This is a genomic window from Pseudobutyrivibrio sp. OR37, assembly GCF_900113655.1.
Taxonomy (GTDB): Bacteria; Bacillota; Clostridia; order Lachnospirales; family Lachnospiraceae; genus Pseudobutyrivibrio.
The window spans coordinates 33,671-149,013 of record NZ_FOQF01000002.1 but is presented as its reverse complement, the minus strand read 5'-3'; the positions used below and the strand labels follow the sequence as shown (position 1 = coordinate 149,013).

Genomic DNA, 115,343 nt, shown 5'->3' with positions numbered 1-115,343 from the left:
ATCATAATCGAAAATATTTTTGAAGAAATTACGGAACATAAAGCGACTCCTTTCTTTTACTTATCTAAATTCTTGGTATATTTACATGCTGGATATCCTGAACAGCCTAAAAAGATTCCGTATTTACCGCGGCGCTGCACTAAAAAATCACCGCATTCTGGGCAGCGAATATTATTTCTAGCAGCGGCTAAATCCCAATTTGCATAACTGCATTTTGGGTAGTTACTGCAACTGACGAACTTACGACCATTATTAGCCTGACGAATAGAAAGAATTCCAGCTTTGCATATTGGACAATGCTGAAGTACCGGTTTTTTGATAAACGCATTTACGTTATTATCAGGCACGATAACTTTTACTTCATATGAGTGTTTTAGTTCCTCTATAGCCTTTACAAATATTGATTCGTTAATTTCAGGCGAGAGAAGATAAGTGCAATTCTTTGTTCTAGTAAGTGCTACATAAAAGAGCCTTCGTTCTTCTGCATATAAATAAGACTCTTGATTAGTTTGAATTAGCGACAGTATTGGATCATCAATTATTTGGCTAGGGAACCCTAATTCTCCATTAAGTAAGTTCAGAACAATGACTTGGTCTGCCTCAAGTCCTTTAGAGGAATGGACAGTTCTGAATGTTATTTTCAAATCAGGATAAAGCTTATGCAAGATTCGCATTTCTCCACCAATTTGATTGATGCTAATGTTAGGATTATCACTGAGCATGTTTATATCATTGTTGATACGTCCTAGGACGAGAACGTCCATTTTTGTTCCATCAGCATTTTTATTTATGTCTTCTAATGCTAGATCTAATGCTTGCCCAACATTTTTAGCTGCGAAATCATCATTTCCATCAATGATAGGTTCAAAGCTACCTGCATAATACACAATTCTAATGGGACACTCTTGATGTTTATCACTACGCAGTGATTTATGTAATTGATATTTATTTTGAAGAATAAAACGTGCTGATATATCAATTAATTCTTGGGAGTTTCTATATGTTTTTGTAATATCTGTTCTTGAAACTGAGCCAAAGTATCTCTTGAAGTTAATGAATAAATCTATGTCGCTGCCAGAGAAACGGTAAATAGATTGCCAATCATCGCCAACACAGAAAAGTTTGGCTCCAGAAGCATCTAAGGTATTTTTGACTAACATATATCTGCTATAGGATATATCTTGAAACTCGTCTATGATGACATATTTATAGGCAGGCTTATAGAGCCCCTGAGAAATGTAATCAGATGCTTTAATAATCATGTCATTAAAGTCAATCATTCCCTCGCTTGTGAGCTCATTGATATAGTACTCATAAAATCCTTTTACAAACTCCAAAAACAACAAAGAACATTTCTTTTTCCAGTTAACATCATAGTTTTTAGGAATAAAGTTTCCTCGTTTTGCTTCGTTCTGAATTAAACTAAAGTGGTCTATGTTATATCCGTAAGAGCGATATAAAGATACAAATGTTACTACTAAAGATTTGAAATTAGAAAACTGGCTGTATTTGTTGTTGTCTTCAATCTGCGCAATAATATCCTGGTAGCTAACAGGTTTTGTTTTTACTCCATATTTGGCATAGTTTGCCTTTATGGCATTGTCTATTTCATCACCTCTAAATTGCCAAGAGAAAGTTTCAGCAAGCTTTGTGTGATTCTTTGTATGAAGCTCACGCTTCCATTTCATTCCTTCGATATATTGTTGTTCGTGGAACTTGTCATATTGTGGCGCACGATTGTTTTTATTTACACCAAAATGTTCCCAGTAAACATCAAATTCTTTGAGATAAAAATCTGGACGGTATTTTTTACGGTAGTTGTCAATTTCATCATATGGATAAGCCGCTTCATACTCATAGTCAATTCCATCTAAATAGAAGCGGTTTGCTAAGTAAACTTCTTCGCCGCTTTTAACACGTTCATTTCTAAGAGTTCGTTTCTCTGAGCCACGAGCCATATCACGTAAAGTTGTAAAGTTCTGCAGATTCTCCATCTGAATCTTATCGCCCACAGTGGTTTCTTCAGAGGAAATAGGGAGCATCATAAGACCGATAAGAGAAAGAAACTCTTTGGCTTTACGCTCATCTGAAAAAATAATTTCATTTAAGTATTTGTCAAGATAATCGCTTATGTTGTCAACTACATCAGGTTGCTTTTTATCTACTTCAGTTAATATACCAAGGCCGTACTTGTGGAAAGTAGATGAGTCAATATCAATACCCAATCTTTTGATACGCTCATGCATTTCGTCTGCTGCTTTCTTGGTGAATGAAATAAGCAATATATCCTCTGGCGCAACGCCCTTAACATCAACTAGATATTTGACCTTTGCGGAGATAGTTAGTGTTTTACCACTACCAGCACCTGCAACAACAAGCTGACGAGGAGAATCATCGACAACAGCAGTTCTTTGATTATCATCGAGACTGCGTCCATCGATATTGTCAAAGAGCGCCTTATGAAGAGTCTTTTCTTGTTCTATATATTTATTTTCTGGAGTGGGAAATAATGATTTTATAAAGCTGGAGAATAATCCCATATCTTAACCTCTTATCTAAATACGTCCTATTTCATAAGTTGAAATATCATGTCCTAGCATTTCCACTATTTTTAGCTCATCTACGGCATCAGTAAATGCGTTGTGGATTTCGCGGTATTTTCTATCACCACTTAGCATTTGATAGATGGGTTCAACACCGTATCCTTTTTTTATCCTACCGGTTTTACAGCATTCTACTCGTGTAGGAATAGATGAATTGTATTGGCGATATGCAGCCAGTCTCATAATATCGCACCATTCATAATTTCTAAGCTCTGGCAAATGGTTGAAATCAAATTTTGCATTATAGGCTAGTATCTTTTCAATGTGATATTCAGATAATAAGCTCTTGATATCAGCTAATACATTTCGCCTAGAATTAGTTATAGTGTTTTGTGTTTTCAGGATATTTAGAACACCAGAATACATGCCACCTTTTCTGTATGTAGGGCTGATAATATAGTATTGTCCACCTATTGGTTTGTTTGTGCTAGCGTCAGCAATTACAATACCAATAGACATAACTTCATCAGACCATGTGGTTTCAGTATCTATGACAGCAAAATATACTGAGTTTTCATCATATAATGATTTTCTAGGTTCCATTTGTATTGATGTATTATTTGTTTTAAATAGTTTGCTTAGTATTCCCATAATTTTTCTTTCTAAGAGTTTTTGTCCATTTAAGATACCATATAATTGTGATTATTTGGGGATGTTGAAATGACAAAATATAAATCTGTTATGATAAAATGAAGTAAGTATTTTCGGGGTGTGGCTCAGATGGTAGAGCACTACATTCGGGATGTAGGGGCCGCGTGTTCAAATCACGTCACTCCGATTTAGAAAGGATTGTTATGAAGGAACCAGTTAGACATCATTATATTCCTCAATTTATACTTAGAAATTTTAAAAGAGAAGACGGATATGTATCATACTATGATTGTAGTAAAGGTTCTGTTGAGAGTAAAAGAACTGAAGAAATCTTTATGACAAGAAATCTTTATAGAGATACAATTAATCACCCAGATGAGCCTGTTAAGATCGAAAAGGATTTGGCTAGATACGAAAATGAAGCATCTCAGATTATTAACAAGTTTTTGAAAGAAGATGAAGTAGTTCTTTCTGTTGAAGAAGATGATAGTCTAAAGTTATTTCTTGCTATTATGGGATTTCGTGCAGATAGAGTTAAGGAAATGTTTAGTGAGTCAACTGATAATGAGTTTAAAGAATTTTATTCGATGTTTCAGGAAGATGGTGATTTAACCGATTTCTGGAAACGAAATCTAGGGATTCTTGTGAATTGCAGATCATTGAAGCAGGTATTAGATAATCCTAATATTGATTCTCCAGTTAAGGCGTTTATGGTAAGAGATACATGCGGGTTGATACTAACAGGTTTATACTTTCTTCCTGTTGAGGTTAGAGGTGGCGAAGACTTTATGATAAGTGATTGTTATCCTGCTGTATTTGATGGAATCAGTGAGGATGGCATGACAAGTATTCCAATGTATTCTGTATATCCTATATCTCCTAAAAGGGCGTTGTTTTTAATGGCTGATGGTGTTGAAAATGCACCATCATACGCATCAGGATTCGATAAGAATTTCTTTAGAAAGCCAATTATAAAACGTGACGGGAAAACAGCAGTATTTAGAATGCAGAAGATATATGAAAATGAAGTTAGGAACATAAATGATACATTATTTGGGTGTGCGTCAGAAGGAGCTGCATTTATAGATAAAAAGCGAATACATAATATTATAGAAGATTAATGTTAGAAAGAAGGTTACTAGCTTGAAGTACATAGTAAAGAAAATCCAAGAAGCAGACTATGGATGCGAGGAGCGACCAGTAGGTTATTTGCCACAAGTGTTGCTTCGCTTACGTGACGAGACAGGACAGGAGATTGATATGGAGGTGGCAGATGCAGAGTTATTGGCCAAGGATATCAATGAAGGTGATTGGGTATTCTTTGATAAGGATAATGAGATTTTCAAGGAACTGTAAAGACTAAAAAAGACTAAAAATTACATAAAATCTACGTTTGTGAGGTGTGCTTTTTAAAGTACATCTCTTTTTTTATTATAGAATCAGAAAAAGACTAATGCCGAGTAGTAAGGAGGAGCGATATATGTACGGAGCAATTTTAGGTGATATGATTGGTGCACCATATGAGTTCGACAGGGGGGATAAGACAAAGGATTTTATTTTGTTTGATCCCCGAAAATGGATTAGATACACTGATGACAGTGTAATGACGCTTGCTATTGCAAAGTCCATTATGCTAGTAGGAACAGATGCAGATGAACGGACAATGAAAGCGGCATTTGTAGATCGCATGCAGGACTTTGGCGGAAGATATGCTCAAGGAGAATATGGAGGCAGCTTCGCAGGCTGGTTGAAATCTAGCAATCCTCAACCTTATGGAAGCTTTGGCAATGGCTCTGCTATGAGGGTTTCTGCAGTAGGTTGGATGTTTGATACGTTGGAGCGCACCAGAGAGGTGGCACGCTGGTCTGCTGAGGTGACTCATAATCATCTTGAAGGAATCAAGGGCGCAGAGTCTGTAGCTAGTGCAATCTTTATGGCTAGAAATAGATGCACTAAGGACGAAATTAAAGAATATATCATTTCAGAGTTTGGCTATGATCTTAGCAGGACTTGTGATGAGATTCGACCAACTTATCATCATGTGGAGAGTTGTCAAGAGACTGTTCCTGAGGCAATCACAGCCTTTCTTGAGGGCGAAGACTTTGAAGATGTTATCAGGACAGCGGTTTCGTTAGGAGGAGATTGTGACACACTTACCTGCATCGCCGGTAGCATCGCTGAGGCCTTTTACGGAGTGCCTGATTCCATGAAAGCGGAGGCGGTGAAGAGACTAGATAAGGAGTTTCTAGATATTTTGGACAAGTTTGACAGGGATTTTAGATTAATACCATTAATATATGTTGAGCCTATAGAATATTTTCCAAAAGAGATAAGGGATGCTTATTTTAATGAGGAGGAGCAATAATGAACTACAAGAATTTAGGCTTTAGGCCATTTTACAAGAACTTTAGCATATTGCTTAACAATGACAACATAATGGATATTGTAGCTGATTTAGATGTGAACGAGGTGTTTGATGGTGTTCTAGTTTATGGTTATGTAGACCACGAGGCAGGCTTCACATTTGAGATTCTCTCTTTAGCTTTGCAAGGAGATGAAGGTGGTTTTAAATTTTATGATTTACCAAATGATATCACGTATAAGCTTCGAGCTGATGCAGTAGAAGAGTGTGAGTGCTTGTTTAGTGAAGATGTTTACGATGAATATATGGAGCTGTTCAAGGATAAGATTTCTAGCCTGGAAACCTATGAAGAAAATGAGAATGTTGCCAAGAGTCGTAGATTTGATTTTCTTGATCCATTTAGACATGAAGAATACATAGATGATGTCCAGGTTGTGCTCTTGAAAGACGGCTTGCAGCCAGAACAAGTTTGGGTACGCATTGAAGACCTTGGAGATAAAGTCATTATCGGCAAACTTTTAAACGAGCCTGATCAGGATTTTGGATATCATCTGCATGAGAAGGTTGCATTCTTCGTATATACGGATGAGGATAATAAACAGCATTTACTATGTGATATGAATCCTAGTCAAAAACTTACACCTGAAGATTTGGCTGATGGCAGTATGTTAAGAGAAGCTATTGCAGCATTCAATGATGATAAGACTGAAAGTAACTTCATCGATGTGCTTGAACTACTGAGGGATAGTCTAGTTTGGATTCCATGTAATGTAGTAATGGGAGAAGCTGATCAGAAATTCCTCGAAGAATTAGCAGAGAGGGATGAGGAAGAAATTGTAGGCAAAACATTTTCAGCACTTGATGATATCAGGATGATTCCAGATATACTTAAGAATGGTGACAAGTATTACTTCCCTGTATTCTCAAGTAGGGAGGAAATGGGCGATTACGGCAATGATTTTTCTAAAGTCCAGAAGCATTTTTTTGAAGCAATGAAGCTGGCGCTAGGAAATGATGCCGATGTTGTTGGTATTGTTGTTGATGCTTTTTCTAATCCAATTGTGATTGATAAGGGATTGTTTGATATAATTGGTAATATGAAGTCTAGACTTGTCGAGAAATAGGGGGTACAGAATATGCCTAAAGATGTTTTTAGAATGCCTACACCGATGAAAATTACAGGAAGAACGTCTAGCATTACTAATGCGTTTGTAAATGGGATAATACCAACTATAGAACCATCGGAAGAAGAACTTGATGACGTTTTAAGAACTTTAGGGATGACTAGGGAAACAATTTGTTGCGCTTACTGTGGTGACAAATATACAGAGTGGGATCATTTTAGACCGTTAATAATTAATAAAGCTCCTACGGGCTATGTTTCGGAAATCCATAATCTTGTGCCTGCTTGCGGCAAATGTAATCAGAGTAAAGGAAACAAGAATTGGAAAGAGTGGATGCTAGGCGATGCCAAATTATCTCCAAAGTCTAGGGGCATAAAAGATTTAGCAGCGAGAATAGAACGATTGTCGAACTTTGAGAAAAAGTACACGCCACTTAAGGTTGATTTTGAAAAAGTCGTTGGTAAAGAACTATGGTCATCTCATTGGGAAAATCATAGGAAGCTTATTGAGATGATGAAATCTTGTCAAAAAAAGGCTGATGAGATTAAAGATAAGATTAATAACGGAATATACTAGACAGAATATTTTTAAGAATTAGATTATGTGAATATGTCCAATAATCATCCCTCCTATGCTATACTCAAGAAAGATTGAGTATAAATAGGGGGTATCTTTATGTCTAAAGGGGCTAATCAAAAATTAAAATTAAGTTATCTATGTAAAATAATGCAGGAAAAGACAGATGATGAGCATCGGCTTACTCTGCCTCAAATTATAAAGGAACTGCAGAAGTACGATATTACCGCGGAACGAAAGAGTCTCTACGATGATTTTAAAGTTATGGAGAATGAGCTTGGTATCGAGGTTATTAAGGAACAGGAAGGTCGTGAGACTTATTATCATGTAGGCAGTCGTACTTTTGAGTTAGCAGAGGTAAAGCTACTGATTGATGCAATTCAGTCTTCGAAGTTCATATCAAAAAGTAAATCGGATGTTTTAATTAAAAAAATGAATGCTTTTGTTAGCGAGTACCAGGCGAAGCAGCTGAAAAGACAGGTTTACGTCAATGACAGAATCAAGACTATGAATGAAAGTATTTATTATTCTGTGGATTCGATTCATACAGCGCTAATGAATAATAAGCAGATAGAGTTTTTGTATTGTTCATGGACTATTGACAAAAAGCTGGAGCCACGCAAAGACGGGCAAAAATATAAGGTGAGTCCATGGGCTCTTACGTGGGCAGATGAGAACTATTATCTAGTAGCTTATGATTCAGAGGATGGTAAGGTAAAGCATTATCGTGTAGATAAGATGATGAAACTTTCCGTTGTTGACAAAAAGCGAGATGGGGAGGAACATTTTAAAAATTTTGATATGACTACATATGCCCTTGAGAACTTTTCAATGTTTGGTGGTGAAATCAAACGTGTACATATTGAGTTTCCTAATGAAAAAGTAGGTATATTTATAGATAGATTCGGAAAAGATATAAGTATTCGTCCAGTAGATGACGGAAGAAGCAAGATAGCTGTTGATGTTGCCATTAGTTTACAATTCTTTGGATGGATATTCAGCCTTGGAAAAGATGTTGCGATTACGGGACCAGAGGCTGTAGTAGAGATGTATAAGAAAGAACTTCAGAATAGGTTAACGGTTTAGACATAGAAATATGTTAGTCTAATTTCATTCAGGAGGTAAACACCATGGAAGAAATTAAATGCACCAGGGAAGATATTGAAAAATCTGCAGAATGGTTTTTCAAATTCTGGATGTTTTATGACATGATAGAAAAGGGAATGATTTCTGAGGATAAGGCCGGTACATATTATGAACAGGAGACTGAGAAGCTGACAGATTTACAGCAACATTTATTGGATATTATGATGGAGTCCATGAAAAACAGTATGAAATAATTATCAAAAGCGCGTTTAAAGAAAAAGAGGGGAGTTCTGACTTTTTCAACAGAAAATAATATTATGAGCCTTTTAGGTGTTATATTTGATGCAGATTTGCAGCATTTGGTCTAAAGAGTTGACTAGATGCTGCTTTTTTGATGTAAAAATGCAGCAAAATCAAGGCTTTGAGCTGTCCGATAAAACTACAATGTCATGAGTAGAATATAAAATAGATAAAAAATGGAAAATCTTAGTATGTAGAGGTTTTATATGGAGAAAAAAGATTTTGCTGAATTTATAAATAGACAAAACTGGATATTTGCAAAAACGTATGCTGATAGAGCACCGCATGAGTATATAGTTAAGGACAAGCTAGATAAAAACGATATGTCGGAATTTCCTAAAATAGTGACTTATATACGACATTTCGGATTTCCAGCGATATTCTGGGGGGAAGAACATATTTATTACTACTATGAAGGATATTATTACTGGACGATGGGCGATTCAGTAGAGGAGACAATTATCTTGAATCGATGCAATTATAAGCTATATGAAATGTGCTATAGCGGAAAAGGGGGAGAAGGATGTTTATGAGGAAACTTATTTATTGGTTACAGAAAAAGAAAAGGATTGAAAAGAGAAGTTGTGGGCAGTGTTGTATTACCTGTTCATATTTTAGTGAATGTGTAAAAGATGGTGTGTTTTAATAATTTTAATTAAGCCTAAATTATTAGAATAATAGGGTGATTAACTAGAAAAAAGCATAAGAATTGGGATATATCTTTGTGAAGTTCAACTATAGGTTTGTGAAGTTATTTCATTGCTACTTCTCTAGCCAAATGTTATCATATAAACAGTGCTTTTATAAGCAATTTTCAGTCGTTGTTTACATTTGGCGAGGAATAAGTATGAAAGTAAGTTATAAGAAACTATGGAAGATGCTAATTGATTTAGACATGCAAAAAAAGGACTTGCAGGATGCGATTAAAGCAAGTCCTAATACTATGGCAAAAATGGGCAGAAATGAGAATGTATCTATGGATGTAATTTCTCGAATTTGTGCATTCCTCAAGTGTGATGTTGGCGACATTATGGAAATGATTCCAGATGACGGAGGAAACACAGTTGAAGAGAAATAAATATAGCGCAGGAGCAGTAAAGTTCTCATTTTGGTTTATGGAGTTTAGGAAAGAGGTCCAGATGTTATCGTCTGGAAAATCTTTTGAGGAGATAAAAAAGCTCAGTGAAGAAGAGAATATATTTGGAGCTAGTACACCAGCTAGAGCCAAGATGATTTATTCAACTTGTACAGCGAGAATCAAATCCTTGGATGAGAGCTTTTATCCATTGTTTATGGATAGTGATGTTTCTACTCAGAAACTATTTGCATTAGCAGGAACACTAGCACATGATACATTGTTCTTTGATTTTGTATATGAAGTAGTTCGAGAGAAGCTGATTATTGGAAATAATGTTTTAACCGATGCTGATCTTAGTATCTATTTTAAGAATAAGCAGGAACAGCATGAGGATGTCGAAAAGCTAACTGAAGCTACAGTTAAAAGGCTTTCTAGAAGCTATAAGACAATGCTTTTTGAGGCAGGATTACTTGATGACAATAATAGAGGAACAGAGCGTGAGATTTTGAAGCCCGTTCTTGATCCGATTTTAAAGCATTGGCTTGACGATTATGGATATGGACAGATAGCTAAGGCGTTGGAAGGAGTTAGATAATGGCAGATTTAGCAGAGCGTCTAGATCAGATGGAAGAGGCGATTAAGAAGCCAACATTCCGTCAGAGTAGCGGTAGAGCAAACGAAGTTAATTATTGGGTGTTTGATTATCCGCCAGAACAGGAATTGGAAGTTCGAGAGAGAATCAAATACATGCAAAATAGAAATTCTAAAGGAAACGAAGAATTTGAATTAGTAGTCTTTGATCTTTACGACATTATCATTGATTTCCTTAAGGAGAATGATTTTCTAGAGGATTGCTACAAGTTCGAAAAGAAAAAGGGACTTGAAAAAATAACAAAAGCTGTTAGTAATTCGATGAAGATTAATGACGATGACAGTCTTATTGTTCAGCACATCAAGGATAATACACCAGATAATGCTGTTGTATTCCTTACAGGAGTTGGAAAGTGCTTTCCAATTCTTAGATCACATAAGGTATTGAACAATTTGCATCAATCATTTGTAAAAGCTCCTGTAGTTATGTTTTTCCCAGGAGTATATAACGAACAAGAACTTATCTTGTTTGGCGAAATAAAAGATGATAATTATTATCGTGCATTTAAGTTAGTGAAGTAGTTAGGAGGAGAACTAATATGCAGATTAAAGATATGTTTGCTAAGAGTATTGATAGAGATATTCAAGGCGTAGTGATGGTTGGACAGGGTGAAACAAGTAATCCAGCACAGGAATTAGAAGAATATGTTGTTACAAGGGAATTACAGAAACACTTTGCAACATTTTTTGAAGCATATAAAAAGGGAATCGTTGGCAATACTGTAGAAGTGGGAGTATGGATTTCAGGTTTCTTTGGAAGTGGTAAATCTCATTTCTTAAAGATACTATCATATATCCTGGATAACAAAGAAATTGGTGGTAAAAAGGCAATTGATTATTTTGTTGATGATAATAAGATTTCTGATGCGATGGTTCTTGCAGATATGCGTTTGGCTAGTGAAACATCAACAGATGTTATCTTGTTTGATATTGATGCAAAGAGTGATAGCAACAGCAAACAAAATAAAGATGCAATAGTAAATGTTTTCTTAAAAGTATTTAACGAAAAACGTGGGTTTTGCGGAAGCTTACCACATCTTGCAGATTTAGAGAGTCAGCTTACAGATGAAGGCAAGTATGAAGTTTTTAAACGAGCATTCGCAGATGAATATGGTTCAGATTGGGAAGAATCGCGTCATAAGTTTGATTTTATACAGGACGATGTTGTTGAGGCTCTTGTAAAGATTGATTTCATGAGTGAAGCTGCTGCTCGCAACTGGTGTGAAAAGGCAACTGAGCCATATCGAATAAGTATTGAAGAATTTGCAAAAAGAGTTCAAGAATATATTGAGAAGAAGGGAAATAATCACCACGTCGTTTTTATGGTTGATGAAGTAGGACAGTATATAGGTGATGATTCAAGTTTGATGCTGAATTTACAAACAGTACGACATGAGTTGAGTCAAGCTTGTTACGGTAAAGCATGGGTTGTTGTTACTAGCCAGCAGGATGTTGATTCTATTATGAAAGTTAAGGGAAATGACTTCTCTAAGATTCAGGGGCGTTTTGCCACACGACTTGCTCTTTCATCGGCAAATGTTGATGAGGTTATCAAGAAGAGAATTCTGGATAAGAATGAGACTGGCGCACAGACACTTAGACTTCTCTATGAGCAGAAGGCTACTATCATCAAGAATCTTATTGTTTTTAATGATGGCGTAGAGAAAAAGCTTTACTCAGATGAAAATGATTTTGCTTGTGTATATCCGTTCGTACCATATCAATTTAATATTTTGGCGAGTGTACTTACATCGATAAGGACGCATGGTGCATCAGGCAAGCATTTATCAGAAGGTGAGCGCTCAATGCTTGCACTATTCAAAGAATCCGCAGTAAAAATCATGGAAGAATCAGAAGGTGCAATTGTGCCATTTCATAGATTCTATGACGCTCTTGAAAACTTCTTGGATCATAGTCATAGAAGTGTAATTATTAGGGCTTTTGATAACACAAAGATTAATCCAGAGGGACAGACTGAGGATGTATTTGCAATTAATGTTCTCAAGACTCTTTTTATGATTAAGTACATACTTGAGATTGAGGCTAATGTAGAGAATATCACTAGCCTTATGATTGATAACATTGATAATGATCGTATCGAGCTAAAGGAAAGGGTTGAGCAGGCACTTAAGGTCCTTCAGCAGCAGATGCTTGTGCAGAAGAATGGTAGCCTTTTTGTTTTCCTTACAGATGAAGAGCAGGAAATTAATCGAGAGATTGAAAGCCAGAATGTTGAAATGGCTGAGGTCATTAACAAAGTTTCGGAAATGATTTTTGAGGATATCTTTTCCGATAAGAGATATCGTTATCCAGCATTTAATGGTAGATATGCATTCTCATTTAATCAGATAGTTGATGATAGACCATACAAATCTAATCAGAATTTTGATATAGGACTTCGTGTTCTTACTCCTTGGTATGATGGTGGCAATGATGATGCGACTCTTCGTATGATGTCAGGAACAAGCCAGGAAGTAGTAGTACTTCTTCCAAACGATGCAGCTTTCCTTGAAGAGCTTATGACATATTTGAAGATTGAGAAATTCCTTCGACTTAATACATCTTCGCAGCTCACTAAGTATGAAACTATTAAAGAAGCTAAGCGCGTTGAGATGCGTGAACGTAATTCTAATGCAAAGCTTTACCTTACAGAAGCACTTAAAGAATCAACAATATATGTAAATGGCGATGTGGCAAACCTTTCATCAAAGGAAGTTACATCTAGAATCAATGAGGCTATTGGTAGACTGGTTCAGACAGTTTATCACAAGCTTTCATATATTGATGCAGCATTTGATGAGACCAATATTAGAAAGATGTTTGCTGCAACAAATCAGTTAAAGCTTGATTTAGGTAGTGAAGGTGAGTCTAACCAACACGCACTTGACGATGTACTTAATTTTATATCAGGTAACTCACAGATACATATCAAGACATCCATGAAGACTATTAAAGACAGATTTATGTCTGCTCCATATGGATTCGTAGAGGATGACGTTCATTGGTTGGTAGCTAGATTATATAAGCGTGGCGACTTAACATTTACGGTCAACGGATCTGTTGTAACTGTAATGAATAAGTCGGCAGATGAAATTGTTGATTATATTATTAAAAAGCAGTACGTAGACAAGCTTCTCATGGAAGTTAGAGTCCGTGTACCTGAAAAAGAAAAGAAGGCAGTACAGACCGTAATTAAAGAACTATTTGGAACTTCACTTACATCGGAAGATGAAGATAGTGGTATGAGAACATTCCAAAAGTATTCACAGAACAGAATTGGTGAGATGAATACTCTTTTAGTTAATTACAATCAGTACGTATATCCAGGAAAGAAGGTTATTGATGATGGAAAGAAACTCATGCAGGCAGTTGTACAGATAACAGAGCCTAAAGAGTTTTATGAGTATGTATCTAAGCACCAGGATGATTTACTTGATTATGCGGAGGATTACGAGCCGGTAAAAACATTCTTTGGTGGTGAGCAACAGCAGATATTCACAAGAGCTCTCGATATGCTTGAAATATATGATGATAGTAAAACATACATTGTAGATAAGGCCTTGGAGGACATTGTAGCTCAGATTAAATCAATTGTTGAGATGCAGGCTCCATACAGAGAGATTCCAAAGCTTCCTGACCTTAGAAATAAGTTCATGAACGCTTATACAGACATTCTTGAAAAGGCTGCAGTACCAGTAAAACAATCTATCGAAGCTGATAGAGATAGAGTTATAGAGGTAGTTGATACTAAGGAATATAAAGATGAAAAGAAGCCTGAGTATCAGGAAATGTTTGTTGAAATTTGGAATGGTGCAGATACATGTAACAATGTTTCTAGACTTAGAGCTTATGCGGATAAAGCGAGTGCTCTTAAGATTCGTTTGTTAGACGAAATGAATGAGTTAGATGCTGCTATTGCTGCAAAGAGGGCAGCTGAAAATGCAGCAAGTGGAGATGTGCCAACACCTGATGTAGTAGTTAAGGTTCCTAAGAAGAAGACAAAGAATGTAACAATCAAGACTGTTGCACATACTTCATCATGGAGAATAGAAAAGGCTGAGGATGTAGATAAATATATTGATCAGCTTAAGAAGTCATTGCTTGATGAATTAAATGAGAATGACATCGTAAATGTAGAATTTTAAGATTGGAGATAATAAGGCATGAATAAAACTGCTATAAGAAACTTTGCTATATGGGCAAGAAATAAGTTAATAGCTGATATAGAGTATCGTGCTGGACTTATGGGTATTACATCTGAGGAAATCAAAGAGGCATTGCCTCAGTCTACAAGAGAAACACAATTCTTTGATATAGGAACAGCCGAGCCTTATACAATTACAGGTGAAGCCATTAAGCAGAGAGCCAGCCTTGTAAATGCAATTAATCAAAAGGCTAACGAAACAGACTATGCTACTGCATATAAATATATCATCGAAGGTGTAGCCTATACATGGTTTAACAGACTTATAGCGGTTAGATTCATGGAGGTAAATGATTATTTACCTTCTCATATCAGAGTGCTTTCATCTGAAAGCGGCAAGATGGAGCCGGATTTGGTTACAACTCCATTTGATGCAGAATTGCCATTTACAGATGACGAAAAGCAAGAAATCATCAGACTCAAAAATGATAATGAGCTTGATGAATGTTTCAGAATGCTTTTCATCAAACAATGTAATGCTTTAAATGAAATTTTGCCTGCGCTTTTTGAAAAGACATCTGATTACACAGAAGTTCTTCTTAATATTTCTGCTATAGATAAGGAAGGTGTAGTTTACCATCTTGTAAATGATATTCCTGAGGAAGACTTTAATATTGAGATGGGTGGTCAGGTTGAGATTATTGGATGGATGTATCAGTACTACAATACTGAGCCTAAGAATGAAGCCTTTGCGAAGAATGGAAAGATTTCAAAAGAAGAAATTCCAGCAGTAACACAGCTCTTTACACCGGATTGGATTGTTCGTTACATGGTGGAGAACAGCCTTGGCCGTATTTGGGTAGAAGGACATCCAAATGATTCTCTAAAGGCAGGATGGAAGTATTATCTTCAAGAGGCAGAGCAAGAGCCTGATGTTCAGGAAAAACTTGATGAGATTCATGCTGAATATGCAAAGCTTAATCCAGAAGATATTCATTTTATAGACCCATGTATGGGTAGTGGACATATCTTAGTATATGCATTTGATGTGCTTATGCAGATATATGAGTCTGCTGGTTATTCGCAGAGAGATGCTGCTAAGAGCATTTTAGAGAATAACTTATATGGTTTAGACATTGATGACAGAGCATATCAGATGGCTTACTTTGCTGTCATGATGAAAGCAAGACAGTACAACAGGAGAATACTGTCTGCAGAAACACCATGCCATGTTTATGCTATTCAAGATAGTAATAGTATAAACAGAAATCAGCTTAAGTATTTTGGTGCTGATTTAAATGAAATTGAAAAAAATGATGCAATGAACCAGATAACAAGGCTCCTTGATACGTTTAGAGATGCCAAGGAATATGGTTCTATTCTTGACGTGAAAAATTATGATTGGAAGCTGCTTAGAAGATTTGCTGCTAAGAACAGTGTAGAAGGTCAGATATCATTAGATACTATTGGTATTGATGAAACACAAGATAGATTGCTAGATATAATTGCAATTGGCGAGACAATGGCAAGGAAGTACGAGATTGTTATTACCAATCCACCATACATGGGTGCATCAGGCATGAATAAAAAGTTGTCAGGTTATCTTTCAAAAAGCTATTCAGAAGGAAAAGGGGATTTATTTGCTGCGTTTATAATGAAATGTAGTAAGTTATGCCGAGTAAATGCATATTATTCAATGATAACTCAGCAAGCGTGGATGTTTCTTTCAAGTTTTGAAAAACTCAGATTAAGAATTGATGAAGATTGTTTTATTAATATGGTTCATTTGGGACCAAGAGCTTTTGATGATATAGCTGGTGAAGTTGTTCAATCAACAGCATTTGTATTTATGAAAAATCAGATGAAAAAATACAAAGGATCATATTTGAGATTGATTGATGAGCCGAATACAAGAGAAAAGGAACTTAGCTTTTTAAAGGGTAGCAATGCCTTTTTTACATCTCAATCTGAATTTGAGAGGCTTCCAGGGAAAACTATAGCCTATTGGGCAAGTGAAAACATGTTATCAATTTTTGATCATGATACGCTTTTTAGCAAGTCAGTATCTCCATCGCAAAACATTACAGGAAATAATGATCGGTTCGTTCGTTGTTATTGGGAACTTAATAATAATGATGTAGGAAATAAAGAAAAATGGATTTTTTATGCGAAAGGCGGATCATATCGTAAATGGTGGGGAAATTTAGAATATGTTGTTAATTGGTCACCTATCGCAAGAAATATTTATAAGAATGGTGATGGAAAACATGCTTCACAAATAATAAATGAGGCATATTGGTATAAGAGGGGGATAACATGGGGGATTATTGCCACTACTACTCCTGGATTTAGAGTTATGCCAGAGGGGGCCACATATGATAAGAATGGCTCTACAATAATTGTAAATGATGACATTTATTACTATGTGCTTGGGTTGCTAAATACTGTTGTATATTCAAGAATTGCTGCAATGATGAATCCAACTTTGCATTTCCAAGTCAAAGATGTAAGATCAATGCCAATTATAGAAATGAACAAAGTTAGTGTGGAAATATTAGTCAATAAGTGTATTGAGAACTCGAAGGATGATTTGAAATACGTTGAGACTTCATATGAGTATGCGAAAAGTCCAATTGCAAAAGGAGACACAATGGGAAGATTAATTTCAGATAAATACAAAGAATGGGAAGCTGAGTGTGATAACAGGTTCAATCAGCTTAAGGCAAACGAGGAAGAGCTGAACCGTATTTTCATAGATATTTATGGTTTACAGGATGAACTTACTCCTGAGGTTGAGGATAAGGATGTTACAGTACGTAAAGCTGATTTACAACGTGACATTAAAAGCCTTCTTTCATATGCAGTTGGTTGTATGTTTGGACGCTATTCATTAGATGTTGAAGGGCTTGCTTATGCAGGCGGCGAATGGGATGCAAGCAAATATAAGACATTTATCCCTGATGCTGACAATATCATTCCAATCACTGATGAAGAATACTTTGAGGATGACATTGTTGGTCTTTTTATAGACTGGCTCAAGAAGGTATATGGCGAAGATACTTTAGAGCAGAATTTAGATTTCATAGCACAAGCTCTTGGAAACAAAGGTAATTCTTCACGAGAGATTATCAGAAATTATTTTGTTTCTGATTTCTTTAAGGATCATTGCCAGACGTACTCTGTTACTGGCTCAGGTAAAAGACCTATTTACTGGCTATTTGACAGTGGTAAGCAGAATGGTTTTAAGGCACTTATTTATCTTCATAGATATAATGCTGATACAATCGGTAACTTGCGTGTGGATTATCTTCATAGAATGCAGCGTGTATATGAGTCAGAGATTGGACGTATGCAGGATATGATTGATCATAGTACTAATAGCCGTGAGGTTGGTGCTGCAACAAAACGTAAAGAAAAGCTTCAGAAGCAGCTCAAAGAGTGCCGTGATTATGATGAAAAGATTGGTCACTTGGCATTGGCTAGAACAGAGCTTGATCTTGACGATGGTGTTAAGTACAACTACAAAAAAGTACAACTTGGAACTGATGGCAAGCTTTATGAAGTTCTTGCAGACAGCAAAGCTATTATGATGGATGACAAGAAGTTTAACGACTTCAAAAAGAATTAATTATTGAGGTGAGACAGTGAATAAAACAGCAATCAGAAATTTTGCTATATGGGCAAGAAACAAGTTAATAGCAGATGTTAGTTATAAAGCAGGTCTTATGGGAATAACATCAGAAGGGATTTCTGATGCACTTTTTCAGTCTACACTTGATGTAGAGTTTTATGATATAGGAACAGCGGAGCCATATGCCATTCGTGGTGAAGAAATTAAGCAGCGTAAAGGGCTTGTAGATATCATTAGACAAAAAGAGAAGGAATCAGACTACGCTACTGCTTATAGTAGTGTTATTGAAGAGGTTGCTTATACATGGTTTAATCGACTGATTGCTGTACGTTTCATGGAAGTAAATGACTATATGCCTGCGCATATTAGAGTGCTTTCATCGGAAACAGGAAAGCTTGAGCCAGATATTGTAACAACTCCATTTGATGCTGACTTGGAACTGTCAGAATCTGAGAAACAGCAGATAATCGAGCTTAAGAATGATAATAAACTTGATGAATGCTTTAGAATGCTCTTTATAATGCAGTGCAATACCCTTCATTCTATGCTTCCAAGACTATTTGAGAATACAAGTGATTATTCAGAGTTACTTCTTAATGTCTCATTTGTAGATCAGGACGGTGTAATTTATCATCTTGTGCATGACATTGAAGAGGATGATTTTAATATTGAAAAAGGCGGTCAGGTTGAGATCATTGGCTGGCTTTATCAGTATTATAACGCTGAGCTTAAGGATGAAACATTTGCGCTTCTTAAGAACAATGTGAAGGTTACAAAAGAACGTATTCCATCTGCAACTCAGCTGTTTACACCAGACTGGATTGTTCGCTACATGGTTGAAAACAGCCTTGGAAGATTATGGCTTGAAGGCCATCCAAATGACACTTTAAAATCCGGTTGGAAGTACTACTTGAATGAAGCTGAACAAGAAGCTGATGTAAAGGCACAATTAGAGGAAATAAGAAAAGAATATGCAAAACTGACACCTGGGGATATTAAGGTTATTGATCCATGCATGGGTAGCGGTCATATACTTGTTTACGCATTTGATGTCCTTATGCAGATTTATGAGTCTGCTGGTTATACACAGAGAGATGCAGCAAGAAGCATTCTAGAAAACAATCTTTTTGGATTAGATATTGATGAACGAGCAGCACAGCTCGCTTATTTTGCTGTGCTCATGAAGGCCAGACAGTACAATCGCCGTATTTTAAGTGATTATGTTATTTGCAATGTTTATGCTATCCGCGAAAGCAACGGATTTGATAAGTCGGTTCTGGAATGCCTTGGGGATGCACGAATAATAGGTGAAAAACTAATAGATGTTTTTGAAGATGCCAAGGAATATGGATCTATTTTGAATATTGATATTACTAGAGATGAGCTCGGTACATTAGAACAAAAGGTAGAAGAGCTTAGAAATAAGACAAGCTATGAAAATATGTTTGATGCTATCAATTCAGAAGTTATCTTTAACCAAGTTGTACCTATGATGCTTCAGGCAAAACTTATGGTGCAGAAATATGATGTTGTTGTTACAAACCCACCATACATGGGTAGTAATAATATGAACAATAAGCTGTCTGAATATGCTAAAAAAGAATATCCTGATACTAAGTCTGATTTAAGCACAATGTTTATGCAAAAAACAATGCATATGTGTAAAAAACATGGCAACATGGCAATGATTAATATTCCTGTTTGGATGTTCATTTCAAGTTATGAACAGTTGAGATATAGCATTATCGAAAAGTATACTGTAACAAATATGTTGCATCTTGGAAGGGGAATTTTTGGATCTGATTTTGGAACGACGGCATTTGTGTTCAGAAATGGTGCAGGAAGCTTATATAAAGGTACGTACTTACGCTTGTTTAACAAAACAGTTGAAGTGGTTACTGTGGAAACAAAAGAGATGTGGTTTTTCGAAAGAAAAGGACTGAATGTTGCAAAACAGGTGGATTTTGAAAGAATACCAGGTGCTCCGTTTGCTTATTGGGCTGGAAACGAATACATTTCGAAATTTGATGGACTCAAAATAAAGGATGTTGGTGCACCTAAAAGTGGCATGTCAACAACAGACAACAATAGATTTTTAAGAAGATGGCATGAAGTTGATTATTCCAATATAGGATTTGGATATAGTTCTATTGAGCAAACATCAGATAAAAAATATAGGTGGTTTCCGTTTAGCAAAGGTGGAGATTTCCGGAGATGGTATGGGAATAATGAGTATTTGTTTAACTGGTATAATGACGGCGAAGATATAAGAAAAGCTGTCGTTGGTGCTACTGGTGGAAGATTGGTGAATATTGATATAGGCTTTAATGAAAGCCTTACTTGGACCAAGATTTCAAGCTCTAAGATTTCATTTAGGTATAAACCTAAGGGAATAATGGCAAGTGATGCAGGACCAGGCGTGTTTAACTTATCAGATAATATGATGTACGCATTGGGGTATTTAAACACGAATACAGCACAATTTGGCGCGGATATAATCAACCCAACATTGAACTATGTTCCTGGTACAGTAGAATCACTGCCGTTTGTCATTGATGAGAACAAAAAGCATTTGGTAGAGGAAAAAACAAAAGATAATTTAGAGATAAGTAAAGACGATTGGGATTCATTCGAGACATCATGGGATTTTAAAAAGCATCCATTGATTTAGAGGAGGTATTGAGGGTGTCTGTAAAAAAGCCGGAAAGACTATTGGGATATTTAAAATATAATGATATAGATTATCCATTTGAGTTTATAGAGGAAGACTTTTCCATAGTCCTGTATCCACCTAACTTAGAAGAATGGGAAGAGGCAGCAGATATCTTTGCCTTTTTTGAAAATCTGAACAAGCCGAAGTCTGGCGGATGGATAAAAAGCATTAAGTTGGAGGGTATAACCTCTGAACACTATCGGATAGTTTTTTCGGTAAAAGACTCACCTTCAAATTATCATGGATTTAAAAGTTATGAAGTAAATTGGTTTTACTATTGCAGAGAAGAGTACGGTTTTGATCAGATTGAAGGAATTAGAGTATCGGGACCAGAAGTTAATTATTTCTTTCCTCCGCAAATAGCATTACGGAATGACGTAAAATTTGGCGAGGATAATTACATAGAGAAGATGACGGTTTCAACTACTGATGAGGAAACAAAAAGAGATTGCGGAAGCTATTCGGTAAAGAGAGGGCTAAGTGCAGCTATTGAGTTAGATGCCTTTGCTACAATGCATTATAATACAGCGTTAAATCCGATTGATGCTGCAAGTTATATGTATTTTACTTTCTCAAAACCAATTGGAGTTGATGATTTAACAACGGTTGTTTATCATGCGAGATGCTTTTTAAAGTTTATTACTTATAGAAATAATGTGAGTTTCAACGCTATAGAAGCCTTTTATAACAAAGAGGGTAAAAGAGATTTCGCTGGAACAATAGTATTTCCGGCAAATAAAGAGGAAGAGACACACAAAAAGGCAGCAGATAGAATCATAAAATATGATGTACTTCAAAGCAAAACAGCTAATCTATTTAAAGCTATAAAGCTTGGAAAGATGGGATATGCACATATTTGTAACTCTATTGATGACAGAAGACATTTTTCATCAGGTAGAATGATCATGATTATGTCAGAATTTGAAAGAGAGTTCAGAAACATATATGGGCAGGACTATGATCGTTCGGATTTATACATATCTACAAAGCAAGAGATAGTTGAGATAATCGAAGAATATAGAAAGTCACACACAGGAGATGCCAAAAAGTATGCAGCTAGTATCAAAAAGACAGTGTCAAATTTAGATAATAGTTATGCGCAAAATGTTGAAAAAGCAATTCATGATTGCGAAGCTATCATAAAACCTTTTATTAGTCGTAATTATGGCGGTTATACGGATGAAATAATAAGTGCTATATGCGGAAGAGTTGGAGAGATTCGTAATGGTATTGCACATAGTAAGATGGATTTTAAATTAGATGCGATACATCTTACTGATACAAAGACTATAGAAGAGCTTACTTATGCAATACGATTGAAAAAAGCTGGCGTCCCAGATGATAAAGTGAGACGAGGAATAAAGGAATTGTTTAACGAGAATGTTGCAATTTAGCAAGGTTAGGATGGAATAATAATGGCAGAATTAAATCTAAAACAGATAATTGATAGGCTTAACACAGAGTTTACAGGAGAGACCCGTAAGCTTGTGTTTTGGTACGATGACAAGGCGGAATTTGAAGAGGATATGGATTCCGTTGAATTGGAGAATGCCAAAGTCTATAGGCTTGAGAAGGATAATCAGTTTTATACGAAGTATTTTCTTGAGAGAGAAGATACCACAACAAATTATCTGATTTATGCTCCATTTCCAAAGCCGGAAGTAAAGGATAATCACCTTGAAGACACAATGCTTTATTCTAAAAGATTCTTTGCAGATAGAGCATCGCTTTTATCTGTGGATCTGGGAATTGAAGAAAAGTATAAGCATGTAATTGAAAAACATATTAAGTTTTTTGCCAACAAGGACAGAACACAGCGGTTCTATGATCTTGAGATTGAGAATTTTAATGAAGAGAATATCCTTGTGGGGCTTTTAAGTGCAGTTTGCAAAACAAGAACCTGCTCTTTTGAGGAAGTAGTACGAATTGTTATCACAGAGGGAGATGTTGAAGATAATAAGTACCTTGAGGAAATGGATAAATATGAGCTTCTTGGAGCTTTCTGGAAACTTTGTGAGCAGCAATTCGGCTATGTAGACGCAGATCCATCTTTGGAAAGGCTAATAGTTACTCTATTTGTAACATACGCTGCAAGATATCTGCAGGGCGAAGTTCCAGCATCTTGGCGAAGTTTTGTATCTATGAAGCAGGGAAATGTAATAGCATTTCTTGATAACCTGATGAATAGTGTGCTTTACAAAGAAGATTATGATAGATTATCTGCTCATGTAGCAAAAGGACTTAAAGTAGAAGACAATTTAGCAAAATACAACCCAGAAGATATTGTTCACTTGGATGCTTTTGCATATGTTGATAAACTTATTCTTAAGTGGATTACTGAACGCTTAATATCAGAGGATGTCGGAGCAAAGCTTGATGAAATGGATTTACTTCAAATATGCGATAAGCGTTCAAAGATGCATTTTGGAGAGGCTTATGAGAATGCCTATGAAATGCTTGAGAATGCATTAACCATTGTAAATGCTGCAAATTATGGCGGTAGTGATGATATGAAGAGTATAGTGAAAAAGTATGAATCTGAAGATTGTCTGATTGATATGGCGTATAGAAAATTCTACTTTTACTATGATCAGATTGAAGACACAACTGGTTACGAGGAGTTGCAGACTCTTGTAGAAAATATTTATACCAACGAGTATCTTAATGACTTGATTCCAAGATGGAATACTGCATTCTGCGGAGAGGATGGTCTTGTAGTTCTTCCATTACAGCGCAATTTCTACAATGGATTTGTAAATCAGTCAAAGGAAAGAACTGTTGTTATTATTTCAGATGCGATGCGATATGAGGTTGGTAGAGAATTATTTAATCAAATGAAGGATGATCCACGCTGTACGGCTAAGCTTTCGCCTATGATGAGTTCATTGCCTTCATATACAAGACTTGGCATGGCTGCACTTTTACCGCATAAGACTCTTGAAATGAGAGATGATTATGAAGTTTATGCTGATGATGTGCTATGTAACGATTTAGCCGGCAGACAGACAGTGCTTCAGGGGCATTGCAAGGATAGCATCTGTGTACAGTTTGATGATATCAAAAATCTTAAGAAAACAGATTTAAGAAATATCTTTACCGGTAAACAAGTTGTTTATGTATACCATAATCAAATTGATGCCAGAGGTGATAAGGCAAATACAGAGGATGAGGTATTTGTTGCATGTGAAGAGGCAATTAAAGAGATCTCAGACTTGATAAGAAAGATTTCTACAAATGCAAATACATACAGATTCATAGTCACATCAGATCATGGCTTCGTTTATAAGAGAGAGAAGATTTCTGAGAGTGATAAGATTGGCGGTGTGAACGGAAAAGATGCTTGGATTAACCGTAGGTATATCGTATCTAAAAGTGCTATTACAGAAGATGGTGTAGCAAATATAGGCTTAGGATATGTGCTCGGATATGAGGATGACAAGGTTGTTTCATTCCCAACAAGCAGCAATGTATTCAAGGTTTCTGGCGGAGGTCAGAACTTTGTTCATGGTGGTTCATCACCACAGGAAATGATTATTCCGGTACTTGATATCAAGATGGAGCGTGGCCATATGGAGACAAAGCCTGCATCAATCAGCCTTGTAAGTATGGTGCAGAAGATAACAAATTTGATTACTGGCATGGACTTTATTCAGTCAGAGCCAGTTAGTGATAGTGTTAAAGAAACAACCTATAGATTGGTGTTCGTTTCTGAAGATGATGAGCGTATTTCTAACGAGAATATCTACGTTGCAGATAGCAGAGAACCTGATTCTGCAAAGCGTATATTTAGATTGAGATTTAATTTTAAAAATCAAAAATATGACAAAAATAAGCAGTATTATTTAGTAGTGATAGATGATAATACGGGATTAGAATTATTTAGACATCCAGTTATTATGGATTTAACATTCGCAGATGATTTTGGGTGGTAATAAATAAAGTTTTAATGAGGAATAAGGGTATGGAGTATAACATTATTAAAGCAGGGACACCTAACATCAATGAGCAATTTGAAAAGCTATTGAAAATTACATTCAATGACTACGATAAATTGCTAGAAAAATTTACAAAGCAGGAGTTTGATGAGTTAATTCGATATGATATTTTAAGGATTGCTGCCACCTATTATGGGCAGATGGACAATGCTTATCAAAAGAAGATCGTTGGAGCATATGAGAAGTATTTTGAGCTAGAAAAATTAACAGGATTTTTTGACAAGGAATATGATGAATCTTTGGATGAGGAATTGTATATTCCACAATCAATTGCTCTAATAGAGAAGCTGCGTGATTCTAAATACATAAAACTTGTATATGAAGCTATTTTCTTTACAAGTACTAAGCTCATTAAATCAATATGTGAATCTACTGACGTATATGGTAATGCTCTGCTAATGATTAATGCTACATATTTCACGGCGCTTGCATATACTGTTCACGCAAATTTTGAATACAGAGAAGATTTTAAGGTTCTCTACGATTGTGAAAATTTCGATAAATTTTTAGATGGATTAAAAGCTTCATCTGCTAGTCCAGAGTCTTTAAACTTTAATATAGAAGAGCAGCGCGAATTTGTAAAAAAATATAAGTTCAATATAGCACCTACAAGTTTTAACCGTTCATTTTCTATAAACAAAATTAAGGAAGTCAATAATCTACCATATAATGATGATTATTTAGATCTTATTGAAATTGATGAATTTGAAGATGATGATCTTGAAGAACTTGTAGAGTTAGAAGACGACGATCTTGATGAAATCATCGAAGATGATGGAGAAGAAGATAATGATTTCGATGAAGATGATGTAATTTTAGGTGATGATTTCGATGAAGATGAGGATAATTTAGAAGAAAATTTTGATTCAGAAGACAGCTCACTAAGTGGTGAAAAGGAACAAAAGTCTCATGAGAAAGATGAATTCATAAATCTAAGAATAAATAATGTACCAGAATTTATTCTCAGAAAGAGCCATTTAACTATTATAAAGCAACGAAAAGTTAATGGATTTACATGTTACTTTACAATGAAAAAAGATGAGACTGATATATATGTTTTAATATTTCAGGCAGATGATGTATTAAGTAGCATTACAGATGATTCAGAAGAATGGACAAATTTGAATCATTCTATTTACCAGGTGGCTTACTCTTTAAGACGTGAATATTCTAGCATCTATATGATTTATATCATTGATGAAGATGCGTTTAATATTCCTATACAGGCAATAGAAGCCAATCGCGTAAATGGTAGAAAATACGTATTCAGGCCTGAATCTGCTATAACATTTATAAATGGTGTACAGCAAACTGTTGGCATTCAGGATAATGAGAATATTGATCCAGTAAGAACATGGGGAAAGATACTTGAAGCTGTTCATTTGACAGGTTGTTTAACTGAGACATATCTAAAAAGAAATGTAGAAAACTATTTATCAGGAGATAGATTTGATTCGCATTACCTGATTGATGAAGACTACAAAAAAATGTCAGTATCTAAAGTTCCATTGATTAAGTGGGTTAAGTCGTTAAGCTCCTCAGATTTTAGGGAGTTTTGTTTTGATGGAATGAAGATGGACTTTGGCCAAATTAATCTGTTTTATGGCGCTAATGGTTCTGGTAAAACTTCTGTGCTTGAAGCTATTGAATTTGCCCTGACAGGTGAAATACGTCGAATAAAAGATTTTAACAAGAAAATGGATGTGTTGCGCCATGTTCCTACTGTCTATGTATACAATAGGGAAGCTGGTGTAGAACGTTTCACACCAAGGGATTCAGCTAAGAATTCAAAAGAAATTGAAAGAGTATGGTATGGTGTTCCATCAGGACGTAATAAGACAACATTGAATCAGAATTTTGGAAGATTCAATGCGTTTGATTCAGAGGCGGCTTATAAGTTTATTCATGAATCTGATAACACTGATTCTAGTTTTGCCGTTATGTTTGGCAACTTGTTATTTGGTGACGATGTTGTTGATTATGAAAAGAAATGGACAAGATACAAAAAAGCTTTTGAAGAATCCTTTGATGATATTAGAGAAAATCTTGACAATGCTAGAACCATGAAAAGAATCTATGAGGATTCGTTAAAGCATGCAGATAGAACTAATCACTCAGGTGAGATCGAGCAAATTTTACCAAAGACATTTTATAAAAAATTAGAAGAAATACCGAAGAAGGGTATTGAACGATATAAGAAGATACAGAGCGATTTTGAATTAACGGGCAAATACTGTCGCGTTCTTAACCGATATGAGCAAAATGAAGATAAGCTCGGTAATATTCTGAAACATGTTGAGCAAGTGAAGTTGGATAATGCTGATATTGAAAGTAAGAAAGCTAAATCTAATGAGGCTATCCAGCTATTTATGTCAAAAATACAAGGCGTAAAGACTCATTCTTTTGAAAACGATAAGGCCATTTCTGCAATTGAGAATGGTGCTACTTTGTTAAAAAATAAAAGTGAAGAATGGGAAGATGTAAAAAGAATATTATCTGATCAAAAAAGTATTGCAATGCTTTCTGAATTGTTAGAAGAGCAAGAGCATATAAATAATTTACTTAAGCTTCTTAATACCATAGAACGATATCCAAAAGTTGTTAATTTCCTGAAAATGCCTTCGTTTGATAATCTGTCAGAAGAAGACTATGAAAAATATTCTGAAGAACTGGATTCTTTAACTAGTAAAAAGAAGGATTTAGAGCTGGAATACACTCTTAAAAAAGCTAGATTCTCTTCTGAAGAACAGAATTATATTGAATTGCGCAAAATAGGGCAGCAGTTGATTCATGATGAGAAATGTCCATTGTGTGGTACAAAGCAAAAATCTAAGGATGCACTATTAGAATTAATCCAGAATGCAACGGCTCAGACTTCAGAAAAAGATGGCATGGACGCGCTTATTGAAGAAATTCAAACATTAGAGCATAAAATAGCGGATATTTCTCATAAGCTTTCTCAGGATGATTTGGTTGCTGAAGCAAAAAGTACAATCTATAAAATTGCTGATGATTTAATCCTTATAAAAGACTATTTTACAGATGATGATTACTCAAGTTTAGCTAAGTTGTTAGACGAAAAAAAGGATTTAGTTAAGAAAGAAATAGAGATAAAAGCTCAGATACAGGTTTTGAATAGTCAGGGATTTTCTGAGAAAAATATCTCGTATTGCAAAGATTTTGAAGAAAATGATTCTGTCTATAAATCGTTCAAGGAATCTAATGAAAAGTCATTTGAAGCTTACATTACTAAGTTAATGGCTGACAATGAATCTCAGAGAAGGAAATTAGAGGATACTAAGGATAAGCTTTCGCAAGAGATTATAGACTTAGAGCATAATATTGAGATTGAAAAGAATAATATCTCACAATATGACTTACAACTTGAAACTTCTAATTTAGATAAACTTAATGATATCTTGCAGTCTATTGAAATGGTAAAAGAAGCCTTTGACCTAAACAATGAGATATCTCTTAAGGAATGGCTGCTAGTGTACAATTCTGCTTCCGATAAAATTGATTTAGAGGTTGAAAGATTAGAACGTGCTAGCATGGTTGAATTTGAAGAACAGCAATTACGTGATTATACTGCGGCTGTTAATCGATTGACACCGCAGTTAGAACGTTGTTCTAAAGCAGTTGCTGCATTTGAAAAAATGCCTTCATTATCATCATTTGTTGAGGGAAAGATTAAAGATAATATAAGTAATATAAGTACTTTCTTTACTCAAATGCACCATTCAGACGATTTTAGGGAGCTCGGAGTGGATGAAGAAGGTATATATGCTATTCGTGGTATTAATGACTCCATGGCAAGAACATATGAAATGAGTACAGGTCAAAGAGCTACTATAGCATTTGCTACAATGCTTTCATTGTACATAGCCGCAGATACTGCTCCTAGATTTCTTTTGTTAGATGAACCTCTTGCAACCATGGATAAAGATCAGGTAAGGCATGTACTTAAGATGTTAGCTGATTTTGCTAAAGGTGGTACTCAGATATTCTTTACAACTGCAAACGGCGAGATGATTGCTGAATTTAAAAATGCATTCAGTAAAACTGATTTTGACTATAAAGAGTATGAATTCCAAAAGAGAAGCAACACATCGGTCCGAATTATAGAGCATTCAATTAATGATGTGCCTACTATAGAAGATTTATCTAGAGATGATATCATCTTAGATTTCTCTCAGATGGAAGAAATTAGAAATATTCTTACTAGAAATCAGAAAAAGCTTTTATCTACAGAAGAACTTGAAGAAATGCATTCATTAGCACAAGATAATAATAATCTAAACGATGCTCCAACCGCAGATAATATTTCATCCTTTAAACAAATGTTAATCGGGGATGAGTTAAATGTATTAAATGCTGTTTTAGAAGCAACAACTGTATCATCTGATAAGTTGGAAGCTTTGGCATCTGCATATAATATTCAGGAGATAGTTGATGGCATAAATAGTAAAGCTGTAGATTTTTACGGTGAGACTATTATTGATGATAACAACGATACTCCGGTTATTTATGAGGATTATTTGCAAGATATTAAGAGTTTATTAAAGTAAGGATGGAAGTCTGCTATGGAAAATTCCAGAGGACCTATTAGGACGTACAAAAATATAATGAAATCTTTGGGACAGGGAACTGTTCCTACAGAGGGGCTTGGCTATATAGCTGTTGGAAGAGAAAAGGAATTAGAAACCCTTCTAAGAGATATGGAAGACTTGGCTGATGGAGGAACTTCTTTTAGATTTATAGTTGGTGGTTATGGAAGCGGTAAGACTTTTCTTCTACAAACGATTAAAGAGAACGCTGTAAAGAAGAAAAATATGGTTGTCGCAAATGTAGATTTGTCACCAGAGAGAGGTTTGCTAGGAAATAATACGAGAAAAAAGGGTTTGGCAACCTACAAAACTTTGATGGAAAATGTTTCAAATAAAACTAATCAAAGTGGTCACGCCCTCAGAAAGATTTTAGATGAGTGGGTTTCAAAAACTATAAGTCGAGCAGTTGTAGATTATTCTGAACAACGAATAACTGAACTAAACCCTGAGGAATATTCTTATCAATTCATGCTAAAGGAATGTGATTTATTCCAGGACATGAAAGAAGGATTTGCTTTCTTTGCAGCATTAAAGCTTTATTGGCAGGGAGTACGTGAAAATGATTTTGACAAGAAAGAATGTGCATTAAGATGGTTTTATGGTCAGTATGCAAATAAACAAGAAGTTAAGAAAATGACTGGAATTAGCTCTATGGTCGATGATGAAAATTGGTTTGATATCATCAAATTATGGGCAAAGTTGTTTACGCTTGCTGGGTATAGTGGCTTTTTAGTTCTTATAGATGAGTTGGCCTATGTTTATAATACTTCATCCAAAACAGTTCGTCAGAAAAATTACGAAAAAATCCTGTCGATGTACAATGACTTATTGCAAGGCGGAGCCACAAATCTAGGAATAATAATGTCTGGAATTCCAGATAGTATCTATGATAAAGATAAAGGATTATATAGCTACGAGGCATTACGCTCTCGATTAAGTACAGGGTCATATATTGGTGGCGATGTAGTTAACATGATGACTCCTATTGTAAAGGTTATACCTTTGACAAAAGAAGAAACTTTTATTTTGATGGAGCACTTAGTTTATATTCATTCACAGATATATAATTATACTTCAGATATTTCTGATGATGAGTTGCTTGATTTTATAAAGTATGCTTATATGAAAAGGGAAACTATAGCAATAACCCCAAGAACAATGATACGAGATTTTGTAAATATTCTTGATTCTCATTTGCAAAATAAAAATGAAGATTGGCATAGTCTTATTACTAACTATCAATTTGTGGCAGATGATCAAATTGAGTTTGAAGAGGTATTTGATTAGTTTTTTAGGCGATGCTAGGAGGCTTGAAGATGTTTGATTTTATGAAAAAGAATGGCACACAAGAGGATGACCTTTTTCCAGTGGATGATTTTGTTGGAACCATTGAAACTGAATCTGAAACAGCAGTAGAACCTGAGGCTGCAGCAGAAATGGAAGAGGCTGATGATAAGGTCGATAATGACATTCTTAATGCGAAACTTAGAAGATGTTTTGATGGAAAGATAGTGCGTAAAGATTTAACAAAACACATTAAGGAAGGTGCAAATGTACCAGTTTACGTATTAGAGTACCTTTTAGGTCAGTATTGCAATTCAGAAGATGAGAATATAATTAGTGAGGGAGTGGAAAATGTTAAAAGAATACTTGCTAATAATTATGTGAGACCAGACGAGGCACAAAAAGTATTATCAGCACTTAGAGAACGAGGTGCATATACTGTTATTGACAAAATCTCAGTTCATTTGAATATTAAAAAGGATAGATATGAAGCAGAGTTTTCAAATCTTGGAATAAAAGGAATTCCTATTGAAAATGAGTATCCTAAACTTTATGACCGTTTGTTATGTGGCGGTATTTGGTGTATTGTTCAGCTTGATTATGATTATGTGGAAGAAGATAGAGAGTACGGTCCAATTCAAATAAGAAAACTCACACCTGTTCAGATGCCACATATAGATATGGATGAGCTTAAAGAAGCCCGCAAGTCCTTTACGAAAGCTGAATGGATTACTGTGCTTCTTAGATCCACAGGTATGGAAGCAAACAAATTGCCAGATAGAGCTAAGTGGTTGCTTTTAGCTCGTATGTTACCTTTGGTTGAAAATAATCTTAATATGTGTGAGCTAGGACCGCGTTCTACAGGTAAGTCACATTTATATAAAGAAATTTCACCAAACTCTATACTTGTTTCAGGTGGACAAACAACAGTCGCAAACCTTTTCTACAATATGGGAACAAAAACTGTTGGTCTTGTAGGAATGTGGGATTGTGTTGCATTTGATGAGGTGGCCGGAATTACATTTAAGGATAAAGATGGAGTCCAGATAATGAAAGATTACATGGCGTCTGGTTCTTTTGCACGAGGTAAAGAAGAAAAGGCAGCTTCTGCGTCTATGGTTTTTGTTGGTAATATTAACCATGATGTATCTGTGCTTCTTAAGACATCTCATTTATTTGAGCCATTTCCTGATGCAATGGCCTATGATACAGCGTTTCTAGATCGTATGCATGGTTACATTCCAGGTTGGGAAATTCCAAAATATAGACCAGAGCACTTTACAGATGACTATGGTTTTATTACTGACTACCTTTCAGAATTCATGAGGGAGATGAGAAAGGAATCTTACGGTGATTCATTAGATAAGTATTTCCATCTTGGCTCAAATTTAAATCAGCGTGATACTATAGCTGTTAGGCGATTGGTAGATGCATTTGTTAAGCTTTTATATCCTAATGGTGATTATACTAAGGATGATATTGCAGAAATATTAGATATATCTCTTGAGTTACGTCGTAGAGTAAAAGAGCAATTGAAGAAAATTGGTGGAATGGAATTCTACGATGTTAATTTTTCATATATTGATAATGATACATTCGATGAACATTTTGTAGGTGTAAAGGAATCAGGTGGTGGAAAAATTATCCCTGACGGAATCGTTAATGCTGGTCATATTTATACGATAGCTCGTGGTAAAAATGGTATTATCGGTGTCTTCAGACTTGAGAGTCAAATGTTACCTGGAAATGGAAAATTTGAGAAGAAAGGTTTTAGCCTTGATAAGGATAGTAAGAGTTCTGCAGATACAGGTTTTTCTTATTTAAAACTCAATGGTAATAAAATTAGTCATTCAATCAGTACTACCACGAAAGATTATATAATTGATTACCAGGATATTCAGGGATTAGGCATGACAAAAAATATTGCACTGCCAACATTAATTGCTATATCTTCTATAGCCCTTAACAAGCCTACAGTAGCTGGCTTGGTTGTTATTGGCGAAACAACAATCTCTGGAACTATTAATAAAGTCGAAGATTTGGCAGCAATATTACAGGTATGTGTGGATTCAGGAGCGAAGAAGGTGCTTATACCTATTAGTTCCGCCGCAGATTTTGGTGCTGTACCAGCTGATTTATTATCTGCTGTTCAGCCAGTATTTTATAGTACACCGGAAGAAGCAGTATTTAGAGCGTTAGGGGTAGACTAACATGAATAATAATTATCCTGTTATAACATTATGTGGAAGTACCAGGTTTAAAAATGAATTTATGGAAGTTCAAAAGAGGCTTACATTAGAGGGCAACATTGTTATCAGTGTTGGCCTCTTTGGTCATTCTGGGGATCAAGAAGTCTGGGAAAATATGGATGAGGGAACCCTAACTAAGACCAAGGAAATGCTTGATGATATGCATAAGCGTAAGATAGACATGGCTGATTCTATTTATGTTATTAATGTTGGTGGATATATAGGAGAAAGCACCAGATCCGAAATCGAGTATGCAAAAGTTCACGGCAAAAAAGTAATGTATTTGGAGGAAATGTAATGATTGAAGTCGTGACGGATGAACATTCCGAAACTATAACGTCTTTGTTTAAAGAAGCAAAGAAAGAAATAAAGATAATAAGCCCTTTTTTATCAAATAAGACAGCTGACTTTTTATGTGAGGCTGCTAACAAAGGGATAGCATGTTCTTTTATCACAAGATTTTATCTTCAAGATTTTTTAGACGGATCTAATACACTTGATGGTTTGCAAAGTATGTTAGATTCTGGGGTAAAATTATATGCTGTTATTGGTTTACATACAAAGCTATATTTATTTGATGAAGATGACGCAATTGTAGGAAGTGCTAATTTTACCGAAAGTGGCTTGTCCAGAAATATTGAACTATCAATACATTTTAACGAAGAAGCAGCTATTGAAGACTTGCAGGAATATTTTGATGATATTTCTACTAGAGTAAATGTTGCTGAAGATGGATGTATTACACAGGAAATGCTTGATGACTTTAAGTTAAGATACCAAAATCAGAAAGAATCAAAATCAAAACTGGATGGTGGAAAACATATCGTTGCTCTTGTTAAGGGGGCAGCCCTTGATAAAAGAGCAAAACAAATAAAAGAAGATATCAACGAGGCATTTAGGGAAATTGATAATAATACATCAGAACGACTTACAGATCCCGTTTATTCTGCACTGGGTGGAGAAACTTCTATAGTATCGCATAAAAGTCTAAGAAATATAATTTTAAAATTCTCAGCATCAGCAAAAAAAAGAGCGAATGGTGATGAACCTATGTATATGCACGCTTTTGTCGATAATGGAAAATCTGTATATATTTCAAATTTTTCCGTAGCAAGATTAAAGAGTGCTAAAACTATAGAAGAAGGTGACGAAACTTTCTTCTGCGTTCACTCTTATGACAAGACAGGCAGAGAATGTCCTGTAATTGTAGGTAAAGGGTATTTTAGAGCGTTTAGTTCAAATAATGATGCACGAAAAAAAGCATGGATTAAGCAATATGATTGGCTTGAGGAATATCCAATTTATTGTGTTATTTCAGAAGCAAAAGTTATAGATGCTCCGGTTAATTGTGGTATTCCTCTTCGTGAAGTGATAGATAATCTAGGATATAAGACATACATGCACACTAGAGATAATCCGGATAAGTATCCAAAAGAAAGAGTAGCAAAAGCTCATGGGCAGCAAGCTATGCTTGCTTTGTCTCCGGAAGCAAAGGAGTACATTGATGAACGTTTAGAAACACTAGGATTGCAATATGGATGGAAAATATATAAATCTGAATAAGTAAAGAATATAGGTACACGAATGGAGGATACTGTTGAGTGTCCTCTTTTTTGTTATTAAAAGATTAGTCACATTAATTTGTTAATATAAATGTATCCGTTACTGAAGGTTACATTAAAACGGGGTAATTGTTGTATGGATACTAATTCTGAAGTTGGATTAATAATTGATAAGTTTAAACGTGAAGTATTACGTGAAAAATACTATCTTCAGGAAGAAGGTGGCCGTAGGTATAAGCTTGTCAATGGAAGGCTTATAGGTCAGAAGAACGACTATAGTACATATAGTTTTGAGATGGAGGCTGAATTAAATCTTCCAGATGATGCACCTATTACATTGACTGTGGGAAAGGAAGTTGTAAAAGGCGTTGTTTTCTTATGTGAAGGATTCCAGATTATAGTTAGTATCACAAAGAATTTTGGAAATGCAATTGGGCAGGCATTCGTTGGTGTTGAGCCTTGGGCATTACTTGAAGGCATAGTAGATCAGCTAGAGACTATAACTACAGCAGATAAATTGGTTATCAAGCTGTTGCAAGAAGGACCAGAGTTGGCAACAAAGAAACCTATATCTATGGTTCCCAAGGGACAAGATGCTGCTGTAGAGATGGCAATTGATAACGATATAACTGTTATTTGGGGCCCTCCTGGCACAGGTAAAACCTATACTATGGCACAAATTGCAATTCATTCATTGTTGAACAGGGAAAGAGTTTTAGTTGTTTCGCATAGTAACATTTCAGTGGATGGTATTGTAAAACAAACAGCTTCACTCATTAGGGATTTGCAAGGTGATAAGCTCTTAAAAATGGGTGCTATTCTTAGATATGGTTATGTAAGGGATGAAGAGCTAGCAAAAGATAATGATGTTGTGGCCTACAATTATGCGGTAGAAAATAATCAGACTTTAAAAAATGAATATGAAAAACTAAGGAAAAAACGAGATCATCAGGTTTTATCAGGAAAATATAATACTGCTGAAGGGGTTAAAGTTGAGCAAGAACTAAAGGATATTAGGAAAAAGATTCGAGAAGAAGAAAAGCTTTATGTTAAGAATGCTCTCATGGTAGCGACTACTATTTCAAAAGTCACTATGGATAAGCTATTCGAAGATAACAAGTATTCTGTTGTTATGTTTGATGAGGTGAGTATGGCTTATATGCCTCAGATTCTCATAGCAGCAAAACATGCTTATTCAAGACTAGTCCTCGTTGGAGACTTCAGGCAGTTGGCTCCTATAGTTCAATCTAATGTTAAGGAGACGTTAGGAAAAGATGTATTTTCATATCTTGGGATTGAGGATGACAGGTCTATGCATGCGCATCCTTGGCTTGTCATGTTGAATGAGCAGCGACGTATGTATCCAGATATTTCTGCATTTGCCAATGAATATGTATATAACGATTTATTAGCAGACCATGAATCAGTTGTTGAGAAAAGAATTGAGATTGTAGAGAAACCGCCATTTAAGGATGAGCCAATTAATTTGATTGACTTGGCTGGCACGTATTGCGCTTGCATGAAAAATAATGACAACTCTAGATTCAATATTGTTAGCGCAATTATTTCTTTCTTATTGGCATTGGAAGCAGAGAGGCATAACACGAAGTCGGTTGGTATTATTACTCCATATGCGGCGCAGACGAGATTAGTACGAGCAATGATTCAAGATTATAGAGAATCACAAGAAACTGATATTTCATGCGCAACAGTACATCAATTCCAAGGCTCAGAGCGTGATGTAATTATTTTCGACGCTGTTGAGAGTTATCCATCAACAAAGGTTGGATTCTTACTTGGCAAGAGTTTTAATGCTGTAACAAGGTTAATAAATGTAGCTGTTACTAGAGCCAGAGGAAAGCTTGTTGTTGTGGCAAACGCAAAATACTGGAACAAGCGCTTCGGAAAATCTGATCATGTTTTATATAAGCTTATAGAGTATTTGCAGAAGAAAGGTAATGTAGTTTCATCTAATGAGCGTAGACTTCAAGATTGCCTAAGTCGATTACCTGAGACTAAGCAGATTCAAAACTATATGGATGCTGTGTATGCCATGGATGATTTATGCACAGATATTGCAAAAGCAAGGAAACAAATCGTTATTTCTATTCCTGATGGTGAGCTTGATATAGAAACTGAGGCAAATATATTTGATGCGCTAATCGATGCAAAGATGAATGGGATTAAAATACTATGTAAATCGAAAGATATTGATTCTTTGCCAGATAATTGGAAGAAAATTAGTGTGCCTTCGGATAATGCTGTATTTCCATTGATTCTCATCGATGACAAAGTAATGTGGTATGGATTGCCTAAGTCTAAAGGTACTTTCAGAGATGGTACATCTGAATCTTATGTTGTGTGTCAAACTATTTATAGAATATCAGGAAGTCATACAATTGAATTAATCAAGGCGTTTTCTGATTTAGAATTGCAAGTCTATGATGGATCACGAACTGCTATTCAAAATGCAAAGAGCATTAAGAATACAACAAGTACAGATGGAGTTAATGTAGTATATGTTGAAGACGAAGCGGGTATGGCTGACTATGTACATAATAAGCTTAGATGTGCTAAATGCGGTTCACCTATGAATCTTACTAGAAGCCGTTCAGGTAAATGCTTTTTGAAATGTTCATCTAAGGGATGTGGCGAAACGGCTTTATTAGATAAAGATGTAGCTAATGCTTACTTGAATAAAAATAATGTTAAATGTAGCAAATGTAATTGCATGCTTCAGGCCGGAGTGAGTAAGTATGGTTTGTATGTAAAGTGTAGTAATGGGCATTTCTTCAAGCCAGATGAGGTTTAGTGGAGGTGTATTATGCTTGATTTTTGGGATAGAGCTTGGTTAGTACGTTCATCGTTGATTCATGAATATTATGAACAGAAGAGAAAAGAAGAATCTAGATGGGAAGAATATTGCAGTAAAACTGTACAAGAAATTCTTAGCGACTGCACTATAATGACCAAAAAGTTGGATGATTTATTAAAGCCACAAACGGGTATACATTTGCACCCAGATTTGAAAACGGGGATAATTTGTCTACCATTATATGGATTTTACTTGGTTATGGGCGATGGAAAAAAGCTTACCCAGGATCAAGATTATATAGTTCAAAGTATTTTTAGCAGTTTCAGAAGAGATATACCGTTTTCATATTCAGAATATATGGATGCGATTAATTCGGATAATAAAGCGCGCCAGGAGCTTTTAGATATTGTTGGTGTTTCTGAAGATAAGGCAGGGAAATTCTGGATTCAATTTTTTAAAACTGTGTATCGAACTGATGCTGATGAAAGTGTTTTAAGTGATTTTTTACATCCATTTGATGACTTAACAATGAAATTCTCTGCATTAAGTGGTCAACCGGAGTCTGCGTTAGTTCCTATCTTGCAGTTATTCTATTTAAGACTTCGTTTACAAATTGAGAATTGCAGATCGTTACCAGATGATAAAATAGATTTATATGGTGATAAAACATACAAAGAACATTACCAAATATACAAGCAAGAAATGATGGATGTTCTCAACTTAACAATGGATGAAGACGACGAAGATTTGAACCCAAGGGGGTTCTTTAAGCATTTTACAGCGGGGATAATATATCAGCTTATTTCCAGAAGCACATTTAATAAAGAAAAGAAAATAGAAATCACGCAAGAGACATTTGATGACCTTGAAATAATTTCATTTTATACGGCTAACTTGTATGAGTATCCTAATATTCCTGACGGACAGATGACTATGTTTGAGCTTAATGCACATTTATATACTGATCCTCGACAACCACTTGGCTGGGAAATGCTGTTAAGAGGAGCAAGCACTTTTGCAGAGAAGAAAGGTGATAAGGATAAGGTTGATAAGGTATCTCATGCGGTGGTTAACTTCTTGACTAGTTTAGAAAATCATTTAGTAGATAAATATAAATTTACCGGGCTTGGTTCAGTGGCGCAGATTTATACAGCATATGTATTAAGCCTCGTAGTTAATGAAAAAGTATCGATGCCATTCATAGATGAAAATAATAAGATACTATACACCGAGCCACCACTTTCAGCAGACGTTATGAAACAGCGAAATGGGGTTGGGCTCAATACAAGTATATATTCAAATGAAACAAATGCTAAACAAGCAGATTACGCGAACAAAGTTGATGTTAAAGATAGCTCTTCAAATACTAATAATTCATTTTGGTTATATTTCCTATCTGTAATTGCAATTATTGGTATAGTAATTCTTTTATTTACTTAATTGAGTATAAATGCTTTTAATAATAGTAGTTTTAAGGGGATAGTCAGTACGTTTCCGGAAAGACCAGTAAGAAATATGGATAAAATGGATTTTGACTTTGATGGTGAGAATGATTTTGACGGAGATGATTGGTAAAATCCAATAAGATCTAGTAAACTCAAGGCCTTGAGCTGTCCGATAAACCGCGCTAAGATTTGATAATCTATAATCACAAAGAAACATCCAATTGATTAAGGAGATTATTCTGGAGGTAGTAACATGAAAAAGACAATTATTAGCGTATTTGTAATCGCATTAGCTCTTACTTTTCTTGCACCTATACCAGCTCAGGCCAAGACAAAGAGTTCCACTAGTTATTCTACATCTAAGTCAAAGTCTACAAGCAAGAGTAAGTCATCTAAGAGTAGCCAGGCTAAAAGTAAGTCTAAAAGTAAATCATCGAGCAAATCTAAGAAGCATGATTCGTATAATAGCAGCCGCTACAAAGATGCAGATAGCTTTGCAGAGGATTATTACGAGGAGTTTTACGACTACGAAGATTACGAAGATGATGACGATGCTTATGATGGCGCAGTAGATTATTGGCACGATATGAATGATTAGTTAGGAGCGATATGAGATATAAAGTTACACAAACAGAAACAGTTGAATATGTGCTTGAAGCAAAAAATGAGGAAGAGGTATGGGAATTCATGAAATGCTGTACTACTAGAGAGCTAAGAGCACTGAAGCATGACATAAAAACTCAATACAGTGCAGCTATAGTTGAAAAAACTGTCATGCCTGCAGATTTTCATTATGATGATGAAATACCTGAGATTTTGGATGATGTACCAGAAGAACTTTTGAATCATTCTAATGAAGATGAATTGAAATTTTATTTTGAGATACCGTTTAATTGATTTTGGGTAGAGGAGCTTAATCATGGGACTATTTGATGTGGATGAACAAAAACTTCAGGCATTATATCATCGTGCATGGCTTGAGGCAAATCGAGGGTTCGTTGATCCAAGAAAGTATCTTTATTTAGACGATGCAATTCAGGTATATGTGATGCAACATGGCTGTTCATATGACCAAGCTCTACTAATAGCAAAAAGAGGACATTAATTAAAATGTATTGTTGAGGAGGTATCCCTATGTTTCCAGGAAGACCGGTAAGAAATGTAGATGAAATGGCTTTTGACTTCGATGGCGATGATTATCTTGATCCTGCAGAGGAAGCCGAAATGGCGCGTTATCTTGATGATGACGAGGAAGACGAAGATGATGACTTTGACGAAGAGCTCGAAGATGAGGATGAAGATGATTGGGATCTAGATGATGGGGATGATTTTGACAGCGATGATTGGTAAAAAAGCTGTAAAATTAAGGTGTTGAGCTGTCCGTTAAAAAGTTAATATCAATTGATAATATACAATCAAGGAACAGGTAAACCATTATTTTGATAGTCGAGGAGGTTCTATTATGTTTGATGATTCAGGATTTGGTGGAAGTTCAATGTTTGATTCTAATCACGATGGACATCTCAATGCATTTGAAAGAGACCATGCAGAATGTTTCTTGCATGACTGTGATACATATGACCAGGTAATGAAGAAAGAAGGCTCGACAGTTGGACATGAAAGAAGGTCTTCGGGAAGTTCGGATGTTGTTGCTCAACTAATTAAATGGTTTGTAATCATATTTGTGGTTTGCTTGCTAGATGCAATTATTTGCTCTATAGGCAGATACTAAATACATTGCAGGAGCTTATAAATATGAAAAGCTATTTTAAGATTAGATTATTTACAGTTAATATAAAATGCGGTTGGTGTGGAAAAGAGATTCCAGTAATTACTACAAGACCAACTAAATGCCCTTATTGTGGCATGACATTATAAAGCTTATTTCTAAAACAATTGTTGTTGATTGTTTTGTTTGTTTATAATACGCAGATGCCGGAATGAAATGATCCTTCCTCTGGGTAGTACGGTATCTGTCCACGGTTACTTCATAGGCTGTGGCTCAGTCCTGTAGGGGAATAGTTATACGAGGTCAGCAGGAGCACTTTCTAAAGTAAACAGTTTCTCTGTTATTATAGAGATGGAATATTGGAGGCCCCAGTATGTTTAGGAAAATAAAAGTTTGTAAGGTAAATGGTGTTGTTACCAGTTTATGTGTCTGGTGTGGTAATCAGATTCCATGGGTTAGTGGCAAGCCACCTAAATGTCCATTTTGTGGCAAACCAGTTTAAGGAGGTTATTTTCATGGATGTAAATAAGGCTTGGGCAAATATTATTAAGCATGAAGGAGAAATATTTCATACTGTTAGTAATCTAGAATTTACTTATCAAATGAATTTAAATTCAAATGGATTTATTACTAATCGTGGGAAAATTACATTAACACAGAAAAATTTCGAGAAAGCGTTTTCATTAATGCCTGTTAAAGGACCAGGTGAATTAGGGCAAAATGGTATTTATGGTAATCCATATGTGTATGCGCTTTTAACAGATAAACGTATTATGAATGATTAATAAAGGAAAAGATATGTTTGGAATAGATTGGAACCTAGATGATGATGTGGATATTATTGACGATCTTATTACGTTAGATTTACTCACCGATGATGAAGAGGATAATGAGGATGAAGGTAATTAGAGTATCAATTATAGTATTAATTGGTTGCTTGCTAATTGGTTGTGTGCAGATTAAAGATGATTCAATTAGTAATGAAGCAGTGAATACTCAAACAGCAGATAATATTGATATTGTTGAAGTAAAAGCTGATGTTAACGATAATTCCGCGGAAGCTATAAATTTAGATGATGTATACCGACAGTATAAAGATATTTTGGTTGAATTTATGAAATCTGGAGTTTTACATATGGATGATCGGGATATAGAAACTCCAGAAGCGGAAATGAATACTGTACTAAAATATTCAAGTTTTGCAGTGGAGGACATTGATAATGATGATATTGATGAACTAATTGTATATTATGATGATGCTTGTATGGCTGGCATGATAGCTGTCATTTATGATTTTATAGATGGTCAAGCTATGTATAAATTCATGGAATTCCCGAATCTTAGTATTTATGAGAATGGTACAATAGAGGCAGGATGGTCACATAATCAAGGATATGCGGGAGACTTTTGGCCATATAATTTATACTATTATAATCCTAATACCAATGAATATGATGCAGTTGGCTCTGTTGATGCATACGACAAGGGGTTATATGAATGCAATAAAGAAGTACTTGATGCTAGTGGGAGTCCTTTCCCTGCAGAATCGGATAAAGATGGAAATGGGTTTGTTTATTACATTTATGAGAATGGACTAGAAGATTATCAAAAGATTGAGCCGGTAGACGATGAAGCCTATCAGAAATGGTTGAATCAATATACAGATGGTACTAATAAGATATCGCTTGATTTTTATAGAATTACTAATGAAACTGTTGAGAGAATTGGTGATAAAGAATACTTCGAAAATTTAAAGAATTCAGAATCAGATTTTTATGTGGCACCATATTATTAAAATGAGCTGGGAGAATTAGGCATGAATAAAAAAGATCAAATGACAGTAGAAAACTTTGTAAGCACGGGTATGGAGCTGGAGACTCTTTATACTTGCTTTCCAGATTTTTCTAAGGATGAGATTGCAGCAATTTACAATAATTACAATGAAAATAAACTCAATAATAATGAGGGACAGACAATAAGCATTAATTGTTCTTAAGATGTTGAAACTAACCTCATTATATGAGGCGTTTTTCCTCATGAGAGTTACTCCTACTCCTAAAATAAAATTGATAAAATTTTATCAGGAGCGGGTAATGCTTATGAGAGAGAAAAAGACAATAATTCATGAAGTCGGATTACGGCTTGAGACTATACAAAATAATCTTGGTTACACACAAGAGCAAATGGCTGAAATGATGGATGTTTCTAAGGAACAATATAGGAAATATCTTAAAGGTATTTCTGAGATACCATCACATAAGTTAACGATATTATTAGAACAACAAGACTTTGATGTAAAGTATTTATTAACTGGTAAAAGTGCAGAGGAGGAGAAGACCTTCAGTGAGCATTTATCTACTATGTCAAAAGAAGGAAGGACACAATATATAAGAGACATCATTGATTACATGGAACAAAAAGTTATTAAATTATTTTAATATGAATGGTAATACTAAGATCAAGGTTTCGGCCTTGGTCTTTTTATTATATTAGGGGAACTAGCAATTGTTTTTAGTTATGACGGAGGAATGTTTGAAAAAATGAAAAGAATTTCGAAAGATGAAGAGGGTATTAATATCATCTGCGAAGGAATGGGATTTGATCCCAAAGTGGCTTATGAGCTTACCAAAATGATGTTAGAACAGTATAGCCGTAGTGTTGTCGCTGGCAAAATTCTTTCTAGTATGACCAAGGCATCTGATCAGGAAAAAAATAAAAGGCAGATGCGTAAGGACTTTTTGGAAATTATGAAGTTACCAATAGAAGAGTCAAAAGAAATGCAACGAAAGTTGCTTTGGCAAGTATCAGAATATGAATGGTTGGAAGCACCAAAGAATTATGTGTTAGAGGGAATGCAAGATTATGGTAATTCTGGCCCTATATATGTATCTATTATAAATAACAGATATATGACTAAGGATAAAAAGACTATGGTTGTGCTTGCTAATGAATTAGGATTTTCAGTTGCAAGTCTTGAAAATAAGAAAAGAGAAGCTATAAAGCTTTTTGGGATTATGATGTATCGATATGCTGCCAAGCTTGAAGAGGAAGATACAGAATAGTGTGGTATATGCCTACGGTTATATAAACCGTGGGCATTATTTTATTAGTTCGGTATATAGATTTTCTATATCTTTTAGATGCAGCTTACATGATTGTTATAGCATTGCTAGGAATTTGATAGTAGTCGTTTACATGATTGTTAGATTACAGTTAGACAATGTTTGTAGTATTGTTATGGGTCACTACAATTTGATTATGTTAATATACTTTATGCGCAAGGGTTTTAAATGCTATAGCAGAAGGGGAGAGTGAAGAAATTTGGAAAGGAGAAAATGGTTATGATGTATTCAGATGAGAAAATCTATTGCCCCTGCTGCGGTAAGGTGATTATTAGACGGTTAATGGGTGTTATGGAAAACAATTGTCCATTTTGCAAAAGAGGGCTGAAGGTTATTGTCGACGACATAGGATTGACTATTTTTAGTGAATTATCCTAAAATTTGAATTTAATTACATAGAATGAGCTAGCTGTGGTAGCGTTGAATTAGTCATGGAACTTCAAGTTCGCAGGCAGCTAGTAAGAGTTTGTGGCACGGCTATGAATATCATTGAGTATTGAAAGGCGGGGCAAAACAGAAGGAAGTATCTATTAAATAGATATTCTGTTTTGCTTCGTCTTTTTTTGTTGCTCTTTTATAGCTTCCTTCTGGAGCTCTGAGAGTAACGAGTAATGCATGATTGGGAAACCTATGTAGGTCGATACCCATGACTTTCGAGTTTTGAAACTTATTAATTTTTCAAAATTCGGAGGTCAAAAATGAATACAAATAATGAAAACAAGGAATATGAACTTATAAATCTTAAATTTGAATATCCAGGTATGAATGGCGGAGTTACTTGGGCTGTTATATCTGATCTTTCTATGGATGAGCTGATGGAGAAATATGCAGATGAGTTATTGAAGTATTCCCCAGTTATTCTTCTTTCCGTTGAACAGGGGAAAGCTTTTAAGGATTTCCATAAAAATGAAAGTAAGCATCTTATGAGGAATTATCGTACTTACGAATTTCTTGGATATGAAGACAGTGTTACAGAGGAAACTTATTACGATTTGATGACTAAGTATGAATTAAATGAGCCAGCTATTTCAAAGGATTATGAGTTTTTGAGGGACATGATAGAGAAGCTTCCTGAAGTACAAAAAAGAAGATGTAAGTTGTATTTTTATCATGGATTTACAGAGGAAGAAATAGCTCGTATAGAAGGTGTAGATCAATCTAATGTATCTCGTACATTAGCCAAGGCGATAGAAAACATAAAAAAATTATTCTAGGGCGCATATTTTGTCCGACATTCGTTAGAACTAGTGAAAGGTATTTTATCTTTCACTAGAAACTTACAACTGAATATACATTCATCAGGTACGTTCCTGCATAGTGGAGCCCCAACAGGTACGCCATGTGCGATATAGCCTCACTGGAAAATTGGTAACACCAAACTGGCCATGATACATGCAGGTATAATGATACTTCCGCTTAGCCACAATTATCGTAATGGGAGCGGCCCGGCGAGAACCGCGGGGAGGATAGAACCTATGGAGCTGTGTTGCAGCCGCCTGATTGAATCCCTGACTAGTATCGGGGTGCGTGGCAAATAGATACTTACATTTAATGATTTTTATGGAGCGTCTTCTTTATATCTATGTGAAGGCGCTCTTTTTACATAAGAAGAAAGGAGGAGTTCTATGCTTGTAGTTCATCGTGGAGATATTTATTTAGCAGATTTAGGTGAAGGTGTAGGTTCTGAGCAAAAAGGCGAAAGACCAGTACTCATTGTTCAGAATAATAAAGGTAATATCTTTTCACCTACAGTTACAGTGCTTCCTATCACTACAAAGATTCATAAGAGTGAGGGGATGCCAACACATGTAATTCTAGATGATATAAATGGTCTATCAGAAAAATCAGCGATTATGGCTGAACAGATTACTACTATAGATAAGTCGAAATTGATTAAGAAACTTGGCATCCTTGACAAACGATTTATGAGCAAGTTTGTTAACCCTAAGATTTTAATACAGTTAGGCTTTTATGTGGAGGATAAAGAGAAATGGAAAAGGCATTATTAACCTTGGATGAATTCCGGGAATATCTAGGAATAGGAGAAAACAAGGCATTGGAACTTGTTAAACGACCTCATAATGGGTTTAGCATGAAAATAGGAAATAAATGGTTCGTTCACAAATCACGGTTAGATAAATGGTTAGAGAGTGAATGTGACAAGTACTAATTTGGCATCATAGACGAAAATATTGTAATTGTATTTAATATAACCATAACAAGCGCTAGTTAAATAATAAGATGAAGGTAGGTGAAGTTATGGAAAAAGTATTATTAACATTACAGGAGTTCCGTGAGTATCTTGGCATTGGTGAGACCAAGGCTAGGGAATTGGTAAGAGATCCGCGTAATAACTTTAGTCTTATGATTGGTAATAAATGGTACGTAAATAAGAAAGAACTCGATGAGTGGATACAAAAAGAATGTAGGAAATATAAATTATAGATTATGAAGGAAGGTCAAATAAATGGGAAAAAGCTTGAATGGCCGGGAATTAGGCAAAGGAATTAGCCAAAGAAAAGATGGCTCTTATACAGCTAGATATGTAGATCGATATGGAGTTAGAAAATCTTTGTATGCATCTACTGTTAATGATATAAAACAGAAGCTTAAGGTAGCAAAATTCGAAGAAGAAAATCGATTTATTACGCAATCAAATGTTACATTGAGCAAGTGGTTCGATAAATGGCTTGAAGTATATAAAAATAACGCAGTTAGAATTGGAACCAAAACAGGTTATATATTAGTTTTTGAAAAGCATATAAAACCATTCTTAGGATATTATGACCTTGGTGAAATCAAAACTTCTGACGTTAGGAGATTAATTAATAAGCTTGAAGCTGATGGACTTGGATATGCTACACAAAGTAGGGTCAAGGTGATGCTGACTGATATGTTTGATAAGGCAATTATGGATGATTTGATAGTTAAGAATCCAGCAAAAGGAATTCGCATTATTAGAAAAGACCATTTTGAGAGAAGAGTTTTTTCTAAAGAGGAACAAATTACTTTCTTTGAATGTTCCAAAGGTACATATTTTGACAATCTGTTTGTTGTGGCTGTAAATACAGGTATGAGAATTGGCGAAATATGTGCTCTAACTTGGGATGATATTGATTTGAAGGCAAAGAGAATTAGAGTCAATAAAACTTTATCATATAGAAAGTTAGAGGGAGATAAAAAGAGAACCTTTCATATTGGTCCACCTAAAACAACGACAAGTAATAGGGAAATCCCAATTAGTTCTGCATGCGAGAAAGCATTAAAGAAACAGTTCATTCTACGAAATAATATAATGTCCAGACCAAAGGCAAAGCCTCTCAAAGGTTTTGAGGATGTCTTATTTGTATCGAGAAATGGCTGGCCATTATGTGATCAGACTGTAATTGATGCAATGGATAAAATAGTTAATGAGATTAATTACAGTCGAGACGAAGGAGAGCAGTTCCAACGTGTGTCACCACATTGTTTCAGACATACATTTGCAACTAGATGTTTTGAAGCTGGTATACCACCAAAGACGGTTCAGGTTCTTCTAGGTCATGCAACATTGGATATGACTATGAATCTTTATACTCATGTACTAGAAGATAAAAAAGAAGAGGCTTTGGTTGCTCTTAATGATTACTATTTTGATATAGAGCAGCAAAAGGAAATCAATATAGAAGATAGCTTTAGAAAGGCTGTTCTTGATAGTAGAAAGGTTGTCTCATTTGGCTAATTGGAGAAGTAAAAGTAAAAATTCCAAGAACTAGATGGTTGAATAATAAGATACATCAAGTTATAACAATTTGCCCTGGAAAATCAGGGCATTTTTTAATGGAAAAATAATGCGTATAATGAAGAAAAATAGCCCATCAAAAATGGCGTGGAAATGGTGTGGTTAGCTCTCCACTCCATCAAGTATATTGATTTTTCGGGCTTTTTGGGCTATAAAAATTGTCGTTGCCCGTGTTACTACGTTTATCAGAACACCCCTTATGAGTGGAATAAGATTAGCGAGAAATAAAGATTTAGGTGATGCTAAGTGTCGTGGCAAAGGCTGCGGCACTTTTTTTTATCACAAGATGTCTATAAGCCTGCTAAATCCTGTTGGGCTGTGATAAATTTTGGTTGATCTTCATTTTTTTATCGCAGCAAGTTTGTCAGCCCGCTATCTTTCGTATGGTTGCGATAAATACTTTGCTGTGGGGGATAGGGTTGGCCTTATGAGTGGAATAAGATTAGAAGTATGCATAAAGCAGCAGTGAAGACTAATAGTGATATGCTCAGGTTTTATTGGTCTCTTGGGAGAGATATTGTTGGACTAAGCGAGAAGAATAATTATGGTTCCGGATTTTATAAATCTATTAGTGATGATTTAAAAGATATTTTTCCAGATATAAAATCTTTTTCGATTACAAATCTTAAATATATGAGATATTTCTATGAAATGTATCCAACGGCTCAGAATCGTCAACAGCCTGTTGATGATTTTGAAACTATGGTAAATCGTCGACAGGATGTTGACGATTTGTTTTAATGATGCTAATATCTTTATTAGTGAACGTACTGGAGAAACTTGTGAAGCCTCTGGTCCGGAAGGCTCCTGAGGGGGCCTTTCGTTATTTATGGGAGAATTATGGATAAACCGTTCAAGACATATGATGAGTTGCTTGATTTTCTAGAGAGCAAAAAGGAATTAGCTGTTCCTGATAGAGATTATGCAAGAAAAATATTGGCTAAAATAAGCTACTATTCGTTGATTACTGGATATAAGGATATATTCAAAGATAAAACAACGGGCTACTATAAGAAGGGTATAGAATTCGGAGATATTTATAACCTTTATAAATTTGATAGGGAATTACGAAGTATTTTTTTAAAATATATTCTAATTGCTGAAAAAAGTGTTAAAACTGCTTTTGCATATCATTTTTGTGAAATATATGGTGAAAATCAATCTGAGTATTGTAATCTGGCAAATTACGATTTGAATAAAAAGAATAGCAAGGCTATAAATAAGTTTATTGATATTTTTAAATATAACTTGTCAGGCAAAACTGATTATGTATATATAAACCATTATCTTAAAGCGCACAATAACGTTCCGTTATGGATTATGGTTCAGGTATTGACACTAGGACAATTTGCACATTTTTTTGATTATATTAAGGCAAAGGCGTCTATAAGAACTTGCATAGATTTTCATGGTATATCAAGAAATCAGATGCATTCTTTTTTATCGGTGATGACAAAACATCGTAATGTGTGTGCTCATGGAGATAGATTCTATAATTACAAAACAAAAGATAGTATATCGGATACGATTATTCACAAAAAACTTAGAATAGCACAGAGAAATGGACGTTATGAATGTGGTAAAAATGATCTTTTCTCTGAGGTTATTATATTAAAGTATTTGTTGGATAAAGATGATTATAAAGATTTTCAAAAAGAGTTATCAACTTGCTTTAGAAAATATAATCCAAGCGAAGAAATAATTGTTCAAATGGGGTTTCCTACTAATTGGAAATCTACGGTGCGTTATATTATTAAATGATTGTGTTCACTGAAGAAATACACATAGACCAGCGACTCTGGTGGAGCCCAGTGACTGACTGGTCTATTATTATGCGCTAAATTAGGTGTATAGAGAATGGCTTTGTGGACCCTAAAAATTGTCGTTGCCCGTGCTACTATGTGTAACAGCAGACACCATACTCATGGAACAAAATCGCAGAAAAGTAGTGATATGTATTTAAATGCACAGGACCCAGTATTTGCAGGGGCCTGTTGTGATATAGATAATGAGGATGAAGAATACAAGTGTGGCATAACTTCAATTTTTAATTTATAGTCCTACGTCTAGGCAGTGGAGATATTATATAATAGCCGTAGGATTTGCAGAATTTTGGCTATATTAGAATATGGCTTTAGAAAATGAGTGCTGAAAAAACTAATAAGGCCTATTTAATTCATATTTATAAGGTGAAATCCATCGAGATAATACACACTAAGGGTATTAAATGTTGATACACTACGTCTGAAGTATATGATTTTGATATCTAGGACGTAGGAGCTTACTTGCAGATGATGTATCAGAGGAGTACGCAGTTGATACTGATAGAATCTACGGTACAGGTCAATCTATGGGATGCATGACCACTCTCATTTTAGCCTCAGAATATCCTGATTTATATGCAGCATGTATGTTTGTTGATGGACAGTGGGATGTTAGTACACTTTCATCATTAGAAGACCAGACATTTATATATTTTGCTGCTGAGGATGATCAGAATGCTTATAATGGAATGGTTGTTTGAAAACTAGCGGGAAAAAGTTGAAGAAGATGCAAAGGCCTTTGCAGCATTGGCTCATGATGATGTAGTCTAGCATTAGAAATAAGGAGAATATACCATGAAAAGATTTATATTGGAAAGCCCCTGTAAGCTCATGTTTACAGCTATTGTCATAATGAGTTGTGTATTATTGCCCGCCTGTAGTAAGACTAAAAATGTGGAGGAATCTATTGTGTATTCTGAACTAAAAGCTGATGATATGGAGCTAATAGATAATATTAATCAAAATATAGATTGTAATTTTAAGCTTTTGGAAGAAATGGATGTTGACGGCAAACCTGACGAAGGACCTTATGTAGAATATAGTCCTGGCTACGGGGAGGTAAAAAGCTATGGAGTGGATGTACCAGAAAAAAATGCTCCACTAAGGACAGACATTTATATTATTAAATCTTCAGATGATTATAGTATCTTTGGGGTTAAATATGGTCAAAAGTATACTAAGGCCAAAGAATTAGTTGAGCAGGCAGGATTTACGTTGGTTAAGGAAGGATCTTTTAATAGTAATACATACGCATTAACATATGCTAAGGGAATTGCATATTTAGAAATGGAAATAGAATACGAATATGGTGAAACATTTGAAGATGGTAATGTAAGTAGAATAGGCATAAGAATTCCAATTCAGGAGTAAAAAGGGAGGTCGCATTAGCGACCTCCTCCGTTTTCTGCAATTTCTCCAGCAATGAGATATATAACAGGAGAGTTCCAGTATATAGCAATTTCATTAGTTGAATAGCTTTGCGCATTGTCTACATAACATTTAGCAGCAGGCACACCTCTTAGTACATTAGCTGCATATGGATCATTAAGACCATTGTTAGGGCCGCCTGCTATCATACCAGGAACAGTCTTGCCCATTACCTGTGAAGGTCGATGATGTGGATGGTCGGTATACAAAGTTCCAAATCCAGTCATGAAGCAGTATCCAGTGGCATTATTTCCAAATAGGTAGTTCATTTGCTTATCTACAGTTTCCTTATCGTATTCTCCAAGGGCATCCTTCATCATTAAAAGATATTCGCCGTTGTTAGCGATTGTCAGGTTACTTCCCCAAGGATAGTTGGTGATGATAGAAGAGCCGTAGGCATTTGAATGAGCAAAGCCACGTATCTCTTTAGCAGTGGCAGCAGCCTCTTTTTTTACATCAGGTAGAAGAGAGGCGTTTTTGCTCGTAAGATATGCGTAAGCACCGTATCCAGCAACCCCTTGCCAGCCTAAAGTATAACCATTGTTAGGAAGCTCTGAAACCATATTTTCTTCGTAGGATTTGTCCCCTGTGGTTTTATATAATTCTGCATAAGCCCAAAAACGTTCGTCCACATCGCAGGTGTCTTCGTATTCTCCGGTGGTTATGTCGGATGGATTTCGGTAGCCAGTTGAATCGTGCGGTGTTTCATCTAAATAGGAAGCAGCCTTAATTGCAGCATCCAAGCATTTCTTTGAATAAGTCTTGTCAGTTTTTTCATAAACACGAGCTGCTATGGCCATAACTGCAGCGAAATCTCCAGTTGCAGTGGTAGAAACAGGCATGATAACAAGCTCGTCTGTTTCATCCTGTGGCATTACCTCACCAGGAAAATTTCGGCAGGTAACCTTGTGGTAAACGCCACCATCTGCTCTTTGCATTTTTAGAAGCCAATCCAATTCATATTTTGCTTCCTCAAGAACATCGGGCATATTCTTCTTATCAAAAACATCCCTATAATTTTCATAGGCAAGTAACAAATCTGCGGCGGTAACTGCACCAGCTACAGAATATCTGCCATAATCACCAGCATCGTGCCACCCACCAGTTACATCCAGTTTTTTAGAATTGTCTTCATATAAAATGGCTTTTGAGTTGTGGCAAACAGGATGTGCAAAATCCCCAGCTTCGTCTTTAGTTAATTCACACCCACATCGCTGATAGTGAAGCATTTTTACAGCAGCAGCCAGTGCATCATCATAGACATTTTTAGAGATAACAAATGATGGTGAAACAGCATCTCCTGATTCTACATGATAAGTGCCTTCATTCTTAATAGAAGAGAAGTCAAACACCGCTTCACGGTCACCGGTATCTGCATTCTTTTCCCCTTTTCCTATAGCTTCTTCGTAAACAGCCTTACCGGATTTTTCATCTATAAGTTTTGTAGTCTGCTCTAGACCGGTACCTTTTATAGTGGCAGTCTTTAGCTGATTTGGAAGATATCCGATTTGGTTCACAGCAATATCTGGAATCGTCACTTCAGAAGTGCTTTCAATCTTATTTGAACCATCTACCAGTGTAAGCTCGAAGTTGTCAAAAATCACGTGATGAGCTGGAAAATCCTCACCCATATCACCCATGACACCCATATTCAAGCAAAAGCGTGGAGCAGGGTCAGAGGCTTCATTCATAGTAAAGGTATATTCGTAGGATTGGTTTTCGGTGGTCAAATCTACAACTTCTTCATAATATGCATGATAGTCGCCACCGTTTATCTGAAAACGCATCTGAATAGGTCTTGCTACATCGCTGTAGGCATCAAAGGTCAGCTTATATACGCAGCCCTCATCCAAAGCAAAGCCATCATGGAACAATTGCACACCATAGTCAACGGAACCTACACTGTTGATGCCGCAATCCAAAGCACCATCCTTATTTACTAGCAGGCCGCACTCACCATCAAAACAGTAAGTATCCCACTGGGAGAGTCCACTTGTGAAATCCCCATTTTCCAAAAGATTCCCCTGGGCCTGTGGTGTTTCTTCCTCCTCCACCTGAACAACTTCCTCCTCCTCAGTTTCTACAGGTGTTTCTTCTGGCGAGGCGCTTTTGCAGCCAACCCCCACCATTGACAAGGCCAGTAGCATTGCCAAAAACCGTTTTTTCATTTTATAGTCCCCCTTAAATATGAAGTTTAATGTTACTTAAACGTTTTCTATACCTATAATATCATATCTTTTACTGTTGAAGAAGATTCACATATTAAGCTGGTTGTAAAAAAACTTCATGTCATTTAAAATTAGTTCATAAAGATTATATGGAGGTGTTCTTATGAAAATTGCAATGGCAAATGATCATGCAGGAACTCAGATGAAAGAAGAAATTAAGGCATATCTTTTAAGCGAAGGCTATGAAGTAGAAGATTTTGGAACATACGATGAAAATAGCTGCGACCTATCAGATTATGTTTATCCAGCCGCTCTTGCAGTAGCAAAGGGAGAGTGTGATAGGGGAATTTTCTGTGATGGTGTAGGCTATGGCAGTGCACTTATTGCAAACAAGATTAACGGTTGCTATGCAGCTGTTTGCCAGGACCCACTTTGCGCAACTCTTGCTAGACAGCATACTGATTCAAATATTCTTTGTCTTGGCGCAAAAATTATTGGCGGCCTTATGTCTATGGAGGTAGTAAAGACATGGCTTAACACTGAGCCTCTTATGGAGGAAAAATACAGAAGAAGAGTTCAAAAGGTTTGTGATATTAATGATAAGCATTGTGTACCAGTTAAATAGTTTTATATACACATTGCATTATTATGGGTAAAAATATACACTATATATGACAGTTGTTTTTATGGAGGTATTGTTATGACAGGATTTATAATTGTTTTAGTTGTTCTCATTCTTATTGCCATCGGCATGGGAATTAGAATTGTTCCACAGGGATATGTTTTTGTAATCGAGCGTTTAGGTAGATACAATGATACATTGGGACCTGGTTTTCATGTAATCATTCCATTTATCGACAAGGTTTCAAAGAAGGTTTCTTTAAAGGAACAGGTTGCAGATTTTCCACCACAGGATGTTATCACAAAGGATAACGTTATCATGAAAATCGATACTGTAGTTTATTTCAAGGTTCAGGATCCAAAGCTTTACGCTTATGGTGCTGAGCGCCCAATCCTTGCTCTTGAAAATCTTACAGCTACAACCTTACGTAACCTTGTTGGTGAGCTTGAATTAGACCAGACACTTACATCACGTGATAATATCAACGCTAGAATGCAGGGAATTCTTGATGAGGCTACTGATCCATGGGGTATCAAGGTAGGTCGTGTTGAGCTTAAGAATATCATCCCACCTGAAGAAATTCAGCGTTCAATGGAAAAGCAGATGAAGGCAGAGCGTGATCGTCGTGAGACTCTTCTTGAGGCTGAAGGTCACAAGCAGGCATCTATCACAAGAGCAGAAGGTGATAAGCAGGCGTTAGTTCTCAAGGCAGAGGCTGAAAGAGATGCAGCTATCGCCAGAGCAACAGGTCAGGCTGAATCTATTCGCCTTGTTTACGAGGCAGAGGCTCGCGGTATTGAAATGCTTAAGGAAGCTAATATTGATGAGCGTGTTCTTCTTATCAAGAAGCTTGAAGCACTTGAGAAGATGGGCGATGGACGTGCTACAAAGATTGTTGTTCCTACAGACCTTGCACAGGCAGCTTCTGATCTTACATTTAAGACTGAAATGCTTGGCTTTGGAAACAACACACCTGTTGATAGATCAGCAGATAAGAAGGTTTCAAAAAAGGCAGAAGATCCATGCTGCAGTGATTCCGACAAAGGCGCTACAACAAAGCATTTTGCAGAGGATCATGTTAATTTTGAACAGATTTAATTACATGCATTAAGCTACGAGATGCTTGTTTAATCCTATGATTTGTGGTAGGATAGACCTCGTAAAAGCGATGACAGAAACAGTAGTATTTGCTAAAGCTAAGAGAGAGGACGCCTAGGCTGGAAGCGTCTAGTGGAGGCTTATATGAACACCATTCTCGAGCTGAACGTAGAAGGTTAATTCCGAAGCGTCTCCGGGTAGTTCCGTTAAAGACAAAATGAGTGAAACACTAAGGTGGAACCGTGCATTAATTGATTTATGTACCCTTAGGAAAGCTAGAAATAGCTTTTCCTAGGGGTTTTTTATTTTGCACCCTTAGTACAAGTAGTTACTTAAATTCATTCATTAGAAAAAGGAGAAAATCATGGTTAATTTCAAAGAAGATGAGTCATTAAACACTCTCAATCACTCATGTGCACACATGATGGCACAGGCTGTAAAGCATCTTTATCCAAACGCTAAGTTTTGGGTTGGTCCAGTTGTAGAGGAGGGCTTCTATTACGATATGGATCTTGGCGATGTTATGCTTACAGATGAAGACATTGCTAAAATCGAAAAGGAAATGAAGAAGGTAGCAAAGTCTGGCTGCAAGATTTATCGTCGTGAGATTTCAAAGGCTGAAGCACTTGAGATGTTTAAGGACGATCCATATAAGGTAGACCTTATCAACAACATGGATGAGGATACTCAGACAATTTCTTGCTACGACCAGGGCGATTTCACAGATCTTTGCCGTGGACCACACGTAGACAATGTTAAGATGTGCCGTTACTTCAAGCTTGTTAAGCACTCAGGTGCTTACTGGAAGGGCGATGCTAACAATCAGGTACTTAACCGTGTATACGGTGTTTGCTTCCCAACACAGGAGCAGCTTGATGAGCATCTTGCACTTCTTGAGGAGGCTAAGGAGCGTGATCACCGTAAAATCGGTAAGGACATGCAGCTTTTCATGTCTGATGATTTAATCGGTAAGGGACTTCCAATGTACCTTCCAAATGGTTATACAATCTGGACAGAGCTTGAAAACTACATCCGTAACAAGGAGCGTAAGCTTGGTTACCTCCACGTTATGACACCATGTGTTGGTACGGTTCAGCTTTACCAGACATCTGGTCACTGGGATCACTACAAGGAGAACATGTTCCCAGCTATGGAAGTTGAAGGAGAGAACTTCGTTCTTCGTCCTATGAACTGCCCACACCACATGAGAATCTTTGCAAATAGACCACATTCATATAAGGAGCTTCCTATCCGTATCGCTGAAATCGCACACGATTTCCGTTTCGAGTCATCAGGAACTCTTAAGGGTATCGAAAGAGGACGTCACTTCTGCCAGAACGATTCACATATCTTCTGTACACAGGATCAGATTAAGTCTGAGGTTAAGAGCGTATGCGACCTTATCTTCAGCACATACGAGGATTTCGGTATCACTGATTACAGATGCGTTCTTTCACTTCGTGACCCAGCTGATACTAAGAAGTATCACCAGGATGATGAGATGTGGAACACAGCAGAGCAGGCTCTTCGTGAGACTCTTACAGAAATCGGTATTGAGTTCACAGAAGAAATCGGTGAGGCTGCATTCTACGGACCAAAGCTTGATGTTAATGTTAAGCCAGCTATTGGTAATGAAATCACTCTTTCTACATGTCAGCTTGATTTCTGCTTACCAGCTAAGTTTGACCTTACATACACAGATGCTGATTCAAACAAGCAGACACCTGTAGTAATCCACAGAGCTATCCTTGGTTCACTTGATAGATTCATGGCTTACATTCTTGAGGAGACAAAGGGTAACCTTCCACTTTGGCTTGCACCTACACAGGTTAAGGTACTTCCTGTAAAGAATGATGATGCTGATCTTAATGCATATTCACAGAAGCTTGTTGATGCACTTAATGATGCAGATGTTCGTGTTGAGTTTGATACACGTTCAGAGAAGCTTGGCTACAAGATGCGTGAAGCTCAGATTCAGAAGGTTCCTTACCTTGCAGTTCTTGGTAAGAACGAAGAGGCTGAGGGCACTGTTTCATACAGACTTCACGGCGAGCAGGGCACTACAACAGTTAAGTTTGACGAGTTTGTAGAGCTTATCGTAAACGAGATTAAGACAAAGGGTCGTAAATAAAGGCTTCCCCCTATGGGGGAAGCTGTCACCAAAGGTGACTGATGAGGGTATAAATGGAAATGTTTAACGCATGTATATTATGTCCAAGAAACTGTGGTGTAGACAGAACCACCACTCTTGGCATATGTCAGGTCTCAAACAAGGTGAAGATAGCTAGAGCGGCTTTACACTTTTGGGAAGAGCCATGCATTTCTGGTACTAATGGCAGTGGGGCTGTATTCTTTTCAGGATGCAGCCTTCACTGCGTTTTTTGTCAGAATGAAAAAATCAGTCATGGCCAGGTTGGAAAAGAAGTTACTGTAGATAAGCTAGCCGAAATATATCTTGATTTACAAAAACAGGGCGCAAATAACATAAATCTTGTTACAGGAACTCACTACATTCCACAGATTGTTGAATCGGTAAAAATAGCTAGAGAAAAAGGGCTTGAAATACCTATCATTTATAATACAAGTGGTTATGAGAAGGCAGAAAGTCTAAAGCAGCTAGAAGGTATCGTAAATGCGTATCTGCCAGATTTTAAATACATGGATTCTAGCCTTGCAGCAAAATACTCCCATGCGCCAGATTATCCAGAGATTGCAAAAGAAGCCATAGCTGAAATGGTAAGACAGTGTGGCACACCTGTATTTGATGAAAAAGGCTTTATAAAGTCCGGTGTGATTGTTCGCCAATTATTACTTCCAGGGCATGTAAAGGATGCTAAAGCTATCATTAAATATCTATATGAAACCTACAGTGATAATATCTACATCAGCATGATGAGCCAGTACACACCAATGCCTCAAATTGCTGCAAATTATCCTGAATTAAATCGCCGAGTCACAAAGCGTGAATATGATAGCCTAATTGATTACGCGCTGTCTATCGGGGTAGAAAACGCCTTTATTCAGGATAGGAAGGTTGCAAAAGAAAGCTTTATTCCTGAGTTTAATAACGAATTGTAAATTATCAAATTAATTTAGCGTTCATAGTTATTTCGTAATTAGGTGATAATATAAACATATATAGGCACAGGTTTTAGGAGGTGCTTATGGAAGGAATTGGTATCACTAATCTGAACATTGGTTATAATAGTGGCTTTACTCCAAAGCCGCTTAGTTCCTTAGGCCGAGAAATAATTGCAAATGGTGGTACAGAGGCACAGGCTACTAAATATACTAATCGTAGAGAGGCAATTCATGCTGGATTAGTAGAATGTGCTACTTGCGCCAGCCGAAAATATCAGGATGGTTCTGATGAGCAGGTCTCCTTCAAATCTGCCGCTCATATTGCTCCACAGGCGGCTGCATCAAGAGTCCGTGGCCACGAGCAGGAGCACGTTAATAATGCCTATGATAAGGCTGAAAAATCTGGTGGTAAGGTATTGCAGGCGTCAGTTTCAATACATACAGCTGTATGCCCAGAATGTGGTAAAACCTACGTAGCCGGCGGAACAACTGCTACCAAAATTGCATATCCTAATGAAGATAATCCATATCAGAAGAATCGAAAAGAGGCTGACGGGGATTTGCTGGCAGGCATGAATTTTGACGCAGAAGTCTAACTATTTCTTAAAAAAATTCACTATTAGTTCGTTTAATATATGCTATACTTTTACCTATGAGACGTATAGATGAAGACATAGCAAAAGGACAATTTCAAAATTTATATTTGATTTATGGAGAGGAAGATTATCTTAAGCTTCAGTACAAGAATAAGCTTATAGCGGCCCTTGTGAATGAAGGAGATAATATGAATTTCTCTAAATATCAGGATAGTGGTATCAATACAGCACAGATTATAGATCAGGCTGAGACGATGCCTTTTTTTGCTGAACACAGAGTTATTCTTATTGAAAACAGCGGCTTTGGTAAAAAGATGCCAGAGGATTTAGGCTCTTATTTATCTTCAATCCCAGAGTTTACCGTGCTCATATTTGTAGAGCCATCTGCAGATAAAAGAGGTAAGCTATACAAGGCTGCAAAGGCTTGTGGCCGTGACATCGAGATTAATATGCCAAATGAGGCAGTTCTTGCAAAATGGGTGGGAGCACAGCTTAACGCGGCTGGAAAGCAGATGAAAAAGGATGCCTGGACTCAGTTTTTAAATATGACCCACGAATCTATGGACAATATGTCCAGGGAGCTTGAAAAGCTAATCACTTATGTGGGAGAACGGAATCAAATCACTTTAGAGGACGTTAATGCAATATGCATTGCCAAGGTTGAAACAAAGATTTTTGACATGCTTAATGCCATTTCTGCCAAGGACATGGTGAAAACAATGGATTTGTATCAGGACATGCTTTCAGCAAAAGAGCCTCCTATGCGAATACTTACTATGATTGTGCGCCAGTTTAGGCAGATGAAGGTGGTAAAGGAGCTTTCAGGCTTTGGAAATAATGCCTCTACAATTGCTAGCAGAGTAGGCATGCCAGATTTTGCTGTAAGGCGAACTATTCAACTCGCGGGAAATTTCTCCGATAAAGAAATTACAAACCTTCTTAACGATGCGTCAGATTTCGAGGAGCAGTTTAAAACAGGTAGGCTTGATGAAAAGCTTGCTGTAGAATTAATTATTATGAAATATGCTGCAAAGAAATAATCACTACAATGTAAAGCTGTAGGTGATATTTCTTTTAAAGGGCTTATCTTCGGTGGTCAGGGTAGTCCTTGTAAATGGATATAGCTCCTGTGGTTCTAGGGCAATTGCACAGGCTTTAGCTGAAACCTTTCCATTATACATTTCTGCATATTCGTCGAGATAATCACCAGTGTATACCATAATTGCGGGAGCATCTGTTGAAAGGCTTATGTGTAGTGGAATATTTGCGTATTCTAAAGTTACGTCGGCCTGAGTCTTGTCTTTAAGTAGGAATGCATTGTTTAATATATCATCAGCTCCAACTGAATATTGGTCTGTATTATCAATAGAGATGACTTCTGCTGGAATGCAGTCATCTCTATTTTTTATATAAGTATTCGTATTTACGGTAAGAGAAAGTGAATTTCTCAACCAATAAGTGTGATTGGTTAGGTTGATATATGAGGTCATATCAGTAGTACCATTAAGAAGTATTTCAAGAATTCCAGTTTCGTATATACGATATATAACAGAGTAGCTTCTGTTTCCAGGCCAACCGTCTATTCCATCTACCTGATGGCAAATGAAAGCTATGCTAAGTGAATCGTCAGCAAGTCTATCAACACCTTCAAATCCCCAATTAACGTCAGAGATTTTATGCTTGCCACCATGGATTTGTTTAGTACCATCTTCATTAGCAGGTATATATACTGAAATTGAGTCATTGTCATCGGATAAAGTGATGTTTTTATTGGCTTCAAGTCGGCCTGCATTTGGACCAATAGTGAGCCCTGCCAATGATGGATTGTGGCAAGATTCGAAAATGTCATCATAGCTTAAGGTTAGCAGTTTGTTTATGCTGTTTTCATTATCTATATAGGAAATTCTCCTAATGCCGGCACCAATAGAAAAGAATTCTATTTCCAAAAATTTGCTTTCGCCTAGTGGCAATGTTGTTAGAACACTGGTTATTTCCCCAACATTGTATTTTTCATAGGTATGTATTTTATATGAAATCATTTTATTCTCCCATCACATTGTTAATAATTACTAAAATTATGTACTAAAAGCAATTTAAATCGAATTAGAAGAAGTCCTACAGAGGACTCAAAATAATTTTAAAAGAAATGAATAGTTGCCACATTAGCTGGCAACTATTTTAATTGTTGGAAATATGATTGCTTCTGAATTCACCAGGCGATTGATTAGCTTTTTTCTTAAATGCAGTGCAAAAAGCACTTTCACTACTGAACCCTAATTTGAAGCATATATCCTTTATGGATAGCTGAGAAGTCGTTAGCAGATATTTAGCATGATTAATGCGTGTTGTAAGTATGTAGTCATGAGGAGAAAATCCAGTTTCCCTTTTGAATAGTCGTGAAAAATAAAAAGGACTTAGGTTAGCTTTAGCAGCGAGCTCCTCTAAGGACAGTTCGCTTGATAAATTATCCATGATATAAGAAACAATATCCTCAATAGTATCACTTGAATTTGAAGGTCCTTCTGAATCCTCTCTTGAAACTATTAGCTCTGTCATTAGATTGACTATCCAGTTATTCATCACAGCATCATTTATTGGCTCTGAATTTTTAAATGCGGTATACATTTTTGAAAGATATTTTTCAAATCGATAGGTGGCGGAAAGGCTTATAACTACATTTTTGTCCTGCGTGATTGTTTCGTAGTAGACTCTGGCAAGAGGCCCATCGAAATGAAACCACTCAGTCTCCCAACTATCATTGGATTCATAGGAATGAGGCTTGTAGCAATCTAAGAATATTACTTGATTTTCACAGGCAGTAAAGGTTTGTCCTAACGTATTTACGATACATGATCCCTGTTTAACAAAAATGCATAAGAAGCTATCAAAGGATTCGCGGTAAATCCTGTAGCCTTTTTCATATTTAAAATGACCAATTATAGTGGGATATAGGAAAAGATTTCTAGCTACCGAGCTTGGTGTATAGATATAATAATCTGATCTTGGATTGATTTTCTTTTCAGTTGTAAACATAATCTCCCCCTGATTATTAGAGCAAATTTTAAAAATAAATAAGCAAGCTGATGTAATGAATATCAAGAAAATCGCTTATATAATTATATTAATAAATGAAAAATGAAAAGGCAAGAATATTAAACTTTAATATCAGTGGGAGGTTATAATGGAAGTAAGCATTTGGGAAGAAAAAATGGTGATTCCGACCTACGAGGTGGGAAATCCTGATAAAAATCCGATGTTTCTTGAAAAGAGAGTGTACCAGGGAAGTACAGGTAAAATATATCCATATCCAACCACTCAGGAAATTAGTCGAACTAAGACTGATCATGAGTGGAAGGTAATCTGGCTTGAAAATGAATATATAAAGGTTATGATTTTGCCTGAGCTTGGTGGACGTATACAAAGGGCGTATGACAAAACAGACGATTATGATTTTGTCTACTATAATAAGGTCATTAAGCCTGCTCTTGTAGGTCTTACTGGCCCTTGGATTTCAGGAGGAATCGAATTTAATTGGCCACAGCATCATCGTCCTACTACTTATAGTCCTGTGGATTATAAGCTTGTAGAAAACAGCGATGGAAGTAAATCTTTGATTATTTCAGATGTGGATCAGATTAATGGTACAAAGGAGAATACTACCTTCACTTTGTATCCTGGAAAGGCTTATATTGAGATTAGAGGTCAACTTTACAATAGAACTGCCATGCCACAGACTTTTCTTTGGTGGGCAAACCCGGCAGTTTCTGTAAATGATTACACTCAGTCTATTTTCCCACCTGATGTTCACAATGTGTACGATCATGGCAAGAGAGCTGTTAGCAGATTTCCTATTGCCACAGGAGAGTACTATAAATATGATTACAGCGACGGTGTAGACATTTCACGCTACAAGAATATTCCTGTGCCTACATCTTATATGGCTGAAAAATCTGATTATAATTTCGTAGGCGGGTACGATTACAAGAAGGAAGCAGGATTGTTACATGTTGCAGATCATCATATATCGCCTGGAAAGAAACAATGGACGTGGGGGTGCGGTAGCTTTGGTCAGGCTTGGGATAGAAATTTGACAGATGAGGATGGCCCTTATATTGAGCTGATGACAGGTATGTACTGTGATAATCAGCCTGATTTTTCGTGGTTATCTCCTCAGGAGGAAAAGGTATTCTATCAGTATTTTATGCCTTACAAAAAGGTGGGACAGGTAAAGAATGCAAGCATTCATGCTGTATTAAATACTGAAGAACGTCCTGATGGACTTTATGTTTGTGTATATGGTACACAGGTTTATGAAAATGCCAAGATTACGATATATGATGATAGAAAGGAAATCTATTCAGAAGATATGAAGATTGGTCCATGCGATATTTTTGAAAAGACAATTCCTATAAAAGATATTCGTATATACGATATTAAGACGACAGTTTCAGCTGGTGGAAAAGAGCTTGTAAGCTATCAGGCTATTGACCAGGGAATTCCAGAAATTGCCGAACCAGCAAAGGCAGCAAAGGATCCAGATGAGATATTAACAAACGAGGAATTATATCTGACAGGACAGCATATTGAACAATATAGGCATGCTACCTACTTGCCTGATCCATACTATTTAGAGGGCTTAAAGCGCGATAAATATGACACTAGAATAAATAATGCATACGGTCAGCTTCTGCTTCGCAGGGGACTGTTTAAGGAGTCTGAGAAGTATTTTAATACTGCTCTTGAACGTTTAACGCTGATGCATCCTAATCCTTATGATAGCGAGCCATACTATAATCTTGGATTATCTCTATTCTTCCAGGAAAAGTATGAAGAGGCTTTTGATGCATTTTATAAGGCTTCATGGAAGAGCGAGCTTCAGGAAATGGCATTCTATTATTTGGCGGCTATCGCAAACCGTAGGGGCGATTTCGAGGAAGCCTTGGCTCTTATAGATAAAGGTCTTGTAAAGAATGCTCATAATGTAAAGGCTTTGGGACTGAAGGCCTGCATTTTATACGGTATGGGAAGAAATGATGATGCACTTGCTCAGATTGAGGACAACCTAATAATCGATTGCTTTGATTTTAACAGTCTGTTTATAAGATGCCATATTACAAAGAATAAAAAAGACCAGGATGTGTTCCATATTATTACTAGAGAGTTTCATGAAACATATCTTCAGACAGCGAGGGATTTTGCTGAATGGGGTTGCTATGATTTGGCTTGTTCAGTCCTTAAAATCTTTTCTGGTGAAAAGCCAATGATTCACTATTACATGGCATATTATTTAAATAAGCAAAATAAAGAGGATGATGCAAGGGTGGAGCTTGCACTGGCTGAAAAGGCCAATCCAACATATACATTTCCAAATAAGCTTGAAGAAATTGCTATTTTGGATAATGCTATTTTACTTAATCCACAGGGTTCAAAGGCCTACTATTACCTAGGATGTCTCTATTATGACAAGCTACAGTATGACAAGGCTATCTTATTATGGGAGAAATCGGTGGAGCTTGATGGAACATATCCAACTGCACTTCGAAACCTCTCAATTGCCTACTTTAACAAGTTGGGTGAGAAGGAGCTGGCTCTAAAGTGTCTTGAAAAAGCATTTTCACTTGATACAGGAGATGCCCGTGTTTTCATGGAGCTAGACCAGTTGTATCAAAAGCTTCAGACCAGCTTTGATAAGCGACTTGAATTCTACGAAGGACATATTGAGCTCATTGAAAAAAGAGATGATTTGTACACTGAATACGTCACATTATTAAATAACTGCGGTGAGTACTTAAAAGCTTATGAAATGATAACTCGCCATAATTTTCAAACATGGGAAGGTGCCGAAGGAAAGATTACCTCACAGTTCAAGTTTGCACTTGTGGGCCTTGCTCTTTCTGATATGAAAAAGGAAAAATATTCTGAAGCAAAGCAGACGATAGAAGAAGCCCTTTCTTATCCTGAAAATTTAGGTGAAGGACGTTTGGAGGGTACGAAGGATAATAATCTATACTATTATTTAGGAATGGCCTTAGAAGCTTTAGGGGAGGCGGACAAAGCTGCTGATTGTTTTGAAAAAGCAACTCTTGGTGCAATGGAGGTGGCTGGAATGATGTATTATTACGACCAGCCGGCAGATATGATTCTATTTCAAGGTCTTGCAAAGTTGAAACAAAATAAAGTCAAAGAGGCTAATTCCAGATTTTACAAGCTGATTGATTATGGTGAAAAGCACCTAAGAGATAAATTCAAAATGGATTATTTTGCAGTTTCAATGCCTGATATGACTGTATTTGATGATGATATGGACGAAAAAAATATGGCGCATTGTTACTATCTTATGGGATTAGGTTATTTGGGCCTCAGGGATAAGAGAAAGGCTATTGAATATTTCAAAAAAGTACTTTCGCTAAATGTTAATCATCAAAATGCACGCCACTATCTATTATTAGCTGAGGGTGAATAATAACTATAAGCAGGATACCTATAATATAATTTTGTCATCTATTACGAAGAAATTATGTGAAATTTTTGTTATAATTAAGGCATGGAAAATAAAAAGAGATTACAAAAAATACACATAGTCAGAATAACAAAAGATGATACCATATCTATTCTTGCCACTGTTAATGACAGGTTACTGGAGCTACCTCTTACTTACGCGGAATTAACAGTTGGCGAGAAAGAGGAATTGATTGATAGATATGGTGCGCAGGTACTGGCTGTTGGCAACATCCTTAAAATGTGGCAGGACAAGATTAACGAGATTCACGTCAAGGGCAAGATTTCTAAGCTGGATTTGATAGATGTAAACCCTTATGGTGTATTTAAATGGGATAATGTTAAAATCAACAAATGTGTTTTGAAAACAGGAAAACTTATCTATGTTATCACACCTAAGAGTTCGGAGGGAGCTCGATATAATAGAAGACGTGGCGTTCGCATTAAGATTGATAAGCCTATGACGGTGGAACAAAATGAGAAGTTCTACACTGTAATTGTTAAGGATATTTCTTATTGTGGTGTTGCCATTGAGGAGCTTGGCGTTTCTAAGCTGGATACTAAACAAGAATTTATACTTCATTTTTCAGAAACAGATTTAGACGGTAATGATAAGCCGGTTGGTGAATTCTGGGGCAGGGTAAAAACTCAGAAGAATAATGAAAATGGGAGTGTAGTTAGTGGCTGCGTTTTTTCGGCAGACCATGCTTCATTTTTACAAAAATATATAGCTACTAAACAGATAGAAAGGATGAAGATAGCACAAAACAAGGCGTAGATTTATGCTAACAATTTTATTGTTGTGTCGCATGACGTCATAATAAACAAAAAAAGCATCGGCTGACGGGACCGATGCTTTTTATTATATCGTATTAAGCAAGCTTGTTAACGAGCTTTGAAAGACGAGATACCTTACGGCTAACAGTGTTATCATGATAAACACCCTTTGAACCAGCCATCTCGATAACCTTAATAGCAGCCTTGAGCTCTGACTCAGCTACAGCCTTGTCACCAGACTCTACAGCAGCCTCAACACGCTTAACGTATGTCTTAACCTCTGATCTGATTGCCTTATTACGCTCTGTTCTGATAGCTGCTACCTGAACACGCTTCTTAGCAGATTTGATATTTGCCATGTGTTGCTACACCTCCAATTTGTATAAAAATAATGTTTCAAATTCAAATACGTTGTAGCCGGACACGGACAGTTCAACGCATACTCAAATATAATAGATAATAGATGTGATTTTGTCAAGTGTAAATAAGGATTAATCTAATAAAAATTTAGATAACACCTGGTTACTCACATCTATGCCTATATCAGTTAAAAACAGTCTGCCTTCTTTGGCATCCATAAAGCCTTGATTACGAAGGGCAGTGATTACTGGACCGTAAATTGCTTCAATATCAAGCCCGAACATCTGATAAAAATCAGCTCGTGCAATTCCATCAATCTTTCTAAGGCCCAAAAACATAAATTCAGCCATTGCATCCTTTTTGGATAAAGCTTCTTCAGATTCATAGTAAGGAGAGGACAGTGTGGAATCAAGAGTTTGGCCCTTTTCTATAGCCTCTGAGGTCTCTATATATTTATAAATATCTCGAACATTGCTAGTGCGCACATTGTCAAAGAGAGAAGCTGCACCAAGCCCTAAACCAAGATATGGTACTCTATCCCAATAGCCTACGTTATGGCGGCAAATTTTACCGTTTCTGGCGTAATTGGATATTTCATAGCGCTTGTAGCCTTTGGCCTCTAAAAAGTCCATTGTGTGCTTGTATAAGCGGTAGGATTCTTCATCTGTAGGTAAATCCTCTGTTTCCATACCAGCCTGCTGCTTAACAGCATCAAATTTATATTTCTCATAAAACGGAGTACCCTTTTCAATGATGAGAGAATAGGCTGAAATATGTTCAGGACGAAGCATTGTTACGGCGTTAAGGGTGCGCTCTAACTTTTCGATGGTTTGGTGTGGCAGGCCTGTCATAATGTCTACATTTACATTGTTAAAGCCAGCTTTTCTAACTAAATCAAAGGTATGTAGGAATCGATTATAGTCATGTATTCGCCCTAGTTCCTTTAATTCATCATCATTTGCAGATTGAAGCCCGATGGATAATCGATTGATACCAATGCTTCTGTATACATTAAGCTTTTCAGAAGAAAGGGTACCAGGATTGCATTCAACGGAAATCTCTGCGAGAGGATCTAATTTAAAGCATTTTTTAACAGTAGTAATAATAGCATCCATTAAATCCTCAGAAAGCCAGGAAGGAGTGCCGCCGCCTACATAGATGGTTTTAACCAGACAACCTGGGTGGGTGTTTGCTACGTATTTTATTTCAGCGCACAAAGCAGCAGTGTAACGCCGCTGCATTTTTTCATCAAAAACTCCTGAAAGGAAATCACAATATAAGCATTTTTTGACACAAAATGGTATGTGAATATAAAGTTCAACTTCAGTCATTTTAATCCTCGTCAAGCTTGAGAACGCTCATGAAGGCTGCCTGTGGAATTTCTACATTACCAACCTGACGCATTCTCTTTTTACCTTCCTTCTGCTTTTCAAGAAGCTTCTTCTTACGGGAAATATCACCACCGTAACATTTAGCAAGGACATCCTTTCTCATGGCTTTAACAGTTTCACGGGCAATAACCTTTGAACCGATTGCAGCCTGGATAGGAATCTCAAATAAGTGGCGTGGAATTTCATCCTTAAGCTTTTCACACATCTTTCGGCCTCTATCATAAGCTGTGCCAGAGAAGACGATGAAGGAAAGCGCATCAACCTCTTCTTTATTAATAAGGATATCAAGCTTAACAAGGTCTGACTTCATATAGCCCTTCATTTCGTAATCGAAGCTTGCGTATCCACGTGAACGGCTCTTAAGAGCATCAAAGAAATCGTAGATGATTTCGTTAAGTGGAAGAGTGTACTTAAGTACAGCACGTGTCTCTTCAATATATTCCATGCTGATGTATTGACCACGACGCTCCTGGCAAAGGTCCATAATTGCGCCGATGTAATCGCTGGTAACCATGATTTCAGCTTCAACGATTGGCTCTTCCATGTAGTCAATCTCTGATGGGTCAGGAAGATTGCTTGGGTTAGTAAGCTCAATCATTGTGCCATCTGTTTTGTATACTCTGTAAACAACTGATGGAGCAGTTGTAACTAAGTCAAGATTGTATTCGCGCTCCAGACGCTCCTGGATAATTTCCAAATGTAATAATCCAAGGAAACCACATCTAAAACCAAAACCAAGTGCTATAGATGTTTCTGGCTCGAAGTGAAGAGCAGCATCATTAAGCTGAAGCTTTTCAAGGGCATCTCTAAGGTCTGGATATTTAGCTCCATCTGCAGGATAAAGTCCGCAGTAAACCATAGGATTAACCTTTTTATAGCCAGGAAGTGGCTCGGCAGCTGGCTTGTTCGCATGTGTGATAGTATCACCTACACGAGTATCACGTACATTTTTGATGGAAGCTGTCATGTAGCCTACCATACCAGCAGGAAGCTCGTCACAAGGAATGAACTGGCCGGCACCAAAATATCCAACCTCAACTACGTCGAACTGAGCGCCAGTAGCCATCATCTTAACGCTGTCCCCAACCTTAAGTGTACCTTCCTTAACTCTGCAAAATACGATAACACCCTTATATGAATCATAAAGGGAATCGAAGACAAGAGCCTGAAGTGGAGCCTTAGGGTCTCCCTTAGGAGCTGGAAGCTGATGTACGATTGCCTCTAAAACGTCATGGATATTAAGACCTGTTTTGGCAGAGATGCGTGGTGCATCCTGCGCTTCAAGGCCAATTACATCCTCGATTTCTTCTACAACACGGTCAGGGTCTGCTGATGGTAAATCTATCTTATTAATAACTGGAATAACATCAAGGTCATGATCCAGTGCAAGATATACATTAGCAAGTGTCTGAGCCTCGATACCCTGAGCTGCATCTACAACAAGAATAGCTCCATCGCAGGCAGCAAGTGAACGAGAAACTTCATAATTAAAGTCAACATGACCAGGAGTATCAATAAGATTGAAGATGTATTCATTTCCATCATCAGCCTTGTAGATGATACGAACGGCCTGAGACTTGATAGTGATACCACGCTCACGCTCAAGCTCCATGTTATCAAGAACCTGGGCCTGCATCTCACGGTCTGTGAGAGTGCCAGTCATCTGGATGATTCTATCGGCGAGTGTAGATTTGCCGTGATCGATATGTGCAACTATGCAAAAATTTCTAATTTTACTTTGATCCATTTTTCACCTCTAAGAATTTCTTATCATATATTATCAAAGACCTTGAAAAATAACAATTGTTAACCATGATTACTTATTAATAAAAGAAGGATAAAAAGTATAAAAAAAATCTAAAGCATGTTGACAAAAGGAGTACCTAGGTGTAAATTAACATCAGAAAATGATTAGCACTCCAATGAGATGAGTGCTAACAAAGAAAAACGGGGAAGAGGTGAATGTATGGCTGATATAGAACTAGATGAGAGAAAAATTAAAATCTTAAATGCGATTATAAAGAATTATCTTGAAACTGGCGAGCCTGTTGGTTCAAGAACAATTTCAAAATATACAGATTTGAATCTTAGTTCAGCCACTATTCGAAATGAGATGTCAGACTTGGAAGACCTTGGCTACATCGTACAGCCTCATACATCGGCAGGACGTATCCCTTCTGATAAAGGCTACAGATTCTATGTTAACAATCTGATAGCAGAGAAGGATAAGGAAGTCGCTGACATGCAGGAGTGGATGATTGAGAAGACAGAAAAGATGGAAAGTCTTCTTAAAAACGTGGCAAAGACACTTGCTAACAACACTCAATATGCAACCCTTGTTTCAGCACCATCAGTTGTTTCTAACAAGCTAAAGTTTGTTCAGCTTTCAGCTGTAGATGAGCATCAGGTGCTTTCAGTAGTAGTTATGGATGGCAACATTGTTAAAAACAAAATCATCAATGTTGAAAAGCCACTTGATAACGAAACAATGCTTAAGCTTAACATGCTTCTTAATACTAATCTTAACGGACTTACAGTTGATGAGATAAATTTAGCACTTATCACTCGTCTTAAGGAGCAGGCAGGCATCCATGATGAGATTGTCGCCCAGGTTCTTGACACCGTTGCAGAGACCATTACAGAGGGTGATGATTTACAGGTATACACATCAGGTGCTACTAATATTTTCAAGTATCCAGAGCTTGCAGATTCAAAGAAGGCGTCAGAGCTTTTAGATACCTTCGAGGAAAAGCAGTCACTTATGGAATTGCTTAGTGACAGCACACTGGATAATGAGAACACAGGAATTCAGGTATATATCGGAGATGAATCTCCAATATCAACCATGAAGGATTGCTCAATAGTTACAGCAACCTATGAGCTTGGGGACGGTGTGAAAGGTACCATCGGTATCGTTGGTCCAAAGCGAATGGATTACGAAAATGTTGTTGATAACATCAAAAGTCTTAAAGGTCAGCTAGATAAATTACTGAAGCAAGAGGCTGACAGAAATAAATGAAAATAGAAATTAAGGAGATGGAATTCGTGGCAGAGAATAAAGAAAAGATGGAAGAATTCTCTACTGAAGAAGCAGTAAAAGAAGCAGTTGAAAATGCAGAGGCTATGGCAGAAGAAACAGCCAGTGAAAAGCCTGCTGAGGAAGCTTCAGAGGAGTCTTCTAAGGAAGAAAAGGAAGGCAAGAAGCCTTTCAAAAAGAAAGAAAAGAAGAAAGATAAGCGCGATGAGCAAATCGAACAGCTTACAGATAGAGTTACTCGTCAGATGGCAGAGTTTGAAAACTTCAGACGCCGTACTGACCAGGAAAAGGCTCAGATGTTTGGAAATGGTCAGAAGGCCATCGTAGAAAAGATTCTTCCTGTAGTAGATAACTTCGAAAGAGGTCTTGCTACAGTTGAGGAAGGAGCAGATCCATTTGCTGATGGAATGCTCATGATATATAAGCAGTTACTTACTACACTCGAAGAAATTGGTGTAAAGCCAATCGAGGCAGTAGGACAGGAATTCAATCCAGACTTCCACAACGCAGTAATGCATGTTGATGATGAAGAGGTAGGCGAGAACATCGTCGTAGAGGAATTCCAAAAGGGTTACATGATGAACGATTCTGTTGTTCGTCATTCAATGGTTAAGGTTGCTAACTAAGTAATATATAGGAGGAAATAATAATGGGAAAGATTATTGGTATCGATTTAGGAACAACTAATAGCTGCGTAGCTGTTATGGAAGGTGGAAAGCCAACAGTTATCGCAAATACAGAAGGTGCTAGAACAACACCATCTATCGTTGCATTTACAAAGACAGGTGAGAGACTTGTTGGTGAGCCAGCAAAGCGTCAGGCTGTTACAAATGCAGAAAAGACAATCGCTTCTATCAAGAGAGATATGGGTACAGATAATGGCCGTATCATCGACGACAAGAAATACAGCCCACAGCAGATTTCAGCTATGATTCTTCAGAAGCTTAAGAGCGATGCTGAGAACTACCTTGGTGAGACAGTTTCAGAGGCAGTTATCACAGTACCAGCTTACTTCAACGATGCTCAGCGTCAGGCTACAAAGGATGCTGGTAAGATTGCAGGTCTTGATGTAAAGCGTATCATCAACGAGCCTACAGCAGCTGCACTTGCTTACGGTCTTGATAACGAGCAGGAGCAGAAGATTATGGTTTACGATTTAGGTGGTGGTACATTTGATGTATCTATCATTGAAATCGGTGATGGTGTTATCGAGGTTCTTGCTACAGCTGGTAACAACAGACTTGGTGGTGATGATTTCGATCAGAAGATTACAGATTGGATGCTTGCTGAGTTTAAGGCAGCTGAAGGCGTAGATCTTTCAACAGATAAGATGGCTCTTCAGAGACTTAAGGAAGCAGCTGAGAAGGCTAAGAAGGAGCTTTCTTCTGCAACAACTACAAACATCAACCTTCCATTCATCACAGCTACAGCAGAAGGTCCAAAGCACTTTGATATGAACCTTACACGTGCTAAGTTTGATGAGTTAACACATGACCTTGTTGAAGCTACAGCAGGCCCTGTTAACCAGGCTCTTAAGGATGCTGGTCTTAACGCATCAGAGCTTTCTAAGGTACTTCTTGTTGGTGGTTCTACAAGAATCCCAGCAGTTCAGGATAAGGTAAAGGCTCTTACAGGTCACGAGCCAAGCAAGACTCTTAACCCAGATGAGTGCGTAGCTATCGGTGCTTCTATCCAGGGTGGTAAGCTCGCTGGCGATGCTGGTGCAGGCGATATCCTTCTTCTTGATGTAACACCACTTTCACTTTCTATCGAGACAATGGGTGGTATTGCTACAAGACTTATCGAGAGAAACACAACTATCCCTACAAAGAAGAGCCAGATCTTCTCTACAGCAGCTGATAATCAGACAGCCGTTGATATCAACGTAGTACAGGGTGAGCGTCAGTTCGCTAAGGATAACAAGTCACTTGGACAGTTCAGACTTGATGGTATTCCACCAGCAATGAGAGGTGTACCACAGATCGAGGTTACATTTGATATTGATGCTAACGGTATCGTTAACGTATCTGCTAAGGATTTAGGCACTGGTAAGGAGCAGCACATCACAATTACAGCTGGTTCTAACATGTCTGATGATGATATCGAGAAGGCAGTTAAAGAGGCTCAGGAGTATGAGGCTCAGGATAAGAAGCGTAAGGAAGCTGTTGATACAAGAAACGATGTTGAGAGCTTTGTATTCCAGACAAAGAAGGCTCTTGATGAAGTAGGCGACAAGATTGATGCAGCTGATAAGGCAGCAGTTGAGGCTGATATCGAAGCAGCTCAGAAGTTACTTGATCAGTACGCAACTCCAGAGGAAATGTCTGATTCACAGATTGGTGAGCTTAAGGCAGCTCAGGAGAAGCTTACAGAGTCAGCTCAGAAGGTATTCGCTAAGATGTACGAGCAGGCTCAGGCAGCTCAGGGCGCTGGTGCAGGTGCTCAGGGTGCAGGCCCAGACATGAGCCAGTTCACAGGAGCAGGTGCTGGTGCAGGTGCTCAGGGTCCAGCAAACGATGACGTCGTAGATGCTGATTTCAAAGAGGTCTAAATAATAAATAAAATAATAGCTCCCCTTCGGGGGAGCTTATAGTGTAATAAAGGATTGATAAATATGGCAGAACAAAAACGTGATTACTATGAGGTTCTTGGAGTTTCCAAGACAGCCTCAGAAAGTGAGCTTAAAAGTGCATATAGAAAGCTTGCTAAGAAGTACCATCCAGATATGAATCCAGGTGATGCGGAGGCCGAAAAGAAATTCAAAGAAGCATCTGAGGCTTATGCTGTTCTTTCTGATGCAGATAAGAGACGTCAATATGATCAGTTTGGCCATGCTGCCTTTGAAAATGGCGGAGGCGGTGCCGGTGGATTTGATTTCTCTGGCATGGATTTCGGTGATATCTTTGGCGATATCTTTGGTAGCTTCTTTGGAGGCGGCGGTGGACGTGCCTCTAATGGTCCTATGCGTGGAGCAAATCTTCGTGCAGCTGTGCACATTACATTTGAGGAAGCAGCTTTTGGCTGTGAGAAAGAGCTTGAAATTGTTCTTAAGGATGAATGTGCAGCATGTCACGGCACTGGTGCAAAGCCTGGTACAAGCAAGCGCACATGTACTAAGTGTGGCGGTAAGGGACGTGTAATGATGTCTTCACAGTCACTATTTGGTATGGTTCAGAATGTTACAACATGTCCAGATTGCCACGGTACAGGAGAGGTAATTGATACTCCATGTCCAGATTGTAATGGTACAGGATATGTTGCTAGAAAGAAGAAAATCTCTGTTTCAATTCCTGCTGGTATTGATAATGGTCAGAGTGTACGTATTCGTGAAAAGGGTGAACCAGGACGCAACGGCGGTCCTAGAGGCGATTTACTTGTTGAAGTAATTGTTGCAAGTCATCCTATTTTCCAGCGTAGAGATGTTGATATTTATTCATCTGCGCCTATTTCATTTGCACAGGCAGCACTTGGTGGTGAGGTTATCATCGATACACTTGATGGCAAAGTAAGCTATGAGGTTAAGCCTGGCACACAGACTGATACTACAATCAGACTTCGTGGAAAGGGAATTCCTTCACTTAGAAATAGAAATGTTCGCGGTGACCAATACGTTACACTTGTTGTACAGGTTCCAACAGGTCTTTCTAAGGATGCTAAGGAAGCACTTCGCAAGTTTGATGAGCTTACAGGCAACACTATTTCAGGTGGTCCTAAGGCAGTGAAGTCTGAAAAGAAGAAAAAGGGCTTTGCTGACAAAATAAAGGACGCTATAGACGATTTATAAAATGATTATTAATACAGGACAGCGCACAGATATACCTGCATTCTTTCCGGAATGGTTGGCAAACCGTTTAAAGGAGGGTTATGTCTGTGTACGTAATCCATACAATCCAAGTTCAGTAAATAAATATATTTTAAACCCACAGGTGGTGGATGCTATTGGCTTTTGCACAAAGAATCCAGCACCTTTTTTTCCGTATTTAGACCTAGTTAAAGACTATGGTCAGTACTGGTATGTGACCATTACACCCTATGGCAAGGATATTGAGCCAGGTGTTCCAGATAAAAATGAAGTTATGGAGTCCTTTAAGTTCTTATCTAATACGGTAGGAGTGCACCGTATTGGCTGGCGATATGATCCAATCTTTGTAAATGATAAATATACAGTGGATTTTCATATTGAGGCTTTTACAAAGATGGCTGAAAATCTTAAAGGTTATACCAATCATGTGGTGATTAGTTTTATAGACATTTATGAAAAGGTTAAAAGAAATTTCCCAGAGGCCAGACCTGTTTCGGCTTCAGACAAAGTACGACTGGGTCAAGAGTTTGTTAAAATAGCTGCCGCCAATAACATGGTGGTAAAGCCTTGTGCAGAAGGTGATTTCTTAGAAAAATATGGTGCTGATTGCAGTGGCTGCATGACAGTTGCTATGTATGAAAAGGCTTTGGATGCTCATTTAAAGGTACCAAAGTCAAATGTTAAACCAGCCAGAGCTGATTGTGCATGCTATCTCGGAGCAGATATTGGAGCTTATGATACTTGTAGACATTTCTGCAGATATTGCTATGCCAATAGCGATTTAGAACTGGTAAGACTTAATGAAAAGCGTCATGATGTGAATTCACCATTTTTAATTGGAGGCTTCAGAGAGGGCGATGAAATCCATGAGACTGTTCAGAAGTCATGGATTGATGGCCAGATGAATATTTTTGATTTTATTTAGGCTATAAGCCTTGCGGTAATTGTCATCCTTAAACAATAAAAAAGTCTGAAGCGATAATGCTCCAGACTTTATTTTATATTATGCTACGCATTCCTCAAGAGCCTTATCATCAACGATTGAGTTGATGTCAAGGATTGAAACAAGCATATCTGCCTTTTTACCAACGCCTGAGATGAATGAATCTTCAGATTTCATGAAAGGAGATGGTGATTCAATTTCTTCGCTTGAAATAACCATTACTTCTTTAACACTATCAACTACGATTCCTACCTGCTCAGTTTCGTTTATATTGAAAACAATGATACGAGTATCCTTTGTGATTACTTCTTCACCGTAATTCATACGCTTGTGAAGATTAATTACAGGGATTATATGTCCACGTAAGCTAATCATGCCTTTAATGTAATCAGCTGAAAGTGGAACATCTGTGATTTCTGGCATCATAATAATTGTGTTGATATGAATAATATCAATGCCATAAAACTCGTTATTTAAAGTGAAAATAATGTACTGCTTTTCATCTGAGCCATTAGCGTTATTAATAAAATTTGCCATTTTGAACCTCCAAACGCTTCTTACTTGAAGAACTTCATATCTTCATTTAACTTCTCAGCAATATCCTTAAGGTGTGTTGCAGATTCAGCAAGGTTAGTAACTGTAGCTGAAAGCTCCTCTACAGATGCACCTGTTGTCTCTGAAGATGCTGCGTTTTCCTCTGAAATAGCAGAGAGTGATGACATAGCGTTTGCTACTACTGTGTTTGAATTTACACAATTGTTTGCTTCGCCAGAAATCTTTGAAACACTAGTTACAGTTTCTTCGATATCCTGAAGCATTCCCTCTACAGCGAAGAGTGTCTCGCCAAGAGCCTTCTGCTGTTCCTCGTTACCATTCATAACAAGTGTTGCAGCATTAACAGCCTGTTCAGCTTCAGCTAAAAGCTGATCCATAAGGATTCTAATTTCTGATGCAAGGTTTTCTGAATCATCAGCAAGCTTTCTGATTTCCTCAGCAACTACTGCGAAGCCCTTACCAGCCTCACCAGCTCTAGCTGCTTCGATTGAAGCGTTAAGTGAAAGAAGGTTTGTCTGAGCAGCGATGCCAGAGATTCCCTCTACACGTTCGTTAATGTTTGCTACTGCATTCTGAGTTGAAGAAATCTTTGTAGAAATCTCTTCAATCTTTGATGTCATTTCTGAGCTTGTAGCCTGAAGTGTTGCAAGAGAGTTGCTTGATGCCTCTGATGCTGACTTCATACGGTCTGCAAGGTTTGACATATCATTTGTAGAAGACTGTACGTTATCTACAGCTGTAGTAATCTGGTTTGTGCTATCTGCAGCGGACTGGATTTCTTCAGCCTGTTCTACGGCACCACTAGCAATCTGCTGAACTGCTACAGCAACTGATTCTGTAGTTGCAGCAATCTGGTTAGCCATCTCTGATAACTCGTCTGAAGACTCACCTACAGTATTTGTAGATTCCTTAATGTGGCCAACGATAGATGAAAGCTTATCGATAAGTGAATTTGCGTTGTTGATCATCTGACCAAATTCATCTGTTCTCTTAGTGAATTTGTTTGTCTTCTTGAATTCACCATTAGCAAGTGCAGATAATAATTTGTTTACTTCGATAATTGGTGTTGTAAAGCTATTAGCAACAAATAATGAAAGAATTAATACTAATACAATCATGGCAATGCCAGTAACGACAATTGTCATTGCACCACGTCTAGCTTCAGCTACGATTTCTGATTCAGCTTTACCAGCACAGATTACGAAGCCAGATGTTGCATTTCTTACATAGCTTACGTAAACAGGGTAACCCTTTGCAGTACTGATGTAGAAGCCAGTTTCATCTTCAGATGACATATAAGGTGAAGATGAAAAGTTCTGTGGCTCATCTGTGGCTGCGATTTCAAAATCTGAGTGAGCAACCATATCAGCGTTCTTATCAACAACAAAAGCTTCATCAGCTTCTGCAGCTAATAATGTATGAATATCATCTGGATTAAGTGTCTTATGAACAACACCGATTACAGTAGTCTGATCTGTATCAAAAATAGGTACTGCTACACAAATGTTTCTTGAATTTGTTACTGAACTAACGAATACATTTGATACGTAAGACTTGCCCTTCATAGCTGCCTGGAAATAATCTCTTTCAGCAATGTTTTTTAATTCGCCATCATCACTTCTAAGAACCATGTCACCATTTGCATTTGACATTACAATAGTGTTAGTATCATGGAAAGATGTGTTGATTGCCACCATAGTCTCTTTAACTACTGTTGGATCTTCAAGCTCGCCTTTTAAGAATGCGATTGTATCGTGTGAATTAGCAAAGCTTCCAAGTGAAGTCTCAGCTCTTATTAACATCTTGTCTGCTTCAGACTCGATGTATTTTGCCTGCCAATCTAAATTTTGTTTTGCTGTTTCCTTTGCGCTGTTTGTTGAGCTAATATAGCTTATTGCTACAGCAACTGTTAAAGGAACGATTGCTATTAAAAGCATTATAGATATAAGCTTTGTTTTTATACTACGTGTTTTTGTTTTGTTCGTTTTTTTCATTTTTTCCTCCGTGAAAATGACTTGTTTAAGACCTCCTTGTGCTCGAATAAGTTATAAAACGAACACGAGGAGCAATTCTATCATGGTAATATAATGTTGTAAATACTTTTTTTATCAACCAAAAGTGTACTTCTATAAACTTTTAGTTGATGAAACCAGGTTAGTATAGTCGTTTTTGCATTTTTTATTAGCAAGAATACTTGAAGTGGAAAACCGAAAAGGTGTAAAATAGTTTCCAGAGAGATTTCTTTGGAAACTATTTTTTATTTTGGAGGAGCTTATGCTACAGGAGAGTATAAAAAAATTAGTTCAATACGGGATTGATAAGGGACTTACACCAGAGTGTGAGAGAATCTATACTACAAATCTTTTATTAGAATGTATGAAAGAGGATGAATATACCGATCCTGATTGTGATTTATCAAATATTGTTTTAGAGGATGTTTTAAAGGATTTATTAGATGAAGCTGTAAAAAGAGGCATTATCGAAGATTCTATTACATATAGAGATTTATTTGATACAAAGCTTATGAATCAGCTTTGCCCTAGACCTGCCCAGGTTATCGAAAAGTTTAATAGCATTTATAATAATGAAGGCCCAGAAGCGGCTACGGATTTCTTCTATAATATGAGTCGTAATTCTGACTACATCAGAACTTATAGGGTTAAGAAGGATTTAAAGTGGACTACAGAGACTGATTATGGAACACTTGATATCACTATTAATCTTTCAAAGCCAGAAAAGGATCCAAAGGCTATAGCTGCAGCTAAGAATGCTAAGCAGTCTGCTTATCCAAAGTGTCAGCTTTGCATTGAAAACGAGGGTTATGCAGGACGCACAAATCATCCAGCAAGAGAGAACCATCGTATTATTCCAATCACTATAAATGATAGTAAATGGGGCTTCCAGTACAGCCCATACGTATATTACAATGAGCATTGCATCGTATTTAATGGCGAACACACACCTATGAAGATTGAACGTGCTACATTTGTAAAGCTGTTTGATTTCGTAAAGCAGTTCCCACATTATTTCCTTGGTAGCAATGCAGACCTTCCAATTGTTGGCGGCTCAATCCTTAGCCATGACCATTTCCAGGGTGGACATTACACATTTGCAATGGAAAAGGCTCCTATTATTAAGGAGTTTACAGTAAATGGTTTTGAGGATGTTACAGCTGGTATAGTTAAATGGCCACTTTCAGTTATCAGACTACAGTGCAAGGATGAAAAGAGAATCATCGATTTGGCAGAGCACATTCTTAATGCTTGGAGAGGCTACACTGATGAGGCTGCATTTATTTTTGCCGAGACAGATGGAGAAAAGCACAATACAATTACTCCAATAGCTAGAAAGCGTGGGGATTTATTTGAGCTTGATCTTGCTCTTAGAAACAATATCACTACTAAAGAGCATCCACTTGGTGTATATCATCCACATGCTCATTTACATCATATTAAGAAGGAGAACATTGGTCTTATTGAGGTTATGGGACTTGCAGTTCTTCCTAGTCGTCTTAAGGGTGAAATGGAACAGCTTGCTGATTACATTGTAAATGGTAAGGATTTAAGAAGTAACGAAGCTCTTGAAAAGCATGCTGATTGGGTGGAAGAGTTCTCGAAGAACTATGACCGCATCGACGCTTCTAATGTAAATGGAATTCTTCAGCAGGAAATTGGAAAGGTATTCTGCCAGGTTCTTGAATGTGCTGGTGTATATAAGAACACTGATGAAGGCCTTGAGGCATTTATGAGATTTGTAAACTCTTTATAATTTAATATATTAGTAACCAGACTCCGTTTTGAGATTAGACTGTCTCAAAGCGGAGTTTTTATTTTATACAAATTCTATGTAAAAACCTTCGGATAACGTTCGTTCAATCTTTTGTAAGTCTTCACTTTGCCTTCACTTTACTAAACTAAATTAAAGCCAAGTTAAAACAAGTCATTTGAAGGAGACAAGAATATGGGGCAGATACAAAAAGTATTTAATAGATATGAAAAGAAATTTCTTCTGGATGAAAAAACATATCATGCATTCAAAAGTGAATTAGATGAATACATGGATGAAGATGAATATGGACTTCACACAATTAGAAATATATATTATGACACTCCTACAGATGAGCTAATTAGAACTTCTATAGAAGGGCCTAAGTATAAGGAAAAGTTTAGAGTAAGGTGCTACGGAACCCCAACATACGACAGCATGTGTTTCCTGGAAATAAAGAAAAAGTACAAAGGCTTAGTAAATAAAAGACGTGTTGCAATACCAATGGAGGAAGCGGAGCAATATCTAATTTGCGGCAAGCTTCCATCGAATCCAAATCAGATATTTAAGGAAATAGATTATTTCTTCAGTCATTATCCGTTAGAGCCTAAGCGATATATAGCTTATGATAGAATCGCAATGTTTGGAAAAGAAGACCCGGAATTTAGAGTTACATTTGATATTAATATCAGAAGTAGAGATACTAACCTGACATTATATAGTGATGAAGACAATGAATATCTACTTGATAAGGGTACAAGGCTTATGGAGGTAAAAATATCAGATGCAATGCCTCTTTGGTTTGCAAGGCTTTTATCAAAATATAAGATATATCCAACTTCCTTTTCGAAGTACGGAAATTTCTATAAAAAACAATTAAAAGAAGCGTAAGGAGAAAATAACATGGAGTCATTATTAACATCATTATTAGGAACCACCACAGCTGAGGTGGAAATAACAAACAGTATAGCAATCATCTATACTATGGCAGCAGGAATACTTGGGTTACTCATTTCCCTAACTTATATGAAGACAGGTAGTAAGATTTCAAAGAATTTTGCCAGAACCCTTATAACCTTGCCGATTCTTGTATGTGTTGTGCTTTTGGTTGTGAATGGTAACTTTGGTACATCTATTGCAGTTTTGGGAGCTTTTTCATTGGTAAGATTTAGGTCATTACAGGGAAGCTCCAGGGATATAAGCTTTATATTCTTTTCAATGACAGTTGGTATTGTATGTGCTGTTGGTGAGATTATTCTAGCAGCAACACTTACAATATTAATCTGCGGAATTTATTTTGTATTAAATGCAATTAAGTATGGTGCAAATAGTGCAGAGGAAAAAGATTTGAGGGTAACAATTCCAGAGAACTTAGATTACAGTGATATTTTTGATGATTTGTTTGCTAAGTACACAAAGGAGCACAAATTAATTGCAGTAAGAACTACTAATATGGGGTCTATGTATGAGATAAACTATAGAGTAAAGCTCTTAGATGAGAAGGAAGAAAAGAAGTTCTTGGATGATATTAGAATGAGAAATGGAAATCTCACTGTTATCTGTGGTAGATGTGATGTAAATGAAGCAGAGGAGTTGTAATTATGAAGAATAAATTTTTAATTAGTATTTTAGGTCTTTTACTGGTTGGGGCTTTGGTTGGATGTAGTTTTAATAATACAGATAAAATCGAGGCGATATCAGATGAAAAAACAAAAACAGAAGTTACTAACCAAGCGGTGGCTACAGATTCGACTTATACTGATGCTGCATCAGCATCAGCTGCCTATAAAGAGCTGACAGTTAAGACTGATTGGGATAGTAAGGCTACTGTTAACTTTTCAGCTGATGGTATAACCATTGATGGCAGTGGATGCACAGATGATGATGGTGTCCTTTCTATCACAGAAGGCGGGGAGTACACACTTTCAGGAAGCTCAGATAATGTGTCTATTCATATTAATACTGAAGATAATGTTAAGCTTATTTTAAATGGAGTGGAATTAAAGAGTTCAAAGGGGCCTGTGATTTACGTTGAGCAGGTTAAGAATCTTTATATTGAAACGGCAGCTGGTACCACAAATTCCCTGGAGGATGCCTCTGAATATGAAACCGATTCAGAAGGAAATGACATTGGTAAAGCTACAATTTCATGCAATGATGATTTAATCTTTTTAGGAGAAGGCACACTTAATGTAATAGGAAACTATAAACATGTTATTGCTGGCGATGACAAGCTATATATAGAGTCTGGAACAATCAATGTAACTTCAAATGTGAAGGACGGAATCCATGCCAATGATCTTTTAAGTATAGATGGTGGTACCGTAACTGTTACAAGTAAAAATGAGGGTATTGAATCGAAGAGTCTTTTATTTATCAATGGTGGCGATTTAACTGTAAATTCTGTGGATGATGGTATTAATAGTAGCTGCTACATTGAAATAAATGACGGTACAGTTACAGTAACTAGTACAGAGAACGATGCTATTGATAGCAATGGCGGATTTGAGGGATGTATAAGTATCAACGGTGGTGAAGTGAATGCTACAGGCGCTGATGCCCCAGAGGGAGCGCTGGATGCAGATAACGCTACTATAATCATCAATGGAGGAAAGGTGACTGCTACAGGCGGCAGTAATAGTCCTATCACTGAAAATGGAGGAGACAATAATATAACTGGCGAGACTTTCTCAGGCGGAGGTCTAGGTGGACAAGGTCATCAAGGCAGAATGCAAGGTCAAGGTGGAAAAAGAGATAATGGTAGTTTTAATCCTGACAATCTCCCAGAGGATTTTGACCCTGATAATAGACCTGAGCCACCAGAAAATAGTTCAGAAAATAATAATCTTTAATTTCATCTCATTAGTATTTTATCGAGGTAAATATTCAAGAAAAATATTGATTTGTAAAATGACCCATGATAATATCTTATAGCATTATCATGCGCACATGCATATAAGATGACGAATAACGGGACATCATGGGGAAAATATGGATTGGAGAATTAACACCAACAACATGGAAGTACACATGCTGTTGGTGTTTTTTATATATTTTTTTAAGGAGAAAATGATATGAAAGAAAAGGGATGGACGAGAGTCCTCAACAAAATGCTTATTTTTAGCATTTTTATGTTGACTGTATTCACGTTAATGGTGCGTGATGCACAGGCGGCAGTTAAGGTGGATGTGGAAAAGATTGAAATTGTAGGGAATGATGTGCTCGCTGCTGGAAGGAGTACTACCTACAAGGCAAACGTGACACCCTCAAATGCGACAAATAAAGGAGTCTTATGGAGTGTAGTGCCAGAAAATAGTGGAGCTACAATTACAGCTGCTGGAGCATTGAAGATTGATGCAAAGTGCACACTTAACAGTATTGAAGTAATTGCTACTTCTAAGGATAATAAAGAGATTTTGGAAAAGAAAAAGGTAGCAATAAATAGTACGGCAATCGAGACTATAAACGTTCTTGATGATAAAGGCGATTCAGTTTTAGGTAAGACTATTACTCTTTACAGAACTAAGATTACAGATAACACAAAGATAGACACTATAGTGACTCCAAGCATTACTTGGGTCAATAAAAATGCAATTATAGATTATAAAGCGTATAAGTTTATTAGTTCAGATGAGAACCTTGTTACTGTCGATCAGGAAGGTCATATTCAGGTTACTGGTAATACCACAGGAAAGGCTACTATTAAGTGCCAAGCTATAGATGGAACAAAAGATGGTAATGGCAAATTATTAACAAAGTCATTTATTGTAAAGGTTATCGAGCCTGTAGAGCATATTGAAATAACAGGAAATGAATTAGTAGGTGGTTTGAATTCGGTTAAATATACCGCCAGTGCTTTTCCTGCTAGTGCAACAAATAAGAAATTGGTCTGGAGTGTTTACCCTGAAAATAAAGGTGTAAATATTTCAAAAACAGGAGTATTGAGTGTAACAAAAGATTGTCAGATAGATTCTGTTAACGTTATTGCAAAAGCAGACGAAGACTCAGCAGTGTACACAACAAAGAAGGTTGCTATTAACAAAGCAGGAATTAAAGCTATTAATTTTGATGATAATAATGGCAATAGGGTAGGTAAGACAATTAACCTATATAGGGTTAAAGTTACAGAGGAAACCCCCGTTGATTATAAATTAAATGCAAATATTACTTGGAAAATGGATGGCGTAACAGGAAAGAATTGCCCTTATGTTTTTAGTAGTTCAGATGAAAGAATTGCTACTGTTGACCAGTCAGGGTATGTAGTTGTTACAGGAGAAATGACTGGAAAATGTACCATAAAATGTGTGGCTATAGATGGTTCTAAAAACCAGAACGGCGTAGTTATCCAAAAAAGCGTAGAGATTAATGTTACAAATCCATTATCAAAATTAGAATTATCTATACCTGATGGAAGAAGCAAGTATGTAGCTAAGGGAAGTGCTATTAAGCTAGCGGTAAAGAAAATTGCAGATTATGGTGCTACTCCAGCAAAGACACTTAAATTTACATCTAGCAACGTTTCAGTGGCTACTGTAGATGGAAATGGAGTGGTAACGTTTAAAGCTGATTCTTACTCACCGGTTACAATTACTGCTACAGTAAATGATGATACAAAAGTCAGTGGAAGTATTGAGCTTATAGCTACAAATGTTATTAAGAATATTCAGTTAGGTTATATTCCTTCAGACAGAGCTAATACAAATAAAATTAGTATGTTAGAAGTTAGTGATGCTCCAATAGAGTTTCCGTTAACATTTAATGCTCCAGATCAAGCATCAGCTAGTATTAAGGCAGTATGTCCAGAATTTACAGTAACATCTAATATGCCTGAATATATTGAAGCATCATTTGAAAATGGAATTGTTAAATTATGGCCTAAAAAGGAAATTCTTAATAAGAATGTTGAAATAATAATTAAACCTAAGGATGGAACTAAATTTTCAGCTAAATGGCTTTTTAGGGTAGAGATGCCAGAGGAATTAATTCTTGAAGAATATGATGTTTCTACTTTATTAAAGAACAGTGTAATAATAGATGTTTTCAATGATGAAGATGAGACTGTAGTTATTGAAGAAATAGAAGATGAGACATCAGAGAATATTCCATCTGATGCTGAAAGTGATAGTGAAGAATTAACAGACGAGTATAGGGAGGATGAATCGATTGAAGAAGAGACTGGTGATATGGACTAAAAGAATTATATCCTTGGTGCTTATTGCTTCTATCGTTTTTACTAATGAAAATTTAGAAGTATTTGCAAAAGAATCTGGAAGTACTATAGAACAAAATAATGCCAATGATGATGACGAATTTATAGATGTAAATTCGAATGATGATGAAACTATTGTAAGTGAAATAATCTCGTCTAGAGATGAATATAGTAAAGAATATTTGCTTAGTGATGGTTCAAGGGCAGTTGTAGTATATGCTCAACCAGTACACTATGTTGCAGAGAATGGAGCTATGATTGAAATCGATAATTCTCTGGTTGAAACAGAAGAAGGATATGAAAATGCTGAAAATAATTATAAAGTTCTTTTTACAGATTCGGAAGAAAGTAAGGGACAAGTTGTATTTGAAGCAGATGATTATCAAATCAATTGGGAATATGTTGATGCTCCTGAAAATGCGGAGAATAATCATACAGATTTAAAGGTTGAAAAGGAAGATAGCGAAGAAAATCTGGAAGATTTAGCTACTTATGGACATGTAATTAGTAGTTCAAATATTTCCTTTGAAGGTTATGCTGATGGTACTAAGCTGGAATATGAGCCATTAAGCGATGGAGTAAAGGAAAGCATTATTGTTGATAATCGTGAGATTGGGAATAATTTTACATTTAAAATTAATCTTAATGGATTGAAGGCAAGAATCAATTTAGCAAATGAAGTTGAATTGTATGATGAAGAGAGTGGGGATACTAAATATATATTCCCAGCTCCATTTATGGAAGATGCTAATGGAGAATATTCTGATGCTGTTTGGTATTCCTTTGGTAATGAAAAGGATTCCGAGGATGCAAAGAAAATCGTTAATGCTGATAGCAAAGAAAATGAAGAAGTAACAGAGATTTTTGAGGAATCTAAGGATATAAATGAATCCAATGTAGTTAACGAATCCAAGGATGTAAAGAAATTAAAAGATGCTGAAGACAACGAATCTTCAGAAAAGAAAAAAGATACCGTTAAAGAGGAAACTGAAGAAGTTGAAGAAGAGATAACAGAGGCTACAGAAAAGGAATCAGAAAAGGAATCAGAAAAGGAATCAGAGGAGGAGTCAGAAGCGGAGTCTGAGAGTGATTCTGAAATAGATGAAAAATCAGAAGATGATTCAGATTCCGACGTAGAAAAAGAGCCAGAGACTGCTTCAGAAAAGAATTCAGAAGAAAAGATAGAAGAATCTTCAAAGGTTGTTGATGATTCTAAAGTAGAAATTGAAGAAGCAGAAGATGAAAATCAAGAAGATGATGATTACATCTATTTAACAGTTAAAGCAGATGAAGAATGGTTGGCGTCAGCTAGTTATCCTGTTGTGATTGATCCTATTATCAAACCTGTAGTTGAGATGAAGAATGTTGATACTTGTTGTGTCAGTTCAACTAGTGCACTGATAAGCGATACTTTATTAGCAGGGAAAAGTGTCAAGGATAATTGCCTTTATAGATCTTTTGTTAGATTTAATCTTCCAGAACTAAAAGCGAATAAGATTATTTCTTCAGCAGAATTAAATGTTACAAGTAAAAATGTTGAGACACCAGGGAAAGATGGTTGTGAATACTTGGTAATTAGAAAAATAACAAGTCCTTGGCAGTTTAAGAATGTTGAAGATAAAACAATATCTTCATGGGATACACAGCCAACCTTTGATGACAGAAATATAGATTATATTAAAGTTGGTCACAAATTTTTTGATATAACAAAGACTGTTAGGGAATGGTATGAAGGTATTAGCCCTAATTATGGTTTGGCTATTATGTCATATGATGAAGCAAGAAAAGGCGTTGGTAATGTTGCATTATCAATTGCAAAAGCTAAACCATATTTGAAGATTACATACAGAGATTCTGTTGGTATTGAAGATTATTGGGGAACACATCAGACAGCCGTTGGTACTGCGGGAGAAGGGTATATAAATGATTATACTGGAGCTCTTACAGTAGTAAATAATGACGTATCAACTAATGGTCTTAGAAAGAATTTAAACATTCAACATGTCTATAACTCTAATGCTGACAGTAATCAGAAATGGAAGCTTAATTATGAGGAAAGAATCACAGTACCATTAGATGAGTTGGATATAACTGCATATCCATATGTTTATACTGATGGGGATGGTACAAAGCATTACTTTAAGGCTGAAAATGTATCATATCTTCAGAATGGAGGTGCAGTAACAGCCAAAACAAATAATCCTTATCCATCAGCTCGTGATGAGGATGGTCTTAAACTTTATATTGTTCAGGTAACTGATAACGTATTAAAGAATAAATACCCAATCAAATTAATTGATAAAAGTTCTACCACAGTTAAGTATTTTGATAGAAATGGTAGATTAGCATTAATTACTGATTCGAATCAATATGAAAATGGTAAGTCACCTGATGTAAAGAATCCTACAGAAGCTAATAGAGTAGAGGTTAGCTATCAGGCGGGAGATGTTACTTACGACAAAGAAAATTATGATATAGCAATAGAAAAAGCTACATTACTTAAAGAATATGCAAATAAGCAAATTACAACCAAAAGAGATGAGCTTGAAAAAAAGAATAATTATAATGCTCTTACAACGGCTTTAGATGAATTATCTACTGATATATATGCACAGACAGATTATAGAGTCGCAAAGAATGTAATGCTTGCGCAGAATGCATATAATGCCATTGAAGACATTAATACAGTTCCTCTAAAGACATTAGCAGCTAACATGACTACAATTATAAATAAGATAACAGACGCTAAAAAGGTCATAGGGGACACCGTTCTTCAAGATGGATATATTAGTCAGATAAAAGATGCAGTTGGAAGAGTATCATTATTCGAATATGATGATGCTCATAGAATTGTAAGTATAAGTAATCCTAGTACTGAAAATGGTAAAAATTACTATAAATATGATGATTTTGGGCAATTGACAGATGTTATTTTCTCAAATGGCAAAACAGCAAAATATATTTATGGTGAAGATGGTAAACTTATCATAATGCGAGATGATAGCGGCTACGAGGTTGACTATACATATGATGGAAATAGAGTAGGTCAGGTTGAGGAGCATACACTTGAAGCTCAGGGACAGACATACACTATTGAGTATGGTATCAATAACATTAATAAATTTAGATTTAGTGGTATTGATGATGTTTTTGGAACCGAAGATGATGTAATAAATACATATGTATTTGACTCGCAGGGTAGAAAAATCTCAGAATACTCAAATATAGTAAATCAAAATGAAGTGTTAGGTGCGCAAGCATATACATACGCAGATAATGTCGGTAAAGCGGTTGCCAGAACAACATATAATGATCAGAGTAATAGTTCATCACAGAACTATCTACGTAATGGTGGCTTTGAAGATGGTTTGGGATGTTGGACTATTCCAAGAGGATATGAGAATTATGTAGGGGATACATCAAGAACAAGCTATTTAGGATCAAGATGTGGAACACTTATGCCTAAGGGAGAAACAGCAAAGTTTTATCAAAGCGTACGATTAAGTAAAGGTACATATGTTGTTTCATATAGAGTCAAAAATGAAGGTAGCAATGCAGTTGGTGTATTTGTTAATTACGATGGATCACCTCAGGATATTACAAAATATGCTGTAAAAGATGGGGATTGGTCATTCCAATATGGATCTTTTACTATTAATCAAGATAGTGATGTTCAAGTATATGTTTTTGCTACAGGCTCCGGAACATCATATATTGATGCTATGGTATTAGAATCAGGTTCAACTCCTACAGGTTATGTTTCATCTACATCTACAGGTGAAAAGTCTGCGGCAAATAAGGATGATTCTAATACTAGACATAAAATAAAGGATTATGCGGTAAAAGGTAGGCAAACATTCAATATACTGAAAAACCATGATTTTGAGTTTAATGATGATTCTTGGACACCTTATGTAACAGATAATACTGCAATAACCAATAGAGTAAACAAATTTGGTGCAACAAATCCTTATATAGGTGCAAAGTGTGCTGTGTTTACCATGCAGAACTTAAAGCTAAAGACTGCTGGAATTAAGCAGACCGTAGAGTCGTTGGCACCAGGAGTATATACTTTATCTGCCTATGTAAAAGCAAATAATATTACAGATACAAAAGTATTTCTTAAGGTAACAGATAAGGATGGAAATACATACAAGAGTGAGATAATCAATGAATCCAACATCAAGAGTATTGATGAAGGTTGGAGAAGATTAAAAGTTACTTTTGAATTAAAGGAAACTTCTTCAATAGAGGTTGCTGCAGAAGCTGAGGGTGGCACTAATGTTGGAAAAGGAATAGTTTCTTGTGATTCATTCCAGCTTGAAACAGGTGATGTTGCAAATCAGTACAACATTCTTGAAGATGGAAATTTTGAACTTACAAAAACTGACACTCCATATAAGTGGAGTAATTATACTAAGGGTGTTTATAGAGATGAAATTATCTCTACAGGTGTAGATGGTGGAAAATGCTATCATATTACAGGAGAGCCAGGACGCAATAAGTTCTTGAAATTCTCTACTAATCTTGGAGCAGGCGCAGAGTCTTATGTGCTGAGTGGATGGATTAAAACTAATACAACACCTGTTAGAAATGGAAGATCATTAAAGGTTAGAGCATATCACGCAGATGACAATGCAGTATTTGAATCGACATTAGGTTTGGATGATTATAGTGAAGGATGGAAATACTTTACTCTTATTCTTCCAAATCATAAGTGGGGCTCAACAGAAATATCTATTCAGTTCTACGATAATATTGGTGATTTATATATTGATGATTTACAGCTTTCTCGTAATGAGGTTTGCACCAATGAATATAATACAAATGGCACAAAAAAAGCTGTAAATCAAGGAAAGAAGCAGACACAACAGACTTATGATGCATATAACCGAGTTAATGCAGTTACTTCGCCTTCAGGAGCTAAACAGACTATAGCTTATAATAAAACTAATCAGGTAAGCACAGTCTCATCGAACTGTGGTCCTAATAAAACTGTTATGACATACGATAAGTATGGCAATCAGTTGACATTGGAGGAGCGTTCGGTTGTTACTGCTGAGGGAGAGAAAACACTTGCTTTATATGCAAAGAATGCTTATACAGATGATGGTAATTATCTAAGCTCTACAACTTCCAATAATGGCGCAACTACATATTATGAATATGATAGTGATAGTGGCCTTAAGATGTCAGAAACATTACCAGCCTTTGACGGTGATAATAACGGAAAGATTAAGTATACATATGATGAAAATGATCATATAAAAAAGGTAGAGCGTTCATCAGGAACTGAAAGCAGAGAGGTTTATTATACATATGGAAGTTTTTCAGATCTAAAGAGTATTAAGCATAATGGATTTGAGTACGAGTATGAATATGATACTTTTGGAAATGTTTTATCTACATCAATAGCTGGGCAGGTTACTCAATCTAATGTTTATAATGCATATAATGGAAGTCTGAGAGAGACACATTTTGCAGACGGAACAGTACAATATACTGATTATGATGAGTATGGAAATGTAACTGCAGTAAATACGTCTGTAAATGGAGAAAAACATACAACAAAGTCGTATAAGTATGATAATGATGGCAATGTTGCTGAGGAAAAAGATGAATTAAACAATATTACTACAGAATATGACTATAACGCTTCAAAAGATGTAGTTAGAACACGGGTTAAGGGTAAGGTAAATGGAATCAATTATTCGTCGGTTAACCAGTTTATCTATAATACTGCTGGTTCGGTTGAAGAAGCTACATATATTCTTAATGGAAAAGCGCAGTCATATAAATATACTTATCAAAAAGATGGTAAGGAAAATGTAGTTACATTTCCTTCAGGTAGTTCAAAAACTAATGCATATGATAAGCTTAGACGTAGTAAACGAGTTACATATAAGCCAGTAAAAAATGCAGCAGCTGCTAAACAGCATACAATTAATTACACATATGCTAATGGCATAGCATCAAACAAAGGTTATATAGGTACACAGAACAAGATATCTAGATATGCTAATAATATCGGTACTGCTACAGTTTCAGGCTTCGATTATACTTATGATGCGAATGGAAATATTCTAACTATTAGAAATGCTAATAAAGTTCTCACTGCAAAGGAACTAGCTACTGCAAAAAATAATAGAACATATGAGTATGATGCGTTTGGCGAAATCAAAAATGCTACTGAAACATATGAAAATGGAGAAACTAAAGCGTACAGCTATAAATATGATAGAGGCGGTAATATAGTTTCTGAAATAGTAGTAAATGATGATGGAACAAAGAAAACTAATTATTTTGTCTATGATGAAAAATGGAAAGATAAGCTTGTTTCATATAACGGTCATAGCATAGAATATGATGCGATGGGTCATCCTACAAGATATCTAGGAAAGAATATGGAGTGGGATGCAATTAATAATGCATTAGTATCTGTTTCTGGATATGGTAAGAATATAACTTATGGATATTTAAGTGATGGACAGAGACTATCGAAGAAGGTAGGAAGTGACACAACCACATATATCTATAATTCGGGAAAGCTTCTTGCGGAAGAGACAGGTTCAGACAGAATCAATTATTATTATGATTCTGAAGGAACAGTAATTGAAATTGGTTACCAGAAGAAGGTAGATGGAGAGTTATCTACAGAGACTAGATATTTCTTTACAAAGAATGCCCAAGGAGACATCGTTGGTCTATATAGATGTAGTGATTCTGCTCTTATTGGTAACTATGAATATGATCTTTGGGGAAAAGTAGTTTCTATTACAGAAAATACATCCTTAAAGGTAAAGGATGAAAATGATATACTTAATAGAAATCCTCTGAGGTATAGAGGATATTATTACGATTCAGAGACAAAATTTTATTACCTGAATTCAAGATACTACGACCCTGCAGTGCATAGATTTATTAGTGCGGATAGTATTATTGCTGGTGTATCTGAGGATGTAAATGGGTATAATCTATTCGAGTACTGTAATAATAATCCCGTAAATCAAAAGGATGCTAGCGGATATTTACCAGAGCTTACAAATAATCAAAAAATCGCTGTTGGACTAGCGGTTATTACAACTATAGCTGTGGTAGGAGCAATAACAGTAGCTACTGCTGGTGTAGGAGCACCATTAGCCTGTACTGCATACGGTATGCTAAATGGTGCCATTATTGGTTCGGTTTCAGGAGCAGCATCGGAAGCGGTAATGAGCGGAGGGCTTGCATATCTAGCAACTGGTGATGCCCAAGCGGCGAAGCAAGCTGCAATAGACGGAGCTGCAGATGGATTTATGTGGGGCTCAGTTACAGGAGCAGTTACAGGAGGTATGAAATCACCTCACTGCTTTGTAGCAGGAACGCTAGTATGCACAGTAGATGGAGAAGTTCCTATTGAGGATATTGAAGTTGGCGATTATGTACTTGCGGAGAATCCTGACACTGGTGAAATAGACTATAAGCCTGTACTAGAGACCTATGAGCATGATACTTATGATGTAGTGTATTTAACCATTGATGGTGAAGAGTTTACAACCACAGAAGGTCATCCATTCTACACACTTGAAAGAGGATTTGTTAAGGCTGGAGAGCTAAGATATTCTGATACTCTTGTTGATGACAATGGAAAAGAGCTTCATTTAGAGAAAAAGAATAAAGAGCACTTAACTAAGCCAGTCACTGTATACAATTTTGCAGTAGAGGATTACCATACCTACTTTGTTGGTGAGAAAGAAGTACTGGTGCACAATATGTGTACTACAAATTTTTCAAAGCTGTCAAATAAAAGTATTGGACATATAAGTAAACACTCTTTTGCAAGTATGCAACAACAAGCGAGTTATTTAACAGATCAACAGTTAGCAAATAAATTAGCGAGTACTACTTTCTTTAGTAAAAATTGGACGCCTCAACAAATAGCCGAGTACACTCAAGAGGCATATAATATTTTATTAAGTCAAAATAAAATAGGGGCTACCACTGCCATAAAAATACATGGTGAAATTATAAAAGTAGCAATTGATGCAAATGGAGTATTTCAAACGGCATTTGGTTTATATAAATATGTTGTTGAAGATTTTAGGTAGGAAAGAGTATGTTTGAAATTAATTATAGGATAATACCACATGAGTGGGATGAGTTTAAAGGGCAGGAAGGTTATATTCAATTTTGTGTAAATGGATATATATATGGCGATATGTATTCAAAAGATTTAGATGGTGTAATGGACACAGAAGATTTGAATGCTTGGTTTGATAGAATTTGTCGTGCTTTATATTATTTAGAAATAAAAAACTACGTTGTTTTAAGTGATATTGAATCAAATAATGTTTGGATAGAATTTAAGCGAATGAATGATGATGTAATAATTAGCATTCTTGACAATGAAAAAATGAGCGGGGTAAAAGATGTTGAATTAGTGATGAAGAACCCGACTATCCATTCTAGATATTGGGGTAATCAAATAGTGCCTTATGATGAATTAAAAAGACAAGTCATTTCAACTATAAAAGGGTATATAGAGTTTTTGAATATGAATAATCAATATGATTTGATGTTTAGAGACTTAATAAACGATTATAATAAATTGCTTGAAAAATTAATTGATAAATGATTTGGCATTAAGATTATTCTATAACAGCAGAAGCAAAGCAAATATTTAAGTTTGTGAATTCTTTACCCAAGAAGATTTAAAAAGGAGCAAATTTTTGGTGTATAACGATTTTTTTAAATCAAATAATAATGATTATATTGGGACAATAGAGCCTGTTGGAGATGATATTGTAAATATAAATATCATATCTTCTTTGACACGCAATATATCATATTGTGTAACATTGCCTGGATCATTTGGAGGAGAAAGATTTTCCGTATCCGATGATGGTGATTTAGTTGCTTCTGCTGTATATAGTGATTATGGGAAAGGAAAAGTTTCCATATACTCAAATAAAGAGAAAAAAGTAATCTTTGAAACAGCATTATTTAAAAGAATTGATTGGATTGATTTTTATAATTTATCTGTTGTAATGATAGGAGAGAAAAATAAAACTCATATTTATAACTTTGTGGATAACATTTGCGAAACTCAAAACAATTACCGTGTTTTTAACAATTTATTCAATGGTGACATCATATTACATAAAGAAAATGTCCTTTTAATAAATGGAAAAAAAATAAAGTCAAAAACGTTTTCTTTTTTCAATCCTGTTGGAGTCCCAGATGGGGTAATAATATCCGAGATAGGTGGTGCTGTTCTTAAATATTCATATGAAGCAAATAAAGAGTGGGAACTTAATATTGAAAAATATGGACATGCTTTGAAAATCTATTATTTTGAATCAAAGAATATATTAATACTAGACGTGTTTGATTATCTGAAGGGTGGTAGTACATTTATGATAGTAGATAATGAAACAGGTAAAATTCTAAAATTGAATAGATTTGAAAGTAATAAATACATTTTTATTCCACAGGGAAATGGGTACATTATTGATTATAAGAGTAATGTGTACTACATAGATGAAAACTATAATTGTTTTTTTCTCATGAGTTAAAAAACAGCGAATCATAAAATACTATTTTTAGATGGAATAAAGATAAGCTATAGAACCTGGTATAATAAGTTTTCTGGGACACAATATTGTCAACAGAAAGCTTATTATATGGGTATATATAATTTACCAAAAAAATAACGATGCGGGGTAAGGCAATCAGTCAGGTGAGTGGCCACAGCTTACTAATACGCAGAAGGTAGTAATAGGATTAGGCTTAATCACAGCTCTTGCAGTAGTAACTGTAGCTACAGCTGGTACAGGAACAGTATGAGCATGATACTTATGATGTAGTGTACTTAACCATAGATGGTGAAGAATTTACTACTACAGAAGGACATCCATTCTATACACTAGAAAGAGGTTTTGTTAAGGCTGGAGAGCTGAGATATTCTGATACTCTTGTAGATGACAATGGAAAAGAGCTTCATTTAGAGAAAAAGAATAAAGAGCACTTAACTAAGCCGGTCACTGTATATAATTTTGCAGTAGAGGATTACCATACCTACTTTGTTGGTGAGAATGAAGTACTAGTGCATAATACTTGTGCAGTTAGTGAGAAACCACTTCAAACACATCATTTTGCAACAAATAAAAGTAAAAAATACACACCTAAGTTTAATAAAATAGTAAAAAAATATGGATTAAATTTAGATGGAAATTGGAATAAAGCAATGATGCCTCATCAAGGACGGCACACATATGCATATCATGATTATGTTCTAAAAAACATGGAGAAGATAGATAGTATTGCTAGAGGTGATGTTAAAATATTTAAATCACTATATAAGGCATTTACAGATTCTATTACACCAGAAATGCTTTATAAAGGATATAAATTTTAAGCAAGGAGATTCACATGAATTATTATAAACTAATGTATGATGGAGATAATTCAAAAGATTATATTAATTGTGATCATTATAATATAGGCTCTAATGACGAATATTGTTTACATGCTGGAAGAGCAATTACTGAGTGGAATAATATTATTTTTAGTTATGATTCGAATGAGGGTAATATTATTAGTGATTTTATTTCAAACAATTTGGATTGGCTTATAGTTTCTGAAAAATTTAAGTACTTGTTAAATAAATACTGTTCGATAGAGGGCTCTTGTCAGTTTTTACCATTGGTTGTAAGCGATTATGCCGGTCATAATAAACCTATAAATGCATATGCATTAAATATAATAGATGTTTTGAATAATGCCATTGATTTTGAAAAATCTGATTTTGTACTATTAAAATATGGTGATATTGAAATGAAATCCTTTAGAAGATTTGTACTCAAAGAAACAGAGGTAATAGGACATGATATTTTTATTTTAAAAGATTCACCTATGTATATATTCGTATCAGAAAGGATAAAAGAATTGATAATAAACAATAAGCTTTTAGGGTTTGCATTTATAGAAGTAACTGTTGTATAAAAATACCGTGGAGGATGATATGTATTATAGAATTTCAGAATGGATTGATAGTGTAATGAAAAATGGAATGCCTAAAGAGGTCATTTCAGTATGTTTTAATTTGTATGATGATATAGGTGCCCTCAAAAGTGCCCCTCAAACCGTACCCTCAAACTAGACCCTCAAAAAGACTGCCCCTCAGATAGTTTGATTACCCAAAAATGTGTCTAGAGTCTTCCTAGATGCATTTTTTTTTGATATACTACTTGAATGCATTAATTTAGCAGCTTAAAGTATTAAAGCGTTATGGAGGAGTATAAAATTGAAGAAAGCTAAACGTGGAAGCTTTTCTGGAAAAATTGGCTTCGTTTTATCAGCAGCGGGAGCCTCAGTAGGCCTAGGAAATATTTGGAGATTCCCATATCTGTGTGCTAAATATGGAGGAGGCATTTTCCTCATCGTATATATAGTTTTAGCGTTAACATTTGGTTATACAATGATTGTGGCAGAGACAGCCATTGGTAGATCGACACAAAAGAGCCCGGTAGGAGCCTTTAATCAACTTAGTAACAACTCACTTCTTATGAAAATCGGTGGCTGGATAAATGCCGTTATCCCTATTTTGATTGTTCCATACTATTCAGTTATAGGTGGATGGGTTTGTAAGTATTTGTTTGAATATGTTAGAAGTGATGCCAGTGTTGTAGCAGAAGATAACTTCTTTGTTAATTTCATCACTGACACCTATGGACCAGAGCTTTGGTTTATCGTATTTGCGATACTAGTTCTTCTTGTTATTTATATGGGTGTTGAAAATGGAATTGAGCGAGTTTCAAAGTTTGTAATGCCAATCTTAGTTGTGCTTGCACTTGTTATCTGCGTATATTCAGTTACAAGACCAGGAGCACTTAGCGGTGTTAAATATTTATTTATACCAAATTTTAAAAACTTTTCAATCATGACAATCGTTACAGCAATGGGACAGATGTTTTATTCTCTTTCTATTGCTATGGGTATTCTTATTACATTTGGTTCTTACGTTAAAAAGGAAGTCAGCATCGAAGAATCAACAGAGCAGGTAGAGATTTTTGATACAGCAATCGCAATCATGGCCAGCCTTATGATTATCCCAGCTGTATTTGCTTTTTCAGGTGGAGACCAGAGCACACTTAACGCTGGTCCATCCCTTATGTTTATTACAATGCCAAAAATCTTTGCAAGCATGGGCTTTGGTAGAATCATCGGCATTCTGTTTTTTGCACTTGTATTATTTGCAGCTGTAACAAGCGCTATCGCTCTTACAGAAAGTGCCGTTTCTACATTTACAGATGAATTTGGCTGGAGCAGAAAGTTTGGAACAAACGTAATGGCAGTGATTATGGTAGTACTTGGAAGTCTTTCATCACTTGGCAACGGACCACTTGCAAATGTTAGAATCATCGGAATGCAGTTTTTGGATTTCTTTGATTTCCTTACAAATTCTGTAATGATGCCAATAGCTGCCCTTGCTACATGTATTCTTATTACAAAGTTTATGACAGTTGAAAATCTAATAGCAGAGGTGGAGCAGGAAGACCATCCATTTAAGAGAAAGGGCGTTTTCTCATTTATGATTAAATTCCTTTGTCCTCTATTTGTTGTTATTATTTTGGTTAGTGCTATACTTAACGTGTTTGGAATTATCAGTATGTAGTTAAAGGTGTCTAACATGATAGTAGAAGAAATCAAGAAAGATTTATTTGCAAATCAGGACATAAAGTACAGAGATTTTCAGAGCAAGCTAACACCTACCATTGCTGAAAATTCAGCGATTGGTGTTAGAACTCCGCTTCTAAGAAAGCTGGCAAAGAAGTATTATAAGCGAGAGGATGTAGCAGATTTTTTAAATGATTTGCCACATCAGTATTTTGATGAAAATCAGTTGCATGCATTTATTATTTCCGAGACAAAGGATTTCGACGAATGCATAGGTTTGCTTGAGCGGTTTTTGCCTTATGTAGACAATTGGGCTACCTGTGATCAGATGTCACCAAAGTGCTTTAAGAAGAATCATGAGCTTTTAAAGCCCTATCTTTTAAAGTGGCTTCAGTCGGATGATACCTACACAGTTAGATTTGCAATAGTCACATTTATGTCTCAGTTTCTTGATGATGATTTTGATGAAAACTATCTAAAGCTTATATCAGAAGTTAAATCTGATGAATACTATATCAATATGGCAATTGCCTGGTATTTTGCAACAGCTTTGGCAAAGCAATATGATAGCGCAATCGCTTATATTGAAAACAATGTTTTAGATACCTGGACTCACAACAAAACCATCCAAAAGGCTATTGAAAGTTACAGGGTGACTGATGAGCGCAAATCATATTTAAAATCGTTGAAGAGGAAGTAGCTAATCATGAGAACAAAACAAACCTCAGAATCATTTGTATTATCAGCAATCATATCTTTGTCAGGAGGCTTTCAGGATGCCTACACCTACAATCTTAGGGACAAGGTATTCGCAAACGCCCAAACAGGCAATATCGTACTTATGAGCCAACACATTATGTCTGGTGAATGGGTCCAGGGCTTACATTACTTAATGCCAATTTTTGCTTTTGCAGTTGGTATTTTGGTGGCGGAACAGCTGAGCCATCGTTTCAAGCATTCCAAAAAGATGCATTGGCGACAGATGGTAGTATTGCTGGAAATCATAATTCTTGCTGGGGTAGCTTTTATTCCTACTTCTTATAATATGCTTGCAAACGCACTTGTATCTCTTGCCTGTGCTATGCAGGTGCAGTCCTTTAGAAAGGTGAATGGATATCCTTATGCCAGCACCATGTGCATTGGAAATCTCAGAAGTGGCACCGATAGCTTTTCAGTATTCTTGCGCAGTCGTGAGAAGGGGGCATTAAAGAAGGCCCTTCACTATTACGGAATCATATTTGTATTTGCCATTGGCGCTGGAGTAGGTGGAATCCTATCGCTCAAGCTTGGAATTAGAAGCATTCTTATTTCAAGTGCAATATTGTTTGTGGCTTTTGTTATGATGATGAAAAAACACATGAAAATAAAATAGTTAATATAACTAATTGGGAAATGTTTTGGGGTCTGTTTTAAAGTTTATAAATTTAATAAAATTTTAAGAAGATCAGTATATATACTACTGGTCTTTTTTGTTAGAATATGACCATAAAGGGATTGATAGGAGGGGCTTTCATGAAGAAACTATGGGAATCACTAGATAAGAAATATGTGAAAATTTGTGGATATGCTTCTGCAACAGTGATACTAACTATTGTTATCCTTGGTGTGCTGTATTCTTCAGGGGCTTTTTGGAATAGACTTTGGAGCATTTTTACTGCAGTGCTTAAGCCTGTGGTTATTGGCGGAATTATTTGTTATTTACTATCACCTATAGTGGATAAGTTCGAAGGTCTTTTCAATAAAAAGAAGGAACACAAGTGGGCCAGATATTTGGCAATCTTTCTGAGCTTTCTATTGATAATTGTTTGCCTTGCTGCAGTGATAGTTATTATTGTGCTTACTATATATAAGAACGTTTCTGCCATAAATTTGGAAACAGTTCTAGGATTAGGAGATTTGATAGAGCAGGACACACAAGAATTGTTCAAGTCTATCGAGGATTTGCTTACATCTAAGGGGTTTTCAGTAAATCAGTTCAGCGATGTACTTATTAAGGCCGCTATTTCTGTAAAGGATGTAGTTACAGGGCTATTCTTTGGAATTATTTTTTCTATTTATTTTATGCTAGATGGAAGAAGAATCAAGGATTATTGGAAGCGAGCCTTTGCCATCATTACTGGCAAAAAAAATGAAGAAAGAGTAGAGCAATTTTGGCATGATGCTGATAAAATATTCTCAGGCTATCTTAGAGGGCAGTTTATAGATGCATCAATCGTCTGCATTCTTACAGGTATCGTATTTACGATAGTAGGTGTCCCAGAGGCACTTCTTATTGCATTGCTGGTAGGAATAGGAAATCTGATTCCTTACGTTGGACCAATTGTAGGATACTGTGCAGTTATTCTTGTATGTCTGCCAACAGGTTCATATAATGAACTGATAGCTGGCATGATTTCACTTTTTGTGATAATGCTAATAGATGGAAATGTTGTTAATCCAAGGCTTTTAAGCAGCAACATAAAGATTCACCCACTACTTGTAGTGGCAGCTCTTATTGGTGGCGGTGCTTTAGGTGGATTTGTTGGAATGCTTGTGGCAGTTCCAGTAGCAGCTCTTATAAAGCTATATTTTGATAGATTCTTGGATAAAAAAGAATTGGAAAGCTAATTATTTAATTTAAAGGAGATATAGAGAAATGAAATGTTCTAAAATGCCATACCAGCGAATTGATATGGACGAAGTAAAGGCATTCTTTGAGAAGCTTATTGCTGACAGCAAGAATGCGAAAAGCGGGGAGGAGCAGTTTGAGCTCCACAAAAAATATTATGAGTTTATGAATGAAGTTCACACTAATAGAATCCTTGGTACATTCCGTCATGATTGCGATACATCAGACGAATTCTACACAAAGGAAAACGATTACCTTGATGAAATCATGCCATTGATTTATAACATGGAAAATGATTACAAGAAGGTATTATTTGAGTCTCCATACAAGGATTACCTAGAAGAGAAAATCAGCAAGGTTGCTTTCAAAAACATGGAGCTTGCCAACAAGTCAATCAGCGAGAAGATTCTTCCACTTATGCAGGAGGAAAACGCTCTTGTTAGTCGTTACGACAAAATCATTGCATCTGCAAAGATTCCATTTGACGGTGAGGAGTACAACCTTTCACTTCTTCGCAAGTTCCTTACAGCAGAGGATAGAGATACAAGAAAGCGTGCATGGAAGGCATACTCAGATTATTTCACATCTGTAACTGATGAAATTGATGAGATTTTTGACAAGCTTGTAAAAAATCGTACTAAGCAGGCTAAGGAATTAGGCTATGACAATTTCGTAGAGCTTGGCTACAACAGAATGAACAGAAACGCATACCGCCGAGCTGAGGTTGAAAACTTCAGAAAGCAGGTTAAGGAATCCTTTGTTCCATTTGTATGCGAGATTCAGGAAATCAGACGTAAGCAGATTGGTGTTGATGCACTTAAATACTACGATAACGAGGTATTCTATCCAAACGGTAACCCAGCTCCAACAGGTACTCCAGAGGAAATCCTAAAGAGCGGTCAGGAAATGTACAGAGAGCTTTCGCCAGAGACAGCAGAGTTCTTTGATTTCATGACAGAAAATGAGCTTTTTGATGTACTTGGACGCAAGACTAAGAAGCAGGGCGGATATATGGATTTCCTTCCAAAGTACAAAGCACCTATTATCTTTGCCAACTTTAACGGCACAAGCGGTGACGTAGATGTTATCACTCATGAATGTGGTCATGCATTCCAGGGCTATGTTACCCGCGATGATGAGATAAAGGAACACAACGACCTTACAATGGAAACAGCAGAGATTCACTCTATGTCTATGGAATATTTCACATATCAGTGGATGGATAAGTTCTTCGGTGATAGAGCAGATGAGTATCGCAAGATGCATTTCATGGATGCAATCACATTTGTTCCTTATGGATGTATGGTTGATGAGTTCCAGCACATTATTTACGATAAGCCAGAGCTTACACCAGCAGAAAGAAAGGCTGTATGGGCAGATCTTGAAAAGCAGTATCGTCCATGGCTTGATTATGAGGATAATGAGTTCTTCGTAACAGGTGGCTGGTGGCAGAAGCAGGGTCACATTTTCTGGGATCCTTTCTACTACATCGATTATGTTCTTGCCAGCGTAGTTGCTATGGAATTCAAGGTTTGGATGGATAAGGATTTCAAGGATGCTTGGAACCACTATCTTGAGCTTTGCAAGCTTTCCGTTAAGGATTTCTACGAAGATGAGCTTAAAGAGGTTGGTCTTGATAGCCCATTTGCAGACGGCACTATCAAGGGATTGGTAGAAAATTTAAAGAAAAAGCTTTAAAGCTATTATTTATAGAAGGTAAAAGGGTCAATAATGAGGAAATTTGAACAAAAATCTGCTCCAATTTGCGAGGCATTGGAGAGATTTAGAAGAAGGCGCGTCGTTCCATTTGACGTGCCTGGACACAAGCGAGGAAGGGGCAATCCTGAGCTTGTAGAGCTGCTTGGCAAGCAGTGCGTGGGACTTGATGTTAATTCAATGAAGCCCCTTGATAATTTGGGACATCCCATTTCTGTTATTAAAGAGGCGGAGGAGCTGACTGCCGATGCATTCGGTGCAGCTCACGCATTTTTAATGGTAAATGGAACCACCAGCTCAGTGCAGACCATGATTTTGTCGGTGTGCAAGGCTGGCGATAAGATTTTAATTCCTAGAAATGTACACAAAAGTGTAATTAATGCTATGGTGCTGTGCGGTGCAGTGCCAGTATATGTTGAGGTAAAGGTTAATCCTAAAATCGGAATTGCACTTGGCGTTGAGGTGGAAGAGGTTAGACGTGCTATGGACGCCAATCCTGATGCCAAGGCCATCCTTATCAACAATCCTACTTATTATGGTGTATGCTCTAATCTTAAAGAGATAGTTAAGATTGCACATGAGCATGGCATGAAGGTTTTGGCAGATGAGGCCCATGGTACACATCTTTATTTCAACGACAATCTACCTATTTCAGGAATGGCAGCCGGGGCAGACATGGCTGCTGTTTCTATGCATAAATCGGGTGGATCTTTAACACAAAGCTCTATTTTGCTATGTGGTGAGGATATGGATGCTGAATATGTTCGCCAGATTATTAATCTGACACAGACTACCAGCGCATCCTACCTGCTTTTATCCAGCCTTGATTTGTCTAGACGTAACCTGGCACTGCGAGGAAAGGAATCCTTCGAAAAGGTGGCTCACATGGCAGAGTACGCTAGAAATGAGATAAACGAAATCGGTGGCTTTTATGCCTATGGCAAGGAGCTTATCGATGGTGACAGTGTTTACGATTTTGATGTAACCAAGCTATCTATCTACACCCAGGGCATCGGTCTTACCGGTATAGAGGTGTACGATCTGCTTCGTGACGAATATGATATTCAGATAGAATTTGGTGATATAGGAAATATCCTTGCATACATTTCCATCGGTGACAGAATCCAGGATATCGAGCGTTTAGTTGGAGCCTTAGAGGACATAAAACGTCTATATGAAAAGGATTCATCGGATTTATACTGCGGAGATTTTATCCAGCCAGAGAATGTAATGACACCTCAGCAGGCTTTTTATGCCAATAAGGTGCAGGTGCCAGTTGCTGAATCTGATGGCAGAATCTGTGCAGAGCTTGTTATGTGCTATCCACCGGGAATTCCAATTCTTACACCTGGTGAGCGCATCACAAAGGAAATAATAGAATACATCGAATTTGCCAAGGAAAAGGGATGTAGCCTGCAAGGCACTAAAGACCCTGAGGTAAATTTGATTAGTGTTATAGAATAGTGGAGAAATGTAATGGATTTTTGGTTTTCACAGATGGAGACGGAGCATGTAAAGACAAGCATCCGTGTTAACAAGCAGCTTTACAGCGCCCAAAGTGAGTATCAGCGAATTGATGTTTTTGATACCCAAGAGCTTGGCAAAATGATTGTTCTTGATGGCGAAATCATTTTTTCAGAGGCTGATGAATTTATTTATAACGAAATGATTGTTCACGTGCCTATGGCGGTGCATCCTAATGTTAAACAGGTGCTTATCATCGGTGGAGGAGATGGCGGAGTTGCCAGAGTTCTCACGGAATATCCCGAAATAGAGCATATCGATGTGGTTGAGCAGGATGAAATGTTTCTTGAAATAAGCAAGCAGTTTTTCCCGGAGACTGCAAAGGGATTTGACGACGACAGAGTTACAGTTACAAATATGGATGGACTTAGATTCCTGCGTAGATGCAGGGATAAATATGATTTGATTATTAATGATACTACAGACCCATTCGGCTATGCGGAAGGTCTATTCACCAGAGAGTTCTATGGCAGCTGCTACAGAGCCCTTAAGGAAGATGGCATCATGGTATATCAGCATGGAAGTCCTTTTTATGATGAGGACGAGGAAGCCTTTAGAGCTATGCACAGAAAGGCCTACAAGAGCTTCCCTATTAACAGAGTATATCAGGCAAATATCCCTACCTGCCCATCAGGCTATTGGATGTTTGGCTTTGCTTCCAAAAAGTATCATCCTTTGAAGGATTTGGATTCAAAGCGATGGAAGGCCAGGGAGCTTAAGACCTGGTACTACACAACAAATCTTCATAAGGGAGCCTTCATGCTTCCTAAATACGTGGAGGATTTGCTTGAGGAAGAAGAGCGCGCAGCTAAAAAAGAAGGAAAAGAAAATATAGATTAACGAGGAGAGTATTAAAAAATGGCAAGATTATTAATTATTGGATGTGGTGGAGTAGCACAGGTTGCAATATCAAAGTGCTGCCAGAACAGTGATGTATTTGAGGAGATTATGATTGCAAGCCGTACAGTTTCAAAGTGCGAGGCAATGAAGGAAAAGCTTGAAGGCACAACAAAGACAGTTATCAAGACAGCACAGATTGATGCTGATGATGTGGAAGCACTTACAAAGCTTATTAAGGATTATGCTCCAGATGCAGTATTAAATGTAGCACTTCCTTATCAGGACCTTACTATCATGGATGCTTGTCTTGCAGCAGGTGTTGATTACATCGACACAGCCAACTACGAGCCAGAGGACACAGATGACCCTGAGTGGAGAGCTATCTATGAAAAGCGTTGCAAGGAATTAGGCTTTAGCGCATACTTTGATTACAGCTGGCAGTGGGCATATCAGGACAAGTTTAAGGATGCTGGCCTTACAGCACTTCTTGGAACAGGCTTCGACCCAGGTGTTACATCAGTATTTGCAGCTTATGCAAAAAAGCATTATTTCGATGAGATTCACACAATCGATATTTTAGATTGCAACGGTGGTGACCACGGTTATCCATTCGCTACAAACTTTAACCCAGAGATTAACCTTCGTGAGGTTTCTGCTCCAGGTTCTTATATGGAAAATGGCAAGTGGATTGAGATTCCTGCTATGAGCATCAAGAGAGAGTACGATTTTGATGGAGTTGGAAAGAAGGATATGTATCTTCTTCACCATGAGGAGATTGAGGCACTTGGCCGCAACATGCCAGAGGTAAAGCGTATCCGTTTCTTTATGACATTTGGTCAAAGCTACCTTACACACATGAACTGTCTTGAAAATGTAGGTATGCTTAGCACTACACCTATCAACTTTAACGGTCAGGAAATCGTGCCTATTCAGTTCTTAAAGGCATTGTTACCAGACCCTGCATCACTTGGTCCTCGTACAGTTGGTAAGACAAATATCGGTTGTATCTTCACAGGTATCAAGGATGGCAAGGAGCGTTCAATCTACATCTACAACGTATGCGACCACCAGGAATGCTACAAGGAGGTTGGTTCACAGGCTATCAGCTACACAACAGGTGTACCAGCTATGATTGGTGCAATGATGGTTGTTACAGGTCAGTGGAAGAATCCAGGTGTATTCACAACAGATGAATTTGATCCAGATCCATATATGGAAGCACTTAATAAGTGGGGCTTACCATGGCAGGTTGTTGAGAACCCAGTTCTCGTAGATTAATGCGTAAGAGGGGAAAATGTTTACATCGCAAATAGAAACTCCATCCTATGTAATAGATGAGAGCAAATTAATAGAAAATCTTAAGGTTTTAGAGAGAGTGCAGAAGGAGGCCAGCTGTAAAATACTGCTGGCCCAAAAGGCATTCTCTAATTTTGTTGTATATCCACTTATCGGCCAGTATTTAGCGGGAACTACAGCCAGCGGCATATATGAGGCACGCCTTGGCAAAGAGGAGATGGGCAAGGAAAATCATGTGTTTGCCCCAGCCTATAAAAGTGCCGATATGGATGAATTAGTAAAAATCTGCGACCATATCATCTTTAATTCTGTAGCACAGCTGATGAAATACAAGGATACATGCCTTAAGGCTCAGGTAGAGATTGGCCTTAGAGTAAATCCTCAGTGTTCTACCCAGGGGGACCACGCTATCTACGACCCATGTGCAGACGGCTCCCGCCTTGGAGTGACACTAAAAGCTTTGGAGGAAGCTCTATCAAAGGATGCCAGTGTACTAGATGGTGTTAGTGGCCTGCATTTTCATACATTATGCGAGCAGAATTCAGATGATTTGGAAACTACGCTGGTGGCATTTACAGATAAATTCGGTAAATTCCTGCCACAGATGAAGTGGGTAAATATGGGCGGCGGACATCATATCACAAGGGCTGATTATGATGTAGACAGATTGATTAGACTAGTAAAGGAACTTCGTGCTAAATACGATGTTCAGGTATATTTAGAGCCAGGAGAAGCCATCGCTCTTAATGCTGGATACTTTGTAACAGAGGTTTTGGACATTGTTGAAAATGGCATAAAGACACTTATATTAGATGGTTCTGCAGCCTGCCACATGCCAGATGTATTAGAGATGCCATATAGACCACCTCTTAGGGATTCTGGAGAATGGGGCGAAAAGCCTTTTGAGTACAGGCTTAGCTCTTACACCTGTCTTGCAGGAGATATTATCGGGGATTATTCCTTCGACCATGAGATTCAGGTTGGGGATAGGCTGATTTTTGAGGACATGGCAATTTATTCCATGGTTAAAAACAACACCTTTAATGGTATTCCACTTCCAAGTATCTACCTTCTGCATGCAGATGGGGAAATTGAACTAGTAAAGAAATTTGGTTATGAGGATTTTAAAAATCGATTATCGTAAATACGTATTATGAAAATTAACAGTACACCTAGTAAAGATAAATTTTATATGCCTGCAGAATATGCTATGCACCAGTGCACGGTAATGATTTGGCCTGTTCGTCCCGGTTCTTGGCCTAATGGCGGTGTAGAGGCAAAGCTGGTTTTCGCTAAAATAGCAAGAGCCATTGCAGAAAGCGAAGAGCTTTGGATGTTGGCGGATGAGTACCACATAGCCGAGGTTAGGGATGCATTTAAAAATGATGAAAGAATTCATCCCCTTTGCATTCCTACTGATGATGCCTGGGCAAGGGACGTGGGCCCTACCTGTGTTGTAAATGGAACTGAGGTAAGAGGAATCGACTGGCAGTTCAACGCCTGGGGTGGCGATTATGATGGCTTGTATGCCCATTGGGAAAATGATGATGCAGCAGCCGCTGCTATCTGTAAGGCTTTGAATATGGATGTGTATGACGCCCATCCATTTGTGCTTGAAGGGGGCAGCATTCACAGTGATGGTGAAGGTACAGTGATAGTCACAGAAGCCTGCCTTCTTAGCAAGGGACGCAATCCAGATATGACAAAGGCTGAAATTACTGAAAAGCTGTGTGAATATCTTGGGGCAAAAAAGGTTATCTGGCTTCCAAGTGGCATATATAATGATGAGACAAACGAGCATGTAGATAATGTATGTGCATTCACTGGTCCTGCTGAGGTGGTGCTTGCATGGACTGATGATAAATCGGACCCACAGTATGCCATGAGCAAGGCCAGCCTTGAGGTTCTTGAAAAAGAAACTGATGCGAAGGGACGCTCCTTTAAGGTTCACAAGCTTCCAATCCCAAAGCAGCCTGTATGTATTACAGCCCAGGAATTGGAGGGATACGAATTCGAAGAGGGAGAAGATGTAAGAGAGGTAGGAGAGCGCCTTGCAGCATCCTATGTGAATTTTTACATCTCAAACGGAGGGATTATCCTTCCTCAATTTGGAGATGAAAATGATAAGGTGGCGGTGGAAATTCTTTCCAAGCTTTTTCCTACCAGAAAAATCTATCCAATTTATGCAAGAGCAATTATTGTAGGGGGAGGCAATATCCATTGCATCACCCAACAAATCCCAAAGAGCCTTCCCCTTGAGGGGAAGGTGTCAGCGAAGCTGACGGATGAGGTGAAATTATGAGAAAAATAACAATAGCTGCCATTCAAATGCAGTGCAGCACATCAGTAGAAGAAAACATTAAAAAAGCCGACAAGATGGTGCGCGATGCTGCCTCAAAAGGCGCCAACATCATTCTTCTTCCAGAGCTTTTCGAACGCCAGTATTTTTGCCAGGAGCGCAGATATGAATACTATGATTTTGCAAAGCCAGTAGAGGAAAATGATGCCGTAAAGCATTTTGTGAAGGTGGCGGCAGAGCTTAATATAGTCATCCCTGTCAGCTTTTACGAAAAGGATGGAAATGTGCTTTATAATTCTGTGGCAGTGATTGATGCAGATGGCACAATTCTTGGAGTGTACCGAAAGACTCACATCCCTGACGATCACTTCTATCAGGAAAAATTCTATTTCACACCAGGCAACACAGGCTTTAAGGTATGGAAAACAAAATACGGCACTATAGGTGTAGGTATTTGTTGGGATCAGTGGTTCCCAGAGACAGCCAGAAGTATGGCAGTACAGGGGGCAGAAATTCTTTTCTACCCAACAGCCATCGGCAGCGAGCCTATCATTGAATGTGACAGCATGCCTCACTGGAGACGTTGTATGCAGGGCCACGCAGGAAGCAATCTTATGCCTGTGATTGCTGCCAATCGTATCGGCCTGGAGGAAGTAAAGCCATGTAAGGAAAATGCAATGCAGTCCTCTAGTCTGAATTTCTATGGCAGCTCATTTATGACAGATGAAACAGGTGAGATTCTTGAGGATGCCTCAAGAGATACAGAAGAAATCCTCATTCATACCTATGATTTGGATGAGATTGCAAACAATAGATTAAGCTGGGGAATCTTCAGAGATAGAAGACCTGAGTGCTATGGTGATATATAAATGAAATAGAGTAAAGATGGTCTGTAGCTAGGCCATCTTTTTGTTATATGTTATAATAACTCCCAAAAGACTAGAGTTTAGGAGGCAGGTTATGTACGACAAGATTTCAAGATTATTAATGTATGGCGATTTAACAGAAGACAGCATTTTGTATCAGCTTGGCAGAGTCATAGATGATATTGAATCAGGTGATTACAACAAGCGTGAGGCTACTCGTGAGATTAACGCTATTTCCAAGCGTCTGCTTATGCTGGCTACAGATTATGGCTTTGATGACAATCTTTGGCACAATTATCTTACCTTCTATATTATTATGAATGAAAATCCATTTTCACTGGTTACGGAAAAATGTGAGGTAAAGCCTGGCTCTGTAAATCATTTGGTGGAAAATGATTTTAGGATTTTAAAGGAGCTTTTCGATTACGATTTCAGCCCTCTTGAAAAGGAGCTTGGAATAGAATGCTTTACGGTATTTTTGAATTACAGCTCTGTAAAAAAGAATGAGCAGATGTACAATCGCAATGTAAGCGAAAAGGTCAGAAGATTGTCAAAGGCTCTAGAGGCTGCCGCAGATGAAAAGGAATTTTTTAACGTAATTACGGATTTCTATAAGGCTTATGGAGTGGGAATGTTTGGCCTAAATAAGGCATTTCGTATTGAGGAGACTGGCATAAACGATATTCAGTTTGTCCCAATCAATAATATGGATGAAGTGGTTTTAGATGATTTGATTGGCTATGAATATCAAAAGCAGCAGCTTATCGATAATACAGAAAGCTTTGTTAATGGTAAAAAGGCTAATAACGTATTACTCTTTGGTGACAGTGGTACTGGCAAGTCCACCAGTATTAAGGCTATCGTAAATCAGTATTATGATAGTGGCCTTCGTATGATTGAGATATACAAGCATCAGTTTAGATATTTATCAAAGATTATCGCCAGCATCAAAAATAGAAATTACAAATACATCATCTATATGGATGATTTATCCTTCGAGGAGCACGAGATAGAATATAAATTCCTAAAGGCAGTTATCGAAGGTGGCGTAGAAACAAAGCCAGATAACATCTTAATCTATGCCACATCTAATCGCCGTCATCTCATCAAAGAGACATGGAACGACAGAAATGACCAGGATAATTCTAACGACAGACATCACTCTGACACGGTGGAGGAGAAGCTTTCACTAGTGCACAGATTCGGTGTGACCATCAGCTACACAAAGCCTATGCAAAAGGAATATTTGGAAATAGTGCTGGCCCTTGCAAAACGAGCTGGCATCACCATGCCAGAGGATGAGCTTATAGCAAAAGCAAAGATATGGGAGATGGAGCAGGGTGGTCTTTCAGGCCGTACAGCTCAGCAATTCGTATATCATCTGCTTGGGCAGGAGCAATAGATAGGAGAACAGAAATACATTGATTAGAATTGAAAGTTTAGAGGATTCTAGAGTAGATATTTTTACTAAGTATAATGAGGCACAACTGTATCATTATTTCGAGCCAAATGGGGGAGCCTTTATAGCTGAGACACCAGAGGTTATCAAACGAGCCCTTGCAATGGGTGCCCAGCCTTTAGCTTTTCTTGTAGAGGAAAAGGCCTACGAATCAGATGTGGTTCAGGAATTACTTTCTGGTGTAGACAGTGATGTGGATGTGTTTGTGGCAAGGCTTGAAGTGATTAATAAAATCACTGGCTTTAACCTTACAAGAGGTGTGCTTGCTGCCTGCAGACGTCCAGCCCTTCCACAGATAAGCAGTCTTTTGCAATCTGCAAAACGAATCGCTATTTTAGAGGATGTTATGAATCCTACCAATGTAGGCGCTATATTCAGGTCAGCGGCAGCACTTGGGGTGGATGGAATCGTCCTTACCCATGACAGTGCAGATCCATTTTATAGACGTGCGGCCCGTGTTGCTATGGGTACAGTTTTTCAGGTGCCTTGGACTTATTTTGAAAAGGGTTCAGATTATGTTGCCACCCTTAAGGAAAATGGATTTTCAGTGGTATCTATGGCACTAAAGGATAATGCCATTTCATTGGACAGTCCTATATTAAAGGAGCAGGAAAAGCTTGCTGTAGTATTCGGTACAGAAAGCACAGGGATCAAGCAGGAAACAATAGATGCCAGTGATTTTGTTACCATCATTCCAATGCATCATGGAGTGGATTCTCTCAATGTTGCAGCAGCATCTGCCGTAACTTTTTGGGAACTTTGCCGGACAAACTAGTGAGGTTTAATCACCAATATTTAATTTGTCGGGGTTTATTCTAAAAATTATCATGCCTTATTTAAAATCGCCTTTGTTATCATGTAATTACCGCGGTGTTTTTACAATAAAAAAAGGAGAATATTGAGGGTTATGGTAAAGAGAAAGATCTACAAGGCGTTGTCAGTAGCAATAGCTTCTACTATGCTAATGACAACTCCAAGTCCTGCATTAGTCAATGCAAAAGAATCACAGACAGATTCGGCTGAAGAAGTTGTAGAAGAGCTTCAAGAGGAAGAATCAGAAGAAACAAAAGATGAAGTAAAAGAAGAAGTAAAGGAAGAATCTGAAGAGGAAACCAAGGAAGAGTCCGAGGAAGAATCTGAGGAGGAGTCTGAATCTGAAGAAGCTTCTGAGGAGAAGAAGGATTCTGAGGAAGACGAGGACTCTAAAAAGACATGCCAAATCACTTATAGCATGTTCGATTTTGATGACAGTTACGAAGGCGGTTCATGGGGTTCAACTGTTACAAAATCAAAGGGTGGCGTAAAAATTGAGTACAGCGGAAACTATGCGGAGAAAGTTTTTGGTCTACCTAAAGGAATTAAGGGTACTGATGTAGTATCAGTAAAAGCAAATCTGTTAAAGGGCAGCAAATCAGGCTTCTCACTTAAGTTCAGAAACAAGGGTGAGGAAGTAAAGGCAGCTTATGGAACAGATGTTATTGAAAACACAGACAAAGCTGAATTCGATGGAATCGGCTTGATGAATAGCTCAGGTGGTGGCACATCATTTACTATCCAGAGTATTACACTTACTCTTAAGGGTGATGCAGCTGATTACCCAACACCAAGCGAGATTGTAGATGACAACACAAAGCCTGAGATACAGTGGGATATTCCAGATTTAAGAGATTATATCTCTTGTGACAAGGGCCTTGGCAAGGACAGCTACACAGGTGCAGCCATCATGATTTCAGAAATCACAGATGAAGCTTTGATGGATATCGTAGAAAAGCACTTCAATGCTGTAACATTTGGTAACGAGTTTAAGCCAGATTCATTAATGAACTACAACAACTCAAAGCCAGCAGACGGACAGATTATTACTGAAACATGGACAGATGCGAAGGGTGTTACACACAAGGATATGGCTGTTCCAAAGCTTGATTTCTCACGTCCAGAGAGAATGCTTCGCGTTATCAAGGATTGGAATGATGAGCATCCAGACAAGGAAATCAAGATTAGAGGTCACGTTTTAACATGGCATTCACAGACGCCAGAGTGGTTCTTCAAGGAGAACTATGATCCAAACGGTGACTGGGTATCACCAGAGGAAATGACACTTCGTCATGAGTGGTACATCAAGAGCGTATTCGAGCATGTATTCTCTTCTGAATACAAGGATATGTTCTATGGCTGGGATGTTGTAAACGAGGCTTGTTCAGACAGCACAGGTACATACAGAAGCGCCAGCGCAAGTGAGCGTTCTAACTGGGCTAGAATCTATGGAACAGGAAGCAAGGAGGATGCTCCAGATTACATCCTTAACGCATTCAGATATGCAAACTACTATGCTCACAAGATGGGCAAGGATGATGTAGAGCTTTACTACAACGATTACAACGAGTGCTCAGGCAACAAGCCAGATGCAATCGCACAGTTACTTGAGAGTGTAAAGAGACATGAAAAGGATGCTGTTCTTCCTACCAGAATTTCTGGTTTTGGTATGCAGGGACACCACAACATGCTCGGACCTAGCAAGCAGCAGATTGTAAACTGTGGTAAGAGATACGGTAAGATTGTAGGCAAGATTCAGGTAACAGAGCTTGATTTCAAGTGCTCTGATGAGTACGATGGAACATCTGCAACAGAGGCTGCTGAGTACACAAGAGAAGCTTATCGTTACAAGGAAATCTTTGAGGCATACAAGGAAATCGATGCTGATCCAGATATCGATGTAAACGGATTTACAGTTTGGGGTGTAATCGATCCTAACTCTTGGTTACAGACATCAAACAGTGCAGGTGGCGGAGCTAACGGAAACAGAAAGCAGGTTCCACTTCTTTTCGATGGCGACTACATGGCAAAGCCAGCTTACTGGGCATTTGTTGATCCTTCAAAGCTTGAGCCAGCTATCAAGAGCTTAACAGTAGTTCAGGCTGCATCAGGCAAGGACGCATTTGCACATGCAAAGAGCGCAACAATTGAAGGCACAGAGTACACATTCCTTCCAGTTTGGGATGGAGAAAAGCTTTCTGTAAAGGTAAAGGCAAATGGCGCTAAGGCTGCAAAGCTTTATGTTGATTTTGCATCAGATATGAAGGATGGCGCATCAGTTGTAACAGCTGAAGCTACCCTTGATGAAAATGGAGAAGCAGTACTTGAGGTTGCTGCACCTTCGCAGTTAGTTGCTACTTCACGTCTTGCAATGGATGTAGTAGTAACAGATGCTGATGGAGACCACGCATTCAACAATCTTCGTCTCACACAGGATGAAGGTAGCAAGTACTATGCAAAGGCAATCTGCAAGCCATACATGAATGTAACAAAGGGAACTGTTACAGTTGATGGCGATGTTGATGATGCTTGGGAAGTTGCTAAGGAAGTAAATTTAGCTGTTACTGGTTCAAATCCAAAGGCTACAGCTACAGCAAAGCTTCTTTGGGATGAGGAAAACCTCTATGTTCTTATGAACGTAAAGGATGATGATTTAGATGCATCAGCTTCAGCAGTTCATGAGAAGGATTCTGTAGAAGTATTCATCGATGAGAACAATCACAAGTCTGATGGATATGAGGCAGATGACAAACAGTACCGAATTAACTACTTAAATGAGACAAGCTTTAACGGCGACAAGTGCCTTGAGGACAACCTTAAGCATGCTGTTAAGGTAACAGATGATGGTTACATGGTTGAAGCAGCATTTGCTTGGACAGATATCACACCAGAAGTTGGAGCAGCTATCGGTCTTGATTTACAGATTAATGATGGTTCAAACGGCGCTCGTATCGGTACACGCAGCTGGTATGATGAGACAGGTAATGGCTGGTCTGCACCAAAGGTATTTGGCGAGGTTACACTTGTAGACGGTGAGGAAACACCTGATACTCCAGAAGAGCCAGTAATCGTTACACCATCAGTTGCAGAGGTAGCTGATGCAGTATACACAGGTGCAAAGGTTACTCCAGAGGTAGTTGTTACAGCTGGTGACAAGGTACTTGTTAAGGATGTAGATTACACAGTTTCTTACAAGAACAATAAGAATGCAGCAGCAAAGGTAGGAAATGGTATGGGTGAGGACTTCAATGCTTCACTTCCTACAGTAGAGGTTAAGTTCATTGGCGAATATGCTGAGAACGAAGCTGTAAAGGCAAACTTCACAATTGCTCCAGTTGATTTTGCAGATGAGGATGCAATTGAGGTTGAGCCAGTTGATACATTTGTTGAGAGCATCTTCACAACACGCCCAGGCGTAACAGTTTACTTCAATGGTAAGACACTTTCTAAGTCTAACTACACATTACAGTACAGACTTGGCGAGAATGGCAAGCTTTTAAACAAGCTTCCAGCACACGCTTCTAATGCAGATGGAACATACTATGCAGTAGTTACAGCAAAGGGTAAGAACTTCGTTGGCGCTACAAGCGTAGAGCTTGATATTCTTGAAGAAGTAAGCATCCATGTTCTTGAAGCTAGAGTAGATAGAAACGCAAGCTACAACAAGAGAACAGGTGCAGTAAAGATAAAGGCATACTACACTGTTAAGACAAATTCTGAGGCTAAGCACTTCGGCGTTAAGAAGGGCGCAGTAGTAACACTTGAGTCTGGAAAGGATTTCGAAGCTACAGTTGTAGTAAGAGAAAGATTCACAGGACTCGGCATGATTCACATTAAGGGAAATGATCCTTTAGTTGGTGATAGAGTTGTAATTGTATCACTTAGATAATTCTTTCTAATCTCTTATCTATGGGGTTGGCATCTATTTTGGTGCCAACCCTATTTATAGTCCGGTATTAGATTTTCTGATGAAAATCTAATACCTATACTCTAGAAAGAGGATTTGTTAAGGCAGGAGAGTTGAGACATCCTGAAAATTACTTCTTCGGATAATTTATTACAACCAGATAGTAGTGAGTCTAAATGAAATTACTATCCAGTGGAGATTTCGAGTTGTGGATAGTAGTGATTTTAGAGTAAACTACTATCTGGGGATTATTATCAGTTATAGATAGTAATGAGCCAGTATGAAACTACTACCTGTAGTTTGTTTTATGTAGAGGATAGTAATGGGATTGAAGATGCCTACTACCTAAGGCTTATTTTTGATTTAAGATAGTAGTTAATTGATTTTTTGCTACTACCCATGATGAATTTTTAATTGTAGATAGTAAAGTGGACCAGCTGCATGGAGTTACGATTGTAACGATATTAAAACCTTGGGAAGGATTAGATTTATCTATATGGATGTAATGATAAATAGCAAAAATGAGTTTTATGTTTGCGAATCATAAAATACTATTTTTTAGCTACCACTAATAGATGATGATGGCAATAAGCTTCATCTGGAGAAAAAGAACAAAGAGCACTTAAATAAGCCGGTCACTGTATATAATTTTGCAGTAGAGTATTATCATACTTACTTTGTTGGTGAGAATGATGTACTGGTTCACAATAATTGTGGTGTTGAAAAGGCATTTAATTCCAAAGAAAATGAGATAAAT

General features: G+C 37.0%; 93 protein-coding genes, 1 tRNA gene and 1 pseudogene (1 of these 95 cut by a window edge). 84 read left to right on the top strand and 11 right to left on the bottom strand.

Going from position 1 to position 115,343, the window contains the following annotated elements; all coding sequences use genetic code 11:
• The 3 genes in view from BM097_RS01610 to BM097_RS01600 are tightly spaced (at most 17 nt apart) and all read right to left on the bottom strand, a layout consistent with a single transcriptional unit that may run on beyond the window.
• Positions 1-39, bottom strand: partial view of a hypothetical protein gene (locus tag BM097_RS01610; protein WP_090545228.1) — the start only. Its footprint begins 189 nt before the window's first position; the window shows 39 of its 228 coding nt (coding positions 1-39); the start codon lies at positions 37-39; the stop codon falls past the left edge of the window.
• Positions 40-56: 17 nt separating this feature from the next.
• A complete protein-coding gene (locus BM097_RS01605; RefSeq protein WP_090545226.1) occupies positions 57-2,540 on the bottom strand; it encodes a UvrD-helicase domain-containing protein in 2,484 nt (827 codons plus the stop codon).
• Positions 2,541-2,555: 15 nt separating this feature from the next.
• On the bottom strand, positions 2,556-3,194 hold the full coding sequence (locus tag BM097_RS01600) for a 3'-5' exonuclease family protein (RefSeq protein WP_242944633.1): 639 nt from the start codon (positions 3,192-3,194) through the stop codon (positions 2,556-2,558).
• A 114-nt stretch (positions 3,195-3,308) separates the two neighbouring features.
• Here BM097_RS01600 and BM097_RS01595 point away from each other — a divergent pair.
• The 45 genes and pseudogenes from BM097_RS01595 (at position 3,309) to BM097_RS01385 (ending at position 50,642) form a co-directional block, all read left to right on the top strand.
• Positions 3,309-3,381: transfer RNA gene (locus BM097_RS01595), tRNA-Pro, on the top strand.
• Positions 3,382-3,397: 16 nt separating this feature from the next.
• Positions 3,398-4,315: a DUF4238 domain-containing protein gene (locus tag BM097_RS01590; protein WP_090545224.1), complete on the top strand. Its 918-nt coding sequence runs from the start codon at positions 3,398-3,400 to the stop codon at positions 4,313-4,315.
• Positions 4,316-4,337: 22 nt separating this feature from the next.
• Positions 4,338-4,550, top strand: a complete 213-nt coding sequence (locus BM097_RS01585; protein ID WP_090545222.1) for a hypothetical protein — start codon at positions 4,338-4,340, stop codon at positions 4,548-4,550.
• 124 nt (positions 4,551-4,674) lie between these two features.
• Positions 4,675-5,559, top strand: coding sequence for an ADP-ribosylglycohydrolase family protein (locus BM097_RS01580; RefSeq protein WP_090545220.1), 885 nt, complete (start codon positions 4,675-4,677; stop codon positions 5,557-5,559).
• Positions 5,559-6,680, top strand: a complete 1,122-nt coding sequence (locus tag BM097_RS01575; RefSeq protein WP_090167813.1) for an SseB family protein — start codon at positions 5,559-5,561, stop codon at positions 6,678-6,680. The genes BM097_RS01580 and BM097_RS01575 overlap by 1 nt, the downstream gene beginning before the upstream one ends.
• Before the next feature lie 12 nt (positions 6,681-6,692).
• Positions 6,693-7,256, top strand: a complete 564-nt coding sequence (locus BM097_RS01570) for an HNH endonuclease signature motif containing protein (RefSeq protein ID WP_207646777.1) — start codon at positions 6,693-6,695, stop codon at positions 7,254-7,256.
• Positions 7,257-7,355: 99 nt separating this feature from the next.
• Positions 7,356-8,342: a helix-turn-helix transcriptional regulator gene (locus BM097_RS01565; RefSeq protein WP_090545218.1), complete on the top strand. Its 987-nt coding sequence runs from the start codon at positions 7,356-7,358 to the stop codon at positions 8,340-8,342.
• Between the two features lie 44 nt (positions 8,343-8,386).
• The gene (locus tag BM097_RS01560; RefSeq protein WP_090167807.1) at positions 8,387-8,596 is read left to right on the top strand and encodes a hypothetical protein; all 210 of its coding nucleotides are present in this window, start codon (positions 8,387-8,389) and stop codon (positions 8,594-8,596) included.
• Between the two features lie 252 nt (positions 8,597-8,848).
• The gene (locus tag BM097_RS01555) at positions 8,849-9,175 is read left to right on the top strand and encodes a hypothetical protein (protein WP_143084943.1); all 327 of its coding nucleotides are present in this window, start codon (positions 8,849-8,851) and stop codon (positions 9,173-9,175) included.
• A 314-nt stretch (positions 9,176-9,489) separates the two neighbouring features.
• Positions 9,490-9,720 carry a helix-turn-helix domain-containing protein gene (locus BM097_RS01550; RefSeq protein ID WP_090545217.1) on the top strand — a complete coding sequence of 77 codons (231 nt, stop codon included), beginning with the start codon at positions 9,490-9,492 and terminating at the stop codon, positions 9,718-9,720.
• Positions 9,707-10,315, top strand: coding sequence for a DUF1819 family protein (locus BM097_RS01545; RefSeq protein ID WP_090545214.1), 609 nt, complete (start codon positions 9,707-9,709; stop codon positions 10,313-10,315). The genes BM097_RS01550 and BM097_RS01545 overlap by 14 nt, the downstream gene beginning before the upstream one ends.
• Positions 10,315-10,893 (top strand): DUF1788 domain-containing protein, encoded by a 579-nt coding sequence (locus BM097_RS01540; protein WP_090545212.1) that lies wholly within the window; start codon positions 10,315-10,317, stop codon positions 10,891-10,893. Before BM097_RS01545 ends, BM097_RS01540 begins: the two co-directional genes overlap by 1 nt.
• Before the next feature lie 17 nt (positions 10,894-10,910).
• Positions 10,911-14,516, top strand: coding sequence for a BREX system P-loop protein BrxC (gene brxC, locus BM097_RS01535; protein ID WP_090545210.1), 3,606 nt, complete (start codon positions 10,911-10,913; stop codon positions 14,514-14,516).
• A gap of 18 nt (positions 14,517-14,534) precedes the next feature.
• Positions 14,535-18,143 carry a BREX-1 system adenine-specific DNA-methyltransferase PglX gene (gene pglX / locus BM097_RS01530; RefSeq protein WP_090545207.1) on the top strand — a complete coding sequence of 1,203 codons (3,609 nt, stop codon included), beginning with the start codon at positions 14,535-14,537 and terminating at the stop codon, positions 18,141-18,143.
• 16 nt (positions 18,144-18,159) lie between these two features.
• Entirely contained in the window at positions 18,160-20,817 is a 2,658-nt protein-coding gene (gene pglX / locus BM097_RS01525) for a BREX-1 system adenine-specific DNA-methyltransferase PglX (RefSeq protein WP_090545205.1), read from the top strand.
• Between the two features lie 14 nt (positions 20,818-20,831).
• On the top strand, positions 20,832-22,253 hold the full coding sequence (locus tag BM097_RS01520; RefSeq protein ID WP_090545203.1) for a hypothetical protein: 1,422 nt from the start codon (positions 20,832-20,834) through the stop codon (positions 22,251-22,253).
• Positions 22,254-22,274: 21 nt separating this feature from the next.
• On the top strand, positions 22,275-24,791 hold the full coding sequence (gene pglZ / locus BM097_RS01515) for a BREX-1 system phosphatase PglZ type A (RefSeq protein WP_090545201.1): 2,517 nt from the start codon (positions 22,275-22,277) through the stop codon (positions 24,789-24,791).
• 29 nt (positions 24,792-24,820) lie between these two features.
• The gene (locus tag BM097_RS01510) at positions 24,821-29,422 is read left to right on the top strand and encodes an AAA family ATPase (protein ID WP_090545199.1); all 4,602 of its coding nucleotides are present in this window, start codon (positions 24,821-24,823) and stop codon (positions 29,420-29,422) included.
• Positions 29,423-29,437: 15 nt separating this feature from the next.
• The gene (locus BM097_RS01505; RefSeq protein WP_090167788.1) at positions 29,438-30,748 is read left to right on the top strand and encodes an ATP-binding protein; all 1,311 of its coding nucleotides are present in this window, start codon (positions 29,438-29,440) and stop codon (positions 30,746-30,748) included.
• A gap of 149 nt (positions 30,749-30,897) precedes the next feature.
• Positions 30,898-32,955: a protease Lon-related BREX system protein BrxL gene (gene brxL / locus BM097_RS01500; protein ID WP_090545360.1), complete on the top strand. Its 2,058-nt coding sequence runs from the start codon at positions 30,898-30,900 to the stop codon at positions 32,953-32,955.
• A 1-nt stretch (position 32,956) separates the two neighbouring features.
• On the top strand, positions 32,957-33,292 hold the full coding sequence (locus tag BM097_RS01495; protein WP_090545197.1) for a hypothetical protein: 336 nt from the start codon (positions 32,957-32,959) through the stop codon (positions 33,290-33,292).
• Positions 33,292-34,557 carry a phospholipase D family protein gene (locus BM097_RS01490; protein ID WP_090545195.1) on the top strand — a complete coding sequence of 422 codons (1,266 nt, stop codon included), beginning with the start codon at positions 33,292-33,294 and terminating at the stop codon, positions 34,555-34,557. Before BM097_RS01495 ends, BM097_RS01490 begins: the two co-directional genes overlap by 1 nt.
• Positions 34,558-34,692: 135 nt before the next feature.
• Positions 34,693-37,368: an AAA domain-containing protein gene (locus tag BM097_RS01485; protein ID WP_177197332.1), complete on the top strand. Its 2,676-nt coding sequence runs from the start codon at positions 34,693-34,695 to the stop codon at positions 37,366-37,368.
• Between the two features lie 12 nt (positions 37,369-37,380).
• The gene (locus BM097_RS01480) at positions 37,381-38,811 is read left to right on the top strand and encodes a hypothetical protein (RefSeq protein ID WP_090545191.1); all 1,431 of its coding nucleotides are present in this window, start codon (positions 37,381-37,383) and stop codon (positions 38,809-38,811) included.
• Positions 38,812-39,069: 258 nt separating this feature from the next.
• On the top strand, positions 39,070-39,414 hold the full coding sequence (locus BM097_RS01475) for a hypothetical protein (protein ID WP_090167778.1): 345 nt from the start codon (positions 39,070-39,072) through the stop codon (positions 39,412-39,414).
• An 11-nt stretch (positions 39,415-39,425) separates the two neighbouring features.
• Positions 39,426-39,713: a hypothetical protein gene (locus BM097_RS01470; RefSeq protein ID WP_090167774.1), complete on the top strand. Its 288-nt coding sequence runs from the start codon at positions 39,426-39,428 to the stop codon at positions 39,711-39,713.
• A gap of 22 nt (positions 39,714-39,735) precedes the next feature.
• On the top strand, positions 39,736-39,921 hold the full coding sequence (locus BM097_RS01465; RefSeq protein ID WP_090167772.1) for a hypothetical protein: 186 nt from the start codon (positions 39,736-39,738) through the stop codon (positions 39,919-39,921).
• A gap of 29 nt (positions 39,922-39,950) precedes the next feature.
• The gene (locus BM097_RS16235; RefSeq protein ID WP_090545190.1) at positions 39,951-40,166 is read left to right on the top strand and encodes a hypothetical protein; all 216 of its coding nucleotides are present in this window, start codon (positions 39,951-39,953) and stop codon (positions 40,164-40,166) included.
• Positions 40,167-40,278: 112 nt separating this feature from the next.
• Positions 40,279-40,548, top strand: a complete 270-nt coding sequence (locus tag BM097_RS01455) for a hypothetical protein (protein ID WP_090545188.1) — start codon at positions 40,279-40,281, stop codon at positions 40,546-40,548.
• A gap of 23 nt (positions 40,549-40,571) precedes the next feature.
• Complete coding sequence (locus BM097_RS16785; RefSeq protein WP_255406604.1) at positions 40,572-40,694, top strand: hypothetical protein; 123 nt, start codon at positions 40,572-40,574, stop codon at positions 40,692-40,694.
• Positions 40,695-40,918: 224 nt separating this feature from the next.
• Positions 40,919-41,047 (top strand): hypothetical protein, encoded by a 129-nt coding sequence (locus BM097_RS16780; RefSeq protein WP_255406603.1) that lies wholly within the window; start codon positions 40,919-40,921, stop codon positions 41,045-41,047.
• A gap of 13 nt (positions 41,048-41,060) precedes the next feature.
• Positions 41,061-41,330 carry a hypothetical protein gene (locus BM097_RS01450; protein ID WP_090545186.1) on the top strand — a complete coding sequence of 90 codons (270 nt, stop codon included), beginning with the start codon at positions 41,061-41,063 and terminating at the stop codon, positions 41,328-41,330.
• Positions 41,331-41,434: 104 nt separating this feature from the next.
• A complete protein-coding gene (locus BM097_RS01445; RefSeq protein WP_143084942.1) occupies positions 41,435-42,340 on the top strand; it encodes a hypothetical protein in 906 nt (301 codons plus the stop codon).
• Between the two features lie 21 nt (positions 42,341-42,361).
• A complete protein-coding gene (locus tag BM097_RS01440; protein ID WP_090545182.1) occupies positions 42,362-42,541 on the top strand; it encodes a hypothetical protein in 180 nt (59 codons plus the stop codon).
• A 103-nt stretch (positions 42,542-42,644) separates the two neighbouring features.
• On the top strand, positions 42,645-42,983 hold the full coding sequence (locus BM097_RS01435) for a helix-turn-helix domain-containing protein (protein ID WP_177197331.1): 339 nt from the start codon (positions 42,645-42,647) through the stop codon (positions 42,981-42,983).
• Positions 42,984-43,085: 102 nt separating this feature from the next.
• Positions 43,086-43,607 carry a hypothetical protein gene (locus BM097_RS01430; RefSeq protein ID WP_028246806.1) on the top strand — a complete coding sequence of 174 codons (522 nt, stop codon included), beginning with the start codon at positions 43,086-43,088 and terminating at the stop codon, positions 43,605-43,607.
• Between the two features lie 758 nt (positions 43,608-44,365).
• A complete protein-coding gene (locus tag BM097_RS01425) occupies positions 44,366-44,881 on the top strand; it encodes a sigma factor-like helix-turn-helix DNA-binding protein (RefSeq protein WP_072919459.1) in 516 nt (171 codons plus the stop codon).
• Positions 44,882-45,292: 411 nt separating this feature from the next.
• Positions 45,293-45,676: a type II toxin-antitoxin system PemK/MazF family toxin gene (locus BM097_RS01420; protein ID WP_090545176.1), complete on the top strand. Its 384-nt coding sequence runs from the start codon at positions 45,293-45,295 to the stop codon at positions 45,674-45,676.
• Positions 45,658-45,837: a helix-turn-helix domain-containing protein gene (locus BM097_RS01415; protein ID WP_090545174.1), complete on the top strand. Its 180-nt coding sequence runs from the start codon at positions 45,658-45,660 to the stop codon at positions 45,835-45,837. Before BM097_RS01420 ends, BM097_RS01415 begins: the two co-directional genes overlap by 19 nt.
• Before the next feature lie 89 nt (positions 45,838-45,926).
• Entirely contained in the window at positions 45,927-46,112 is a 186-nt protein-coding gene (locus tag BM097_RS01410) for a helix-turn-helix domain-containing protein (protein WP_090545172.1), read from the top strand.
• 22 nt (positions 46,113-46,134) lie between these two features.
• Positions 46,135-47,388 carry a tyrosine-type recombinase/integrase gene (locus BM097_RS01405; protein WP_090545170.1) on the top strand — a complete coding sequence of 418 codons (1,254 nt, stop codon included), beginning with the start codon at positions 46,135-46,137 and terminating at the stop codon, positions 47,386-47,388.
• 510 nt (positions 47,389-47,898) lie between these two features.
• Entirely contained in the window at positions 47,899-48,189 is a 291-nt protein-coding gene (locus tag BM097_RS01400) for a DUF1016 N-terminal domain-containing protein (protein WP_090545168.1), read from the top strand.
• 99 nt (positions 48,190-48,288) lie between these two features.
• Positions 48,289-49,209: an Abi family protein gene (locus BM097_RS01395; RefSeq protein ID WP_090545166.1), complete on the top strand. Its 921-nt coding sequence runs from the start codon at positions 48,289-48,291 to the stop codon at positions 49,207-49,209.
• Between the two features lie 538 nt (positions 49,210-49,747).
• Positions 49,748-49,972 (top strand): annotated as a pseudogene (locus BM097_RS16015) (prolyl oligopeptidase family serine peptidase); the annotation flags it as partial.
• A 94-nt stretch (positions 49,973-50,066) separates the two neighbouring features.
• Positions 50,067-50,642: a hypothetical protein gene (locus tag BM097_RS01385; protein WP_143084940.1), complete on the top strand. Its 576-nt coding sequence runs from the start codon at positions 50,067-50,069 to the stop codon at positions 50,640-50,642.
• 14 nt (positions 50,643-50,656) lie between these two features.
• On the opposite strand, the gene BM097_RS01380 is transcribed toward BM097_RS01385, so the two are convergent.
• Positions 50,657-52,867 carry a glycoside hydrolase family 9 protein gene (locus BM097_RS01380; protein WP_090545160.1) on the bottom strand — a complete coding sequence of 737 codons (2,211 nt, stop codon included), beginning with the start codon at positions 52,865-52,867 and terminating at the stop codon, positions 50,657-50,659.
• Between the two features lie 163 nt (positions 52,868-53,030).
• Here BM097_RS01380 and BM097_RS01375 point away from each other — a divergent pair, with 163 nt between their 5' ends.
• The 6 genes from BM097_RS01375 to holA all read left to right on the top strand — a co-directional run bounded on the left by BM097_RS01375 (position 53,031) and on the right by holA (position 59,304).
• Positions 53,031-53,492: an RpiB/LacA/LacB family sugar-phosphate isomerase gene (locus BM097_RS01375; RefSeq protein WP_090545158.1), complete on the top strand. Its 462-nt coding sequence runs from the start codon at positions 53,031-53,033 to the stop codon at positions 53,490-53,492.
• A 75-nt stretch (positions 53,493-53,567) separates the two neighbouring features.
• Entirely contained in the window at positions 53,568-54,587 is a 1,020-nt protein-coding gene (locus tag BM097_RS01370; RefSeq protein ID WP_090545156.1) for an SPFH domain-containing protein, read from the top strand.
• 364 nt (positions 54,588-54,951) lie between these two features.
• The gene (thrS, locus tag BM097_RS01365) at positions 54,952-56,718 is read left to right on the top strand and encodes a threonine--tRNA ligase (RefSeq protein ID WP_090545153.1); all 1,767 of its coding nucleotides are present in this window, start codon (positions 54,952-54,954) and stop codon (positions 56,716-56,718) included.
• A gap of 59 nt (positions 56,719-56,777) precedes the next feature.
• Entirely contained in the window at positions 56,778-57,665 is an 888-nt protein-coding gene (locus BM097_RS01360) for a radical SAM protein (protein WP_090545358.1), read from the top strand.
• 86 nt (positions 57,666-57,751) lie between these two features.
• Entirely contained in the window at positions 57,752-58,264 is a 513-nt protein-coding gene (locus BM097_RS01355) for a hypothetical protein (protein WP_242944631.1), read from the top strand.
• Positions 58,265-58,320: 56 nt separating this feature from the next.
• On the top strand, positions 58,321-59,304 hold the full coding sequence (gene holA, locus BM097_RS01350; RefSeq protein ID WP_090545151.1) for a DNA polymerase III subunit delta: 984 nt from the start codon (positions 58,321-58,323) through the stop codon (positions 59,302-59,304).
• A 3-nt stretch (positions 59,305-59,307) separates the two neighbouring features.
• Here holA and BM097_RS01345 read toward each other — a convergent pair whose 3' ends face one another.
• Both BM097_RS01345 and BM097_RS01340 read right to left on the bottom strand, forming a co-directional pair.
• The gene (locus BM097_RS01345; RefSeq protein ID WP_090545149.1) at positions 59,308-60,303 is read right to left on the bottom strand and encodes an aldose epimerase family protein; all 996 of its coding nucleotides are present in this window, start codon (positions 60,301-60,303) and stop codon (positions 59,308-59,310) included.
• 139 nt (positions 60,304-60,442) lie between these two features.
• Positions 60,443-61,297, bottom strand: coding sequence for an AraC family transcriptional regulator (locus BM097_RS01340; protein WP_090545147.1), 855 nt, complete (start codon positions 61,295-61,297; stop codon positions 60,443-60,445).
• A 145-nt stretch (positions 61,298-61,442) separates the two neighbouring features.
• On the opposite strand from BM097_RS01340, the gene BM097_RS01335 reads away from it, so the two are divergent.
• Positions 61,443-64,727: a DUF5107 domain-containing protein gene (locus BM097_RS01335; RefSeq protein ID WP_090545145.1), complete on the top strand. Its 3,285-nt coding sequence runs from the start codon at positions 61,443-61,445 to the stop codon at positions 64,725-64,727.
• A gap of 81 nt (positions 64,728-64,808) precedes the next feature.
• Positions 64,809-65,540, top strand: a complete 732-nt coding sequence (locus tag BM097_RS01330; protein WP_090545143.1) for a PilZ domain-containing protein — start codon at positions 64,809-64,811, stop codon at positions 65,538-65,540.
• Between the two features lie 94 nt (positions 65,541-65,634).
• Here the strand turns inward: BM097_RS01330 and rpsT are convergent, their stop codons facing one another.
• The 3 genes from rpsT to lepA form a co-directional block, all read right to left on the bottom strand.
• The gene (rpsT, locus tag BM097_RS01325; RefSeq protein WP_090545141.1) at positions 65,635-65,898 is read right to left on the bottom strand and encodes a 30S ribosomal protein S20; all 264 of its coding nucleotides are present in this window, start codon (positions 65,896-65,898) and stop codon (positions 65,635-65,637) included.
• Between the two features lie 132 nt (positions 65,899-66,030).
• Positions 66,031-67,230 carry a radical SAM family heme chaperone HemW gene (gene hemW, locus BM097_RS01320; RefSeq protein ID WP_090545139.1) on the bottom strand — a complete coding sequence of 400 codons (1,200 nt, stop codon included), beginning with the start codon at positions 67,228-67,230 and terminating at the stop codon, positions 66,031-66,033.
• Position 67,231: 1 nt separating this feature from the next.
• On the bottom strand, positions 67,232-69,037 hold the full coding sequence (gene lepA, locus BM097_RS01315; RefSeq protein WP_090545137.1) for a translation elongation factor 4: 1,806 nt from the start codon (positions 69,035-69,037) through the stop codon (positions 67,232-67,234).
• 219 nt (positions 69,038-69,256) lie between these two features.
• Here lepA and hrcA point away from each other — a divergent pair, with 219 nt between their 5' ends.
• The 5 genes from hrcA (at position 69,257) to BM097_RS01290 (ending at position 75,054) form a co-directional block, all read left to right on the top strand.
• Complete coding sequence (gene hrcA / locus BM097_RS01310; RefSeq protein WP_090545135.1) at positions 69,257-70,309, top strand: heat-inducible transcriptional repressor HrcA; 1,053 nt, start codon at positions 69,257-69,259, stop codon at positions 70,307-70,309.
• Positions 70,306-70,953, top strand: a complete 648-nt coding sequence (gene grpE, locus BM097_RS01305; protein ID WP_330389522.1) for a nucleotide exchange factor GrpE — start codon at positions 70,306-70,308, stop codon at positions 70,951-70,953. Before hrcA ends, grpE begins: the two co-directional genes overlap by 4 nt.
• 23 nt (positions 70,954-70,976) lie before the next feature.
• Positions 70,977-72,878: a molecular chaperone DnaK gene (gene dnaK / locus BM097_RS01300; RefSeq protein ID WP_090545133.1), complete on the top strand. Its 1,902-nt coding sequence runs from the start codon at positions 70,977-70,979 to the stop codon at positions 72,876-72,878.
• Between the two features lie 63 nt (positions 72,879-72,941).
• Entirely contained in the window at positions 72,942-74,111 is a 1,170-nt protein-coding gene (dnaJ, locus tag BM097_RS01295) for a molecular chaperone DnaJ (RefSeq protein WP_090545132.1), read from the top strand.
• Position 74,112: 1 nt separating this feature from the next.
• Positions 74,113-75,054, top strand: coding sequence for a DUF1848 domain-containing protein (locus BM097_RS01290; RefSeq protein WP_090545131.1), 942 nt, complete (start codon positions 74,113-74,115; stop codon positions 75,052-75,054).
• A 78-nt stretch (positions 75,055-75,132) separates the two neighbouring features.
• Here the strand turns inward: BM097_RS01290 and BM097_RS01285 are convergent, their stop codons facing one another.
• Entirely contained in the window at positions 75,133-75,609 is a 477-nt protein-coding gene (locus BM097_RS01285; protein ID WP_090545130.1) for a chemotaxis protein CheW, read from the bottom strand.
• A gap of 20 nt (positions 75,610-75,629) precedes the next feature.
• On the bottom strand, positions 75,630-77,621 hold the full coding sequence (locus tag BM097_RS01280; RefSeq protein WP_090545129.1) for a methyl-accepting chemotaxis protein: 1,992 nt from the start codon (positions 77,619-77,621) through the stop codon (positions 75,630-75,632).
• Between the two features lie 280 nt (positions 77,622-77,901).
• On the opposite strand from BM097_RS01280, the gene galT reads away from it, so the two are divergent.
• The 26 genes from galT to BM097_RS16995 form a co-directional block, all read left to right on the top strand.
• Positions 77,902-79,395: a UDP-glucose--hexose-1-phosphate uridylyltransferase gene (gene galT / locus BM097_RS01275; protein WP_090545128.1), complete on the top strand. Its 1,494-nt coding sequence runs from the start codon at positions 77,902-77,904 to the stop codon at positions 79,393-79,395.
• 192 nt (positions 79,396-79,587) lie between these two features.
• Positions 79,588-80,283 (top strand): polyphosphate polymerase domain-containing protein, encoded by a 696-nt coding sequence (locus BM097_RS01270; RefSeq protein ID WP_090545127.1) that lies wholly within the window; start codon positions 79,588-79,590, stop codon positions 80,281-80,283.
• Positions 80,284-80,295: 12 nt separating this feature from the next.
• Positions 80,296-80,991, top strand: coding sequence for a DUF4956 domain-containing protein (locus BM097_RS01265; RefSeq protein ID WP_090545126.1), 696 nt, complete (start codon positions 80,296-80,298; stop codon positions 80,989-80,991).
• A 2-nt stretch (positions 80,992-80,993) separates the two neighbouring features.
• A complete protein-coding gene (locus BM097_RS01260) occupies positions 80,994-82,244 on the top strand; it encodes a carbohydrate-binding domain-containing protein (protein ID WP_090545125.1) in 1,251 nt (416 codons plus the stop codon).
• Between the two features lie 222 nt (positions 82,245-82,466).
• Entirely contained in the window at positions 82,467-84,584 is a 2,118-nt protein-coding gene (locus tag BM097_RS01255) for an Ig-like domain-containing protein (protein ID WP_090545123.1), read from the top strand.
• Complete coding sequence (locus BM097_RS01250; protein WP_177197330.1) at positions 84,556-92,688, top strand: polymorphic toxin-type HINT domain-containing protein; 8,133 nt, start codon at positions 84,556-84,558, stop codon at positions 92,686-92,688. Before BM097_RS01255 ends, BM097_RS01250 begins: the two co-directional genes overlap by 29 nt.
• An 8-nt stretch (positions 92,689-92,696) precedes the next feature.
• Positions 92,697-93,215: a hypothetical protein gene (locus BM097_RS01245; RefSeq protein WP_090545119.1), complete on the top strand. Its 519-nt coding sequence runs from the start codon at positions 92,697-92,699 to the stop codon at positions 93,213-93,215.
• 94 nt (positions 93,216-93,309) lie between these two features.
• Positions 93,310-94,155, top strand: a complete 846-nt coding sequence (locus BM097_RS01240) for a hypothetical protein (RefSeq protein WP_143084939.1) — start codon at positions 93,310-93,312, stop codon at positions 94,153-94,155.
• Between the two features lie 251 nt (positions 94,156-94,406).
• Positions 94,407-94,997: a polymorphic toxin-type HINT domain-containing protein gene (locus BM097_RS16230; protein ID WP_255406611.1), complete on the top strand. Its 591-nt coding sequence runs from the start codon at positions 94,407-94,409 to the stop codon at positions 94,995-94,997.
• 14 nt (positions 94,998-95,011) lie between these two features.
• Entirely contained in the window at positions 95,012-95,584 is a 573-nt protein-coding gene (locus BM097_RS01230; protein WP_090545116.1) for an Imm43 family immunity protein, read from the top strand.
• Between the two features lie 19 nt (positions 95,585-95,603).
• A complete protein-coding gene (locus tag BM097_RS16225; RefSeq protein ID WP_177197328.1) occupies positions 95,604-95,741 on the top strand; it encodes a hypothetical protein in 138 nt (45 codons plus the stop codon).
• Positions 95,742-95,885: 144 nt separating this feature from the next.
• The gene (locus BM097_RS01225; protein ID WP_330389521.1) at positions 95,886-97,256 is read left to right on the top strand and encodes a sodium-dependent transporter; all 1,371 of its coding nucleotides are present in this window, start codon (positions 95,886-95,888) and stop codon (positions 97,254-97,256) included.
• Positions 97,257-97,271: 15 nt separating this feature from the next.
• Positions 97,272-97,958 (top strand): DNA alkylation repair protein, encoded by a 687-nt coding sequence (locus BM097_RS01220; RefSeq protein ID WP_090545112.1) that lies wholly within the window; start codon positions 97,272-97,274, stop codon positions 97,956-97,958.
• Between the two features lie 6 nt (positions 97,959-97,964).
• The gene (locus BM097_RS01215; protein WP_090545111.1) at positions 97,965-98,630 is read left to right on the top strand and encodes a YoaK family protein; all 666 of its coding nucleotides are present in this window, start codon (positions 97,965-97,967) and stop codon (positions 98,628-98,630) included.
• A 140-nt stretch (positions 98,631-98,770) separates the two neighbouring features.
• A complete protein-coding gene (locus BM097_RS01210) occupies positions 98,771-99,865 on the top strand; it encodes an AI-2E family transporter (RefSeq protein ID WP_177197327.1) in 1,095 nt (364 codons plus the stop codon).
• A 28-nt stretch (positions 99,866-99,893) separates the two neighbouring features.
• A complete protein-coding gene (locus BM097_RS01205) occupies positions 99,894-101,564 on the top strand; it encodes a M3 family oligoendopeptidase (RefSeq protein WP_090545108.1) in 1,671 nt (556 codons plus the stop codon).
• A 33-nt stretch (positions 101,565-101,597) separates the two neighbouring features.
• Positions 101,598-103,046, top strand: coding sequence for an aminotransferase class I/II-fold pyridoxal phosphate-dependent enzyme (locus BM097_RS01200; RefSeq protein ID WP_090545106.1), 1,449 nt, complete (start codon positions 101,598-101,600; stop codon positions 103,044-103,046).
• Positions 103,047-103,058: 12 nt separating this feature from the next.
• On the top strand, positions 103,059-103,946 hold the full coding sequence (gene speE / locus BM097_RS01195; RefSeq protein ID WP_090545103.1) for a polyamine aminopropyltransferase: 888 nt from the start codon (positions 103,059-103,061) through the stop codon (positions 103,944-103,946).
• A gap of 18 nt (positions 103,947-103,964) precedes the next feature.
• Positions 103,965-105,224: a saccharopine dehydrogenase family protein gene (locus BM097_RS01190; RefSeq protein WP_090545101.1), complete on the top strand. Its 1,260-nt coding sequence runs from the start codon at positions 103,965-103,967 to the stop codon at positions 105,222-105,224.
• 16 nt (positions 105,225-105,240) lie between these two features.
• Positions 105,241-106,386 (top strand): carboxynorspermidine decarboxylase, encoded by a 1,146-nt coding sequence (nspC, locus tag BM097_RS01185; RefSeq protein ID WP_090545099.1) that lies wholly within the window; start codon positions 105,241-105,243, stop codon positions 106,384-106,386.
• Positions 106,387-106,395: 9 nt separating this feature from the next.
• Positions 106,396-107,544, top strand: a complete 1,149-nt coding sequence (gene aguA / locus BM097_RS01180) for an agmatine deiminase (protein WP_090545098.1) — start codon at positions 106,396-106,398, stop codon at positions 107,542-107,544.
• On the top strand, positions 107,541-108,410 hold the full coding sequence (gene aguB / locus BM097_RS01175) for an N-carbamoylputrescine amidase (RefSeq protein ID WP_090545097.1): 870 nt from the start codon (positions 107,541-107,543) through the stop codon (positions 108,408-108,410). The genes aguA and aguB overlap by 4 nt, the downstream gene beginning before the upstream one ends.
• A 91-nt stretch (positions 108,411-108,501) precedes the next feature.
• Positions 108,502-109,809: an ATP-binding protein gene (locus BM097_RS01170; RefSeq protein WP_090545095.1), complete on the top strand. Its 1,308-nt coding sequence runs from the start codon at positions 108,502-108,504 to the stop codon at positions 109,807-109,809.
• A gap of 19 nt (positions 109,810-109,828) precedes the next feature.
• Positions 109,829-110,641 carry a TrmH family RNA methyltransferase gene (locus BM097_RS01165; protein WP_090545093.1) on the top strand — a complete coding sequence of 271 codons (813 nt, stop codon included), beginning with the start codon at positions 109,829-109,831 and terminating at the stop codon, positions 110,639-110,641.
• Positions 110,642-110,773: 132 nt separating this feature from the next.
• Positions 110,774-114,568 (top strand): endo-1,4-beta-xylanase, encoded by a 3,795-nt coding sequence (locus BM097_RS01160; protein WP_090545091.1) that lies wholly within the window; start codon positions 110,774-110,776, stop codon positions 114,566-114,568.
• Between the two features lie 589 nt (positions 114,569-115,157).
• Positions 115,158-115,343, top strand: a 186-nt coding sequence (locus BM097_RS16995; RefSeq protein ID WP_255406610.1) for a polymorphic toxin-type HINT domain-containing protein, incomplete at its 3' end; no start/stop codon positions are given.

Coding starts and splice junctions, on each gene's coding strand:
- BM097_RS01205 (WP_090545108.1), top strand. CDS start 99,894: ATGAAATGTTCTAAAATGCCATACCAGCGAATTGATATGGACGAAGTA.
- BM097_RS01370 (WP_090545156.1), top strand. CDS start 53,568: ATGACAGGATTTATAATTGTTTTAGTTGTTCTCATTCTTATTGCCATC.
- BM097_RS01345 (WP_090545149.1), bottom strand. CDS start 60,303: ATGATTTCATATAAAATACATACCTATGAAAAATACAATGTTGGGGAA.
- BM097_RS01190 (WP_090545101.1), top strand. CDS start 103,965: ATGGCAAGATTATTAATTATTGGATGTGGTGGAGTAGCACAGGTTGCA.
- BM097_RS01220 (WP_090545112.1), top strand. CDS start 97,272: ATGATAGTAGAAGAAATCAAGAAAGATTTATTTGCAAATCAGGACATA.
- rpsT (WP_090545141.1), bottom strand. CDS start 65,898: ATGGCAAATATCAAATCTGCTAAGAAGCGTGTTCAGGTAGCAGCTATC.
- BM097_RS01405 (WP_090545170.1), top strand. CDS start 46,135: ATGGGAAAAAGCTTGAATGGCCGGGAATTAGGCAAAGGAATTAGCCAA.
- BM097_RS16225 (WP_177197328.1), top strand. CDS start 95,604: ATGTATTATAGAATTTCAGAATGGATTGATAGTGTAATGAAAAATGGA.
- BM097_RS01255 (WP_090545123.1), top strand. CDS start 82,467: ATGAAAGAAAAGGGATGGACGAGAGTCCTCAACAAAATGCTTATTTTT.
- BM097_RS01210 (WP_177197327.1), top strand. CDS start 98,771: ATGAAGAAACTATGGGAATCACTAGATAAGAAATATGTGAAAATTTGT.
- BM097_RS01475 (WP_090167778.1), top strand. CDS start 39,070: ATGAAAAAGACAATTATTAGCGTATTTGTAATCGCATTAGCTCTTACT.
- aguA (WP_090545098.1), top strand. CDS start 106,396: ATGAAAATTAACAGTACACCTAGTAAAGATAAATTTTATATGCCTGCA.
- BM097_RS01355 (WP_242944631.1), top strand. CDS start 57,752: ATGGAAGGAATTGGTATCACTAATCTGAACATTGGTTATAATAGTGGC.
- hemW (WP_090545139.1), bottom strand. CDS start 67,230: ATGACTGAAGTTGAACTTTATATTCACATACCATTTTGTGTCAAAAAA.
- BM097_RS01470 (WP_090167774.1), top strand. CDS start 39,426: ATGAGATATAAAGTTACACAAACAGAAACAGTTGAATATGTGCTTGAA.
- BM097_RS01340 (WP_090545147.1), bottom strand. CDS start 61,297: ATGTTTACAACTGAAAAGAAAATCAATCCAAGATCAGATTATTATATC.
- BM097_RS01415 (WP_090545174.1), top strand. CDS start 45,658: ATGGAAAAGGCATTATTAACCTTGGATGAATTCCGGGAATATCTAGGA.
- BM097_RS01400 (WP_090545168.1), top strand. CDS start 47,899: ATGCATAAAGCAGCAGTGAAGACTAATAGTGATATGCTCAGGTTTTAT.
- BM097_RS01260 (WP_090545125.1), top strand. CDS start 80,994: ATGAAGAATAAATTTTTAATTAGTATTTTAGGTCTTTTACTGGTTGGG.
- dnaJ (WP_090545132.1), top strand. CDS start 72,942: ATGGCAGAACAAAAACGTGATTACTATGAGGTTCTTGGAGTTTCCAAG.
- BM097_RS01360 (WP_090545358.1), top strand. CDS start 56,778: ATGTTTAACGCATGTATATTATGTCCAAGAAACTGTGGTGTAGACAGA.
- BM097_RS01450 (WP_090545186.1), top strand. CDS start 41,061: ATGGATGTAAATAAGGCTTGGGCAAATATTATTAAGCATGAAGGAGAA.
- nspC (WP_090545099.1), top strand. CDS start 105,241: ATGTTTACATCGCAAATAGAAACTCCATCCTATGTAATAGATGAGAGC.
- BM097_RS01435 (WP_177197331.1), top strand. CDS start 42,645: ATGAGAGAGAAAAAGACAATAATTCATGAAGTCGGATTACGGCTTGAG.
- BM097_RS01290 (WP_090545131.1), top strand. CDS start 74,113: ATGATTATTAATACAGGACAGCGCACAGATATACCTGCATTCTTTCCG.
- BM097_RS01215 (WP_090545111.1), top strand. CDS start 97,965: ATGAGAACAAAACAAACCTCAGAATCATTTGTATTATCAGCAATCATA.
- BM097_RS01565 (WP_090545218.1), top strand. CDS start 7,356: ATGTCTAAAGGGGCTAATCAAAAATTAAAATTAAGTTATCTATGTAAA.
- BM097_RS01575 (WP_090167813.1), top strand. CDS start 5,559: ATGAACTACAAGAATTTAGGCTTTAGGCCATTTTACAAGAACTTTAGC.
- BM097_RS01285 (WP_090545130.1), bottom strand. CDS start 75,609: ATGGCAAATTTTATTAATAACGCTAATGGCTCAGATGAAAAGCAGTAC.
- pglX (WP_090545207.1), top strand. CDS start 14,535: ATGAATAAAACTGCTATAAGAAACTTTGCTATATGGGCAAGAAATAAG.
- BM097_RS01230 (WP_090545116.1), top strand. CDS start 95,012: ATGAATTATTATAAACTAATGTATGATGGAGATAATTCAAAAGATTAT.
- BM097_RS16780 (WP_255406603.1), top strand. CDS start 40,919: ATGTTTAGGAAAATAAAAGTTTGTAAGGTAAATGGTGTTGTTACCAGT.
- BM097_RS01280 (WP_090545129.1), bottom strand. CDS start 77,621: ATGAAAAAAACGAACAAAACAAAAACACGTAGTATAAAAACAAAGCTT.
- BM097_RS01540 (WP_090545212.1), top strand. CDS start 10,315: ATGGCAGATTTAGCAGAGCGTCTAGATCAGATGGAAGAGGCGATTAAG.
- BM097_RS01505 (WP_090167788.1), top strand. CDS start 29,438: ATGGAAAATTCCAGAGGACCTATTAGGACGTACAAAAATATAATGAAA.
- BM097_RS01445 (WP_143084942.1), top strand. CDS start 41,435: ATGAGGATGAAGGTAATTAGAGTATCAATTATAGTATTAATTGGTTGC.
- BM097_RS16235 (WP_090545190.1), top strand. CDS start 39,951: ATGTTTCCAGGAAGACCGGTAAGAAATGTAGATGAAATGGCTTTTGAC.
- BM097_RS01555 (WP_143084943.1), top strand. CDS start 8,849: ATGGAGAAAAAAGATTTTGCTGAATTTATAAATAGACAAAACTGGATA.
- BM097_RS01410 (WP_090545172.1), top strand. CDS start 45,927: ATGGAAAAAGTATTATTAACATTACAGGAGTTCCGTGAGTATCTTGGC.
- pglZ (WP_090545201.1), top strand. CDS start 22,275: ATGGCAGAATTAAATCTAAAACAGATAATTGATAGGCTTAACACAGAG.
- BM097_RS01425 (WP_072919459.1), top strand. CDS start 44,366: ATGAATACAAATAATGAAAACAAGGAATATGAACTTATAAATCTTAAA.
- BM097_RS01590 (WP_090545224.1), top strand. CDS start 3,398: ATGAAGGAACCAGTTAGACATCATTATATTCCTCAATTTATACTTAGA.
- BM097_RS01485 (WP_177197332.1), top strand. CDS start 34,693: ATGGATACTAATTCTGAAGTTGGATTAATAATTGATAAGTTTAAACGT.
- holA (WP_090545151.1), top strand. CDS start 58,321: ATGAGACGTATAGATGAAGACATAGCAAAAGGACAATTTCAAAATTTA.
- BM097_RS01570 (WP_207646777.1), top strand. CDS start 6,693: ATGCCTAAAGATGTTTTTAGAATGCCTACACCGATGAAAATTACAGGA.
- BM097_RS01160 (WP_090545091.1), top strand. CDS start 110,774: ATGGTAAAGAGAAAGATCTACAAGGCGTTGTCAGTAGCAATAGCTTCT.
- BM097_RS01170 (WP_090545095.1), top strand. CDS start 108,502: ATGTACGACAAGATTTCAAGATTATTAATGTATGGCGATTTAACAGAA.
- aguB (WP_090545097.1), top strand. CDS start 107,541: ATGAGAAAAATAACAATAGCTGCCATTCAAATGCAGTGCAGCACATCA.
- BM097_RS01550 (WP_090545217.1), top strand. CDS start 9,490: ATGAAAGTAAGTTATAAGAAACTATGGAAGATGCTAATTGATTTAGAC.
- BM097_RS01600 (WP_242944633.1), bottom strand. CDS start 3,194: ATGGGAATACTAAGCAAACTATTTAAAACAAATAATACATCAATACAA.
- BM097_RS01605 (WP_090545226.1), bottom strand. CDS start 2,540: ATGGGATTATTCTCCAGCTTTATAAAATCATTATTTCCCACTCCAGAA.
- BM097_RS01270 (WP_090545127.1), top strand. CDS start 79,588: ATGGGGCAGATACAAAAAGTATTTAATAGATATGAAAAGAAATTTCTT.
- hrcA (WP_090545135.1), top strand. CDS start 69,257: ATGGCTGATATAGAACTAGATGAGAGAAAAATTAAAATCTTAAATGCG.
- thrS (WP_090545153.1), top strand. CDS start 54,952: ATGGTTAATTTCAAAGAAGATGAGTCATTAAACACTCTCAATCACTCA.
- BM097_RS01200 (WP_090545106.1), top strand. CDS start 101,598: ATGAGGAAATTTGAACAAAAATCTGCTCCAATTTGCGAGGCATTGGAG.
- BM097_RS16785 (WP_255406604.1), top strand. CDS start 40,572: ATGAAAAGCTATTTTAAGATTAGATTATTTACAGTTAATATAAAATGC.
- grpE (WP_330389522.1), top strand. CDS start 70,306: ATGAAAATAGAAATTAAGGAGATGGAATTCGTGGCAGAGAATAAAGAA.
- brxC (WP_090545210.1), top strand. CDS start 10,911: ATGCAGATTAAAGATATGTTTGCTAAGAGTATTGATAGAGATATTCAA.
- BM097_RS01560 (WP_090167807.1), top strand. CDS start 8,387: ATGGAAGAAATTAAATGCACCAGGGAAGATATTGAAAAATCTGCAGAA.
- BM097_RS01465 (WP_090167772.1), top strand. CDS start 39,736: ATGGGACTATTTGATGTGGATGAACAAAAACTTCAGGCATTATATCAT.
- BM097_RS01265 (WP_090545126.1), top strand. CDS start 80,296: ATGGAGTCATTATTAACATCATTATTAGGAACCACCACAGCTGAGGTG.
- lepA (WP_090545137.1), bottom strand. CDS start 69,037: ATGGATCAAAGTAAAATTAGAAATTTTTGCATAGTTGCACATATCGAT.
- BM097_RS01395 (WP_090545166.1), top strand. CDS start 48,289: ATGGATAAACCGTTCAAGACATATGATGAGTTGCTTGATTTTCTAGAG.
- dnaK (WP_090545133.1), top strand. CDS start 70,977: ATGGGAAAGATTATTGGTATCGATTTAGGAACAACTAATAGCTGCGTA.
- BM097_RS01480 (WP_090545191.1), top strand. CDS start 37,381: ATGCTTGATTTTTGGGATAGAGCTTGGTTAGTACGTTCATCGTTGATT.
- BM097_RS01385 (WP_143084940.1), top strand. CDS start 50,067: ATGAAAAGATTTATATTGGAAAGCCCCTGTAAGCTCATGTTTACAGCT.
- BM097_RS01490 (WP_090545195.1), top strand. CDS start 33,292: ATGATTGAAGTCGTGACGGATGAACATTCCGAAACTATAACGTCTTTG.
- BM097_RS01455 (WP_090545188.1), top strand. CDS start 40,279: ATGTTTGATGATTCAGGATTTGGTGGAAGTTCAATGTTTGATTCTAAT.
- BM097_RS01440 (WP_090545182.1), top strand. CDS start 42,362: ATGAATAAAAAAGATCAAATGACAGTAGAAAACTTTGTAAGCACGGGT.
- BM097_RS01495 (WP_090545197.1), top strand. CDS start 32,957: ATGAATAATAATTATCCTGTTATAACATTATGTGGAAGTACCAGGTTT.
- BM097_RS01510 (WP_090545199.1), top strand. CDS start 24,821: ATGGAGTATAACATTATTAAAGCAGGGACACCTAACATCAATGAGCAA.
- BM097_RS01375 (WP_090545158.1), top strand. CDS start 53,031: ATGAAAATTGCAATGGCAAATGATCATGCAGGAACTCAGATGAAAGAA.
- BM097_RS01330 (WP_090545143.1), top strand. CDS start 64,809: ATGGAAAATAAAAAGAGATTACAAAAAATACACATAGTCAGAATAACA.
- BM097_RS01420 (WP_090545176.1), top strand. CDS start 45,293: ATGCTTGTAGTTCATCGTGGAGATATTTATTTAGCAGATTTAGGTGAA.
- BM097_RS01430 (WP_028246806.1), top strand. CDS start 43,086: ATGAAAAGAATTTCGAAAGATGAAGAGGGTATTAATATCATCTGCGAA.
- brxL (WP_090545360.1), top strand. CDS start 30,898: ATGGAAGAGGCTGATGATAAGGTCGATAATGACATTCTTAATGCGAAA.
- BM097_RS01380 (WP_090545160.1), bottom strand. CDS start 52,867: ATGAAAAAACGGTTTTTGGCAATGCTACTGGCCTTGTCAATGGTGGGG.
- BM097_RS01580 (WP_090545220.1), top strand. CDS start 4,675: ATGTACGGAGCAATTTTAGGTGATATGATTGGTGCACCATATGAGTTC.
- galT (WP_090545128.1), top strand. CDS start 77,902: ATGCTACAGGAGAGTATAAAAAAATTAGTTCAATACGGGATTGATAAG.
- BM097_RS01245 (WP_090545119.1), top strand. CDS start 92,697: ATGTTTGAAATTAATTATAGGATAATACCACATGAGTGGGATGAGTTT.
- speE (WP_090545103.1), top strand. CDS start 103,059: ATGGATTTTTGGTTTTCACAGATGGAGACGGAGCATGTAAAGACAAGC.